The 115343-nt window shown below is 61.7% G+C and carries 88 protein-coding genes, 1 tRNA gene, 1 other RNA gene and 2 pseudogenes (1 of these 92 running past the window's edge); 63 read left to right on the top strand and 29 right to left on the bottom strand.

Annotated elements, in window-relative coordinates:
• The 10 genes from BW09_RS05970 to BW09_RS05925 all read left to right on the top strand — a co-directional run.
• On the top strand, window positions 1-66 hold the end of the coding sequence (locus BW09_RS05970; protein WP_044088912.1) for a ParA family protein. Its footprint begins 774 nt before the window's first position; 66 of the gene's 840 nt are visible here — the last part of the coding sequence; the start codon falls outside the window, past its left edge; it ends in the stop codon at window positions 64-66.
• The gene (locus tag BW09_RS05965; protein ID WP_140464809.1) at window positions 66-923 is read left to right on the top strand and encodes a ScpA family protein; all 858 of its coding nucleotides are present in this window, start codon (window positions 66-68) and stop codon (window positions 921-923) included. The genes BW09_RS05970 and BW09_RS05965 overlap by 1 nt, the downstream gene beginning before the upstream one ends.
• Window positions 923-1558, top strand: a complete 636-nt coding sequence (gene scpB / locus BW09_RS05960; protein WP_140464807.1) for an SMC-Scp complex subunit ScpB — start codon at window positions 923-925, stop codon at window positions 1556-1558. The genes BW09_RS05965 and scpB overlap by 1 nt, the downstream gene beginning before the upstream one ends.
• 158 nt (window positions 1559-1716) lie before the next feature.
• Window positions 1717-2607, top strand: coding sequence for an NUDIX hydrolase (locus BW09_RS05955; protein ID WP_181161779.1), 891 nt, complete (start codon window positions 1717-1719; stop codon window positions 2605-2607).
• Window positions 2608-2695: 88 nt separating this feature from the next.
• A complete protein-coding gene (locus BW09_RS05950; protein WP_140464805.1) occupies window positions 2696-4138 on the top strand; it encodes a cytosine permease in 1443 nt (480 codons plus the stop codon).
• Between the two features lie 33 nt (window positions 4139-4171).
• A complete protein-coding gene (locus BW09_RS05945) occupies window positions 4172-4735 on the top strand; it encodes an isochorismatase family protein (protein WP_140462375.1) in 564 nt (187 codons plus the stop codon).
• A 204-nt stretch (window positions 4736-4939) separates the two neighbouring features.
• Entirely contained in the window at window positions 4940-6868 is a 1929-nt protein-coding gene (typA, locus tag BW09_RS05940; RefSeq protein WP_140462374.1) for a translational GTPase TypA, read from the top strand.
• A 209-nt stretch (window positions 6869-7077) separates the two neighbouring features.
• Window positions 7078-7518: an alcohol dehydrogenase gene (locus BW09_RS05935; RefSeq protein ID WP_140462373.1), complete on the top strand. Its 441-nt coding sequence runs from the start codon at window positions 7078-7080 to the stop codon at window positions 7516-7518.
• Window positions 7519-7555: 37 nt separating this feature from the next.
• Complete coding sequence (locus BW09_RS05930; protein WP_140462372.1) at window positions 7556-8542, top strand: prephenate dehydratase domain-containing protein; 987 nt, start codon at window positions 7556-7558, stop codon at window positions 8540-8542.
• Window positions 8536-9537 carry a prephenate dehydrogenase/arogenate dehydrogenase family protein gene (locus BW09_RS05925; protein ID WP_140462371.1) on the top strand — a complete coding sequence of 334 codons (1002 nt, stop codon included), beginning with the start codon at window positions 8536-8538 and terminating at the stop codon, window positions 9535-9537. The genes BW09_RS05930 and BW09_RS05925 overlap by 7 nt, the downstream gene beginning before the upstream one ends.
• Window positions 9538-9668: 131 nt before the next feature.
• Here the strand turns inward: BW09_RS05925 and BW09_RS05920 are convergent, their stop codons facing one another.
• The 3 genes from BW09_RS05920 to BW09_RS05910 form a co-directional block, all read right to left on the bottom strand.
• Window positions 9669-9926 carry a DUF6725 family protein gene (locus tag BW09_RS05920; protein ID WP_044088833.1) on the bottom strand — a complete coding sequence of 86 codons (258 nt, stop codon included), beginning with the start codon at window positions 9924-9926 and terminating at the stop codon, window positions 9669-9671.
• A 103-nt stretch (window positions 9927-10029) separates the two neighbouring features.
• Window positions 10030-12948, bottom strand: a complete 2919-nt coding sequence (locus BW09_RS05915; RefSeq protein ID WP_140462370.1) for an ABC transporter permease — start codon at window positions 12946-12948, stop codon at window positions 10030-10032.
• Window positions 12945-13757: an ABC transporter ATP-binding protein gene (locus tag BW09_RS05910; RefSeq protein ID WP_140462369.1), complete on the bottom strand. Its 813-nt coding sequence runs from the start codon at window positions 13755-13757 to the stop codon at window positions 12945-12947. Before BW09_RS05910 ends, BW09_RS05915 begins: the two co-directional genes overlap by 4 nt.
• A 91-nt stretch (window positions 13758-13848) precedes the next feature.
• Here BW09_RS05910 and BW09_RS05905 point away from each other — a divergent pair, with 91 nt between their 5' ends.
• From BW09_RS05905 to BW09_RS05885, 5 genes are all read left to right on the top strand, one after another.
• Window positions 13849-14826: a tyrosine recombinase XerC gene (locus BW09_RS05905; protein WP_375137562.1), complete on the top strand. Its 978-nt coding sequence runs from the start codon at window positions 13849-13851 to the stop codon at window positions 14824-14826.
• A gap of 325 nt (window positions 14827-15151) precedes the next feature.
• Window positions 15152-16801: an ABC transporter substrate-binding protein gene (locus BW09_RS05900; protein ID WP_140462367.1), complete on the top strand. Its 1650-nt coding sequence runs from the start codon at window positions 15152-15154 to the stop codon at window positions 16799-16801.
• Window positions 16802-17125: 324 nt separating this feature from the next.
• The gene (locus tag BW09_RS05895) at window positions 17126-18052 is read left to right on the top strand and encodes an ABC transporter permease (RefSeq protein ID WP_140462366.1); all 927 of its coding nucleotides are present in this window, start codon (window positions 17126-17128) and stop codon (window positions 18050-18052) included.
• A gap of 19 nt (window positions 18053-18071) precedes the next feature.
• Window positions 18072-19076 (top strand): ABC transporter permease, encoded by a 1005-nt coding sequence (locus BW09_RS05890; protein ID WP_081886576.1) that lies wholly within the window; start codon window positions 18072-18074, stop codon window positions 19074-19076.
• A 22-nt stretch (window positions 19077-19098) separates the two neighbouring features.
• Window positions 19099-21126, top strand: coding sequence for an ABC transporter ATP-binding protein (locus tag BW09_RS05885; protein WP_044088839.1), 2028 nt, complete (start codon window positions 19099-19101; stop codon window positions 21124-21126).
• Window positions 21127-21207: 81 nt separating this feature from the next.
• Here the strand turns inward: BW09_RS05885 and BW09_RS05880 are convergent, their stop codons facing one another.
• Window positions 21208-22068, bottom strand: coding sequence for an exodeoxyribonuclease III (locus BW09_RS05880; protein WP_044088840.1), 861 nt, complete (start codon window positions 22066-22068; stop codon window positions 21208-21210).
• Window positions 22069-22197: 129 nt separating this feature from the next.
• Here BW09_RS05880 and BW09_RS05875 point away from each other — a divergent pair, with 129 nt between their 5' ends.
• The 6 genes from BW09_RS05875 to acnA all read left to right on the top strand — a co-directional run bounded on the left by BW09_RS05875 (window position 22198) and on the right by acnA (window position 31452).
• A complete protein-coding gene (locus tag BW09_RS05875; protein ID WP_044088841.1) occupies window positions 22198-23052 on the top strand; it encodes a DUF3710 domain-containing protein in 855 nt (284 codons plus the stop codon).
• Between the two features lie 132 nt (window positions 23053-23184).
• Window positions 23185-23892, top strand: coding sequence for a DUF3159 domain-containing protein (locus tag BW09_RS05870; protein WP_044088842.1), 708 nt, complete (start codon window positions 23185-23187; stop codon window positions 23890-23892).
• The gene (locus BW09_RS05865) at window positions 23882-25168 is read left to right on the top strand and encodes a class I SAM-dependent RNA methyltransferase (RefSeq protein WP_044088843.1); all 1287 of its coding nucleotides are present in this window, start codon (window positions 23882-23884) and stop codon (window positions 25166-25168) included. The genes BW09_RS05870 and BW09_RS05865 overlap by 11 nt, the downstream gene beginning before the upstream one ends.
• A gap of 46 nt (window positions 25169-25214) precedes the next feature.
• Window positions 25215-25877 (top strand): hypothetical protein, encoded by a 663-nt coding sequence (locus tag BW09_RS05860; protein ID WP_140462365.1) that lies wholly within the window; start codon window positions 25215-25217, stop codon window positions 25875-25877.
• Window positions 25878-25941: 64 nt separating this feature from the next.
• Window positions 25942-28515 carry a cation-translocating P-type ATPase gene (locus BW09_RS05855; protein WP_140462364.1) on the top strand — a complete coding sequence of 858 codons (2574 nt, stop codon included), beginning with the start codon at window positions 25942-25944 and terminating at the stop codon, window positions 28513-28515.
• Window positions 28516-28737: 222 nt separating this feature from the next.
• The gene (gene acnA, locus BW09_RS05850) at window positions 28738-31452 is read left to right on the top strand and encodes an aconitate hydratase AcnA (protein ID WP_140462363.1); all 2715 of its coding nucleotides are present in this window, start codon (window positions 28738-28740) and stop codon (window positions 31450-31452) included.
• A gap of 58 nt (window positions 31453-31510) precedes the next feature.
• On the opposite strand, the gene BW09_RS05845 is transcribed toward acnA, so the two are convergent.
• From BW09_RS05845 to BW09_RS05830, 4 genes are all read right to left on the bottom strand, one after another.
• Window positions 31511-33619 (bottom strand): DUF262 domain-containing protein, encoded by a 2109-nt coding sequence (locus BW09_RS05845; protein ID WP_140462362.1) that lies wholly within the window; start codon window positions 33617-33619, stop codon window positions 31511-31513.
• Window positions 33620-33826: 207 nt separating this feature from the next.
• The gene (locus tag BW09_RS05840) at window positions 33827-34483 is read right to left on the bottom strand and encodes a GNAT family N-acetyltransferase (RefSeq protein WP_238567017.1); all 657 of its coding nucleotides are present in this window, start codon (window positions 34481-34483) and stop codon (window positions 33827-33829) included.
• A gap of 153 nt (window positions 34484-34636) precedes the next feature.
• Entirely contained in the window at window positions 34637-35347 is a 711-nt protein-coding gene (locus tag BW09_RS05835) for a response regulator transcription factor (RefSeq protein WP_081977824.1), read from the bottom strand.
• Between the two features lie 52 nt (window positions 35348-35399).
• Window positions 35400-36653: a sensor histidine kinase gene (locus BW09_RS05830; RefSeq protein ID WP_181161780.1), complete on the bottom strand. Its 1254-nt coding sequence runs from the start codon at window positions 36651-36653 to the stop codon at window positions 35400-35402.
• A gap of 342 nt (window positions 36654-36995) precedes the next feature.
• Between BW09_RS05830 and BW09_RS05825 the strand changes: the two genes are divergently transcribed.
• From BW09_RS05825 to BW09_RS05815, 3 genes are all read left to right on the top strand, one after another.
• A complete protein-coding gene (locus BW09_RS05825; protein ID WP_044088849.1) occupies window positions 36996-37577 on the top strand; it encodes an Ltp family lipoprotein in 582 nt (193 codons plus the stop codon).
• A 184-nt stretch (window positions 37578-37761) separates the two neighbouring features.
• Window positions 37762-38706, top strand: coding sequence for a Bax inhibitor-1/YccA family protein (locus BW09_RS05820; protein WP_140462360.1), 945 nt, complete (start codon window positions 37762-37764; stop codon window positions 38704-38706).
• Window positions 38707-38870: 164 nt separating this feature from the next.
• Entirely contained in the window at window positions 38871-39926 is a 1056-nt protein-coding gene (locus tag BW09_RS05815; RefSeq protein WP_140462447.1) for a DMT family transporter, read from the top strand.
• 99 nt (window positions 39927-40025) lie between these two features.
• On the opposite strand, the gene BW09_RS05810 is transcribed toward BW09_RS05815, so the two are convergent.
• The gene (locus BW09_RS05810) at window positions 40026-40766 is read right to left on the bottom strand and encodes a GTP pyrophosphokinase family protein (RefSeq protein WP_181161778.1); all 741 of its coding nucleotides are present in this window, start codon (window positions 40764-40766) and stop codon (window positions 40026-40028) included.
• A 264-nt stretch (window positions 40767-41030) separates the two neighbouring features.
• On the opposite strand from BW09_RS05810, the gene miaB reads away from it, so the two are divergent.
• Together miaB and miaA are read left to right on the top strand one after the other, a co-directional pair.
• A complete protein-coding gene (gene miaB, locus BW09_RS05805; RefSeq protein WP_181161777.1) occupies window positions 41031-42485 on the top strand; it encodes a tRNA (N6-isopentenyl adenosine(37)-C2)-methylthiotransferase MiaB in 1455 nt (484 codons plus the stop codon).
• Between the two features lie 290 nt (window positions 42486-42775).
• On the top strand, window positions 42776-43768 hold the full coding sequence (gene miaA / locus BW09_RS05800; protein ID WP_140462358.1) for a tRNA (adenosine(37)-N6)-dimethylallyltransferase MiaA: 993 nt from the start codon (window positions 42776-42778) through the stop codon (window positions 43766-43768).
• Between the two features lie 98 nt (window positions 43769-43866).
• Here miaA and BW09_RS05795 read toward each other — a convergent pair whose 3' ends face one another.
• The gene (locus tag BW09_RS05795) at window positions 43867-44613 is read right to left on the bottom strand and encodes a Fic family protein (RefSeq protein ID WP_258185010.1); all 747 of its coding nucleotides are present in this window, start codon (window positions 44611-44613) and stop codon (window positions 43867-43869) included.
• Window positions 44614-44748: 135 nt separating this feature from the next.
• Between BW09_RS05795 and BW09_RS05790 the strand changes: the two genes are divergently transcribed.
• The 10 genes from BW09_RS05790 (at window position 44749) to secA (ending at window position 56719) form a co-directional block, all read left to right on the top strand.
• Window positions 44749-47748, top strand: coding sequence for a DNA translocase FtsK (locus BW09_RS05790; RefSeq protein ID WP_140462356.1), 3000 nt, complete (start codon window positions 44749-44751; stop codon window positions 47746-47748).
• 87 nt (window positions 47749-47835) lie between these two features.
• Complete coding sequence (pgsA, locus tag BW09_RS05785) at window positions 47836-48471, top strand: CDP-diacylglycerol--glycerol-3-phosphate 3-phosphatidyltransferase (RefSeq protein ID WP_044088856.1); 636 nt, start codon at window positions 47836-47838, stop codon at window positions 48469-48471.
• 3 nt (window positions 48472-48474) lie between these two features.
• Window positions 48475-48990 (top strand): CinA family protein, encoded by a 516-nt coding sequence (locus BW09_RS05780; RefSeq protein WP_140462355.1) that lies wholly within the window; start codon window positions 48475-48477, stop codon window positions 48988-48990.
• 198 nt (window positions 48991-49188) lie between these two features.
• Window positions 49189-49707 carry a helix-turn-helix domain-containing protein gene (locus BW09_RS11280; protein WP_044088858.1) on the top strand — a complete coding sequence of 173 codons (519 nt, stop codon included), beginning with the start codon at window positions 49189-49191 and terminating at the stop codon, window positions 49705-49707.
• A 99-nt stretch (window positions 49708-49806) separates the two neighbouring features.
• Complete coding sequence (locus BW09_RS05770; RefSeq protein WP_044088859.1) at window positions 49807-50040, top strand: DUF3046 domain-containing protein; 234 nt, start codon at window positions 49807-49809, stop codon at window positions 50038-50040.
• 263 nt (window positions 50041-50303) lie between these two features.
• Window positions 50304-51521: a recombinase RecA gene (gene recA / locus BW09_RS05765; RefSeq protein ID WP_223847858.1), complete on the top strand. Its 1218-nt coding sequence runs from the start codon at window positions 50304-50306 to the stop codon at window positions 51519-51521.
• 6 nt (window positions 51522-51527) lie between these two features.
• Window positions 51528-52199: a regulatory protein RecX gene (locus tag BW09_RS05760; protein WP_140462354.1), complete on the top strand. Its 672-nt coding sequence runs from the start codon at window positions 51528-51530 to the stop codon at window positions 52197-52199.
• 138 nt (window positions 52200-52337) lie between these two features.
• Window positions 52338-52710, top strand: an RNA gene (gene rnpB, locus BW09_RS05755) — RNase P RNA component class A.
• A gap of 230 nt (window positions 52711-52940) precedes the next feature.
• Window positions 52941-53609 carry a ribosome hibernation-promoting factor, HPF/YfiA family gene (hpf, locus tag BW09_RS05750; protein ID WP_140462353.1) on the top strand — a complete coding sequence of 223 codons (669 nt, stop codon included), beginning with the start codon at window positions 52941-52943 and terminating at the stop codon, window positions 53607-53609.
• Between the two features lie 131 nt (window positions 53610-53740).
• Window positions 53741-56719 carry a preprotein translocase subunit SecA gene (secA, locus tag BW09_RS05745; RefSeq protein ID WP_375137561.1) on the top strand — a complete coding sequence of 993 codons (2979 nt, stop codon included), beginning with the start codon at window positions 53741-53743 and terminating at the stop codon, window positions 56717-56719.
• Between the two features lie 87 nt (window positions 56720-56806).
• Here secA and BW09_RS05740 read toward each other — a convergent pair whose 3' ends face one another.
• The gene (locus BW09_RS05740; RefSeq protein WP_140462351.1) at window positions 56807-57565 is read right to left on the bottom strand and encodes a TetR-like C-terminal domain-containing protein; all 759 of its coding nucleotides are present in this window, start codon (window positions 57563-57565) and stop codon (window positions 56807-56809) included.
• A 162-nt stretch (window positions 57566-57727) separates the two neighbouring features.
• Here BW09_RS05740 and BW09_RS05735 point away from each other — a divergent pair, with 162 nt between their 5' ends.
• The 3 genes from BW09_RS05735 to trpD all read left to right on the top strand — a co-directional run bounded on the left by BW09_RS05735 (window position 57728) and on the right by trpD (window position 63088).
• Complete coding sequence (locus BW09_RS05735) at window positions 57728-59926, top strand: RND family transporter (protein WP_140462350.1); 2199 nt, start codon at window positions 57728-57730, stop codon at window positions 59924-59926.
• Window positions 59923-61902, top strand: coding sequence for a hypothetical protein (locus BW09_RS05730; RefSeq protein WP_044088864.1), 1980 nt, complete (start codon window positions 59923-59925; stop codon window positions 61900-61902). The genes BW09_RS05735 and BW09_RS05730 overlap by 4 nt, the downstream gene beginning before the upstream one ends.
• A 139-nt stretch (window positions 61903-62041) precedes the next feature.
• The gene (gene trpD / locus BW09_RS05725; RefSeq protein WP_044088865.1) at window positions 62042-63088 is read left to right on the top strand and encodes an anthranilate phosphoribosyltransferase; all 1047 of its coding nucleotides are present in this window, start codon (window positions 62042-62044) and stop codon (window positions 63086-63088) included.
• A gap of 149 nt (window positions 63089-63237) precedes the next feature.
• On the opposite strand, the gene BW09_RS05720 is transcribed toward trpD, so the two are convergent.
• Window positions 63238-63975 (bottom strand): hypothetical protein, encoded by a 738-nt coding sequence (locus BW09_RS05720; RefSeq protein ID WP_044088866.1) that lies wholly within the window; start codon window positions 63973-63975, stop codon window positions 63238-63240.
• Window positions 63976-64038: 63 nt separating this feature from the next.
• Between BW09_RS05720 and BW09_RS05715 the strand changes: the two genes are divergently transcribed.
• On the top strand, window positions 64039-64782 hold the full coding sequence (locus tag BW09_RS05715; protein WP_044088867.1) for a 1-acyl-sn-glycerol-3-phosphate acyltransferase: 744 nt from the start codon (window positions 64039-64041) through the stop codon (window positions 64780-64782).
• Here BW09_RS05715 and BW09_RS05710 read toward each other — a convergent pair.
• Together BW09_RS05710 and BW09_RS05705 are read right to left on the bottom strand one after the other, a co-directional pair.
• Window positions 64763-67033 carry a Stk1 family PASTA domain-containing Ser/Thr kinase gene (locus tag BW09_RS05710; protein ID WP_044088868.1) on the bottom strand — a complete coding sequence of 757 codons (2271 nt, stop codon included), beginning with the start codon at window positions 67031-67033 and terminating at the stop codon, window positions 64763-64765. The genes BW09_RS05715 and BW09_RS05710 overlap by 20 nt on opposite strands.
• Before the next feature lie 200 nt (window positions 67034-67233).
• Window positions 67234-68319 (bottom strand): polyprenyl synthetase family protein, encoded by a 1086-nt coding sequence (locus tag BW09_RS05705; protein ID WP_044088869.1) that lies wholly within the window; start codon window positions 68317-68319, stop codon window positions 67234-67236.
• Window positions 68320-68825: 506 nt separating this feature from the next.
• Here BW09_RS05705 and BW09_RS05700 point away from each other — a divergent pair.
• From BW09_RS05700 to BW09_RS05690, 3 genes and pseudogenes are all read left to right on the top strand, one after another.
• A pseudogene (locus BW09_RS05700) lies at window positions 68826-69398 on the top strand (DUF4192 domain-containing protein); the annotation flags it as partial.
• A 209-nt stretch (window positions 69399-69607) separates the two neighbouring features.
• Window positions 69608-71062: an RNA polymerase sigma factor gene (locus BW09_RS05695; RefSeq protein ID WP_044088870.1), complete on the top strand. Its 1455-nt coding sequence runs from the start codon at window positions 69608-69610 to the stop codon at window positions 71060-71062.
• A gap of 172 nt (window positions 71063-71234) precedes the next feature.
• On the top strand, window positions 71235-73520 hold the full coding sequence (locus BW09_RS05690; protein ID WP_044088872.1) for a type IIA DNA topoisomerase subunit B: 2286 nt from the start codon (window positions 71235-71237) through the stop codon (window positions 73518-73520).
• Between the two features lie 195 nt (window positions 73521-73715).
• Here BW09_RS05690 and BW09_RS05685 read toward each other — a convergent pair whose 3' ends face one another.
• Complete coding sequence (locus tag BW09_RS05685) at window positions 73716-75221, bottom strand: DUF4173 domain-containing protein (protein WP_081886581.1); 1506 nt, start codon at window positions 75219-75221, stop codon at window positions 73716-73718.
• A 256-nt stretch (window positions 75222-75477) separates the two neighbouring features.
• On the opposite strand from BW09_RS05685, the gene BW09_RS05680 reads away from it, so the two are divergent.
• The 3 genes and pseudogenes from BW09_RS05680 to BW09_RS05670 form a co-directional block, all read left to right on the top strand.
• Window positions 75478-76695, top strand: a complete 1218-nt coding sequence (locus tag BW09_RS05680) for a sugar MFS transporter (RefSeq protein ID WP_044088874.1) — start codon at window positions 75478-75480, stop codon at window positions 76693-76695.
• A 66-nt stretch (window positions 76696-76761) separates the two neighbouring features.
• Complete coding sequence (locus BW09_RS05675) at window positions 76762-77724, top strand: ribokinase (RefSeq protein WP_044088876.1); 963 nt, start codon at window positions 76762-76764, stop codon at window positions 77722-77724.
• 390 nt (window positions 77725-78114) lie between these two features.
• Window positions 78115-82299 (top strand): annotated as a pseudogene (locus BW09_RS05670) (DEAD/DEAH box helicase); the annotation flags it as partial.
• Between the two features lie 212 nt (window positions 82300-82511).
• Here the strand turns inward: BW09_RS05670 and BW09_RS05665 are convergent.
• From BW09_RS05665 to BW09_RS05640, 6 genes are all read right to left on the bottom strand, one after another.
• Window positions 82512-83156 (bottom strand): hypothetical protein, encoded by a 645-nt coding sequence (locus BW09_RS05665; RefSeq protein WP_140462349.1) that lies wholly within the window; start codon window positions 83154-83156, stop codon window positions 82512-82514.
• Between the two features lie 50 nt (window positions 83157-83206).
• A complete protein-coding gene (locus BW09_RS11115; protein ID WP_238567019.1) occupies window positions 83207-84562 on the bottom strand; it encodes an ABC transporter ATP-binding protein in 1356 nt (451 codons plus the stop codon).
• 225 nt (window positions 84563-84787) lie between these two features.
• Window positions 84788-85099 carry a transcriptional regulator gene (locus BW09_RS05655; RefSeq protein ID WP_044088879.1) on the bottom strand — a complete coding sequence of 104 codons (312 nt, stop codon included), beginning with the start codon at window positions 85097-85099 and terminating at the stop codon, window positions 84788-84790.
• The gene (locus BW09_RS05650) at window positions 85086-85796 is read right to left on the bottom strand and encodes a hypothetical protein (protein ID WP_044088880.1); all 711 of its coding nucleotides are present in this window, start codon (window positions 85794-85796) and stop codon (window positions 85086-85088) included. Before BW09_RS05650 ends, BW09_RS05655 begins: the two co-directional genes overlap by 14 nt.
• A gap of 244 nt (window positions 85797-86040) precedes the next feature.
• The gene (locus BW09_RS05645) at window positions 86041-86790 is read right to left on the bottom strand and encodes a response regulator transcription factor (protein WP_223847861.1); all 750 of its coding nucleotides are present in this window, start codon (window positions 86788-86790) and stop codon (window positions 86041-86043) included.
• A gap of 66 nt (window positions 86791-86856) precedes the next feature.
• Window positions 86857-89568: a DNA topoisomerase (ATP-hydrolyzing) subunit A gene (locus BW09_RS05640; protein ID WP_044088882.1), complete on the bottom strand. Its 2712-nt coding sequence runs from the start codon at window positions 89566-89568 to the stop codon at window positions 86857-86859.
• A gap of 117 nt (window positions 89569-89685) precedes the next feature.
• Between BW09_RS05640 and BW09_RS05635 the strand changes: the two genes are divergently transcribed.
• Window positions 89686-90942 carry an alkaline phosphatase family protein gene (locus tag BW09_RS05635; RefSeq protein ID WP_140462348.1) on the top strand — a complete coding sequence of 419 codons (1257 nt, stop codon included), beginning with the start codon at window positions 89686-89688 and terminating at the stop codon, window positions 90940-90942.
• A 37-nt stretch (window positions 90943-90979) separates the two neighbouring features.
• Here the strand turns inward: BW09_RS05635 and sepH are convergent, their stop codons facing one another.
• Complete coding sequence (sepH, locus tag BW09_RS05630) at window positions 90980-92176, bottom strand: septation protein SepH (RefSeq protein ID WP_140462347.1); 1197 nt, start codon at window positions 92174-92176, stop codon at window positions 90980-90982.
• Between the two features lie 151 nt (window positions 92177-92327).
• Between sepH and BW09_RS05625 the strand changes: the two genes are divergently transcribed.
• The 3 genes from BW09_RS05625 (at window position 92328) to BW09_RS05615 (ending at window position 95554) form a co-directional block, all read left to right on the top strand.
• Complete coding sequence (locus tag BW09_RS05625; protein WP_044088924.1) at window positions 92328-92621, top strand: DUF4193 domain-containing protein; 294 nt, start codon at window positions 92328-92330, stop codon at window positions 92619-92621.
• The gene (dut, locus tag BW09_RS05620) at window positions 92621-93106 is read left to right on the top strand and encodes a dUTP diphosphatase (protein WP_140464803.1); all 486 of its coding nucleotides are present in this window, start codon (window positions 92621-92623) and stop codon (window positions 93104-93106) included. The genes BW09_RS05625 and dut overlap by 1 nt, the downstream gene beginning before the upstream one ends.
• Window positions 93107-93229: 123 nt before the next feature.
• Window positions 93230-95554, top strand: a complete 2325-nt coding sequence (locus BW09_RS05615) for a bifunctional (p)ppGpp synthetase/guanosine-3',5'-bis(diphosphate) 3'-pyrophosphohydrolase (protein ID WP_044088886.1) — start codon at window positions 93230-93232, stop codon at window positions 95552-95554.
• A gap of 163 nt (window positions 95555-95717) precedes the next feature.
• Here the strand turns inward: BW09_RS05615 and BW09_RS05610 are convergent, their stop codons facing one another.
• The 4 genes from BW09_RS05610 to BW09_RS05595 form a co-directional block, all read right to left on the bottom strand.
• The gene (locus BW09_RS05610) at window positions 95718-96257 is read right to left on the bottom strand and encodes a peptidylprolyl isomerase (RefSeq protein WP_044088887.1); all 540 of its coding nucleotides are present in this window, start codon (window positions 96255-96257) and stop codon (window positions 95718-95720) included.
• Between the two features lie 122 nt (window positions 96258-96379).
• Window positions 96380-97441, bottom strand: coding sequence for a hypothetical protein (locus BW09_RS05605; protein ID WP_140462345.1), 1062 nt, complete (start codon window positions 97439-97441; stop codon window positions 96380-96382).
• 154 nt (window positions 97442-97595) lie between these two features.
• Entirely contained in the window at window positions 97596-98348 is a 753-nt protein-coding gene (locus BW09_RS05600) for a nitroreductase family protein (protein ID WP_044088889.1), read from the bottom strand.
• Window positions 98349-98503: 155 nt separating this feature from the next.
• On the bottom strand, window positions 98504-99439 hold the full coding sequence (locus BW09_RS05595; RefSeq protein ID WP_140462442.1) for a DMT family transporter: 936 nt from the start codon (window positions 99437-99439) through the stop codon (window positions 98504-98506).
• A 232-nt stretch (window positions 99440-99671) separates the two neighbouring features.
• Here BW09_RS05595 and BW09_RS05590 point away from each other — a divergent pair, with 232 nt between their 5' ends.
• A complete protein-coding gene (locus BW09_RS05590; RefSeq protein WP_044088891.1) occupies window positions 99672-100076 on the top strand; it encodes a pyridoxamine 5'-phosphate oxidase family protein in 405 nt (134 codons plus the stop codon).
• A 94-nt stretch (window positions 100077-100170) separates the two neighbouring features.
• On the opposite strand, the gene BW09_RS05585 is transcribed toward BW09_RS05590, so the two are convergent.
• A complete protein-coding gene (locus BW09_RS05585; RefSeq protein ID WP_140462344.1) occupies window positions 100171-101415 on the bottom strand; it encodes an SAM-dependent methyltransferase in 1245 nt (414 codons plus the stop codon).
• 86 nt (window positions 101416-101501) lie between these two features.
• Between BW09_RS05585 and BW09_RS05580 the strand changes: the two genes are divergently transcribed.
• The 4 genes from BW09_RS05580 to leuS all read left to right on the top strand — a co-directional run bounded on the left by BW09_RS05580 (window position 101502) and on the right by leuS (window position 107484).
• A complete protein-coding gene (locus BW09_RS05580) occupies window positions 101502-102362 on the top strand; it encodes a histidine phosphatase family protein (protein WP_140462343.1) in 861 nt (286 codons plus the stop codon).
• Window positions 102363-102506: 144 nt separating this feature from the next.
• Window positions 102507-103457 carry a magnesium transporter CorA family protein gene (locus tag BW09_RS05575; RefSeq protein WP_044088893.1) on the top strand — a complete coding sequence of 317 codons (951 nt, stop codon included), beginning with the start codon at window positions 102507-102509 and terminating at the stop codon, window positions 103455-103457.
• Window positions 103458-103641: 184 nt separating this feature from the next.
• On the top strand, window positions 103642-104478 hold the full coding sequence (locus BW09_RS05570; protein WP_161788295.1) for a transporter substrate-binding domain-containing protein: 837 nt from the start codon (window positions 103642-103644) through the stop codon (window positions 104476-104478).
• Window positions 104479-104520: 42 nt separating this feature from the next.
• The gene (gene leuS, locus BW09_RS05565) at window positions 104521-107484 is read left to right on the top strand and encodes a leucine--tRNA ligase (protein ID WP_140462342.1); all 2964 of its coding nucleotides are present in this window, start codon (window positions 104521-104523) and stop codon (window positions 107482-107484) included.
• A 164-nt stretch (window positions 107485-107648) separates the two neighbouring features.
• On the opposite strand, the gene BW09_RS11110 is transcribed toward leuS, so the two are convergent.
• Complete coding sequence (locus BW09_RS11110) at window positions 107649-107780, bottom strand: hypothetical protein (RefSeq protein WP_258185003.1); 132 nt, start codon at window positions 107778-107780, stop codon at window positions 107649-107651.
• A 3-nt stretch (window positions 107781-107783) separates the two neighbouring features.
• Between BW09_RS11110 and BW09_RS05560 the strand changes: the two genes are divergently transcribed.
• Together BW09_RS05560 and BW09_RS05555 are read left to right on the top strand one after the other, a co-directional pair.
• Window positions 107784-108458: a helix-hairpin-helix domain-containing protein gene (locus BW09_RS05560; protein WP_258185002.1), complete on the top strand. Its 675-nt coding sequence runs from the start codon at window positions 107784-107786 to the stop codon at window positions 108456-108458.
• A gap of 89 nt (window positions 108459-108547) precedes the next feature.
• A complete protein-coding gene (locus tag BW09_RS05555; protein WP_140462440.1) occupies window positions 108548-110248 on the top strand; it encodes a ComEC/Rec2 family competence protein in 1701 nt (566 codons plus the stop codon).
• A 33-nt stretch (window positions 110249-110281) separates the two neighbouring features.
• On the opposite strand, the gene BW09_RS05550 is transcribed toward BW09_RS05555, so the two are convergent.
• A complete protein-coding gene (locus tag BW09_RS05550; protein WP_140462341.1) occupies window positions 110282-110815 on the bottom strand; it encodes a peroxiredoxin in 534 nt (177 codons plus the stop codon).
• A 91-nt stretch (window positions 110816-110906) separates the two neighbouring features.
• Between BW09_RS05550 and holA the strand changes: the two genes are divergently transcribed.
• From holA to BW09_RS05520, 6 genes are all read left to right on the top strand, one after another.
• Window positions 110907-111884 carry a DNA polymerase III subunit delta gene (gene holA / locus BW09_RS05545; RefSeq protein WP_140462340.1) on the top strand — a complete coding sequence of 326 codons (978 nt, stop codon included), beginning with the start codon at window positions 110907-110909 and terminating at the stop codon, window positions 111882-111884.
• Window positions 111885-111969: 85 nt separating this feature from the next.
• Window positions 111970-112554, top strand: a complete 585-nt coding sequence (gene tsaE, locus BW09_RS05540; RefSeq protein WP_140462339.1) for a tRNA (adenosine(37)-N6)-threonylcarbamoyltransferase complex ATPase subunit type 1 TsaE — start codon at window positions 111970-111972, stop codon at window positions 112552-112554.
• Window positions 112555-112680: 126 nt separating this feature from the next.
• Complete coding sequence (gene tsaB, locus BW09_RS05535; RefSeq protein WP_140462338.1) at window positions 112681-113490, top strand: tRNA (adenosine(37)-N6)-threonylcarbamoyltransferase complex dimerization subunit type 1 TsaB; 810 nt, start codon at window positions 112681-112683, stop codon at window positions 113488-113490.
• A complete protein-coding gene (gene rimI, locus BW09_RS05530; RefSeq protein ID WP_140462337.1) occupies window positions 113490-114095 on the top strand; it encodes a ribosomal protein S18-alanine N-acetyltransferase in 606 nt (201 codons plus the stop codon). Before tsaB ends, rimI begins: the two co-directional genes overlap by 1 nt.
• A gap of 2 nt (window positions 114096-114097) precedes the next feature.
• Window positions 114098-115141: a tRNA (adenosine(37)-N6)-threonylcarbamoyltransferase complex transferase subunit TsaD gene (gene tsaD, locus BW09_RS05525; RefSeq protein WP_140462336.1), complete on the top strand. Its 1044-nt coding sequence runs from the start codon at window positions 114098-114100 to the stop codon at window positions 115139-115141.
• A gap of 128 nt (window positions 115142-115269) precedes the next feature.
• Window positions 115270-115342 (top strand) — tRNA-Asn (locus BW09_RS05520).
• The last annotated feature ends 1 nt before the right edge of the window (window position 115343 follow it).

Below are 115343 nucleotides of genomic sequence, written 5' to 3'. Positions count from 1 at the left end.
CACAAGACGGCCAAGGAATACCGCGAGGTGGCGCGCGAGATGGTGGCGCGCGGCGTTGTGGCGTAATGGACGCCTCCGTATCCTCAGATTCGGGGTTCCAGGTCAATCTTGAGGTGTATTCAGGGCCGTTCGATGTGCTGCTTGGCTTGATCGCCAACAACAGACTTGAGCTGACGGAAGTGTCGCTGTCCGCGATAACCGAGGAATTCCTGACGTACGTGCGTGGCCTCGACCTCATCAAGGCCACGCCAGGCGGAGGTGTGTCCGACCGGAACATGGACGAGGCCAGTGCGTTCCTGGACGTGGCTTCCATACTGGTCGAGGCGAAAAGCGCCGCGATCCTGCCCCGAGACGAGGGCGAACGCCCCGACGACCAGAGCATGGAGGCGTTGCGGGAACGCGATCTGCTGTTCGCGCGTCTCATCCAATACCGGGCCTACAAGCAGGTGGCGTCGGATTTTCGCGATGCCATGTCGGCGAACGCCGGCCGTTTTCCGCATCCTGCGTATATGGATGAAGCCGTCAATGCGATGTTGCCTGAACTGGCATGGACCATCACGCCACGTGATCTGGCCTTGCTGGCGGCCCGCGTGATCGCCAATGCGCCGGCCTCAGAGGTGTCCGTGCACCAGCTGCATGTCCCTTTGGTCGATCTGCGCGCACAATCCGCGCTGGTTAGGAGCCGGCTGGTGGAAGCCATGGAACGAAATCCAGACCATGCCATGTCCTTTGCGACGCTGACCCGCGATTGCGCCACCACACTCGAGGTGGTGGCGCGGTTCATGGCCGTGCTGGTGTTCTTCAAACAAGGGGTGCTGCAATACCGGCAGGATGGGCCGTTCGAAGAGCTGCGTCTGCGTTGGCTGCCCGGCGCGGACGAGACGATGGGTGACGTGAGCATATCCGAAGGAGACTTTGCCTGATGGTCGATGAGACGCAGCAGCTTGCAGTGGAAGGTGCAGTAGAGGAGTTCCCCGGTGGCCTGCCGGCATGTCTTGAGGCGGTACTGATGGTTGCCGACCAGCCGCTGACCGCCGCGGATATGGCTCGCATACTGGGAGTAGCCGAACCCATGGTGGACGATGCATTGTTGCGACTGGGCAAGGAATACGACGGGAGCCCGGCCGAGGGCATCCGCCCGCGTGGCTTTGAACTGCGGCACACCGCTCGGGGATGGCAGTTCGCCAGCCGCGCGGCGTTCGAACCCATTGTCTCCGCCGTTGTCACCGATGGGCAGACTGCTCGCCTGAGTCAGGCCGCGCTGGAGGCATTGGCGATCATCGCGTATAAGCAGCCGGTCACCCGCGCCCAGGTGGCTGCGATCCGTGGCGTCAATTCGGATGGCGTGATTCGTTCGCTCAGCATCCACGGGTTGATCAGGGAGAGTGGTGTTGATCCGGATTCTCGCGCTGCGTTGTTGGCGACATCCGAACTGTTTCTGGACCGCATGGGGTTGGATTCCTTGGAACAGCTGCCGTCGTTGGCCCCATTCCTGCCTTCCGAATCGGAGATCGTCGATATCGCGCACTCGAGGGGGAATGCGGATTCCGCGATCTGAGCATCGCTACAATAGTTATAGTCATGGTGACTATAAATCGTGCTATGCTGACAGGGCAAGGGAAGAACCCGGTCGGAATCAGGACTCGAGAGCATATGCTTCTGGGCTCTGATTCGGGGTTCGGTGTATGCGACGGATAGTGCAGGAGGCGTCACGGTATGGGATTCGGCAATGTATCGGAACGTCGCAGCGCACCGCCGCAGGTTGGCGTATCGGTGGTGATTCTGGCGCTTGGGCCGGAGCATGCCGAGGTGCAGGATGACACGGGACGATCGCAATTATGGTTGCCGTTGGTCAGACGAGTCCGCCAGCCGTTCCTGGGCCGTTGGGCATTGCCCGGCGGAAACCTCCGGGCCGACCGTTCGCTCGAGCAGTCCGCGTTCGAGGCGTTGGAATCGACCACCGCGCTGCATCCCCGATATCTCGAACAGCTGTATACGTTCGGTGATCCCGATCGTTCGCATGGGGGACTGCCGATGGTGTCCATCGTGTACTGGGCGCTGGTCGAGCGGGAAGAGGCGAATGGATTCGACCGGGGGAGCGACCTCGCGGACGCCATCGGCCGGGGCGATGCCGACGGTGACTCCAGCGGTGACGTCTCCGTGCGAGCCACCGCCGATGACGATGGCAACGTGCGCTGGTTTCCGGAACACGATCTGCCTCCGCTCGCCTTCGATCATCGGGCCATCATCGATTACGCGTTGGAGCGGTTGCGGTCCAAGATCGAGTATTCGGATGTGGCCACGAGACTCCTTGGGCCGACGTTCACGCTGCGTCAGCTGCACGACGTCTACGAGGCCATCGCCGGTCAGGGCATCGATCTGGCGAACTTCCGCCGCAAGATGCTGGCTTCCGGCGATCTGGAGGATACCGGTCTCAAACGGCGCGAGGGACGGCAGCGTCCGGCGGCGGTGTACCGGTATGTGCCACGACGGCCGCAGGACGCCGGCTCCGCATATGCGATCGACCGCGTCGTCAAGCGGGACGAGGCCGAACCGGATACCGCCGACAGCGCCCTTGCGGCGCTCATCCCCTCCGCGCGCGGATAGGCGCGTCACGTCGGCGTTTGTCGGGGCGACGTCACTGTCCAATTGCGAATATCACATGTTCAACAACACAATGAGAAGAAGGTTCACTATGAGTGACACCAAGGAGAAAAGCTCCGCGCTCTCCGTGGAGGAACAGGGCATCGACACCATTGCCGAGTCCGACCGTCACGGCAGCCCGAAAGACCTGTTCTGGCCGTGGTTCGCGGCCAACATCTCCGTGCTCGCCATGTCATATGGCGCATGGGCGCTGGGCTTCGGCATCTCGTTCTGGCAGGCCACGCTTGCCGCGATCATCGGCATCGTAGTCTCGTTCCTGCTCGTGGGCGTGGTCTCGATCGCCGGCAAGCGGGCCAACGCTCCGACCATGGTCATCACGCGCGCCACGTTCGGCGTGGAGGGCGCCAAGGTGCCGTCCGTTCTGAGCTGGATCGCCACGCTTGGCTGGGAGATTTCCCTGACCACCACCGCGGTGCTGGCGCTGGCCTCGACATTCCAACGTCTTGGCTGGGGGAGCGGCGCTGCGCCGAAGATCGTCTCCACGGTGATCGTGGTCGGACTCGTGGTGGTCGCCGGCATCTTCGGCTATGACCTCATCATGAAGGCGCAGCAGGCCATCACCATCATCAGCGGCGTCGTGACCGTCGGCTTCCTGATCCTCGGCTGGTCGCACATCGACTTCTCCGCAGTCGGCTCCGCCGTCGATGGCTCGATTCCGGCCATGCTTGGGGCGCTTCTGTTCGTGATGTCCGGCTTCGGTCTGGGATGGGTGAACGTCGCAGCCGACTATTCCCGTTATCTGCCGCGCAAGTCCTCCAACTCCGGCATCGTGTTCTGGACCACGTTCGGCGCCTCGCTGGCACCGGTGCTGCTGGTCATCTACGGCGGCCTGCTGGCCGTGTCCAACAAGGATCTCGCCGATGCCGTGGGCAACGACCCGATCGGCGCCATGGGCTCCATCCTGCCCACCTGGTATCTGGTGCCGTTCACCATCGTGGCCGTGCTCGGCCTCATGTCCGGAGCCATCATGGACAACTACTCCAATGGACTGGCGCTGCTGAGCTTCGGCATCAAGCTGCCGCGCGTGGCCGCCGCCGCACTTACCGCGGCGCTTACCGTGCTCGGCGTGGTCTATGTGACCTTCTTCTCCGACACGTTCATCGGCCCGTTCCAGGGCTTCCTCATCACCCTCGGTGTGCCGATGGCGGTGTGGACCGGCCTGTTCATCGCGGACGTGCTGCTGCGCCGCAAGGACTACGACACCGATGACCTGTACAACGCCTCCGGCCGCTATGGTGCATGGAACGTCAAGTCCCTGGTGATCCTCGTGGTCGGCACCATCGTTGGCTGGGGCCTTGTGGTCAACTCCTATGCGAGCTGGCTGGAATGGCAGGGCTACTTCCTCGCCCCGTTCGGCGGCAAGGAAGGCGCATGGGCGTCCGCCAACCTCGGCGTGATCGTGGCGCTGGTCATCGGACTTGTCGGCGCCCTCATCTTCCAGCGCGGCGACATCGCCAAGCAGGAACAGGACTGACAGGTTACAGGCAATACGCAAGAAGGAGACACGATGGGCATCCCATCCGATGAATGGCTGGTCGTCATCGACCGCCAGAAGGTATTCGCCGAATCCGACTGGTCCGACTGGGCCTGCCCCGACGGTTCGTTCCACACCACCGACGCCGCGTTCGAGGCTCTCGCCAAGGCATACGGCGACCGGGTCGTCTATACAAGGTACGTGGCGCCAACACCCGCCAAGGACGCGTGGGTGGGCTATTTCAAGGATTGGCCGCAGTTCCTCGTCCCGCCGGACGATCCGATGTACGACCTGACCGAAGAGACCGCTGCGCTTGCCGCCGGACATCCTGTCGTCAGCCGCGACACCTTCGGCAAGTGGGGGGACGAGCTGGCCAAGGCGATCGGCGGTGCCAGGAAGATCGCCCTGTGCGGCGTGGCCACCGATTGCTGCGTGATCACCACGGCGCTCGCCGCCGCCGATGCAGGGATCGCCGTGCGCGTCGCCGCCGATGCCTGCGCCGGGTCCAACCCGGAGAACCATCAGCGCGCCCTTGACACGATGGCCCTGTTCGCACCGCTGATCACCATCACCGATTCCGTCACAATCCTTGGATGAGCCGTCAGCTCCTGCGCATATCGAAAGGCGACGGATGGATGCGTGGGACCAGGGAGGGTCTCGCGCATCCACCCGTCCGGTCAAGGTATGTCGGTAATATCGTTGCGGTTTGTGTGTAAGTACAGGTAAACGCCTGAAAGCAAGTACTCAAGTACGCAAGTACCGAACGATTACGCAACAGAATCAGTATTAAGAGAGGTTTCGATGGCGGTTCGTGGAGATATCCGTAATGTGGCGATTGTGGCTCACGTCGATCACGGCAAGACCACCCTGGTCAATGCCATGCTCAAGCAGTCCCACGTCTTCTCCGATCGTGAGGAAGTGCCTGATCGTGTGATGGATTCCAACGCGCTGGAACGCGAGAAGGGCATCACCATTCTGGCCAAGAACACGGCCGTGGAATACACGGGCCCGCTGGCTGCCAAGTACGGCTATCCGGACGGCATCACCCTCAACATCATCGACACCCCCGGCCACGCCGATTTCGGCGGCGAGGTGGAGCGTGGTATCTCCATGGTCGATGGCGTCGTGCTGCTCGTGGACGCCTCCGAAGGTCCGCTGCCGCAGACCCGCTTCGTGCTGCGCAAGGCCCTTGAGGCCAAGCTGCCGGTGATTCTGTGCATCAACAAGGTCGACCGTCCGGACGCCCGCATCGAAGAAGTGGTCTCCGAGGCCACCGACCTGCTGCTCGGCCTCGCTCAGGACGTGGTGGAGGAAGGCATCGACCTCGACCTCGATCACCTGCTGGACCTCCCGGTCGTCTACTGCGCCGCCAAGGCCGGCTATGCTTCGATCAACCAGCCCGAGAACGGCGGTCTGCCGGACAACGACAATCTCGAGCCGCTGTTCGAGGACATCATCAAGTACATCCCCGCGCCTGAATATGAGGAAGGCGCACCGTTGCAGGCTCACGTGGCCAACATCGACTCCTCCGACTTCCTCGGCCGACTCGGTCTGGTCCGCATCTACAACGGCACGCTGGAGAAGGGCAAGACCTACGGACTGTCCCGCGTGAACGGCACCATCGAGAACTTCCGCGTCGCCGAACTGCTGCGTACGCAGGGCCTCGAGCGCACCCCCGTCGAGACCGCGGGCCCCGGCGACATCGTGGCAGTCGCCGGCGTGAACGACATCATGATCGGCGAGACCATCGTCGACCCGAACGATCCGAAGCCCCTGCCGCTCATCCACGTGGACGACCCGGCCATCTCCATGACCTTCGGCGTCAACGATTCCCCGCTGGCCGGCCGCGAAGGCAAGGACCACAAGCTGACCGCCCGCATGATCAAGGATCGCCTCGATCGCGAGCTGATCGGCAACGTGTCCATCAAGGTGCTCCCCACCGAGCGTCCCGACGCCTGGGAGGTGCAGGGACGTGGTGAGCTCGCCCTGGCGGTGCTCGCCGAGGAGATGCGTCGTGAAGGCTACGAGCTGACCGTCGGCCGCCCGCAGGTGGTCACCAAGAAGATCGATGGCGTGGTCAACGAGCCTATGGAGAACACCACCATCGACGTGCCGGAGGAGTACATGGGTGCGGTCACCCAGCTGCTCGCCGACCGTAAGGGCCGCATGGACTCCATGTCCAACCACGGCTCCGGCTGGGTGCGTCTGCAGTTCACCGTGCCTTCCCGTGGCTTGATCGGCTTCCGTACTGCGCTGCTTACCGCCACCCGCGGCACCGGCATTGCATCCTCGATCTCTGCTGGCTACGCTCCGTGGGCCGGTTCCATTGTGACCCGCCAGAACGGTTCGATGGTCTCCGACCGCGCCGGTGTGGCCACGCCGTACGCCATGCAGCGTCTGCAGGCCCGTGGCAACTTCTTCGTCGAGCCGCAGTCCAACGTGTATGAAGGCCAGGTCGTGGGCGTGAACAACAAGCCCGACGAGCTGGATGTGAACATCACGCTGGCCAAGCACATGACCAACATGCGTTCCTCCACCGCCGACGTGCTTGAAACCCTCACCCCGCCGATCAAGATGAGCCTCGAGGAGAGCCTCGATTTCGCCAACGAGGATGAGTGCGTCGAGGTCACGCCGGAAGCCACCCGCGTGCGTAAGATCATCCTCAACCGCGAGGACTGGTACAAGTGGCGCGCCAAGCAGCGTCGTCAGAACAACGCCGCTACAAAGTAGCAGGCGTTGCCCTGACGACCTTCGCGGGCGCTTGTGGTGCGCCCGCTCACTTCGCCTACGAAAAGCCCACTGGGCTTTTCGTTTGACGGCTCAGCAGAACAACGCCGCTACAAAGTAGTCTGATTCGATATTCATGCCGGCTTTCCCGTTTATGGGGAGCCGGCTTGTTTTTATGTACATGTACTTGGGATGTACGTATTATGGAGCGCATGAATATGCACACGAATGAGCCGCTTCCTTGGTCGCATCGGCAGAACGAGCTGGTCAGAGCGTTGATTACAGTGCTGTCCGGCGCTCTCGCCGCATTCGTGGGCACCTTCGCCCATCGTATGGGTGCGGATATCAATATCCCCTATGGACTGGCGCTGGCATTCCTGCTGATCATCCTGTCGACATGGTGCGCACGATCGCGCATGGGTGTGATAGGTCTCGCGCTGCATCTCATCGCCTCCTCGATGACGGCATGGGGGCTGGCCCTCACCACCACATCCGGCAACGCATTGATTGTGGCCGGATTCCAAGGCGATATGCCGTATTTCACCCAACACGCCGGATATATCTGGTTGTATGGGCTGGTGCTCGTGCAGGTGATCATGCTCGTCGTACCGGCGCGCTGGTTCACTATGCCCGCCAAGATGCAGACGATGTGACACGGTATACAGGAATCCGCCGTTACCATAGAACGTTATGGCGCGTATTCAACTGTATTATCTAGGCCCTGAGGGTACGTTCACTCATCAGGCGGCAATGACGGCCGCCGATCAATTCGCCCCGCTGGGTGATTTCGATCTGGTGCCCTCGCCGAATGTCCCAGCCATAATGGACGCGGTGCAATCGCATCACGGATGGGGCGTCATCGCATGGGAGAACAATGTCGAAGGGTATGTGGTCCCGAATCTGGATGCATTGATAGATGGCACTGACGTAGCCGGTTTCGCCCGTATCAGCGTTGATGTGTCTTTCAGCGCCTTCACCGTTCGCGGCCACGGCATATACGACTGCACCGGCGATACCGTCAGTGCTCATCCGCATGGTCTGGCACAATGCACGCGGTTCATCGCCGAGCATCTGCTCACGCCGACGCCGGCATCATCGAATGCGGCGGCCTGCCGCGATCTGAAGCCAGGACAGGTGGCGTTGGGGCCGAGCATCTGCGGCGCGCTGTATGATCTCGACACTCTCGCGGACCATGTTCAGGATTTCGACGGTGCACGCACCGACTTCCTCGTCATCGCTCCCAGAGACCAGGTGCAGGAGCTCAACGCCCGTGCCCGACACGGTGGCGCCACTGATTTCGAGACCATCATCACGTTCATTCCGCTTGCCACAGGCCCCGGGGTCGTGGCGAACGTGCTCGATGTATTGCGCATCGCGGGTTTGAACATGACCAGTTTCATATCCCGTCCCATCAAAGGCCATGATGGGACGTACATGTTCATAGACACGCTGGATGCCGCGCCTTGGGAACCGCGATTCCAGAAGGTATTGGAGATGTTGGCCATGCAGGGCATCTGGCTGAAGACCCTGGCCGTCTATCCGCGTCGTGAACGCGCGAACCCGCCGGTCGACGCCTGGATGCTGCCCGAAGGCGGCATCCACATCGATATCGATGAGCGGCGTGTGTCTGAAGGCTGGCAGTACGACCAAGAGGTGAGAAAGGAACTGCTGTGGTAGATACGGTTGGTGTTGTAGGACTGGGGTTGATCGGTGGATCGCTCGCCAGACGTCTGGCGGCACGCGGCACGAAGGTGGTTGCTTGGAATCATAGGCCTCACCCTTATGCGCAGGCCGAAGCGGATGGCATTGTCTGCGCAAGGGATCTGCGCGAACTCATGGATGCCGCCCCGGATGTGGTGGTGCTGTGCAACCCGCTGAAGGCCATGCCGTCCGTGCTTGCCGAACTGGCTCCGTTGCTTGCGCAGAACCCGCATGTCACGCTTACCGATGTCGGGTCGGTCAAGGGCATGGTTCGCGAACAGGTCAGGGAAGCCGGATTGGAAGCCTGCTACGTGGGCGCGCATCCGATGGCGGGCAATGAGCTGTCTGGTTGGAGCGCCGCTGACGCCCATCTGTTTGATGATGCGCTGTGGGCGGTCACCGTGGAAGAGGACACGGAATACCGCCGATTCTTCGATGTCGCCTCGATGATCACCCAACATGTGGGCAATCGCCTCATCGTGCTCGATGACGAGACACACGACAAGGCCGCAGCGATGATCTCGCATATGCCTCATGTGGTTTCCACTGCATTGATCAACGAACTGACAGCGAACCCCGACCGTAATATCGCCGCGGCGTTATCCGCCGGGTGCTGGCGGGACATGACCCGCGTGTCATTGACCGACCCCGACCGCACACGGGCCATGGTCGAAGAGGATGCGGTGAACGTGGAAGTACTGTTGCGCCGCATGGCTGCGAGGCTCACCGACATGGCCGATTGGCTGCACGATGCGGATGCGTCGCAGGTAAGGGGCTTCTTCGCCGAAGGTGATCCATTCCGCAGATACAAGTCGGCGATTGCGCATTCCGATTCATTCGCGCATCGGGAGCTTGAGATTCCGGAATCGGGATGGCAACAGGCATTGCTGTTCTCAGCACGCCGCGGCGAGGCCATCATCGGCTTCGTTCACTTGAGGCAGGCCATCATACAGGTGCGTCCCTCGGTGTGAGCTGGTGGCCTGTCTTGTCGTCTGCTCAGAGGTTGGCCTCCTGATGAGAGAGCCGGCAGCGAATCTGACTGGGGGAGAGACAAGTCACCAGAGTCCTCACAAAATGCCGTACTCGTCTACAGGAGGGCAGTCTATGGGCGGGGCCGGGTGCGCGGACGCTCCGGCACCGGCTTGAGCGTGGCAATCTGCTCCTGATGGATGGTCACATTCTGCGCAGGACGCGACCCGTTGGCGGCCGCATCACGCACCATCTCCAATGTGTAGCCGTCCCATGAGGTCACGTGGCCCACATAATCACGGAATTTCATGCGGCCATCCGCCGGGTCGATGCCATCGGTGATACGCACCACAACCCGTGCGCCTACAGGAATCTGTCGTGGCAATGTCATGATTATCGTCCCCTTCGTCTGTCATGAACCTCAACGTTGAAGCCTTCGGCTTCCAGAATACTCCGCCATTGATGACGACTCATACATCATCGCCATTCGGCGGTTATTCGGAGGCTACTGCGTCAAGTACAGGTTGCTTCAGCGCGCGTGACGCGGGGGAGACGGACGCTATCAGTCCCACCAGAATCGAGAGCGCGAGGAACACTGCCAGCTGATTCCAAGGAATGCTCAGTGTGGACAATCCGTTTGCCTCGTACACCGCACGAATCACCACGCCGGCGGCAACGCCTACCACCATGCCCAGCACAGTGCCGAACACGGCGATGATCGCCGCCTCGATGCCCAGCATGCCACGTATCTGTGCGCGCGAGGTTCCTATGGCGCGCAGCAGGCCGATTTCCTTGGTGCGTTCGGAGACTGATAATGCCAGCGTATTGACAATACCGAAGATCGCGATCACGATCGACAGTGCCAGCAGGGCGTAGAGCACAAGGAGGATCTGATCGACCATCGAGCTCATCGTGGATTTGAACTCGTCGCGATTCTGCACGTTCACCACGTAATACGGTTTCACGGCATCGATGAGCCTCGATTTCAAGCCATCAAGATCGATTCCGGACTTCCCGTTGATGAACAACATGATGGTGAACATTGTGTATTTGTTGGCGATCTTGTTCGCCGCATCGTCGTTCATCAGCACCATGGAACGGTAGATGGAATTCTCGATGATGGCGCCCACTTTCATCGTGACGTGTGTCGTCTCGTTCTTGGTCTTCACCATGGTCGCCGGATCGACGTTCTTTGCCTCGTCGCTGACCTTCTGTATCTCCTCGGTTTTCGCCTGTGCCCCGGCCATATCGCCGGCGGCCATCAGCTGCTGCGCCTGAGCGGTCAGGTTGTCGATGGTTCCCTTGACCTGAGCCTGATAATCGGCCTGGGCCTTGGCTGTCGCAGCCTCGTCGACCACGACCTGCCGACCATTGACCCTGACTTCATCGCCGACCTTCCAGCCATTGTCCTTGGCCACTTCGAGGCCGACCACCAGCTCGCCGTCGCGCAACGCCTTGTTTGCATCGCCGGCATTGGTCACCGGGGCGAACACCTTGGCGAAGAGCGAAGGCTGCTCGGCGAACGTCATCGCAGAGGCCTCGTCGTCGCCGGAGCCATACGTCACGCCCATCAGCATGCGGCTTTGCGATACCGTGTCGACGCCTTCGGTGTTCTTTATGGCCTCAATCGCATCATCGGGGATCTGTCCGTTGGACACCGACATGGCGGAGAAATCCGATTTGAGTCCGGAATCCACGATGCCGGCCACAGAGGCCTTGGCCGAGGAAGCGATCACACCAAGGCAACTGACGATTGCGACACCCACGAACAACGCCGCTGCGGTGTTCGCCGTGCGCCGTTTGCTCCGCGAAAGGTTGCGAGTGGCCAGTCTGCCCGTCACCGTGAACACATGTGACGGAATCCAACCGAGAACGGCGCTGGTGGGCGTCACCAGTGCGGGGGCCAGCACAATGACGCCGATGACAATGAGACCGGCACCGATGCCCAGCGGCCAGCCGGTGCCCAGCGTCGTGGCCAGATCGTTGAACCGGCTCCAGGCAGACACCTCGCCGCCGTTGGTGTCCACCCATGCGATGCGCCAGCATACAGCCCATGCACAGACGCCCAACACCATCATGATCGCGCCGATGATGCCACGTGGCCATACCGGTTTCTCCGGGTTCACCGTTTCGTTCATGGCCTGGATGGGAGGGGCCATGGCAGCACGGCGCGCCGGAAGTGATGCCCCGATAAGCGTGACGAGGACGCCCACGACCAAGCCGACCATCATGTCGGAGACGCTCGGATTCACGGCGCCGGTCATCGGCGTGCCCATCCGGGCCATCAGCGCCACGATGCCCTTGACCATGCCCCAGCCAAGGGCGATGCCGATTCCGGACCCCACTAGGCCGAGAAGAACGGCCTGTACGGCCACTGTGACGAAGACCTGGATGGGGGAGGCTCCGATCGATCGCAGCAATGCATAGCCGCGCATCGATTCGCGCACGATCATAGAGAACGTGTTCGTGATAATGAACGAGCCGACGAACAGGGCGATGATCGCGAATATGAGGATCAGCGGCTGGATGAAGCCCAAAGCCTTCTTGGTGCTTGCGGCGTTGTCGTCGCGCACGCTCTGCCCGGTCACGGCGACGGCGTTCGCATCGGCAGGCAGCGCCTTGTTGATTCGGTCGGCGAGTGTTTGCTGCTGTTCCACGCTGAGAGGCTGTCCCTGGGCTGCCGACCCGTAGACGGTCAGATAGCGGGCGGTGCCGATCTGCCCGGATTGCTGCTGGAAGTACTCTTTGGCGGTGGTCGGGTCGAGGCCGATGATGATTGCGCCGGCCTGGGAGGAGGCGGTGGAGAATATGCCTACCACGCGTACGTCGGCAGGTCCGTCCGGGTATACGAGCTTGGTGGTGTCGCCGACGTTGAGACCGGCGGTTTCGGCCGCGAACGTGTGCAGGGTGATCTCATCCTTGGCCTTCGCCCATCGGCCTTGGGTCAGTGTGGCCGAACGCCATGTTCCTTGCGACAGTCCCATGCCGGAGGTCATGCCTCCCATGGTGGATACGGCGTTGCCGTCCTTGCCCACCAGCACCAGACCGTTGACCTCGTAGACCGCTTCAGCGGTGTCTACGCCCTGAACGCTGCCGATGGTGTCCACCAGGGAGACATCGATGCGGTTGTAGTTCTTCGATTCCGTGGAGGTCTGGGTAGAATCCGAGCCTGACTCGGAGCCTGAGGATGAGGCCGCGAATGATGCCGACGTGTCATCCTTCTGTTCCGTGTCGCCCCGCACATACACGTCGGCATCGGAGTTCGAGGCCAGCATCTGATCGACCTGATTGTTCATCATTTCGCGGAAGCAGAATGACCCCACCACGAAGCTCACGCCGAGCGCGATGGCGATGATGGACATGACGAATCGCCCGAAATGCGCGCGGGCGTCACGCAGACCGATCCTGATCATGCGTTCGGCTCCGCATCGCCGTCCTCGTTGCCTTCATCGGCGAAGACCTCGAGAATACGGTCATAGGAGGGATGCCTCAGGTCCTGCGTGATGTTGCCGTCGGCCAGCACGAGCACACGATCGGCGTATGAGGCTGCACGGGGGTCATGCGTCACCATGACAATAGACTGTCCGTACTGTTCGACGGATTGCTTCAGGAATCCCAGAACCTCACGGCTGGAATGGGAATCGAGGTTGCCGGTGGGTTCGTCGGCGAAGATCACGGATGGGCGGGCCATCATCGCGCGTGCGCAGGCCACGCGCTGCTGCTGTCCACCGGACAGTTGACTGGGGCGATGCTTGAGACGATGCTCCAGTCCCACCACGCTGACCACCTGCTTGAACCAGGCCCGGTCGATGGGCTTTTTCGCTATCTGCAGCGGCAGCAGGATGTTCTCTTCGGCGGAAAGGGTGGGCACCAGATTGAACGACTGGAAAATGAAGCCGATCTGCTCGCGCCTCAGCTTGGTCAGTTGCCGTTGGTTCATCGCGGAGACCTCGAGCCCCTCCACGATCACCTTGCCGCTGGTCGGCTGGTCAAGACCCGCCATGCAATGCATGAGTGTGGATTTGCCGGAGCCGGAGGGACCCATGATCGCGGTCATCTGGCCGCGTTCGAATTCCACGTTGACATGATCCAGAGCCAGTACGCGATTGTCTGCGTCGCCGTACACTTTGCTCAGATCGATGGCTTGCGCCACTACATGGTCATCCATCCCATTGCGCTGTTCCGAATCGCGTGCGGTGCCTTGCCTGCTGTGACGAGCCATGGTGAATCATTCGTCCTTAATCTGTGCCCGTGAACCTATGCCTATAGTGTATCGAAATGGGTGATTGGGCTATATGGGAGGCATGAAGGGCATGAGGTTTGAGGAATGCGTCGATGCGTTCATCCGTTATCTCCAGGCCAATCGTGGCCTTTCCGAGAATACGCTCAAGGCGTATCGTGGCGATGTCGAAGCCTGCCTCGCTCTGTTCGTGCGCCGTGGCATTAACGATCTCAACGAGATCACATTGGATGATCTGCGCAGTTGGATGGCTGCCGAATCGCGCCATCACGCGCGAAGCAGCATGGCTCGCAAAACCGTCGCCGTCCGCGGGTTTTTCGCATGGTGCTATGGGCATGGTCTGGTGCGTACGAATCAGGCCGCGACGTTGATGACACCATCGATTCCAGACACCTTGCCGGCGGTGCTCACCGAGGTGCAGGCCAGACAGCTGATGGATAAGGCCGATAATGAGGCCGTCAATTATGATGACGGATCCGGCGACAACGACGGCGACAACGCCGGCCATATGGATGACGGCGGCGATGGCGGTCTTCGCGGAACGCACGCCGAACACCTGCGCAATGCTGCGATCCTTGAACTGTTGTATGCCACCGGCATTCGTGTGGCGGAGCTGGTGTCGCTAGATATGAACGATGTGGACTTCACCAACCGTACTGTCAGAGTGACGGGAAAAGGCAATAAACAACGGGTTGTGCCTTTCGGCGTACCGGCCATGCGCGCGCTGCGGGCATGGGTTGATGATGGGCGCCCCGATATTGCCGCCGATGATTCCGCGGATGCGCTGTTTCTGGGGGCACGAGGGCGCAGACTCAACCAACGTGTGGCGAGGGAGGTGGTGCACCGCATGGCCAGAGACGCCGGAGTGCCGGATATCAGCCCTCATGCATTGAGACATTCTGCGGCCACGCACATGCTCGATGGGGGCGCCGATCTGCGCGAGGTGCAGGAACTGCTTGGCCATGCGTCGCTGAAAACCACGCAACGGTACACGCATGTCTCCATCGAACAGCTGAAAAGCAGGTATGCACAGGCGTTTCCGCGCGCCTGATCCCATCGCGCGTCAGGTTTGTGCGTCATATTTCGTTGTGACAGTGGTCTTTTCGAGGTCTTTTTGAGAATGACCAGAATGTGGACAATACCGTGTGAACCTGCAATATGGCTGAATATCGCCATTTAACGGACTTCGAATTTACATATACGTAACACGGAATTTGCTTCTTGTCACCAAAGCGCGAGACAATGCAAAGTAATCAGCAATGGGGTTGGTTTGCCGGTATGACGCCCACGACGCGTCGCCAGCGGCCGACCCCATTTGCGTGAAGCGGATCGTGGTCCAAAGCCATGATCCTGCATCTTACGAATAGGAGATATCAATGAAGAAGAAAGCTCTTGCTTTCGCTGCCATGGCCTGCTCCATGGCCATGCTGCTGAGCGCCTGCGGCGGTTCCAGCAACAGCAACGCCGCCTCCGGTGACACCGCTGGCGCCAACATTATCTATGCCTACAACTCCGAGCCGCAGAACCCGCTCATCCCGTCCAACACCAACGAGACCGGTGGCGGCAAGCCGGGCGACCTGCTCTTCTCCCGTCTGGTCTCCTTCGACAAGGACGGCAAGGCTTCCAACGAAGTGGCCGAGTCCATCACCCCGAACGATGACGCCACCCAGTACACCATCAAGCTGAAGTCCGGCTGGAAGTTCACCGACGGCACCGACGTCACCGCCGAGTCCTTCACCAAGGCCTGGTCCTACGCCGCCAACGCCAAGAACGCTCAGAAGGCCTCCTCCTTCTTCTCCACCATCAAGGGCTATGACGACCTGCAGGCCGACGGCCTGAAGGGCGACGAGCAGCTCTCCGGCCTCAAGGTCGTGGACGACACCACTTTCACCGTGGACCTGAACCAGTCCGATTCCGTCTTCCCTGTCAAGGTCGGCTACCTGGCCTTCGCCCCGCTGCCCGAGTCCTTCTACAAGGACCCGAAGGCCTTCGGCGAGAAGCCGGTCGGCAACGGCCCGTACAAGCTCGACCACTGGGATCACAACAAGGAGATCGCCCTGGTCAAGAACACTGACTACAAGGGCAACGAGGATGTCAAGAACGACGGCGTGACCTTCAAGGTCTACACCGACGACCAGGCCGCCTACCGCGACATCCAGTCCAACAACGGCGCCCTCGACGTGATGGAGTCCGTGCCGGCCGCCTTCACCAAGACCTTCAAGTCCGACAAGAAGATCCAGCCGTACTCCGAAGCCGGCTCCGTCATCCAGACCTTCACCATCCCGTCCACCCTTGACCACTTCAAGAACGACGAGGAAGGCCAGCTGCGTCGTCAGGCCATCTCCATGGCCATCAACCGCGAGCAGATCATCGACAAGGTGCTCAACGGCATCGGTACGCCGGCCGTCGACTTCACCTCCCCGAAGACCCCGGGTTACTCCGACTCCCTCAAGGGCTCTGAGAACCTCAAGTTCGACGCCGCCAAGGCCAAGGAACTGTGGGCCAAGGCCGACGCCATCTCCAAGTTCGACGGTCAGCTCACCTTCTCCTACAACGCCGATGGTGGTGCCAAGCCGATCTACGACGCAATCGTGAACCAGCTCAAGAACAACCTGGGCATCGACGCGGCCACCAACCCGATTCCGACCTTCCAGGAATTCCGTGACGCCATCACCAACCGCCAGATGACTGGTGCGTTCCGCACCGGCTGGCAGCCGGATTACCCGTCCGCCGAGAACTACCTGTGGCAGCTGTACTCCTCCGCCGCCGCTGACGGCACGGGCTCCAACGATGGCGACTACAAGAACCCTGACTTCGACGCCCTGTGCCTGCAGGCCGCCGCCGCCAAGTCCACCGACGAGGCCAACAAGCTGTACCAGCAGGCCCAGGAGATCCTCCTCAAGGATCTGCCGGCCATCCCGCTGTACTACTCCAACGCCTCCGGCGTGGCTTCCCTGTCCGTCAAGTCCGGCTTCGGCATGGATTGGCAGAACCTTCCGACCTACACCGAGATGTCCAAGAAGTGAGCTGAGGCTCGTCTGACGTCGAACATGTAGTTCGCTGACCTACAAGGGGCGAGGATCGTCATGATCCCCGCCCCCTTTTCGTATTGCGCTTCATGTGCCGTTCTCTCTCGTGCGCGTTGTGGGATATTCTTCGAGGAAAGTCATGAATCCATACCATATATCGGACAATTTCACAGGAACCGCCCGGAATGGACGCTAAGTTAACGTCAGTTTACAAACCTCCGTCAGCGCTTGCGGTAGACTGTCGGAGTATTTGACGACCGGTCGCGTGCAGCGTTTCGCCGTTGTAGTCCCCGAAACCGGTCATGAGTAAGGAGCAACCGTATGGGTAAGTATCTTCTGCGACGCATTCTGCAGATGATCCCCGTGGTTCTCGGTACGACATTCCTCGTGTATGCGCTGGTCTTCCTGCTGCCTGGCGATCCCGTCAAGGCCATGTTCGGTGACAAGCCCATCAACGAAGCCGTCGCAGCCCAGATCCGCGCGGAATACCACCTCGATCAGCCGTTCATCGTTCAGTACTTCATCTATCTGAAGAACGCGCTGACTCTTGATTTCGGCAACACCTTCGCCGGCCAGCCCGTAATCGACGAAATCACCCGCGCTTTCCCGGTCACCATCAAGCTCGGTCTGATGGCGTTCTGCTTCGAGGCCATCTTCGGTGTGATCTTCGGTATCATCTCGGGCCTTAAGAAGGGCAAGTGGTACGACACGGTTATCCTGATCGTCTCCCTGCTCCTCATCTCCGTGCCGACCTTCGTCACCGGCTTCGTGATGCAGTATCTCCTCGGCATCCAGTGGTCGATCCTGCCGGTGACAGCCGGCGCGGACCCGACGTTCTTCGACCTGCTCATGCCGGCCATGGTGCTGGGCTCCGTCTCGATGGCCTACATCATCCGACTGACCCGATCGGAGATCTCCTCCAACATCGCCGAGGACTATGTGCGTACCGCACGGGCCAAGGGCATGTCCAATGGTCAGGTCATGCTCCGCCATGTGCTGCGCAACTCCCTGATTCCGGTCGTCACCTATCTCGGTCAGGACATCGGCGCCCTCATGGGTGGCGCCATGATCACCGAGCAGATTTTCAACATCCACGGCATCGGCTTCCTGACCTATCAGTCGATTCTGAAAGGCGAGGCGAACCTGGTGGTGTCCATCGTCACGCTGCTCATGCTGATCTTCGTGGTGTGCAACCTTATCGTCGACATGCTCTACGCGGCACTCGATCCGCGCATTCGTTACGCGTGATAGGGAAGGAGTGACCGACATGACTAACGAAAACCTCGACAACCAGCTCGATAATTCCGGCGAACCGACGCCTGAGTACTTCATGGAGACCCTCCCCGGACAGGATCGATATGTGGCGCCTCTCGATGAGACGCCGCTGCAGGACGTGGACTCCGTCGACGAATCCGCTCCTGCGGCGAGCATGTGGGCCGATGCTTGGCGAACCTTGCGCCGCAACCCGCTGTTCATCATCTCCGGTATCGTCATCCTCTTTATCATCATTGTGGCCATCGCGCCGGGTCTGTTCACCAAGCAGGACCCGAACTCCTGCGATCTCGCCAACTCGTTGAGCCCCGCCTCCAACGGACACCCCTTCGGCTATGACATGCAGGGCTGCGACGTATACACCCGCGTGGTGTACGGCACCCGTACCTCGCTGTCCGTAGGTGTGCTTTCCACGTTGCTCGTCGTGTTCGTCGGCACTCTTATCGGTGCCGTCGCCGGCTTCTTCGGCGGATGGGTCGATGCGGTGCTGAGCCGTATCACCGATATCTTCTTTGCCCTGCCGATGCTGCTCGGCGCCATCGTGGTGCTGCAGATGTTCAAGACCTCCAAGTCCATCTGGAAGGTCGTGCTCGTGCTCGCACTGTTCGGCTGGGTCGGCGTATGCCGCATCGCCCGAAGCGCTGTGCTCGAAGCCAAGAACCTTGAATTCAACACCGCTTCCACGGCTTTGGGCTCGACGCCCACGCGAAACCTGTTCCGTCACATCCTGCCGAACTCACTGGCCCCGATTATCGTTATCGGCACCACGTCGCTGGCGTCGTACATTGTGGCCGAGGCGACGCTGAGCTTCTTGGGTGTGGGTCTTCCCACCACCACCGTGAGCTGGGGCGGTGATATCTCCAGCGCCCAGGTCAACCTGCAGACCGATCCGCTCGTGCTGTTCTACCCGTCCGCGGCACTGGCCATCACCGTGCTTGCGTTCATCATGATGGGCGACGCCGTCAAGGACGCCCTTGATCCGAAGAGCCGTACGGCCTGAGTCAGGGAGCAGAGGAAATATTATGACTGACAATTCCACTATCGATTCCCAGGCACAGATGCTGGCCATGCAGAAGGCCCACGGCCCGCTGCTCGAAGTCAAGGATCTGGCCGTCGATTTCACCACGGACACCGGCAAGCCGGTCCATGCCGTGCGCAGCTCCTCCTTCACCGTCTATCCAGGCCAGTGGGTGGCCATCGTGGGCGAATCCGGTTCCGGCAAGTCCACCTCCGCAATGGCGGTGCTGGGTCTGCTTCCCGGCACGGGTCATGTGGTCGGCGGCTCCATCAAGCTTGACGGCCAGGAGATCGCGAATGCCAAGCAGAAGGAATTCGACAAACTCCGCGGCACCAAGATGGGCCTCGTGCCTCAGGACCCGATGAGCAACCTGAACCCGGTGTGGCGTATCGGCTCTCAGGTCAAGGAGGCTTTGAAGGCCAACAATATGGACGTCAACCACGAGAAGCGTTCCGCATTGGCCAAGGCCTTGGCCGGCGAGGACGCCGCCGTGAAGCTCAAGGGGAATGACGACGAGACCTTCCTCGGCTCCAAGGAGCTGCCCGCTCTGATGGACGAGGCCAAGAAGGCGCTGACCGCCGCCGGTGTGACAGGGGACGCCTTCGACAAGGCCGTCGCCCGCTTTGAGAGCGAATGGGTGCCTGGTTCCGAAACCCGTTGGCGTGTGGCCGACGACCTCATCAAGGCCGGTGTGAAGGATGACGATGCTTGGTATCTGGCCAAGAAATACGTCATCGGTTCGTCCATGGACGATCGTATCGCTGGCCTGCTGTCCGAAGCCGGTTTGCCGGATGCCGCCACCCGCGCCCGTCAGTTCCCGCACGAGTTCTCCGGCGGCATGCGCCAGCGTGCGTTGATCGCCATCGGTCTGGCCTGCCGTCCTGACCTGCTGATCGCCGATGAGCCGACCTCGGCACTTGACGTGACCGTGCAGAAGCGCATCCTCGACCACCTGCACTACCTGACCGATTCGCTCGGCACCGCCGTGCTGTTCATCACCCACGATCTGGGTCTGGCCGCCGAACGCGCCCAGCACATCGTCGTCATGTACAAGGGACAGGTCGTCGAATCCGGTCCGTCCCTCGAGGTGCTGCAGCACCCGCAGCACCCGTACACCAAGCGACTCGTCGCCGCAGCGCCGTCACTGGCCTCCCAGCGCATCATTTCCGCCAAGGAGCGCGGTGAAGACGCCGATGCGTTGCTCGACCACAAGATCGCCGATGAGAACGAGCTCGAGAAGAGCGAACACATCATCACTGTCGAACACCTGACCAAGGAGTTCAAGCTTCCGCGCAAGAAGGAGATGTTCAAGGCAGTCGACGACGTGTCCTTCTCCGTCAAGCGCGGCACCACTCTGGCCATTGTGGGCGAATCCGGTTCCGGCAAGTCCACCGTGGCGAACATGGTGCTCCACCTGCTCGAACCCACCTCCGGCAAGGTCTTCTATGAGGGACGTGACACATCCACGTTCAAGGCCAAGGATCTGTTGGGCTTCCGTCGTCACGTGCAGCCGGTGTTCCAGAACCCGTACGGTTCGTTGGATCCGATGTACTCGATTTTCCGCTCCATCGAGGAGCCGCTGCGCATCCACAAGATCGGCGATCAGAAGTGGCGCACCAACCGTGTCAAAGAACTGCTCGACATGGTCGAGATGCCACAGTCGGTCATGGGTCGTTATCCGAACGAGCTTTCCGGTGGCCAGCGTCAGCGTATCGCCATCGCGCGTGCCATGGCCCTTGACCCGGACGTGATCGTGTGCGACGAGGCCGTCTCCGCCCTCGATGTGCTCGTGCAGGACCAGGTGCTGCACCTGCTCAACGACCTGCAGGCTGAAAAGGGGCTGAGCTACCTGTTCATCACCCACGATCTGGCCGTGGTCCGTCAGATCGCCGACGAGGTCGTGGTGATGCAGCATGGCAAGCTCGTGGAGCACGCCACCACTGATGAGGTGTTCGACCACCCGAAGATGCAGTACACCCAAGATCTGCTCGACGCCATCCCCGGCGGCAAGCTCAAGCTCGGTCTGGACTGATAATTCATCGCGCTATGTCGGTGTTGTCCGGCAGGTGTACCGGGCAACACCGACATAGCGCTTAATGGAGTGTCTGATAAATCACACGTCATAGGTGATGGTCAGGGGAGCGTGGTCGGACCAGCGCTGGTCGTAGGTGGGCGCCTTGTCAATGACGAAGCCCCGTGCGGTCTCCGCCAGTTCCGGTGTGGCGAACTGGTAGTCGATTCTCCATCCGACATTGTTGTCGAAGGCGCGTCCACGCTGGCTCCACCAGGTGTATGGCCCTTGGATGTCGCCGGATAGTGAACGCATCACATCCACGAATTCGTATTCATTGAGCCATCGGTCGACATACGCGCGCTCCTCGGGCAGGAATCCGGCGTGATGCTCGTTGGCCTTGGCGTTCTTGATGTCCAACGGCGTGTGCGCGATATTGAAATCACCGCAGAGCACAGCCTGCCTGCCACCGTGCGCAGCCTCATCGCGCAACTCGCCCAGACGCACCAGCATGGTGTCCAAGAAGCGGAATTTCTGCTCCATCTTCAACGGGTCATCGGCATTGCCGGCATGGACGTATACGCATACCACCGTGATCACGTATCCCTGCGGTGTGCGGATATCCGTTTCGATCCATCGCCCCGAATCGACATCCTCATCCAATCCCGGCAGACCGTACCGCTGCTCGATCACTGGCAGATCGGCAAGCAGCGCCACGCCGGCGCGACCCTTCACGCGGCAGATCTCGTTGGTCAGCGTGAGATCCTCAGCCGAATCGATTGCGCCCGCCTGCGCGTACTCGAAGGCGAATTTGCTGACTATCTTGTCGATGTCCGGCTGCGGCGCACGGACCTCCTGCATGCACCATATGTTTGGAGTATGGTGTCCCGCCCAAGCCACGATGCCTTTGCGGTCGGCCGCACGCAGGCCATTGACATTGGAAGTAGTGATGGTAATGGTCATGCCGCCATAGTATTAGCGTCTGTATACCAATCTCACTGCGGTCTCATCGCCTGACGTGAATGTTCAGCGTTCTTTGAGGCTGGGTGCTAGGCTTGCAAGGGTTGCAACCGTGATACGAAATGAGGAATTATGGGACTGTTCGGATTCGGAAAGAAGAAGAGCAAGAAGGAAGCCGAACCGGCCGGCTCCGTCGACGAAGACAAGGCGGCGGCTGAGGCCGCCAACACCGCGGCCAAGGCCGAAAGCGCCGAAACCGTGCTGGCTGAGCCGTCCGGCGAATACGTGGGCCGTGGCGATGAGCGTGGCCCGTGGGACGTGAACGACGAGGACGTTCCCGACTACGACGATTATCTGGATCTGGGCGCGTACTACCTGCCGTTCCTGCAGGGTATCGAATTGCGCATCAAGGCAAGCCGCGCCACCCAGCAGGTGCTGGGCTCCACCATCACCTATGGCGCTTCCAGCCTTGAGATCGAGGCGTTCGCCGCGCCCAAGACCATGGGACTGTGGGATGATGTGCGCGCCGATCTGCTGGAGGCCAATAAGAACGCATCCGAAGCCGAAGGTGTATTCGGCACCGAACTGAAGCTGCCGGTCAGCGTCAAGGGCGGCAAAACCGTCAACACCCGTATCGTCGGCGTTGACGGGCCGCGTTGGATGCTTCGCGGCATCTTCTCCGGCAAGGCTGCCGTCGATCCCGATAGCCCGGAGACCGAGGCCCTGAACAAGTTCTTCGCTGACATCGTGGTAGAGCGTGGCGAGGAACCGTTGGCTCCGCGCGATCTCATCCCGATGCATCCGCCGGTCGCCCCGGCAGAACGCCGTGCCGCCAAGGCCGCTGCCGAAGCGGAGGCGCAGGAAGGCGGCAAGGAGCACTTCAAGGACATTCCGGACAACAAGCCGAAGGGCCCGCTGAGCCAGGACCAGACCACGGAGGTCAAGACCACCCTGTCCCGTGGTCCGATGTTCTCCGAAGTGCGCTGATCTGCCGGCCTGCGTATCCGGTGCCTTCTTCTGCAGAGAAGGCACCGGATACGGTGTATCGGAGCTGCTGGTTTTCGAGGACTTTCACGGTGAATCTCTCACGGTGGGAACTCCACGGATAGAGGAAGAGACTTGACAGATAAGAAACGTACCGGCCTGTCGGCGCTGGCGGATGCCGGCAATGGCGACGAGGATTTTTCGGTCATCGAGGCGATCGGCGGTCCGCGCGGCGTCATCGAGTCGATGCTGCCCGGTGTGGTGTTCGTCGTCCTGTTCGTGGCTACAAGCAACCTGAACCTCACCATTGCGGTGTCTGCTGTGCTGGCGGTGCTGCAGGTCATTGTGCGTCTCTGCCAGCGCCAGTCGGTGATGGGCGCGGTGTCCGGGCTTGTGGCAGTGGGCATTTGCCTGATCTGGGCATGGAAAAGTCATGAGGCGCGCAACTACTATATGTTCGGCTTTCTGACCAATGCCATCTATCTGGTACTGTTGTCGGTCTCGCTGATGGTTCGTGTGCCCGGCTTGGGACTGGTTGTGGAATTCATCCGGCAGATGCCCACCGAACGGTTCAAGGCATGGTTCCAGGATTGGATGAACGATGAGGCGCTGAAACGCGCCTATACGATCATCACCGGACTATGGGTGGCGGTGTTCGCACTGCGTCTGATCGTACAGGTGCCGTTGTATGTGACCGATCATGTCGCGGCGCTTGGCGTGACCAGGCTGCTGATGGGCATTCCGTTCTGGGCGCTTGCCATCTGGGTGAGCTACCTCATCATCGCCACGCCGCTGCACCGTCATAAGACCGCGCGAAAGGATGAGAACGAGGATGCAAGCTGAAGTCCGCATCGAACGATACGCCGATCAAGGCCGTTGCGTAGCCCATATCGATGGGCGTGTGGTCTTCGTGCGTTTCGCCCTGCCCGGCGAACTCGTCCGGGTCGAGCTCGACGAGCCGCACGATCGCGACGACCGTTTCTGGACCGGCGAGGTCGTGGAGGTGATCGAAGCGTCCGAGGATCGTGTCAGTCCTGCATGGCCGCTTGCCGGACCATTGGCCATGGGCGGGGGAGTGGGCGGTGCCGATCTCGTGCATGTCTCGCTGCAAGGACAGCTGACATGGAAAGCCATCACCGTTTCGGAGCAGATGAGCCGCCTCGGCCACATCGATGTGGCTGTGCCCATCGAACGCATGCCCGGCGATGAGGAACTTGGCGGGCTGCATTGGCGTACGCGCATCGAGATGATTGCCGATGAACAGGGACGGCCGTCCATGCGTCGCCGTGGCACTCATAATCGTGTGGCCCTTGACACCATGCCGCTCGCCACTCAGGCGCTCCTGGATGTGGCCGAACGCGAGCATGTATGGGATGGCGGCTTTGCACCGGGAAGCCAGATCCGGTTGTCTGTGCCCGAACCGCGCACGAACGGCACGGAGCCCGGCGTATCCTCCAACAATCACGACAATGGCGATGATTATGCCGTACTTGTTGACGGAGAGCTGCGTGCCGGTTCGCGATTGCTGACCGAACGGGTGACCATCAACGGCCGTCCGTTCACCTATCAAGTGGATGCCAATGGATTTTGGCAGATTCATCGTCAGGCGCCGATCGCGCTCGGCACGCATGTCATCAATCTGGTGAACGGGCGGCTGCAAGGCGCTGCGGCACCGGTGATCTGGGATCTGTATTCGGGGTCGGGGCTCTTCACCCTGCCGCTGGCCACCATGACTGGCGAACGCACCCGCATGTTGAGCGTTGAAGGTGCGGCGGTCGCTGTCAAGAACGCACAGCGCAATCTCCGCGCTGCCGGACTGACCAACGTGGACGCCCGCACAGGTGACGTCTCGCATACGTTGCTTCATGTACCTGCCGATCTGGCCAAGCCGGATGTGGTGGTGCTCGACCCGCCACGCGCCGGGGCCCGGGCCAAGGTCTGCCGCCAGATCGCGGCATCCGGGGCACCCACTGTGGTGTACATCGCCTGCGATCCCACATCATTGGCCCGAGACACCGCCACGCTGATCGCGGAAGGCTATGAGCTCAGCGATATCAGGTCGTTCGACATATACCCGATGACGCACCATGTCGAGACGGTGGCCCTGTTCGTCCGCTGATGCGCATCCGGACCGTTATCGCCGGGGTGCGGCTATCATGCCCACTATGAGACGACGGATTATGGTGGTTATATCCTGCACCGCGCTGGTGTTGTCGTTGGCCGCATGCACGCCGGTCAATCGTGCGGTGGGCGATACGCAGGACAATCCTCCCGCCGTCGCCCATGATTCAATCCATACATCGGATGCGGAGGTCGGATTCGTCGGCTCCGCGGATACCGCTGCGGATAAGCTCGCGCTCGATGCCATGGCCGACGACGGCATCAGTGTGTACTATGCTTCGCTGGATTCCGGTACTGCCGATGCTGCTGGTACGGCTACCTCCGATACTGCTGCCGATGCAGGTGCTGACGGCGCTGATGCTGACGGCGCTGATGCTGACGGCACCGATGCCGCCGATTCGGATATCACTGCGCGGCAGGCGGTCGCCGACTACGTCGCCCGTGCCGTGGACATCATCATCGTCAGCGGCATCGCCGTTACCGATGCCAACCGTGATGCGTGGGAGCAGACGCTCGGCAACGCCAGGGAGGCAGGAATCGCCGTCGCCCTGCTCAATCCTGTCTCCGTGCCTGACAATGAGCTGCTCTATGCGGCCACGCTCACCGTCAACGATCGTGACGCCAATGCCGAGCGCATAGGCGACGCGGTGCTGGCGGTCATTCGCGACGAGCCCCACGAGCGCTCTATCGCCGTTACCACCATGTGACATCACGCCGAATCATCCTCGGGCCTGAACGCATTGCGCGATACGGCACGGTAGGCTGTATGGCATGAATGCAACAGCAGCCGTGGCAATGCCCGAAATCGACGAGACCGGCCTGAACGCCGAGGAAGTGGCCAAGCGCATCGAAGCCGGGCAGACGAACGCGATGAAGGACTCCACCTCACGTTCGGTGAAGGACATCGTGCGTGCCAACGTGTTCACGCTGTTCAACGGCATCATCTTCGCCGCGATGGTACTGGTGCTGATCACCGGATCATGGAAGGACGCGGTGTTCGGCTTCGTCATCATCATCAACACCGGCATCGGGATCGTGACCGAGCTCAAGGCGAAGCGCACGCTGGACAGGCTTTCCATTCTGGTCGCGTCCGATGTGCTTGTACGCCGTGGTGGCAATGATGTCGCGGTATCCCATAGCGATATCGTCATGGATGATCTGCTGTGGATTCGATCTGGTGAACAGGTGCCTGCCGACGGACGAATCATCCATACTTGGGGTCTGGAACTGGACGAATCCATGCTGACCGGTGAATCGCGGACCGTCCGGCACAAGGTGGGGGAGCAGATCTGCTCCGGTGCCACCGCGGTCTCCGGCATGGCGCTGGTCAGGGTGAGCGCCGTGGGAGCGCACTCCTATGCGGCAACGCTCACCGCGCAGGCGAAGGTCTACAAGAAGACCGTATCCGATCTCAACAAAGGCATCAATACGATTCTGAAATTCATGACCTTCCTGGTGGTGCCGCTGTGCGTGCTGCTCATCTGGTCGCAGATCCGCACGGTCGGAGGCTGGAACCATGCGTTCACGACCGGTGAATGGCGTGGGGCCGTGGTGTCGGCGGTGGCGGGCGTGGTGGGCATGATCCCCGAAGGCCTCGTGCTGTTGACTTCGCTGAATTTCGCGGTGGCCGCGATGCGACTCGCCCGGCACAACACGCTGGTGCAGGAACTGGAATCCGTGGAGACGCTCGCCCGCGTCGATGCGTTGAACCTTGACAAGACCGGCACCATCACCGATGGCGGCATCGCCTTCGACCGGCTCATCATGCTGGAGGATGCGGCCGATGTCGGCGGACATGGCGTCGCGGCCGAGCGGACCGTCGCACAGGCGCTGTACGACTGCTGCAATGAGGAGCAGCCCAACGGCACTGGGCAAGCGGTGCTTGCTGGCCTGACGGCGCAGGGGTTCGTCGCAGGAACGGTTCGTGCGCGTATTCCGTTCTCCTCGGCCCGCAAGTGGAGCTCAGTGGTGGACGAGAGGGGCGAACGGTGGTTCATGGGCGCTCCGGAAGTCATATTGGCTGCATTGCAGGGCGACAACGCCGACATACTGCGGCAGGTCAACGAATATGCCGATGACGGCGATCGGGTGCTGTTGCTCGCCCGTTCTGCGGACTGCAATTCTGAAGGAAGCCTGCGTCATGGTTCAGCGGGACACGATGCAATGGGCGACAATCCAATGGGGGAGACCGCTGGCGCCGTCAGCGCCGATACTCCACGACTTGACCCGCAGGCGCAACCCGTCGCGCTGGTGCTGTGCTCCGAACGGATTCGCGACGATGCCGAGCGGACGCTGGCATGGTTCCGTGAGCAAGGCGTGCGATGCCGCGTGATCTCCGGCGACAATCCGGTGACGGTTGGTGCCATCGCACGCCGGGTCGGACTCACCGGCGACCGTGAGCCGGTGGCCTTGGACGCGCGTGAATTGCCTGACGACATCCATGAGCTCGCCCGGGTGCTGGAGCATGTCGACGTGCTCGGGCGCGTGCTGCCCGATCAGAAAAAGGCCATTGTACAGGCGCTGCACACGCAGCATCATGTGGTGGCGATGACCGGCGACGGCGTCAACGATGCCTTGGCCTTGAAAGAGGCCGATCTCGGCATCGCCATGGGCAACGCGGCGCCCGCCACCAAGGCCGTGGCGCAAGTGGTGTTGGTGGATTCCAGATTCTCCCATCTGCCCGACGTCGTGGCGCGTGGACGTCAGGTCATGGCCAACATGGAACGGGTCGCCAGCCTGTTCCTCGTCAAAACCGTGTATTCGGCGCTGATTTCGCTCGGTGTGGTACTGACGCAAATCCCATACCCGTACTTGCCCCGCCACATCACCTACATCGGTGCGCTCACCATCGGCATACCGGCGTTCATCCTGGCGCTCGCGCCGAACACGCGACGCTACGTCCCGGGATTCCTGAAGCGCGTAATCAAGTTCGCGCTCCCGGGCGGTGTGGCCACGGCGCTTTCCGTGCTGCTGGCCGCTTGGTTCCTGCCCGGCGTCATGGGCTGGAACATCACAGGCAACGACGATGACCTCTCCGCCTTGCGCGCCACCAGCGCCATCATCCTGTTCCTGATGGGCGTGTTCGTGCTCGCACGTGTCGCAAGTCCGCTCAACAGTTGGCGCGGCGGACTGGTGGCGTTCTTCGCCACCGCTGGCGTCATCGGCACGTTCATCCCGTTCGTTGCGCGGTTCTTCGCGCTCATCCTGCCCACCGGCACCACGCTGACCGCCACGCTCATCGCCCTCGCCGGCGCAGCGGTCATTTTCGTGCTGTGCCTATGGCTGGTGCCGAAGGCCGGCAGCATTCTGGCCCGGTTCCTACGCCGAAGCGGAATCAATATCTAGTGTGCCGTATATCGCCGGCTCCCCTCTCTGAGGGGAGCTGTCAGCGTAGCTGACTGAGGGGAGTTGGGCTCCTTCGCCAGTCCCTCCCCGAAGTCAGCTGAAAGAAAGTCGCTGCATTGTCTCACGTTTCAGTCCGACACGCCAGAGGCAAAGTAACGTACCCGTACCATAACAAGCGGATAATCTACGGCGACAAGAGCCGATTCATGATTCGGAGGAAGCATGTCCTTACGTGACGCCCAACTGGCCACCCTGCACACGGCCGGCAAGGACTTCGATTACTACAACATCGCCAATCTCGATGGCGTCGACCACTTGCCGTACTCGCTGAAGGTGCTGGTCGAAAATCTCGTGCGCAACATCGACGGCGCCAACATCACCGACGAGCACGTCAAGGCCCTGCTCGACTGGGACCCCGACGCGCAGCCCAGCCACGAGATCCAGTTCACCCCGAGCCGCGTGGTCATGCAGGACTTCACCGGCGTGCCGTGCATCGTGGACCTCGCCACCATGCGCGACGCGGTCAAGGACCTCGGCGGCGACCCGGAGGTCATCAACCCGCAGGTCCAGTCGGACATGGTCATCGACCACTCCGTGCAGATCGACAAGTACGGCATCGCCGACGCGGTCGAGCAGAACATGGACATCGAATACCAGCGCAACGGCGAACGCTACCAGTTCCTGCGTTGGGGGCAGCAGGCGTTCCGTAACTTCCGCGTCGTACCGCCGGGAACCGGCATCATCCACCAGGTCAACATCGAATACCTGGCCAAGGTCGTCATGACCAAGACCGCCGAGGCATCCGGACTGAACGATGGCCGTGAGCTCGCCTACCTCGACTCCTGCGTCGGCACCGACTCGCACACCACCACCGAAAACGGCCTCGGCGTGCTCGGCTGGGGCGTGGGCGGCATCGAGGCCGAGGCCGCCATGCTCGGCCAGCCCATCTCCATGCTCGTGCCGCGCGTCGTGGGCTTCAAGCTCACCGGCTCCATCCCCGAGGGCGTCACCGCCACCGATGTGGTGCTGACCATCACCGACATGCTGCGCAAGCACGGCGTGGTCGGCAAGTTCGTGGAGTTCTACGGCGAGGGCATCGCGTCCGTGCCGCTGGCGAACCGCGCCACCATCGGCAACATGAGCCCGGAGTTCGGCTCCACCTGCGGTATCTTCCCGATTGACGACGTCACGCTCGACTACCTGCGCCTGACCGGCCGCTCGGACGAGCAGGTCGCGCTCGTCGAGGCGTACGCCAAGGCCAACAAGCTGTGGGGCGACGCCAACGATCCGGACTACGTCGAACCGAAGTACTCCGAATACATGGAGCTGGACCTCGGCACCGTGGTGCCGTCCATCGCCGGCCCGAAGCGCCCGCAGGACCGTATCACGCTCGCCACGGCCAAGTCCACGTTCGAGGACACGCTGCCCGCATACGAGACCGAGAAGACCGCCCACGAGCCGATTGCCGTCTCCACCGACTTCCGCGGCGATTTCGACATCACCAACGGCGACGTGGCCATCGCCTCGATTACGTCCTGCACCAACACCTCCAACCCGTCCGTCATGGTGGCCGCCGGCCTGATCGCCCGCAACGCGCACGCGCTCGGCCTCAAGCCCAAGCCGTGGGTCAAGACCTCGCTCGCCCCCGGCTCCCAGGTGGTGGCCGACTATCTCAAGGCCGCCGGACTGCAGGACGACCTCGACGCGCTCGGCTACGAGCTCGTCGGTTTCGGCTGCGCCACCTGCATCGGTAACTCCGGACCGCTGCTGCCCGAGATCTCTGAGGCCATCAACGCCAACGACCTGACCGTCACCGCAGTGCTCTCGGGCAACCGCAACTTCGAGGGACGCATCAGCCCGGACGTCAAGATGAACTACCTCGCCTCGCCGCCGCTCGTGATCGCCTACGCGCTCGCCGGCACGATGGACTTCGACTTCGAGACCCAGCCGCTCGGCGTTGACAAGGACGGCAATGACGTCTATCTCAAGGACATCTGGCCGACCAACGAAGAGGTGGCCGCCGTGGTGAACGGCACGGTCAGCCGTGAGATGTTCCTCAAGGACTACGCCTCCGTGTTCGACGGCGACCGCCGCTGGAAGGGCCTCGACGTGCCTGAAGGCGAGCTGTTCGCCTGGGATCCGAAGTCCACCTATGTGCGCAAGCAGACGTTCTTCGACGGCATGAAGGCCGTGCCGGACCCGGTTGAGGACATCCACGGTGCCCGCGTGCTCGCATTGCTCGGCGACTCCGTGACCACCGACCACATCTCCCCGGCCGGTGCGTTCAAGGCGTCCAGCCCTGCCGGCAAATACCTCACCGACCGCGGCGTGGCCCCGAAGAACTTCAACTCTTACGGTTCCCGCCGAGGCAATCACGAGGTGATGGTGCGCGGCACGTTCGGCAACATCCGACTTCGCAACCAGTTGCTCGCCTCTGTGGGCGAGGAGGTCACGCCCGGCGGCTTCACCTATGACTTCACGACCGGTAAGCCGTCCACGATCTTCGACGCGTCGCTGAACTACAAGGCAGCGGGCACGCCGCTTGTGGTGCTGGCCGGCAAGGAATACGGCACCGGCTCCTCGCGCGACTGGGCCGCCAAGGGCACGCTGATGCTCGGCGTCAAAGCCGTCATCACCGAGAGCTTCGAACGCATCCACCGCTCCAACCTCATCGGCATGGGCGTGCTACCCCTGCAGTTCCCTGAAGGCGAATCCTATAAGTCGCTGGGGCTCGATGGCACCGAGACGTACGACATCGCCGGCGTGGAGAAGCTCAACTCCGGTACGACGCCGAAGACCGTGCACGTCACCGCCACGCACAAGGACGGCTCCACGACTGAGTTCGATGCGGTCGTGCGCATCGACACCCCCGGTGAGGCCGACTACTACCGTAACGGCGGCATCCTCCAGTACGTGCTGCGCAACCTCATGAAGTAGCGCAACAAGACGGTCGGGGCCATGTCTCCGACCGTCTTGCATTCACGGGTCATATGGATCAGTGGGACTGCAGACGGCACTGCTTCCAGATGTCACTGAGCTTCTGACCATTGGACGTGCGCTTCCATACTTCGAGCCCGCCGCTGCGACGGCCTCCCGCAGCGGCACGGGCTGCCGCAGTGGGCGTCGGGTATTCCGAGCCGTCATCCAAGCGGAACCGTCCGTTCTCCGTCACCGTGGCATACCAGCGTTCGCCTTTGCGAGGTCGCTCCCAGACCAATCGTTCGCCGGGCACCAACAGTCCGGCCTGAATCACCTGACGGATGGTCACACGTTTCGAACTGTGTGCTGCGTGCGTCGTCGGCGACTGCGCAAGCTGATCGATGCCTTGCACGGTGAGATCGTTGTTGTTGCGGTCATAACGGATGCCCCAATAATCCACAATGAGTCGAACCGTCTCCGTCTGCCGCTTCTCAAGCAGCGAAGGCGTGCAGTCGTTGTAATCCTTCAGCTCATTGGTCAAAGGGAAACGGCGTGAATCCGAGCGCATGAGCATGCGGTCACGGCGTGCGGCGAACTCTCCGAACTTGTCCAGCTGCTCCTCGGTGCCTTGGACCAGTGCCAGATTGCCCAGTCGATACAGCCAATGGTCATGCTGCTCGGGTGACCAGTCACTGAACGATTTCGAATGTTCAATATTCACCGGCATGATAGGCAGTGCACTGCATTTGCGAGGCCTATCAAGGTGAGATTGCGCTTTCTGCTCATTGGCGCGGATGAGCAGCAGTCGAACCAATGCATTGTCTGATTGCAGTTCCCCTTGTAGACGCACCACGGCATTCTCCTGGTCGTCGTCGCGGACTTTCAGACCGTTGCACCGTTCGACCAGATATCCCTTGTCGAGATCGCGGATGGCGGCGTTCGCATACCCGCGTCTGTCTGTGATGTCTGTCCGGATCAGCGTACGGATTCCGGTCACGCGCTCAAGGGCCGACAGGATCTCCTGCAGACGGCGTTCATCGTGGGGCTCCAATGCGGCGAGCGACGTCGATGCCTTGACACTCCGTGAGCCGCGTTGTGTGAACGGCGGGCAATCGGGATTGCCCAGCTGACGATACGAGTTGACCAGCGCCCACATGGCTACGGGCTTCCACTCATGGTTGCGGTAGTCGTTCAGTCCCTCGAGACGATGCCGGATTTCGGCGGGCAGTATCGTCTCGTTGGGTTTGGAGATGATGCGCCACGCCATCGCATACGGGGCGAGCACGGTGTTGATGAACGAGGCCACCGTGCCGTTGTCGATATGAGGCTTGAGCACATTGTCGAGGAAATCCTCGATGAGCTTGCCGGTATCCGGCTGATGGGCGAGGATGAGATATAGGTAGGAAAAGAACTCGTCGCTCTCATGCGGGTCGTCGCTGATCGGGTCGATGATGTCGTCCCAGCGTTCGGTATAGGCGTCAAGCTCCGCGTCACTGAGCCCGGATGTGGCTCGTGCCTTGAAGACGTCGGACGGCGTGAGCGGCAATCCCCGCATGTTCATCACGTCGAAGATGCGATGGGCGCCATCAAGGTTGTCGGTCGTGACGATGACCAGGGTGACCTGATTGACGAGGTATTGGGCGAACTGCTGCCGTGCGGACATGCCCCACGCGGATATCTCGTCGTACACATTCCGGATGTTCGTTACCATATTGCGTTGCGCGGCGGTGGCCAGATCGTCGTTGTCCATGTCGAACACGGATTCGAGGTTGTCCTCCTGGACGTGTTCCCGGAAGAATGACGCGTCGCGTTCGCGCAATGTGAGCCGTGGCTCGCTGATGATGCCGCGCAGCTTGTCGCCGGGTTCCACCAGCAGCGCGTCGAGCTGGTGCATCAGGTCGGCGTCCTGTTCCAGATCGCGCAGCACGGCGATGATGATGGATAGGGATACCAACCGCTGCTGCCCGTCGATGACGTCATAGCGGTTGTCACCATGGCGGACCAGGATCAACGAGCCGAGGAAGTACGGGGTCTGCGGTGTTTTCGAAGCGTCATGCAGATCACTGACCAGTTGGAGAATGTTCTCGGACTTCCAGATATACGCCCGCTGGAAGGAAGGCACCGTGAAACGGAAATCCGGTGTGAACACCTTTCCCAGTGGCAGTTCCCGTGCGTTGATGGCCATATGATCCCCCTGTCCGCCCCTTCGCCGTCGGTTGCTGGAGCCGCTCGCATGCATGTGCCGATGGATACCGCACTCGCATCCGCATGCAACAGTTCCGCAGTTCAGCTTACCAGCGCAAGCTGGCAAACGCGGGGGCGGTATCCGCGCGTATGCCGGCGATGCGGTTTGTGTTGTGGAGCGCTCCGTGGCAAGTACGGTTCCGCAGCGTCAGTCGTGCTCGGGAACCGCGCCCTCATAGAGATAGAAGGACATATCGTCATGATGGTATCGGGATGCGTCCAGGTCGATGGACGCGATCCGCTCGAGCCCATGATGGGTGTAGAAACCCACATTGCAGGAGGTGTCCGTGAACAGGAAGTACTTCGTCATGCCGCTCCTGCGGAAATCATCGAGCATCCTCCGGAACATACGCTTGCCCAGACCATGGCCTTGAGCTTCAGGTGAGAGCGCGAAGAGCACCACTTCGGCGGCATAATCATGGCCGGACCGCGAAGCCCGACTGCGCAGCATCCGGTCCAAGGCAAGGATGCCCACGATTTCATGGGCTGCACGCAGGCCTTCACGGGAGCGCATGAGTCCGCCCAGAAGACGGAGATACCTGCGGGCATGCGTATTGCATCGGTTCCGGGTCTCACGTGAGTCGATGCGGCCCAGAATCAGCGCGACCGGTTTGCCATCCACCACTGCGGTATAGGCGTTGGTGGTTCGGGCCAGACAGTTCTCCCAGTCGGCCTCGGCCGCGAGCATGCCGATACGTTCGCTGAAGTCGGCATACCAAGTGCGTCGCACCAGATCGATCAGTGCGGGGTGGTCGTCTCGCTGCAAAGGGCGAATCGTTGCGGTCTCATGCTCAAGTTCTTGCATGTGTTTCATTATGCCTTATGCCCAGGGGCGGAATTGCACTGTGCTGCGATACCGTGTGCGGCGTTTGCGGCGGAATCCGACTGGGAGAGGCCATTGTGCAGGAACGGGAGCGTACTCAGGCAATCCGCCGAAGAGACGCGGCCTATATAAAGCCTACAATCGTGCCGGCAGGTCGGCGCGCTCCACCAATCGGGCCATCTGCACGCGGCCCATGTCGAGCTTGTCGGCGGCCGAGGAGAGATGCGCCTTGGCGGTACGTTCCGAGATGAACATCCGGGAGGCGATTTCGGCGTTCGTATAGCCTTCCGCCGCGAGCATCACGGCCTCGCGCTCGCGGTCGGGCAATGCATCGAGCAATGCCCGCGCCTCGTCCCTGCGCGATTGGGGACGCGACTTGCTCAAGCCGTCGATCAGCTGTTTTTGGCTGACCGCATTGAATTGGGGCTCGCCTGTGCATACGCCGATGATGCGGCGGATGATGCAGTCCGGGGCGTCGGTCTTCGATACGAATCCTTCGGCACCCGCCTCCACTGCACGTTCGACGGTGCCGGAGGGACTCAGCGAAGTCAGAATCAGCACATGCGGAGCAGGGGAGAGCGCTCGCAGTTGGCGGGTCGCCTCGATGCCGTCCACTCCGGGCATGGCAATGTCCATCAGCACCACATCCGGATGTTCGAGCGCGGCTCGGCGCACGCACGTCTCACCATCGGTGGATGAGGAAGCCACCACGATTCGCCCGTGGGAATAATCGTTCAGAATCAGACTCATCGCTTGGCAGATCATCGGGTCGTCGTCGATGATGCTGACCCTGATCGGCCTTGTCCCGATGCTTTCGGCATCAGTCTGCGCGCCATCGTCCGGCACCGACTGTGCGGCGGATATGGTACTGCCGTTCTTCTCGCTCACAGAAGACATCTTAGCTGCGCCACGGCAACTGCACGTCCACGTGGAACAGGTGGCGATCGTCCACGCCATACCGGCATTGTCCGCCTGCCGCATGCACGCGGGCCGCAAGACCGGGCAGCCCTGCGCCATGACCTGCTCGGTGAGCGGCTTTGTCGGTAGCGGTATCGGTAGCGGTATCGGGCATCGGATTGCTGATATGGATGTGCACGCCGGACTGCGGAGCCACGGAGACCTCCAAGGAGACCGGCATGCCGGGGGCGTGCCGCCGCGCGTTCGTCAATCCTTCTTGGATCGCCCGGTAGGCGGCCTTGCTGATGGCCTCATCCAATGCACTCAGCTGCTGGATATCGATCCACGTGTTGAGCGAGGTGCCGGAATTGCGCGTATCGGTGATCAACGCGTCCAATGATTCACGGGTCAAAGCGGTGTTGTCGGATGGGGCGAGCTGCTCCCACGCCTGTTGCGGATTACGCAGCATGTCGATGATTGTATGCGCCTCGTCCAACGCTCCAGCCGACTGGCGGCGAATGTCTTCGGCCTTGTCCGCCAAGGCCTTCGCCTCAGGCGTGTCTCCGAGTCTGTCAGCCTCCGCCTTGAGTGCACTGGCGTTCAACGCCATCAGGGACAGCGAATGGGCAAGCGTGTCATGGGCTTCGGCGGCGATCGCGTCGGCGAGTTGCTGGTTGTGAAGGTCGCTTTGCAATGTCGCCGCTTGGGTGGTGGCTGCATCGGCCATCGCGTTCGCCGTGCGCAGGCTGGCGCGCGACCGGATATGCAGGCCGATGAGCACAGCGATGGCCACGAAAATCAGAGAGGCCACCGCCGCGCTGATCACCACGGTCGGTTCCTCCACCATCATGACAATCGGCTCACCTGAATCGCCGCCGGTATCCGGTTCGGCGAAGAACAAGTGCCATATGGATGCGTCAGGTTGTTGGAAGGCGTCCCGCAACTGGCTGATCAGCGTTACTATGGTGCCCGCAGCGACGGCCCGTATGGTCGTGTGTCGGTCGGATCTACGGGCCAGCAACGATGTCATCGCCATCAAGGCGATCAATGAGTCGAACGGGAACACCACGACCAGTATGCAGGAGATCCAGAATGTCGCTTCCGGATACTCGTTGCGCGCCAGCAGCAGAAAACCGGACGGCAATGCGACCAATACACATATGACGACCAGCACGAACCCGACGGAATCCTGATCGAAATTCCTCGAAAAGAACGAGGTCTGCGACAGACACATGAAACTGGCCAATGGCACCATGGTCGCCGAGCACCATCGCTTAGTGATCACAGGCACCTCATCCGGTTGAGGTCTGGACGTAGTCGTTGTTCTTCGACTTGGCGAAATCCGGTGGCGTACTTTTCTTTCCGGCTGCGTACCTGCAACGTTTCGATCAGTCATGGATACCACTGTATGGCCTGTCCCAGCCTGCCGCCACTGGACGCCAGGGCGGAACCATGCCCGGCAAATTGCCCGACCGGGCAGAGGACTCTGACCATTCGTCCACTACCTTCGGCGACCGTCGAACGGTAACGTCGAAAACGATTCAATCAACGGGAAGACATTGCGCCGCAATGGTGCAGTCGAGGAAAGGAGAGCGTCATGGCACATCAAGACGAGGCTCAATCGGCATCCGGAACCAAAACGAAAAAGCCAATCTGGAAACGTTGGTGGTTCTGGCTTGTCATTATCGTGGTGATTGCGGCCATCGGCAGTCAAATGGGAGGGGCATCTGGGCAGACGGGGACGCAGTCCTCGCAGAGCAGCTCCAGCCAGAACGCGACCAATAACGCTGGTTCGGACAAGGACTCCACAAATACCGGTTCCACCGGTACCGACAGTGCCGACAATGGCGGTGCCGATCAGAAGTCCGACGTGCCTGCCGAATACCGATCCGCGTTGAAGAAGGCGGAATCGTACGCGACCGTCATGCATATGTCCAAGCAGGGCATCTACGATCAGCTCACCAGCGAATACGGTGAGAAGTTCTCCGCCGAGGCCGCCCAATATGCCGTCGACAACGTCAAGGCGGACTGGAACGCGAATGCGCTGGCCAAGGCGAAGAACTATCAGGAGACCATGTCCATGTCGCCTGAGGCTATTCGAGACCAGCTCACCAGCGAGAACGGGGAGAAATTCACCGCCGAGGAAGCGGATTACGCCATCCAGCATCTCAATGAATGACCGATCTCTTTCGCGATGGGGCGTTACGCCAATCCCGCCATCCGCTTTCGGAAGGCGGGATTGGTGCTGCTGCGCGGCCTGCGGCGGACAACAGCGACGTTTCGCCCTAAGACGAGGGATTTCATGGAACGTTCAGGTTTGTTCGGCTAGGATTGGTTCTGGAACAACAGATGAAGGAGCGAATATGACATTCGGTCAGCAGCCCCAGAACAACGGGCAGTACAACCCGCAATACAATACCCCCGACTACAACGCCGCCCAGCAGGCAGGATATGGACAGCAGTACATGCAGGGCGGATACGGCCAGCAGGCAGGATACGGACAGAACTACGGCGCTCCCCAGGGCGGACACCAGTTCGGCATGAACTATCAGAACGTCCAGCAGCAGTACCAGTACGCGCAGCCGCAAGGTGCCGGCGCAGGCGCGGCCGCCATCAACACCACGATGACCTACAACGTCGAAGAGGCGCGACGCGTTTCCGTCAGCAAGGTCTATGGCGAGATGACCATCGGCCTGATCGTCACCGCCATCGTGGCTGTGGCCGGACAGGTCACCGGCGCCTATTACAGCTTCCTCATGGCCACCGGCATGATCGGTCTCATCGGCCTGTGCGTGGCACAGGTCGCACTCGCCGTGGTGCTCGGCATGCGCGTGACCAAGATGAAGTCCTCCACCGCCCGTGTCATGTTCTACGTGTACGCGGCACTGATGGGATTCACGCTGAGCTCCATCTTCATGGTCTATGACCTCGGCTCCATCGGCCTGGCGCTCGGTATCACCGCCGCGTTCTTCTTCGCCCTCACCATGTTCGGCATGACCACCAAGATCAATATGCTCAAGGCCGGTCCGATTCTCATGGTCGGCCTCATCGTGCTCATCATCTCGCAGGTCGTGCTCATGTTCCTGCAGGTCGATGGCATGACGCAGATCGTCTGCGCCATCGGCTTGGTGCTGTTCGCCGGCATGACCATCTACGACGCGCAGTCCACTCGCGCATTGCTCACCGAATACGAGGCGCAGGGGCCGGAGATGGTCAAGAAGATCTCCATCCTGTGCGCGTTGAACCTGTACCTCGACTTCGTGAACATGTTCCTCTACATCCTCCAGTTGCTCGGCAACCGCGACTGACGCCATCCTGTGAGGCTCACTTCTCAACCCCCAGTGCGATGAGGTGGGCATCTCAACCCACAGTGCGGTACAGCAAGCCCGACCACAATGTGGCCGGGCTTTTTCATGCCCGACACAAACGCGAGTTAGGTTGGTGCCCCATGAGAAGACAAGAGCTTATGGGTATGTTCTGCCTGTTGTTGACCGCGCTGATCTGGGGTTTCGCGTTCGTGGCGCAGGTACAGGGCATGGATTCCATGTCGCCGCTGTTCTTCAACGCCAGTCGATTCACGTTGGGCGCGCTCTCTCTTGTGCCGATTCTGATTTGGCAGCGCTGGCGGGGGCGTGTGGGATCGTCCGTCGCCGCCGTGGATGATGCAACGACTGCTGCGGGGGTTGCCGGAGCCGACAGCGTCGAGATCGGAGGCTCTGCGGATGCTGACTCCGGGCGACCTGTTTCAGTGTCGCCGGATACGTTAGAAGACGCATCCGCGCATGGCACGCACGCCGTGCCGTTCTGGGCGGCATGGCTCGCCAATCCAATCGTGGTTTCCGTGCTGTGCGGAGTGGTGCTGTTCACCGCGAGCACCCTGCAGCAATACGGCATCCTCTACGGCAAATCGGCCGGTCGGGCCGGATTCCTCACCGCCCTGTACATCGTGATGGTGCCGCTGCTGGCTTTCGTGTTCCTCCGCCGTCGTATCGGCATTCTGGTCGGCGCGGCCGTGGCGTTTGCAGTCGTGGGCTTCTACCTGCTGTGCGTCACCGACGGGTTCGGCTCCATAGGCTTTGCGGACATCCTGTTGCTGTTCACTGCCGTGCTGTTCGCGGCCCATATCCTCATCATCGACACGTTAGGCTCCAAGGTGAACGCCATCGTCCTGTCGTTCGGCCAGTTCTGCACCACTTCAGTCCTGAGCTGGATTGGCTCGATGATTGAAGGCTCGGTGGATTGGGTCGGGGCGGCGCATTCCTGGCTGCCGATTCTGTATGCCGGCATTGGATCGGTGGGCATTGCCTACACCTTGCAAGCGGTGGTGCAGCAGTGGGTGCCGCCCACGCGGGCCAGCCTGCTGATGAGCCTCGAATCGTTCTTCTCGGCCGTTGGTGGTGCGATCTTCCTCGGCGAGGTCATGACCCCGCGCGGCTACCTCGGTTGCGCGCTGATCTTCTTCGGCACGCTGCTGGCTCAAGCCCCCGCCAAACTCCCGAAGTTCCTGGACAGCAGAAGGGCTTCCTAAGTTTGGTTGTCGGCGGTGGATGCGGCGTATCTGGTCGGCCGGAGCCGCTTCATGATGTCCTTATGTCCACGCCACTGTCCACGCCATCCTGCCTGCATGTCAATCCGAGGTCTTCGGTGCCTCTCCCACCTGAGGCGCGCCATTGATGTCGCGATGGATGTTCTGCATCTGCACCTCGATGTTCTGCAGGCTGCGCGAGCAGTCCAGCAACGTCTGCGAATGCTCGTTGAGCTTGGTGTCCGGCAGGTCGGTCTTGTATCGGAGCGCATGCTCCAGTGACGCCCAATAATCCATGGCGATGGTGCGGAACTGCACCTCCACGGGCGTGTAATGCGCGCCCGAGGAAAGGAACACCGGCACCGCGTAGATTACGTGCAGCGAACGGTATCCGTTCTGCTTGGGTTTCTTGATGTAGTCCTTGACACGGAGCACCTGGATGTCGGACTGCGAAGACAGATAGTTGGATACGGAATAGACATCGTCCCGGTAATTGCAGATAACGCGGATGCCCGCCACGTCGAACAGGTTGTCCTTGATGGCGTTGACGCTGACGGGCAGCCCTTTGCGCTCCAGCTTGCCGATGATGGAGTTCACCGATTTCAGTCGGCGCTCCATGTGGTGAATCGGATCATGGCTGAAACGCACCTGGAATTCGTCGTCGAGAATCTCCAGCTTGGTGCTGATCTCATACATCGCTCCCTCGTAGACCTGCATCAGATCGATGAATTCGGTGATCTGATTGGCGTCGAAGCTGCCTCCGGGCAGGTCGAGCATCTTCAGACGGGCGTTCAGGTCGGCGGTGTTGAGACGGTTATGACGGTCAAGTATCACGACCACCAATATACCGTTCCTGCTTGTCGTGGACTGAATGCCGGCGCACAATCTCCTCAAGTCGCACATGCTTATCCGATCGTGGCCCACAGGTATCCGCAAGTATCCCGGATCCGTCTGCGTATTCGATACCGGACAGGATCCTGTCCGATGATGTTCGGTGCTGCCTGATGCTGTTCGGGGCGGGCGGTCTCGATGCCGTAGGTCATGGGCATACCTGAAATTGCCGCGGCATTGTCTCCATGACGAACCCACTGGATAGAATCGCACCTTATGAATGAAGACATGATGACCGAGGCGGAGCGCGTCTCGATTGAGGCTGACGGTGCGGAAATCGCAGCAGGGGAGCGCGGCAAGGGCGTATTTCATATCCATACGCTCGGATGCCAGATGAATGTGCATGATTCCGAACGCATCGCCGGCGTGCTTGAGGCCAATGGATATGTGCCGGCCACCCAGGAACAGATCGATTCCCATGATTTCGACGTGATTGTGCTCAACACCTGCGCGGTGCGGGAGAACGCCGCCGAACGCATGTACGGCACGATCGGCCTGTTCAACCGCATCAAGATGCAGCGGCCGAACCTGCAGATCGCCGTGGGCGGATGCATGGCCCAGCTCGACCGGGAGACGATCGCGAAGCGGAAGCCGTGGGTGGCCGCCGTGTTCGGCACCAAGAACATCGAGGATCTGCCCAGACTGCTGGAGCAGAATCGCGTCACCGACAAGCCCCAGGTGCGGGTCAGCGACAAGCTCGAGGAATTCCCGAGCGACCTGCCAGCCGCCCGCGCATCCCGCGTCAGCTCCTGGGTGGCGATTTCCGTGGGCTGCAACAACACGTGCACCTTCTGCATCGTGCCCACCACCCGCGGCAAGGAGAAGGACCGTCGCCCCGGCGATGTGCTCGCGGAAATCCGCCGGTGCGTGGCCAATGGGGCCAAAGAGGTGACGCTGCTCGGGCAGAACGTGAACTCCTATGGGTACGGTATCGGCGACCGTTATGCCTTCAGCAAACTGCTGCGCGCCTGCGGTGACATCGAGGGGCTGGAGCGCGTGCGGTTCACCTCGCCCCATCCGGCGGCGTTCACCGATGATGTGATCGCCGCGATGGCCGAGACCCCGAACGTGATGCACCAGCTGCATTTCCCCCTGCAATCGGGGTCGGACCGCATTCTGCGCGCGATGCGCCGGTCGTATCGTTCCGCCAAGTTCCTCGACATCCTTGGCCGTATCCGCGCCGCCATGCCGGACGCGCAGATCTCCACTGACATCATCGTCGGCTTCCCCGGCGAGACCGAGGAGGATTTCCAGGCCACGTTGGACGTGGTGCGCAAGGCGCGGTTCTCCACCGCGTTCATGTTCATCTACTCGCCGAGACCCGGCACGCCGGCGGCCTCCATGCCTCAGATTCCCCGTGACGTGGTGCAGGAGCGTTTCGACCGTCTGGTGGCTCTGCAGGAGGAGATCACCCAGGAGAACATGGAAAGCTTCGTAGGCCGTGACGTCGAGGTGATGATCACCGGCAAACTCGGGAAGAAGGACAATGACACGCATCGCGTCACTGGGCGCGAGAGAACCGGGGTGCTGGTGCATATCGGCGTGCCGCAAGGGCAGCCGGTACCGGAGATCGGCGATTTCGTGACGGTGACCGTGACCCACGCCGGACGGCACAATCTGCTGGCGGACCCCGAACTCGCCGCAGGACAGACATATTCGGTTCGCCACTAGTGGTCCATCTCGTAATTGGTTGATTGGTGCCGGCCCCCTCTGACGGACCGTTGCCGTGAAGCAAACAGCGGAGCTGTTTGTAGGCAACGTGCGAGCCGACAGGCGAGCCAGCAGGCTGCGCGTGGAGCGCGTCCCTGATTGCAGGACGGGCCGTCAGCGAAGCTGACTGGGGGGGAGAAAAAGCTGAATCTCTCAATTATTTAAAAGACAGACCACTAGTTTGTACGTTGGCTCTCCTCGTTGAGGGGAGCTGTCCGCTGTGAAGCGGACTGAGGGGAGTGAAGAGGATTATGCAAGCTCCACGAGTCGTTTCCATAGTCGGCCCGACCGCTTCGGGCAAAACAGGTCTCGGCATCGCCATCGCCCAACGACTGGCGGCGCAAGGCGAACGGGCCGAGATCGTCAACGCGGATGCCTATCAGATGTATCGCGGCATGGATATCGGCACCGCCAAGCCGACCGCCGAAGAGCAGGCTGCGGTGCCGCATCATCTTATCGACATCATTGATCCCGAAGAGTCGATGAGCGTGGCCCGTTTCCAACAGCTCGCCCGCGAAGCCATCGCCGACTTGCAATCGCGTGGCGTCAGGCCGATTCTCGTCGGCGGGTCGGGATTGTATGCGCGGGCGGCCATCGATGACATCACCTTCCCCGGCACCGACCCCGACGTGCGCAGGAAATATGAGGAGAGGGAGAAGACCGAGGGCTCAGGCGCGTTGTTCGACGAACTCAAAGCCAAGGATCCTGAGGCCGCTGCGCGAATGGACCCGCATAACCCCCGTCGCACCATACGGGCGTTGGAGGTCATCGAGCTTACAGGACAACCATACTCGGCGAGTCTTCCGCGGTATCGGTATGTCATCCCATCGGTGCAGATCGGTTTGGACCTGAGCCGTGAGGAACTGGATCGGCGCATCGATCTGAGAACCAAGCAGATGATGACCAACGGTTTCGTGGAGGAGGTGCGGCGCCTACGCCCGCATCTTGGTGCCACCGCCGTGCGTGCGCTCGGCTATCAGCAGATCATCGACCTGTTGGACGGCATCTGGGACGAATACGACGCCTTTGCCGATATAGCCCAGAAGACCAAGCGTCTCGCACGCAAGCAGATGGGCTGGTTCGGCCGTGATCCACGCATCCATTGGCTTCAGGCGCTGAATCCGAAGCTTGTCGACAACGCGATGGCCATCATCGCCCATGCCGATGCCGGCGATTACGATCCCATCGATGCACAGGCTGATGCCTATGTTCAACACCATCTGGGGGACATCGCCTCAGCCTGAAACACCCTACTCTGGCTTCCTGCTCTGGCTTCCTCTGACGAGGGAGCTGTCAGCGAAGCTGACTGAGGGAGAGATCGCAGCCGTTAGGCGGCATACATTCAGTGCGCAGGGCCCTGATTCCAGCCGGAGATCAAAAACACGCGCGTCGGATTCGCCGGACGCAGCATCGCCTCGAACATGCGCTCGAATGCGCTGATGTCGCCACGGTAGGCGGTATGTTTGGCCGCACGGTATGCCTCACGTGTCACCATGCCCCAGTCGAGATCCCATCCCGCGTCATGCGCGAGACGGGAGCCGAAGATGCGCAGCACCATCGCGTTGCCGCCGCGGAACGGGTGCAGATAGCCCAGCTCGTCATATATGACCGAGAACTTGTGGACGAACACATCCCTGTCCAAGGCATGCAGATTGCGGTTGTCCGCCAGCTCCATCGCGATGTTGTGCGCCCCGGTCTCTATGAGTCCGGCGGGGAAAAAGGCCTCGGGATTGTTGGCGCGGGCGCGGTCATTGGTGATTTCGCGCGTGGTGTTCGATGTGCGCAGTTTCCCGGCGTCATCGAACACTCCCTCGAACAGGCCTCGGTGGATCGCCACAAGCTCATCCAGATCGCCGGAGGGATTCCAACGCCGTTCCGCCAGCAGCACCGTGCGCGCAAAGACCGCGTCGGCACGGTTCGCGGCATGATCGTCAAGGCTGCCGTCCGACAGACGGTTCTCGCCGTTCGGCCCAAGGATGTTCAGGCGCATGGCCGTCTGCTCGTCGGCCACGTCGATGAGATGGCTCACATCCTGGACGCCCTGCTCATAGGCGGCCGCGGCGCGCATCGTCGCTTCGCCCGGCGTCATCGCCTCCAGTGCGCAGTTCCTGAGTGCAAATGCGACTGCGCTCGCACGCTCTGCGGGTGTCATGGAACCCATGATAAGCCATGAAACATGTCATACGGCGACATGAACCCCCGTACATGTAGAATCAGACGCGATATGGCACGTACAGCATCCTCCAATAGCACACAATCCCGCAAGACCCGTGGCGGTGGCAATACCTCGACGCATGACGGGGAGACCGCAGTCCAACCGGAACTCGACGCGGAGCCTGAGCCGCTATGGCATAAGCTCCTGCTCGCTGTCCCGCGTGCGCTGGGTTCTGGCGTTCGCGCCATCGCCGGTGTGGGGGAATACGACCCGGCATATCGGCGTGACGGTTTGTGCTTCATGCTGCTCGTTCTCGCCATCCTCTTCTGCGCTTCCGAATGGTTCCGCGTCAATGGGCCGTTTGGGCAGTTCCTGCATGCCCTGGCCTCCGGCGTGCTCGGCGTGATGAGCGTTGTGCTTCCGGTGTTGCTGGCCGCTGTGGCAATTCGGCTGATGCGCAACTCGGGCCAAGGTTCAAGCAACCCTCGCGTGATCACCGGATGGGCGTTGCTGATGTGGTCCATCTGCTCAATCATCGATGTGGCCCTCGCCGCGAATCATCCCGGCTTCGATATCACCGTGCTGCAATCCGCCGGCGGTCTGCTCGGGTTCTTCCTGGGCTCGCCGCTGGCGTGGGGGCTGTCCTCAGCGTTCGCCATCGTGGTGTTCGTGGTGTTCGGCCTGTTCTCCGTCATGATGATCACCGGCACCCACGTCACCGATCTGCCGGAGGATGCGCGCAAGCTGATGGCGTTCATCCAGCGCAAGCCCTATGCGCCCAAGGGACAGGATGCGGATGACGGCGACGATGACCGCAGCCAGTTCCCCAATGAGGTGCGTGTCGGCGACACCACGCTGGCGTTCGCGGATGGCGTGCCGACCCATAACGGTGACGATGACGAGGAGAGGAAAGACGCATCCCCGTCCAAGCCTGGTTTCTTCACACGGCTTTTCGGTCGCAAGCCCAAAGACGAGGGCGACAAGACACTTGACCGGTATGCCGCCGACGACCCCTTCGACCGGGCGGCGAGCCGGCATGGGGCCACCGCCGAAACACCGGTGGTGGATCCCTCCACCGGTGAGATTCTCGGGGAACATGACGGAGGGCGCACGGTTGCGTCATCCTCCTATGATGGCCGTCCTCATGTGGCAGGTAACGCGCCGTTCGCCGATGATGCGGCCGATGCCGCGACTGTTGCAGGCACCGTGCCCGTCCTGCCTGGTGCGGCCGGCGCCGTTCTGCCGCGGGTGGTCGCCAGCGGCAGCGGCACAGTGGCCATGCCTTCCAGCGCGGGCGGTTCCGGTACTGCGGGCGGTCCCGGCGGCACTACAGCGATGCCGTCCGGTACCACAGCGGACAATGACCCCTGGGCCCCCAGTGCCTTGCAGGCTGCCGGAGCCGCGGCTGTTGTCGCTGCAGGTGCCGCGGCCGCTGGCGCGAATGCGACCGCTCCCTATGCCGGGGCCGACGCGGATGGCAGCGGCGTTGGACAGTCCGGTGCGGTTGCGGATGGCGAAACCGGCACCGATGACGACGCGAATCGTCCCTACCAGTTGCCTGACCTGAACCTGCTCGCCAAAGGCCAGCCCCATGCCATGCGCACCCCGGCCAACGACCGCGTGATTCGGGCCTTGACCTCCACATTCGAACAGTTCAACGTGGATGCCAAGGTGGTGGGCTTCCTGCGCGGCCCGTCGGTGACCCAGTACGAGGTCGAGCTTGGCCCCGGCGTCAAGGTGGAGAAGGTCACCAATTTGCAGCGCAACATCGCGTACGCGGTGGCCAGTTCGGATGTGCGTATCCTGTCTCCGATTCCCGGCAAATCCGCCATCGGCATCGAAATCCCGAACGAGGACCGCGAAATCGTGCATCTAGGCGACGTACTGCGCTCCGATAAGGCGGTGGGCGACCCGAACCCGATGCTCACCGGTATCGGCAAGGACGTGGAGGGGCACTTCGTCACCGCCGACCTGACCAAGATGCCGCATTTGCTGGTGGCCGGCGCCACCGGTTCCGGCAAGTCCAGTTTCATCAACTCGATGCTCACGTCCATCATCATGCGTGCCACGCCAGAGCAGGTGCGTCTGATCATGGTGGATCCCAAGCGTGTCGAGCTGTCCGCGTACGCGGGCATCCCGCATCTGCTGACCCCGATCATCACCGATCCCAAGAAGGCCGCACAGGCTCTGGAATGGGTGGTCAAGGAGATGGATTCACGCTATTCCGACCTGGAATACTTCGGCTTCCGCCATGTCAAGGATTTCAACGAGGCCGTGCGCGCCGGCAAGGTGCATGCGCCGCTGGGCTCCAAACGCAAGGTGGCACCCTATCCCTACATCCTCGTGGTGGTCGACGAGATGGCCGACTTGATGATGGTGGCCAAGAACGATGTGGAAAGCTCCATCCAGCGCATCACGCAGCTCGCGCGAGCCGCCGGCGTGCATCTGGTGCTCGCCACGCAGCGCCCGTCCGTGGACGTGGTGACCGGCCTGATCAAGGCCAACATCCCCTCGCGTCTGGCGTTCGCCACGTCCTCGGCCACCGATTCGCGAGTCATCCTCGATACCGTCGGCGCCGAGACACTGATCGGTCAGGGCGACGCCCTGTTCCTGCCGATGGGTTCCGCGAAGCCGATTCGTGTGCAGGGGTCGTGGGTGTCCGAATCGGAGATCCGCAAGGCAGTGGAGTTCGTGCGCACACAGCGCAAACCGAGATACCGCGAGGACATCGAGGAGATGGCCAAGGAGGTGGAGAAGAAGAACGGCATGGAGCCGGATGAGGAGATCGGCGACGATATGGACGTGCTGCTCCAGGCCGCCGAGCTCGTGGTCACCTCCCAGTTCGGTTCCACCTCGATGCTGCAGAGGAAGCTGCGCGTGGGCTTCGCCAAGGCAGGACGTCTCATGGACCTGCTCGAGACCCGTGGCGTGGTGGGCCCGTCCGAAGGCTCCAAGGCCCGTGAGGTCCTCGTGCAGCCCCAGGACCTGCCGCAGGTCCTCGCGTTCATCCGCGGCGAGACCAGCTCGCTGAACCCTTCCCAGCCAGCCCAGGGCGAGCTCGGCGAGTAACGGCTCGGCTTTTCAGAGCAGCTTTCAGCTTCCCTTTACCTAACGTAGAAGTATGGGGGTAACGTGAACATTATGACTAATGAAGCAATGGACAAGCAGGGCACACCCAAGGCCTCCATCTTCGACGGATGGAACGCGGCGCCGAACCTGGTCACCTATTCGCGCATCGTGCTGGTGATCATCTTTCTGGTGCTGGACGCTCTGGCCGGTGAATGGGGCGCCGACAACCTGACATTCCGTTGGATTGCGGCGGTGTTGTTCATCATCGCGGCGTCCACCGACAAGATCGACGGCTGGATGGCCCGCAAATACAATCAGGTCACCGAAATGGGCAAGCTCATGGACCCTATTGCGGACAAGCTGCTGACCTGCGGTGCCATGATCGTGTGCTCCGTGTTCGGAGAACTTGGTTGGTGGGTCACCATTCTGTTCCTGATTCGTGAGATCGGCATCACCGTGATGCGCTTCTTCGTGATGGAGCGTCCGGGTGGCAAGGTCATCGCCGCCGCATGGCCCGGCAAGCTCAAGACCGTGTTCCAGTGTGTGGGCCTGTCCATGCTGTTGCTGCCGATGTGGGCTCTGGACGGCAGTGCCACCACTCCGCTGTGGCTCACCGCCTACTACTTCCTGACCTACACGGTGATCTATGTGGCTTTGGTGCTTTGCCTGTACTCCGGTGGCGTGTACCTGTACAACACCTTCGTGGCCCCGAACAAGCGCTGAACGATGAATGCCGATGACCTTGCTGCAGCCGTATTGGCGATCTGTGAATCACGCGGTGTGAAAATCGCCTGTGCCGAATCGCTGACCGGCGGTCTGCTCGCGGACGCCTTCGTGCGTGTTCCCGGTGCATCCCGCGTGTTTCTGGGGTCGGCGGTGACCTATGACATCAACGCCAAGGCATCCATCCTTGGCGTTGACAAGGCATTGCTCGACCGCGAGGGGGCGGTGCACCCCGAAGTGGCCCGCCAGATGGCGGTGGCGACGGCGAGGCTGTATGACCAGCCGGACTATGCAGGCCATGTCATCGGGCTATCCACCACCGGTGTGGCGGGTCCCGGCCCTGATGGCGACAAGCCGGCCGGATTGGTATATGTGGGGTTCCGCATACCGCGAGACGTTGCTGCGGATCGAGGCGAGCATGTCGAGGCGATGGAATTGCGGCTTTCGGGCACTCGTGAGGGCATCCGCCATGCCACCGTGCTGCATATGCTCGAGCGGCTTCGTGCGTGGCTCGGATAGTTGGGTTGCCTGTTCCGGGGACGATTCGGCATACTAGGTTGCGGTTTCGGTGGCCGTTTCACCGGCGAATGACCGATGCGATACACGCCTTAAGCAAAACCTGAGTCTATTTACAGCAACTTTTCAGGAATAAAACCCGTGGTGCATGGTGTTGAACTGTATGGAAACACTGAACAGGCCTGGAAGGGGGCTAAGGCGATGGAAACGATGACGCGGGCGGATGAGCAGATGGATGTTGCCGTCAAGAACCCGATGCGAGTGCAGCCGGGCGTTGCCCGTATGCGGGAACTCACCCCGGCCCAGCGCCGCGCGGTGATGTTCGCGCAGCAGCAGGTATTGAAGGCACAGGCCGCGAAGAAGGCCCGCGATGAACGTGCGGCAGCACGCGAACGTATGTGGCAGGACGAGGAGGCCGGATACGCCAAGTCCCGCCCTGCGGCTGTGCAGAACGTAGCTGCCGAATCCGAAGCGCATGACGTGTCGCTGCGTGAGGCTATCGGTCACGTGCTCCGCGATTTGCGCACACGCGACCGTCGCACGTTGCGCGAGGTGTCCGAGAAGGCAGGCGTCTCTCTCGGCTACCTCTCCGAGGTGGAGCGCGGCCAAAAGGAGGCCAGCTCCGAACTGCTGAGCTCCATAGCCGATTCGCTTGGTGTGAGCACTGCACAGATGCTGCGCATGGTTGCCGACTATCTTGACTCGGTCAATGAGCGGTAATCATTTGTGAGGCTGCTGTGGGGCCTGTGACGGTGGTATTCGTCACAGGCCCTGTTGTATGTTGCCGGATATTCGCCGGGTCGTGGCACACTTTCGGGTATGCGTGAACGTGAATTCTGGGAATTGCTCGAAGAGGTGTTCGGCCGCAGCTATGGCCGCTCGCTGGCCCGCGATCAGCGCATGCCCAAATTGGCGAATATGACGGTGCTTGAGGCGCTCGACGCTGGGGAAGAACCGCGGGTGGTGTGGAACGTGCTATGCGATCAGATGGAAGTTCCTGATTCGAGGCGCTGGGGGCACGACCACAATGCTCCACCGATGCCGGCCGCATGAGGCGTGTTTTCGGCGTGTCGCACAAGAATTCGAACAGATGTTCGTATGTTGCTCTATAGTTATCCACAGTGAGATGAAGCCACAACCGTGTGCATGGCGGCGCTGACCTGAAGTAACGCCTTACGGCAGTAGGGCTGTCGCTCTGAGGAGGGGCATGGGCCACGAAGCTGGAACCACAGAGGTCCGTCGGGCTTGCCGCATGAGGTTGCTCTTGCATACGGTGGGAGTGACCAACCGCTTACGACTTCGATAAGGAGAAGATCATGGCACAGGAGACCAAGTCGGCACCGCAACCAACCGGTGCTGCCGAACACGAGCTCGATCCCAAGCGCAAGGCCGCGCTGGATGCCGCGTTGGCGCAGGTCGAGAAGAGCTTCGGCAAAGGTTCGGCGATGCGTCTGGGTGACAGGCCGGAACAGAACGTCGAGGTGATTCCCACCGGTTCGCTAGCGCTTGATATGGCGCTGGGCATCGGTGGGTTGCCCAAGGGGCGCATTGTGGAGATCTACGGTCCCGAATCCTCCGGCAAGACCACATTGGCATTGCATGTTGTCGCCAACGCCCAGAAGAAGGGCGGTGTGGCCGCGTACATCGACGCCGAGCACGCGCTTGACCCTTCCTATGCGCGCAAGCTGGGCGTGGACACCGATTCGCTGATCGTCTCCCAGCCGGACAACGGCGAGCAGGCGTTGGAGATCGCTGACATGCTGATCCGATCCGGCGCATTGGACGTCATCGTCATCGATTCGGTGGCGGCATTGGTGCCGAAGGCCGAGATCGACGGCGATATGGGAGACAGCCATGTCGGCCTGCAGGCCAGGCTCATGAGCCAGGCGTTGCGCAAGATGACTGGCGCGCTGTCCCAGGCGGGGACCACCGCCATTTTCATCAACCAGCTGCGTGAGAAGATCGGCGTGTTCTTCGGCAACCCCGAGACCACCACCGGCGGCAAGGCGTTGAAGTTCTACGCTTCGGTGCGCATGGACATCCGCCGTATCCAGACCATCAAGAACGGGGACGAGGCCGTGGGCAACCGCACCCGAGTCAAGGTGGTCAAGAACAAGATGGCTCCTCCCTTTAAGTCCGCTGAATTCGACATGCTCTACGGCGAGGGCATCTCCCGTGAAGGGTCGGTCATCGACATGGCCCAGCAGGTAGGCGTGGTCAAGAAGTCCGGCTCATGGTTCACCTATGAGGGCGACCAGCTCGGCCAAGGACGTGAGAAGGTCCGGCAGTTCCTCAAGGACAACCCGGCGATCACCGAGGAGATCGAGAACAAGGTCAAGGCCCAGTTCGGCCTTATCGCGCCATCCGACCAGTTCGCAGAGGACGAGGAGGCCGCGGCAGCTGCTGCTGCAAGCGAGGCTGCTGCCGCCGATGAGGCCAAGGACAGCAAGGCGGCGGCCGCACGGCAGAAGTCGGACAAGACCGCGGAGAAACCTGCCCAGACGGCGGCCAAAGACGCCACCGCGAAGGTCTGACGCGCGATGATCGATGCCGCTGAATTCCTTCAGCGCAATCCTGCCGTCCTCGGACATGCTGTACCAGGGAATGCAGGAACAGCTGAAGCTGAGGCGTCTGCCGTGTCATCGGCCCCGGATTGTTTACGACACTCACTGTTCGGTGGTGCTTCGGAAAGATGCCACAGGAGCGCATCAGCCGGCGGGGCGTCGGCTGATGCGCAGGCTCCGAATGCCCCGAATGAGGATGAGGACGCATGCCGGGAGGCGGCGTTGAGGCTGCTCGATGCCGCTCCCCGGTCATCCGGGGCATTGCGAGACCGTCTCGTCGGCAAAGGATATGCCGAAGACGTCGCAGACCGGGTGATAGCACGGCTGATTGAAGTGCGGCTGCTGGATGACCGCGAGTACGCCGAATCGGTGGTCCGGATCTGCGCCAACCGCATGATGGGGCGGCGCGGCGCAGCCATGGAACTTGCCCGCAAAGGCGTGGATCGCATGCTGGCGTCGCAGGTGACCGAGGAGGCCGAACAGAACGGCGTGTTCGAGGAAGCGGCGTGGGAATTGGGGCGTAGTGTGGCGCGCAAGACGCAAGGCCTCGACCGGCAGGTGCGTCAGCGTCGCTTCTGGGCCGCGGGTGGACGCAAAGGGCACAACCCGGCCATCCTTCGAGAAGTTGCTGCAGAACTGTTGAGATAGCTGCTGATTTCCATGTGGTCCTCTCTATAGGGAGAGTCGCCGGCATGGCTGTTGCCGAAGTGCGATAGAGGTTTGCCGTCGATTGGCTCCTCGAAGCGACCGTGGTTCTTCTCCATGCCGTATGTATAATTGCAGGCTTGAGACCTCTTGATGGCCGCGGCCGTGATCTTCATTGGGATCGGCTGAGGAACTTCCGGGCTCCATAGAGCACGATGGCGGATAACGTCCGCCCAGGGTGACCTGAGAGATAGCGCAGCAGAGAACAGACCGCCCGTCCTCGACGGGTAAGGGTGAAACGGCGGTGTAAGAGACCACCGGGCCGCTGGTAACAGCAGGCCGCATGGCAAGCCTCATCGGGAGCAAGGCCAAGCAGATGGCGGTAAGGGCTGCTCGCCCGTGTCATCGGGTAGGCTGCTAGAGCCTGTCGGCGACGTCAGGTCGAGATGGATGGCCATCCGTGCAGCGCATTCGCGCGGCACGACAGAACCCGGGGTATAAGGGGTCTCATATCATCTTTTCCCGTTTTGCCGATGGCGCTGTGTCCAGCTTAGTGTCCAGCTTATAGAGCGGATTGTTTCACGAAGGTTTGTGGAAACAAACATATTGCTTTGAGCGAGCAGTCGGGCGCGTTGCCGATTGTTTACGCATTGTTCGTCTACAATGAAACGTATCCAAGCGGTGATGTTGCCGTTTGGACCCACATATAGCGGGTGAAACCGCTTGAGTCACTAGGAGGTCAACATGGAAATCGTCGTTACCGGACGTCACACACAGATCAAGCAAAGGTTCCGTGATGTTGTCGAGTCCAAGATGAATCGTGTGACCGCAATCGCCCCGGATGCACAGCGCGCGCAGATCGTGCTGACGCATGAGGGCAACCCGCGTCAGGCAGACACCGCCAAGCGCGTGGAAATCACCGTTATCGCGGGTCGTACCGTGGTTCGCGCCGAAGCCTCCAGCACGGATGAGTTCAGCGCATTGGACATGGCGCTCGACAAGCTGACGCTTCGCCTGCGTCGTACCCGCGATCGCCGCAAGGATCATCGTCGTGGATACACCAACCCGGTGCCGGTCGATCTGGGTGCCGCCGCTCCGGAGCCGGAGGTCGAGGAGGCCGAGGAAGAGCCGAACAACAGCCCGGCTGCCGCCGTCGCCTCCGATCTTGGCCCCGGCGAATCCGTGGAAGTCCAGGTTGGGGATACGCCGATCGTCATTCGCCGCAAGCTGCACATCGCCGAGCCGATGAGCATCGACGAGGCGCTGTACGAAATGGAGCTCATCGGACACGATTTCTTCCTGTTTGTCAACAAGGACACCGGTCGTCCGTCCGTGGTCTATCACCGTCACGGCTGGAGCTACGGCGTGTTCGAGATCGACACTCCTGAAAACGTCAAGAAGGCCGAGGCCTGACGCTGAAGCCCGATAAGGCAACAGCCGAATAGCAGGCAAACAAGATAAGCCGCTTCCCACCAACGGGAGGCGGCTTTTTCGTAATCTGGTCGAAAAAATGCGTGGTTCTTGCCACGTGGCGGTATCCTGATATGCGGAACCACCGAAACCAATCAAGGGAGAACCCAGTGGTCGATATCATTGACAAAGCCCTGCGCATGGGCGAAGGCCGTCAGATCAAGAAGCTCGAGAACGTGGCCAAGGCAGTGAACGCCTTGGAGGACGAGATCTCCGCCCTGTCGGACGACGAGCTCAAGGCCCAGACCCCGAAATTCAAGCAGCAGATCGACAACGGCAAGAGCTTGGACGAGATCATGCCCGAGGCGTTCGCCACCGTGCGAGAAGTCTCCAAGCGCACCCTCGGACAGCGTCACTTCGACGTGCAGCTCATGGGCGGCGCGGCCCTGCACTGGGGCAATATCGCCGAGATGAAGACCGGTGAAGGCAAGACCCTGGTCGCCACGCTGCCGAGCTACCTCAACGCACTCGAAGGCAAGGGCGTGCACGTGGTCACCGTGAACGACTACCTCGCCAGCTACCAAAGCGAGCTCATGGGCCGCATCTACCGCTTCCTGGGCATGAACGTCGGCTGCATCATCACCGAACAGAAGCCGCCGGAGCGCCGCAAGCAGTACAACGCGGACATCACCTACGGCACCAACAACGAGTTCGGCTTCGACTACCTGCGCGACAACATGGCTTGGGAGAAAGCCGATCTCGTGCAGCGCGGCCACCATTACGCCATCGTCGACGAGGTCGACTCCATCCTGATCGATGAGGCCCGTACGCCGTTGATCATCTCCGGCCCCGCCGAAGGCGACGTGACCCGTTGGTACCGCCAGTTCGCCAAGCTGGTCCTCAAGCTCGCCCGCGACGAGGACTATGAGGTCGACGAGAAGAAGAAGGTCGTCGGCATCCTCGATCCGGGCATCACCAAGGTCGAGGACTTCCTCGGCATCGACAACCTGTACGAGCCGGCCAACACCGCCCTTATCGGCTACCTGAACAACGCCATCAAGGCCAAGGAGCTGTTCATCAGGGACAAGGACTATGTGGTCACCCAGGGCGAGGTGCTCATCGTCGACGAGCACACCGGCCGCATCCTGCCGGGCCGCCGCTACAACGAGGGCCTGCACCAGGCCATCGAGGCCAAGGAAGGCGTTGAGGTCAAGGCCGAGAACCAGACCTTCGCCACCATCACCCTGCAGAACTACTTCCGTATGTACGACAAGCTCGCAGGCATGACCGGTACCGCCGAGACCGAGGCCGCCGAGTTCATGAACACCTACAAGCTGGGCGTGCTGCCGATCCCGACCAACAAGCCGATGATCCGCAAGGACCAGGACGATCTCATCTTCCGTACCAAGAAGGAGAAGCTCGCCGCCATCGTCAAGGATGTGGCCAAGCGCCACGCCTCCGGCCAGCCGGTGCTGCTCGGCACCGCCTCCGTGGAAAGCTCCGAGGTGGTCTCCACCCTGCTCGATGTGGCGAAGATCCCCCATCAGGTGCTGAACGCCAAGCAGCATGAGAAGGAGGCCGCCGTCGTGGCCGTCGCCGGCCGCAAGGGCGCCGTCACCGTGGCCACCAACATGGCCGGCCGTGGTACCGACATCATGCTCGGCGGCAACGTCGAGTTCCTCGCCGACGCCAAGCTGAAGTCCGAAGGCTACTCTCCCGAGGACACCCCGGAGGAGTACGAGAAGCGCTGGCCGGGCACCCTGAACGAGATCAAGGCGCAGGTCAAGGACGAGCATGAGGAAGTCAAGAAGCTCGGCGGCCTGTACGTGCTCGGCACCGAACGCCACGAGTCCCGCCGAATCGACAACCAGCTGCGCGGCCGTTCCGGCCGTCAGGGCGATCCGGGCGAATCCCGCTTCTACCTGTCCCTGGAAGACGATCTGATGCGTCTGTTCAACACCCAGCTTGTGGCTCAGGTCATGGCCAAGGGCATGGAGGAAGGCCAGCCGATCGAATCCAAGTCCGTCACCAAGGGCGTGCGCACCGCGCAGAAGGCCGTGGAATCCCGCAACTACGAGATCCGCAAGAACGTGCTCAAGTACGACGACGTGATGAACAAGCAGCGTACCGTCATCTACTCCGAGCGTCAGGCCGTGCTCAAGGGCGAGGACATCCACGAGGATATCGAGCGCTTCATCGCCGACACCGTGGAGTCCTACATCAAGGGTGCCGAAAAGGGTTCCGACAAGCCGAAGGACTGGGATTGGGAAGGCCTGTTCAAGGCCCTCAACACCGTGGTGCCCACCGATGTGACCGCCGACGAGGCCAAGGAGGCCGCGGGCAATCTCAAGGGCGAAAAGGCCATCGAAGCCGTGCGCGACCTGATCGTCAAGGACGCCAAGGCCAAGTACGACGAGCTGGAGAAGACCATCGGCGAATCCGGTCTGCGTGACCTCGAACGCCGTGTGGTGCTTGCCGTGCTCGACCGCAAGTGGCGTGAGCACCTGTATGAGATGGACTACCTGAAGGACGGCATCGGCCTGCGCGGCATGGGCCAGCGCGACCCGCTGGTGGAATACCAGCGTGAGGGCTTCCAGATGTACAACTCCATGATCGAGGCGATCAAGGAGGAATCCGTTCAGCTGCTCTTCCACATCGACGTCAAGCAGGTCGCCGCCACCCAGGATCCGAACTCCACTGATGACGAGGACGCCGCCGTGGCCGCTGCCGAAGGTGCCACCGGCGTCGCCGAAACCTCTGATGGTTCCGAATCCGCCGCAACCGTTGCCGCCGGCCCTGATGAGGACGGCGAGACCGAGGAGGAGGCTGCCGAAGGCGAGTCCGAAGAGGAATCCGAAGACTCCGCCGAGAAGCAGGCCATCGCTGAGTCCGCCGCCGCATCCGAATCCGGCGAGGCTACGCTTCCCGTGGCCGGTCCGGCTCCGATCAGCCACGCCGAAGGCAAGGTCCCGGTCTCCAAGCGTCCGAAGAGCGACGAGCTGAAGACCCCGTGGGCCGACGGCCGCACCTTCCCAGGCACTGGCAAGAACGCGCCCTGCCCGTGCGGTTCCGGTCGCAAGTACAAGATGTGCCACGGCCAGAACGAGCAGTGAGCTGATTGCCCTGCACGGATGAAACAAGCCCCGCTGGTTCACATGGTGAATCGGTGGGGCTTTCCGTATCCACTCAGCGTGTTCCCGCTATTTCCGTCGTTCATTGAGCAGTTTCAGATTCTCCCGGTAGACCTCGCGCCCTGAATGCGAGATCAGGTTCGAGGTCATGTTCACCATGAGATCGATGGACTCCCGCCTGCCCCGACGGAACCAGTCCTTGAGCATGTTCACGACGCCTCCGGCGATGTAGCCGAACTGGTAGTCGCTGAGCGTCTTCGCCATCGTCGGGTCAACCATCGTCGGGTCAACCATCGTCGGGTCGACCGTCATCCGATAACTCGTCGTCTCGCCAGTGCCGGACGCATCGCCCGTGACGGCCACGCCGTCGGTTCCGATGGAGGCGCCGGCGGGCCCTCCTATTCCCAGAATGATCTGCGGCGCGACCGTCTCGGTGCAGACCTTGGAGATCGCATCGATGATGTCCGCGTACAGATTGCCGCCAGACGGCGTCGACAGCAGCGAGAGGAGCTGCTCCCGCCCGTCCAACGACATGTAGACCTCGCGGATGAACGGACGGTAGTCGCCGTTGCACATCTCCTGAGTGTGCCGGTACGTCATGTCCGTGTACATGTCAATCAGGTCGGTCCGCAGTTGGTCGAACATGTCGTATACATCGTGGTAATGCGCGTAGAACGTGACGCGGTTGACATCGGCCAGTTCCGTCAGTTCGGTGACGGTGATCCTGTTCAAGGGCTTGTCGGCCAGCAGGCGTAGCAGCGCCTCCTGCAGAAGAAGACGCGTACGCCGTGTTCGACGATCCATTTTGACGTCATTTTTAGTGTTCATTGTCGTTTTTCCTACAGGTGTCGGCCATATTCGTAGCATATCCATCGGAAGGCGTCCAAGCTGATGGTTGCAGGGCGATCCGACGTCTCCAATAATGATACCCCGTAAGACAACAGATGTAGTAAAACACACGACTGTAAGGAAACTGTCAGGGGGTATCCGGTGCAACGGATCATCAACGGCTTTCTCAGGCATCGCATCATCGTGGTGATCGTCTTCACGATGCTGACGGTCCTCGGGGCCATCGCCTATCCACAGGTCAAAGTCAACTATTCGTTCGCCGACTACCTGCCGAAGGACGCGCCGTCCGTCATCGCGCTCGACGACATGAAAGCATCCTTCGACGCGGGCGTGCCGAACGCGCGTCTGTACGCCGAGGGCATCAGCGCGGTGCAGGCGGAACGGCTTGCCGATGACCTGGCCGACATCGACGGCGTCGACGAGGTCATGTGGCTCGGCTCGGTCGTCGACACCAAGACGCCGGCGGAGATCCAGGACGCGGATACCGTCTCCTCTTGGAAGACGGACAAGGGGTATCTCTACCAGCTGACCATCGATTCGTCCAAGCTGGTCGACGCTGTGCCCGAGGCCAGGGCCGTGGCCGAACAGGCGTATGCGACGCACGTGACGATGGCCGGCGACGGCGTCACCACGGCCGAGGCGCAGGGTTCCACCGCCACGGAGATCATGCTGATCATGGCCATCGCCGTGGCGATCGTCATCGGCATCCTGCTCATCACCTCGCACTCGTGGTTCGAACCGGTGATCTTCCTCATCGTCATCGGCGTCGCGATCGTGATGAACATGGGGTCGAACATCGTGCTCGGCGAGATCAGTTTCGTTAGCCAGATCTGCGGCGCGATTCTCCAGCTCGCCGTCTCGATGGACTACGCGATCGTACTGCTGCACACCTTCCGCAGAGTGGAGAAGGAGATGCCCGGCGCCACGCCGGTCGAGGCGATGACCGAGACGATGCTCCGTAGTTTTACGGTGATCCTGAGCTCGGCGGCCGTCACCTTCTTCGGATTCCTTTCGTTGACGGTCATGCGATTCGGCATCGGCGTGAACATGGGCATCGTGCTCTCCAAGGGCATCGTGTTCAGCTTCCTGTCGATCATGCTGCTCATGCCCTGCCTGATACTCATGTTCCTCAAGCCGTTGAACGCATTGGAACACCGGTATCTCATGCCCTCGTTCTCCCGGTTCGCGAATGCTGCGATACACATCGCTCTGCCGGCGGCGCTGGCGATCCTCATCGCCGCGGTTCCCGCCTATGTGGCGCAGGAGCGCAACGACTTCATCTACGGCGCAGCCGATTTCGTGCAGCCGGGCAGTCGGCTCAAATCCGACGCAGACCACATCAACGACGCCTTCGGCCGCTCGGAGACGTGGGTCATCATGGTCCCCGAAGGACGATGGGCGGATGAGCAAGCCGTCATCGACGACGTCGAACGGCTTCCTCATGTCACCGACGTCACCTCGTATATCACGATGGCTGGCAGGGCGATGCCGACCGCCATCGTCCCCGGCGATCAGTTGGACCAGCTCATCTCGCATGGATGGTCACGTCTCGTCGTGTCGATGGACGTGCAAACCGAATCGAAGGACGCCTACGCGCTCGTGCCTGAAGTGCGCGACACCGTCGCCCGCCACTACGGCGACGACTACCGGCTGGTCGGCACAACGGTGAGCACCTACGACCTGAGGGACGTGGTGCGCGCCGACAGCGGCAAGGTGCGTCTGTTCTCCATCGGCAGCATCGCACTCGTGCTGCTCATCGTGTTCCGGTCGATCGCGATTCCGGTCGTCGTGTTGCTCGCCATCGAAATCTCGATCTGGCTCAACCTCGCCGTGCCATACGTGACCGGTGACACCCTCAATTACATCGGATACCTCGTCATCGAGGCCGTACAGCTCGGAGCCGCCGTAGACTACGGCATCATCTACACACGCGAATATCTGGACCAACGACGACGGCACGAGCCACGTGAGGCGACTCGCCTGTCCATCCAACATTCCGCGATTACAATCCTCACCTCGGCCACAATCCTCATCAGCGCCGGATTCGCCGTGTGGCGCATCGCATCCAACGGCGTGATCAGCGAGATCGGTCTGCTCGTCTCCCGCGGCGCCCTTGTCTCGATGCTGCTCATGTTCCTGCTGCTGCCATGGCTGTTCCGCGTATCCGACGGGCTGATACGACGCACCTCGATCGGACTGGGCTTCCGCGATGACGCGCGTATGAATGTCAGAAATACAGATGCGCAAACCATTGGCACGCCATCCGACACGCAATCCGATACCCCCAATGACCAACCTGCCACCCACACCACTCATCCCACGAAGGAGATCACACGATGACCATGACCAACACCCATCACGACAACGTGAACGCCAACACCTCAAGCACCATCACCGAGCGTCGACACACGACGGTCAGGAGAATCCTCGCGCCCACCATCGCCGCATTCCTCGCGACCGTGCTCCTCACGGTTCCGGCGCTGTCCCGGGCGAATGCCGCGGACGAGCCCCGAGCATCCGCGCACACCACGGCGGCGGTGACTTCGGCGAACAATGGGGGCAATAGTGGAGAGGGGAGCGGCAAGGACGAGACCGTCTACATCAAGGCCAAGGCCGACGGCGCCGTCTCCGGCATATACGTGGTCAACACCTTCGACGCCGGGCAGCCACGCACCGTCCAGGACCCGGGCTCGTACACCAAAGTCACGAACCTCACCACCGACGCCAAACTCGAGGAGAAGAACGGCACGGTGAACATCACCACCCTCAACGACAAGCCGTTCTACTATCAGGGCGACCTCAAGGCCGACACCGCACTGCCCTGGAACGTCAGCGTCGACTACACGCTGGACGGCAAGGCCGTCGATGCCGAGAAACTGGACGGAGCTGACGGCGAACTCGCCATGACCCTGCGCATCGCGCCCAACGAATCGGCCGACAAGGCGACCCGGGAATTCGCCGACGCCTATGTGATTCAGGCACAGGGCACCTTCCCGCAGGAAGCGTTCGACATCACTGACGCCGGTGACGCTGCCCTCGCCCAGTCCGGTGGCAACACCGTCGTCTCCGGCATGGTCCTGCCCGGAGAAACCGGAACATTCACCATCCGCGGCCAAGCCAAGGACTTCACCAGCTCCGGATGGCAGATCACCGCGATGAGCCTCGACATGGCGCTGGACGTGCGCGATCAGGACACCTCCCAGCTCACCGAGCAGACCGGCAAACTCAGCGACGCCACCGTGCAATTGGCAGACGGCACGACATCCCTCGCCCAAGGCAACCGGGAACTGAGCCGGGGAATCGGTTCGCTCGCCACCGGAACCGCCGAACTCAACCGCGGCGCGCAATCCCTCGCCGGCGGAACGGAAACGCTCGCCCAAGGCGCCGGGACGCTTGCGCAGGGCAACCGGCAGCTGGCCGACGGACTGGCGCAACTGTACGACGCCAGCGGAAGCATGAGCGACGGTGTCAAGGGACTGCCCGAACAGATGACGGCGCTGAGTCAAGGGGTCACCACGCTCAAACAGGGGTCGGACGCCCTGAAGCAAGGGGATGGGCAGTACCGTCAGGCACTCGCCGGCGGTCAGCAGACGATCCTCGCACAGGTCGGCGGTGACATCGATGCGGCCGAGACGGCATCTCGACAGGCGTACGCCCAGGCATTGGCCGCCGTGCAGCAGAATCCCGGCGACACTCAGGCCATCGCGGCGCTCGACAAGGCCGTGACAGCTATGGTGCAGGTGGAGAACGCCAAAGGGCAGTATCAGGCGCTCGGACAGGCGCTTGACGGTTACGCGGGCATCTCCTCCGGCATCGGCCAGCTGCGCGGGGGAGTGGATCAGCTCGACGCGAAGGTGAACGGTTCGTCCAACGGATCGTCGGCGGACTCCGCGGCCATGCAGGCGTCCCTTATGCAACTGGCCGAGGGATTGGCATCGATGCACGCCGCCGTCGGACAGCTCAACACGGGGGCGCAATCCGCTGCCTCCGGTGCCGAGGAGCTGGCGAAGGGCCTGTCATCCGCGCGTGATGGCGCCAACAGCCTCGCCACCGGAGCCGCTGCGGCGGACTCTGGCGCGCACAGCCTCGCTTCGGGCGCGGCCTCGGCTGCAGAAGGCGCCGGTCAGCTTGATGACGGCGCCCGAAAGCTCGCCGACTCCGTCAAGGGCATGGACGACAAGGTGCTCGACGAACTGCAGAAGACCATCGACGAGAAACTCGGCAAGGGCTTCAAAGTGCATTCGTTCGTCGCCCCCGCCAACACCGCCGTAGACCGCGTCCAGTTCACCTACGTCCTGCCCGGCATCGGGCAGTGAGCGACGGGTCGGCTCCCCGCATCGAGCGGGGAGCCTTTCGCGTTCTGCAATATGAAAGAACCGGACGGAGACGCAATATACGGCCATTACAATGGGCCGCGTCACTGATTATCGGGCGCGAGTGCGCCAAGGAGGAACAATGGCCGAGATCACATGGAAGTCGATTCTCACCAAGCTGGTCGGGGGAGACCACCTGAGCGCCGAGGAATCCGAATGGTTCGTCGATGATCTGATGAAGGGCAACGCCAATCCCGCCGCCGTGGGTGCCACGCTCGCCCTCCAGCAGCAGCTGGGGCTGACTGCCGAGGAGGTGTCCGGCGCGGCCAAGGCCATGGTGTCGCACGCCGTGCCACTCAACGTCTCCGGTGAGACCACCGACATCGTGGGCACCGGTGGTGACGGCTTCGCCACGGTGAACCTGTCCACCATGGGCTCGGTGGCCGCCGCGGCCGCGGGCGTGAAGATCGTCAAGCATGGCAATCGCGCCGCCTCCTCGAAGTGCGGTGCCGCCGATGTACTCGAAGCGCTCGGTCTCCCGCTGGACCTGAAGCCCGAGGCGGTTGGCGAGGTCGGAGACGAGGTGGGCATCACCTTCGCGTTCGCCCGCACCTTCCACCCGGCCATGCGCTTCGTAGGCCCGATTCGCGCCGCGCTCGGCATTCCGTGCGTGTTCAACGTGCTGGGCCCGCTGACCAACCCGGCCAAGCCCGCCCATGTGGCCATCGGCTGCGCCAAGCGCGAGATGAGCCCGATTATGGCCGCCGTCTACGCCGCCAACGGCCAGTCCGGCATGGTCTACACCTCGCATGAGGGCATGGACGAGCTCGCCCCCACCGGCCCGGTCTCCGTGTGGGAGATCCGCGACGGCAAGGTGACCGAGACCGAATTCGACCCGACCGTGGAGCTCGGCCTCGCCAAGATCGACGTCGCCGATCTCAAGGGCGGCGAGCCCGAGGCCAACGCTGCCGCCTTCCGCGATTTCGTGGCCGGCAAGGACATCCCGGCCCGCACCACCGCACTGCTCAATGCCGCATCCGCCATCGTTGCCGACGGTCATCTGGTGGGCGATGGCACGCTGGGCGAACGCTTCCGCGAAGCTTACAAGCTCGCCGAGGACGCCGTGGACTCCGGCAAGGCCCAGGCCCTGCTCGACAAGTGGGTGGCCACTGCCAAGTCCAAGGCGTGACACGCTGACGCGCAGGCTTGGCGATTACCGCAGCAATCGTCCATACCGAAACTGGGGGGGGCAACGAGCTAATTCGTTGCCCCCCAGCTGTTTACCGGGCAGATGATAGTCATCCTCGATGCGGCGTCATCCTGTCCAGTCAGGTGCACTCAGACCCGTGCTCCATCATCGAAATACCCGCCTTTATCTCCGGGACGGTTCTTACGATTGAGAATCTTGACGATGAGACCACCCAACCCCAGTATGGTGCACAGGCCGAACGCAATATTCAACAGTGCGCTGATCAACGGGATGCTGTACAAAGCCGGCACCAGGATCATCGTCAGCATGCCGACCAGGCCAATCACCAGCAACGCGACAAGCAACACCGTCGAAGCGTGCAACGGCCCGAGCTCCGGGTTCGGGGGAGTGAAGCCGCCGTCATCGTACCGGTCCATCACATCATCCGTGTCCAGCCAGCTGGAACCGGTGAAATCGCGGGGGCCGGCACCCGGGGACTCGCGCCTTCTCTGACCTCCACGCATACGCTCATGGAAAGGCCTCACGCCATCGGTGAACGCTGCCGCATCGAGATCGTCCACGGACAGCAATGCCTCCTTTTCGCGGCGTTTGGCCTGCCTCTCGAACTTCCGCGCCTGGCGCGATGAGGCGACATCATCGAGGTCGGCCTTATGCTCGGCCTCGAATGCAGCCCAGGCCTCATCCAGATTGCCGAGGCCATGCTGCCCGGATGGAGCGGCATCACGGGAGTAGCCGGCTGCGTTGGCGCCGGTGCCGACGTCGTTGCTCGTGTCATCCCCGTGTCCAGGCACGACATGGTGCTGCCCGTCGTCCGGCGTGGATGTTGGGTGCTCTCCGTCGCCATTGCTATTGTGGTTATCAGTCATAACTATCACTCTAATCAGGCGGTCGGCCAATGGCCGGCGTCCGTGTGAAGGGGGGAATGCCACGTGCTCTACTGGTTCTTCGTCAAGGTCTTTGGTCCCATCGCCCGTCACCATCTCGGTCCTACTGTTTCCGGCCTGAACAATGTGCCGCGTACCGGCGGCGCCATCATTGCAGCCAACCATCTGGCGGTGATCGACGATGCGCTCATCCCGATCACCTGCCCGCGCATGGTGCATTTCATGGGCAAGGCCGAGTATTTCGAGGGCAAGGGCATCAAGGGCAAGTTCAAAAAGTGGTGGTTCACGTCAGTGGGTGTGTTCCCGGTGGACCGTTCCGGCGGCAACAAGTCGCTTGGTGCGCTTGAGCACGCGCGAGAGATCATCGAGGACGGTCACCTGTTCGGCATCCACATCGAGGGCACGCGCAGCCCCGACGGCCGCATGTATAAAGGACACACCGGCGTCGCCCGACTGGCATTGGAGACCGGATGCCCGATTGTACCGGTGGCATTGATCGGTTCGGACAAGCTGCAGCCGATTGGCACCACGATTCCGAAGAAGGGCAAGACGCAGGTCAAGTACGGCAAGCCGATCGAGGTTTCCAGGAAGGCCGCCGATGAGATCACCCACGCCGAATTGCGCGAACTGACCGACCGCGTTTCCGCGGCGATCCGCGAGATGAGCGGTCAGGAATACGTTGACGAATACGCGCAGAAGGTCAAAGCCGAGCTGAAGGCCGCTAAGGAGGCGCAGAAGGCTGGCGAAGGCGTTCGCAAAGCCACGAACCTCACACCACGGTCAGCGTGATGACGGTCGGCTTGCCGTTCTCGTCGCGAAGGCGCACGGTTTCGCCGGCCTTGGGGCTCTGGATGCGGACCTCATGCGTCAGATCGCCCAAGGGGGCGGACTTCTTCACGGTGAAGCCGAGCTTCTCCAGCTGCTTGGCCGCCTCATCGTAGGTCATGCCGACCACGTTCGGCAGCACGGTGGTTTCCGGACCTTTGGAAACCACCACGTCCACGCTATCGCCCCACTTGAGCTGGGTTCCGGGTTTGACCGAGGTCGAGATAACCGTGCCTGCCGCGATCTTGTCATCGTACTGCTCGGTGATGTTCGCAGTGAGCTTGAGTTCAGCGAAGGACGCCGTCATATCATCCTTGGTTTTGCCTACTACATCCGGCATGCTGACCGGCATCGGTCCCTTGCTCAGGGTAATGGTCACTGTGGCATCATGCTTCATCGTGGTGCCCGGGTCGGGGGAGATGCTCAATGCGGCACCTTCAGGGACATCCATCGAATACTGGTCGCCGGATTCATCGTGGACGATATTGCTGAAACCGGCACTCTGCAGAGCGGCGATCGGATCCTTGCCATGGGACGATGAGGGGTCCATGATATCGTCCGGAATGGTGATCATGCGTGGGCCCTTCGAGATGACGATCTCAAGCTTCTGCCCATTTCGCTTCGACACATGGCTGTTGACGAACGCCTCCGCATTGTCCACTGACGCGGAAATGATCTTGCCTTTGTCTATGGAATCGCTGTACTCCTGCGACGTCTCATAGGGAATGCCCGCCGATTTGAGCAGGTCCTCATAGGCCGACCACTCGGTGCCCGACAGTGAACACTGCGTGTCCGCTTCGGCACAGGAGGCATCTTGAGGCTGGGGCACGCTCCAATAGCTGCCAGGGCCTGCAAAGGTCCACCATGAGGCGCCTCCGCCGATGCCAGCGAGTATCAGTGCCGTCACTAGGATGACGATGAGAATGACCTTGCGCCTCGATGATTTCTTCTTAGGGGAGTCGGCAGGGGAGACCAGAGTGCCTGATGCCGGATTGTCTGGCGACGTACTGCCGGCATTGCCGTTGCCAGAGGAGGGAGAATCGGTGCCATTGCCGGTACTCAATGCCTGTGTCGGTTCCGTTGTGGTCCCGGTCTGCGCCATGATGGCGGTACGGCCCGGATCAGGTGTCAATGCAGTCGTCGGCACTGCAGTCGTAGGTGCCGGATTTGTTGTCTGTACCGCAGTCGGCTGCGCTGTACGTGTTTGCGCCGGATTCGTTGACTGTGCCACCGGTGGTGCGGGCGGAGCCGGCTGCATGGCAGTCAGTCTTTCCGCGTTCTCGCCTATGGCACCCACCAATGCGGGAAGAGTGGCATCGGCGCGTTCCGCATGGGGCGACTCCGTCTGCAGGCGGTACTGCCATGCCTCCATCGGCAGTTTGGCCGCCAACTGGCGCAGTTCGGAAGCGGCCTCCAAACCATTCTTGGGCCGCGCTTCGACTGCGCGCGCAGTCAGATGAGAGATGAACGCCGCCACAGAGGGGTCGATGCCGGGGCAGACGGTGGCGATGGACGGCACGTCCTCATGCACATGTTTGAAGACCAGCGTCACCGGGTTGTCGGAATCGAACGGTACTTTGCCTGCCAGCATCTCCCATGCCATGATGCCCACGGAATACAGGTCGCCCTGTGGTGTGGCCTGATTGGCTTCGATCATTTCCGGGGCAAGATAGGCTGCCGTGCCGAGCAGCATGCCGGTGGAACTCAACGTGGCCTGGCTGGCTGCCTTGGCGAGACCGAAATCGGTGATCTGCACATGGCCGCGGTCGTTGAGGAGAATGTTCTCCGGCTTGATGTCTCGATGCACCACTCCGGCGCGATGCGCGGAGGCCAGTCCATCCAATGTCTCGGCGACGATGCGCAACGTCTCACGGACGGAGAATGTGCCCTGAACGTTCATTTCATGACGCAGATTGATGCCATGGACGTATTCCATGACCAGAAAATCCAGGCCGTTGAATTCGCCGGTGTCGTATACCTGCACGATGTGTGGATTGGCGATGGCCGCGGCGGAATTGGCCTCGCGTCGGAAACGCTCCACGAATTGCGCGCGATGCGGACCCTTGGCGAGCTGCGTATGCATCACCTTGATGGCCACGGTACGGCCCAGACGCTCATCGACCGCCTCGTATACGGTGGCCATACCGCCTTCGGCGATATTGCGCACGATGCGGTAGCGTCCCTCAATCATTGGCGTGGGCTCGTTCTCACTCATTGATCCGTACGGTTCCTTTGACTACAGCTGAACATGGCTCAGTCTACCTTGTCCGGGCTACGCATCAGGCCGGTCTGCGCCTGATCGCGCCACGGATTGGTCTTGATTTGGATTGGTTGCGGTATGGATTGGTTTCGTTGTGATGTGATCGCTGCGATAACTGCCTTGCCCCGGATTTGCCGGCGGTGGCCAGCGGCGCCTCACCTGAGGTCTGAGGGGATGAACCGTGCGCATGCCTCGATGAGGCGGCGCCGACCATCCTCGCTGAGATGCCATTGTTCTATGGCCTGCCTCGATTGCGACCACAATATGCTGATGCGGGCACGGGATTGGTCGATCGCACCTGTGCGTTCGAAGAGCGTGATGACGCGGCCTACTTGGGTCTCATCACGATGCTCGGCCTCGAACATGGCGCGCAGCTCGTCCCGGTCCGATACGTTGGCGGCGTTGAGGGCATCGGCCAGCAGCACGGTCCGCTTCCCCTCGCGGATGTCGCCGCCTACCGGCTTGCCGGTATTGCGGCTGGACCCGATGACATCCAGAAGGTCGTCCGCAAGTTGGAACGCCAGACCCAGCGGCTCCCCGACGGCCAATGCCTCACGCCGGGCGTCCTGCGGGTCGACACCGGCTGCCAACAGCGCGAACAGCAGTGGCGCGATGGTGGTGTAACTCGCCGTCTTCCATCGGAACACGTTCAACGATGCCTGAACCAATGCCTGCGGATTGCTGAGCGGAGTCATTTCGACGCCCAGATCAAGGACCTGTCCTATCTCCACCTCGCGTTGCATCGTGAGAAACGATTCGATGATGGCGTCGCTGTTGCTGAGCTGCTTGGCAGCACGGCGCGCGATTTCGATGCATTCGGTGGCGAGGATGTCTCCTAGCATCAATCCGAGACCGCGTCCTATGGATGCGTTGTGCACGGCGTATTCCAGCGCGCGATGGGCTGAAGGCTTGCCACGGCGCAAATCGGATTCGTCGATGATGTCGTCATGTACCAGCGCGGCGGTCTGGAACACTTCGATGGCGCAGGCCAGATCGATCATCGCGTTTCGCGAGGAGTTCACGTGATGCTGCTCGGTAAGCACGTCGAAGGCATCGAGACTGAGCAAGGCGCGGAGGCGTTTCCCGCCCTGGCTTGAGGTGACGGCCTGCTGAATCACATCGTCCATCACCGGCCGCAGGGCCGCAGCCACCTCACCAGTGTCGGGGGCGTCGGTCAGGTCGCGGACCAGCGTGCCGATGCGTGGTTCGATGATGGACAGGTCTTTCGCGGTTGTGCACATGCCTTATAACTTATCCACAGGTTGTGATGAATACAAGAACGTTGGAAACACTGGGTTGTGAAGCTGGAACCACAATGGTCGATCATCGTTGGTATCACGGCGGGTTCATTGCATAGTGGATGTACGCCCGTCAACGGTGACGGGCTGATGCGACCGACGCGGATGGCGTGGGGCATCGACTGGGAAAGGCAGGAATCATGGTGATGAACGACAACGACGCGCGAACCGATGGTGGCGGTGCCGTCGACGGATTCGAAACGACCAGAGTGAGTGCAGGCAAACCCGGATGCGGTGCACGGCATGACGGTGCGGGACGGTCCGGCAGACGCCGTGCCAAGAACGGCAACGGGCCGGGGCGCCATCGCAAAGGCGAATCGCGCGGCACCGCATCACGCAATGACCGTAACGATGAAGCGCGGCGCTCGCGAAGGCAAACGCCTCCTGCGCATGGCAGTCACGAATTCAATGGTTTCGATGCAGACGACCTGAAGATGATGTCGGATGCATTCCATGCCGATCGTCGCGCACGCGGCCCCCAGCAGGCCGACGCCGACTGGGTGTCCGAACCGTTGGATGAGTGGCTGGCCTCGCTCGAAGACGGCACGGCCAGCTTGGACGATGACACCATGGCGGCGTTCGCCGTGGGCATGAATGAGACGTTGTCGATACGCGACGCGCTCATTTTGTCGCTCATCGTCGATCAGAACAGATGCCCGAAATCACAGCTTATGGAATTTGCGGCGAAGCCCCACAGCGAGCACGCCCGTCGCCGGATGGGCACGCTGCTCACGGCGGCCTTTGAAGATGAAGGGCTGGTCCCGGACGAGGAACGATGCCGGACCGGTATTACCATGCTGCTTGACATCGCCTGTGCATCCCCGGTGCCGTATTGCATACAGCCGTTGGCTGTAGCGGCCTATGCGCTATGGTGGCTTGGGGATTCGAGCGCGGCGGCACTCGCCTTGCAATGCCTCGTGCTTGATGAGGACTGCTCGTTGGCGGCGATGGTGTTTTCCGCTTCCGACCGTGGCGTTTTCCCGGCATGGTGTGCTTGTGAGAACAAGGAATCGGCCATGTGACGGGGATTGCATCTGAAAGAGGTGACTTGCGTGCGGTTGGGGTCTGTGCGTCCTCATCGTGTCGCCGTCGGTGATGTCGTGCCGTTTTTCGCTGTGCGGGAATAATCGTCCGTAGAAGGTGATTAACTCTCATAGTTGAAGATTTGCCCTTGCCAGAAGTGGGCCCATGTGGTATGGGTGCTTCCGGCAAGAGATCAGAAGGAGCAGTTTTGGCCACGAAGGAAACGACGGCAACCAAGCACGCGGAAGACTCCGGCGAGGAGACCGAGACCAAGAAGAAGGCCAGCTCTACGACCACCGCACGCAAGACCTCCACTCGCAAGCCTCGCGCGACGAAGTCTGCCAAGGTCGCAGCAGAGGACAGCGGAGAAAAGACGGCCAGGAAGACGACTCGTCGTGCCGCCTCCAAGAAGTCCTCTGCGAAACCGGCCGATGATGAGGATCTCATCAAAGACGAGGACGACCAGGACGACGAACTCGGTGACGACGTGGTCGGTGACGACGACCTGGACGTCGACGACCTGGACGAGGACATCGACGACGTTGACGCCGACGATGTTGAAGACGATGACGATGATTCCGACGAGGATGAGATCGACGCCGACGACGTGGATGACGACGAGGACAACAAGCCCAAGGCCCCCGAAAAGCCGAAGGAAAAAGGTGCCTATGTGGTCTCCGACACGGATGACGACGATGAGAACGTCATTCCCGCCGGCAATCCGAAGCGCAGGGTCATCGCCGCAGGCGCCACTGCCGACCCGGTCAAGGACTATCTCAAGCAGATCGGCCGTGTGAGCCTGCTGAACGCCGAACAGGAAGTCGACCTGTCCGAACGCATCGAGGCCGGCCTGTACGCGCAGCATCTGCTGGACACCCAGTCGGAAGGCATGGAGTTCAAGCGCAAGCGCGAGCTCAAGTGGGCCGCCGCCGACGGCAAGAAGGCCAAGGACCACCTGTTGGAGGCCAACCTGCGCTTGGTGGTGTCCCTCGCCAAGCGATACACGGGCCGCGGCATGCTGTTCCTTGATCTGATCCAGGAAGGCAATCTGGGTCTTATCCGTGCCGTCGAGAAGTTCGACTGGAAGAAGGGCTTCAAGTTCTCCACCTACGCCACATGGTGGATTCGCCAGGCCATCACCCGCGCCATGGCCGATCAGGCCCGCACCATCCGTGTGCCCGTGCACATGGTGGAAGTCATCAACAAGCTCTCCCGCGTGCAGCGTCAGATGCTGCAGGATCTGGGTCGTGAGCCCACGCCGGACGAGCTGGCTCGCGAGCTGGACATGCCTGTCGAGAAGGTGCAGGAAGTGCAGAAGTACGGTCGTGAGCCGATTTCGCTGCACACGCCGCTCGGCGAGGACGGTGATTCCGAGTTTGGTGACCTCATCGAGGACACCGACGCCATCGCACCGTCCGACGCCGTCGCCTTCTCCCTGCTGCAGGAGCAGTTCAAGCAGGTGCTGGAGACGCTGTCCCCACGTGAGGCCGGCGTGATCAAGATGCGCTACGGTCTGGAAGATGGCCAGCCGAAGACCTTGGATGATATCGGTCGCGTGTATGGTGTAACCCGTGAACGCATCCGCCAGATCGAGTCCAAGACCATGTCCAAGCTGCGTCACCCCTCCCGTTCGCAGACCTTGCGCGACTTCCTGGACCAGTGATCGCGCCGCTCGGCAGCGCGATCACGCGAGGAGCTGGACAGTCCAGTGAACTGTCCAGCGACGGAGCCATCCGTTGAGTAGTCGCTGAGCAGACGGTCGGACGCGGACTCATCCGTTTCGTTTTCCCCGGTTCGCCGGGAAAGCAGGATGCCTGTTATAGAAGAAAAGGACTATGCCCAAAGAAGAATACGGCGCGAAGGATCTAGCCGTTCTCGAAGGCCTGGATGCGGTTCGCAAGCGTCCGGGCATGTACATCGGCACCACGGACTCACAGGGTCTGATGCATTGCCTGTGGGAGATCATCGATAATTCCGTTGATGAGGCACTTGCAGGCTTCTGCACGGATATCGTGGTGACCCTGCATACCGATGGTTCGGTGGAGGTCGCGGACAACGGGCGCGGCATTCCGGTGGACAAGGAACCGAAAACCGGCTTGTCGGGCGTGGAAGTGGTAATGACCAAGCTGCACGCAGGCGCCAAGTTCGGCAACTCCTCATATAACGCGGTAGGCGGTCTGCATGGCGTGGGCTCTTCCGTGGTGAATGCGTTGAGCTCCCGTCTCGATGTGGAAGTGGATCGTGACGGCAAGACCCACCATATGTCCTTCCATCAGGGGCATCCAGGCGTCTATACGGATGCCGACCCCGCCAAGCCCTCGCCGGATTCCCCGTTCAAGCGCACGCGCAAAAACCGTCCTACCGAATTGGACATCATCGGCACGGTGAGCCCGAAAACCACCGGTACTCGCATCCGGTATTGGGTCGATTCGGAGATCTTCAACAAAACCGCCGAGTTCTCCTATGAGCAGCTTGTCGATCGCGTGCGTCAGACCAGTTTCTTGGTCCCCGGTCTCAAGATCACCATCGTCGATGAGAACGTGCCGGAGTCGGCGACCGTGACCACAGATCGGTCGGATGCCACGGAGTCCGGCGATTCGGCATCGGCGACCGAGATTGACGGTCAGGACGCGGGCATCGACGGTTCCACAGATGCCGGCGAACGAGATGAGGATTTTTCCTTCGGCGCATCCGACGAGATGGCCGACGGTGCATTCGGCGAGCAGCCGGCCCACCCGCGCGTCGTGGAGTTCCGCCATACCGGCGGTGTTAAGGATTTCGTGGATTTCCTCTCCAAAGGCGAACCGGTATCCGATATCTGGCGCATCCAGGGCGAAGGCACCTACAAGGAGGAGACACAGGCCGTAGGCGAAGGCGGCGAGCTGCATGCCCAGGAGATTGAACGCACCTGTGGTATCGATATCGCCCTGCGCTGGGTGAACGGTTATGACACCACGATCATGAGCTTCGTCAACATCGTGGAGACGCCGGGCGGCGGCACCCACGTGGATGGGTTCATGAACGGCATCACCAAGCAGATTCGCAAGGCCGTGGAGGACAACGCCCGCAAGCTCAAGGTGAATCTCAAGGATTCAGCCATGAAGGTGGAGCGCGACGACATCCAGGCCGGGCTCGTGGCTGTGGTCACCGCCCGTGTCGCCGAGCCGCAGTTCCAAGGCCAGACCAAGGACGTGCTCGGTACCGCCCAGGTCAAGCCGATAGTCACGCGGCTCACCGACCAGCAGTTCGGTGAGATGATCACCGGCGCCAAGCGCGGATTCAAGGACCAGTCGGCCCGTGTGCTTGAGAAGATCGTCGGCGAGATGCATGCACGCATCCAGTCGCGCAAGGCCAAGGAGGTGACCCGCCGCAAGAACGCGCTCGAATCCGCGTCCATGCCGGCCAAACTCTCCGATTGCCAGCCCGGCAACGATGACGTGGCCGAATTGTTCATCGTGGAGGGCGACTCGGCACTCGGCACGGCCAAGGCCGCGCGCAATGCCGGATTCCAGGCGTTGCTGCCTATTCGAGGCAAGATCCTGAACGTGCAGAAGGCCTCGATCACGCAGATGCTGTCCAATAAGGAATGCGCGGCCATCATCCAGGTGGTCGGAGCTGGTTCCGGCCAGAGTTTCGACATCGACCAGTCTCGATATCACAAGATCATCATGATGACCGATGCCGATGTGGACGGCGCGCATATCCGCATCCTGCTGCTGACCTTGTTCTATCGGTACATGCGGCCGCTCATTGAGCATGGCTATGTGTACGCCGCGGTGCCGCCGCTGCATCGCATCGCATTGACCGGCTCGCGTAAGGGTGAGTACCTGTACACGTATTCGGACGATGAGCTGGCGAACAAACTCGCCGAATTGGATGCCAAGCATATCGGCTATGCCGATGACATCCAGCGCTACAAGGGTCTGGGCGAGATGGATGCCGACCAGCTGGCGGACACCACCATGGATCCGCGCACGCGCATGCTCCGCCGCATCCGCATGGAGGACGCCGCTCAGGCGTCGGAGATCTTCAGCTTGCTCATGGGCGATGACGTGCCGCCGCGCAAGCAGTTCATCGTCGACAATGCCGACGACTTCGACCGCTCCAAGATTGATACGTGACGGATTGTCACATGCCGGATTGTCACATGCCGGATTGCCATGTGCCGCATCGGCGGCTCCGGCGTTCCGGCTGATGACCGGTGGCCGGTGGCGCCGACATGCGGGTTTCGACCGTGTGCCGGCGCCACGTCGTTATCAGCCGCAGGTCAAGTCCTGCTTGGGCGCCTCGCAGGCGCTGCTGCCGGGTTGGGGCGCTCATACCCCCAGTGTAGCGTTCCACGACATGATTACCCAGTCCGGATCGCTCAACCCCAGCGCCACCCACCAGACGAGGACCAGGATGAATCCGATGGTGATCAGCGGCAGGCGTTCACGGAAAAGACGGACCAGCGCCAGCAGCAGGATCACCGCGAGCAACGCGATGAACGTCAGCGACAGCCACCTGAGCCAGGTCATGCCATAGGCGGCGATGTATAGGCCCAGACGGGTGGCCGAGGAGGCAAGCATCACACCGGTCGCCGTGATGAGGCCGATTTCGAGGCCGATCATCGTCCTGGTGCGTGGTACGAACGTCATCACGACGCCGTAGCCCGCCAGATTGAGCGCGGTCACGAACAGCAGCTGGAAGAAGCCCTGACGCGCGTATTCCGCGTACGTGTAGCCGGCAGGCAGACCAGCGCCGGCGAACAGGAACGTGAACTGGATGATGCAGAACACGGCGTACAACGCCAGCACGAGTCCGAGCACCACCGCGGCGATGGTCGGGTCGAACGGGCGGCGTCGCTCGGCCTGCCGCAGGCCGCCGAGTTCCGGTTCCGTGGTCCGGGTCTCTACGCTCGCCAGCAATGAGAACAGGAACGGCGCGGGAATGACGACCACGGCGGCATGGAAGAGGAACCGCGTGAGATCGATATGGTCGACCATGTGGGTCACGCCGTAGGCGAACACCTCGTCCGCCTGCATGAGCAGCGGGATTAGCAGACAGAGAATCGGCAGGCTGATGAGCAGCGCGATGCCGATTTTGCGCAGTGTGGTCTCCGGCGATCGTGACGTGACATCATTGCCATCCGGATGCGTCGCCGTATCGACGAGCCGTGCGAGCGTGTCGATGAGCAGCGGCCAGCGCGAGAATGGGCTGACCGTCCATCCAAGGAACCAGTCCGCGATCAGCGTGGCCGGACGGCGGATGTCGAAGGTGGCGCTCGACAGCTGCAGGAGCAGCATGAGCAACGCCGGCAGGGCAAGGTAGCCGGTGATCAGCGAGTACCAGAAGTTCGGCGTCGGGCCGGAGGCGTTGCGCCAATCGGCCGCCAGCGAGGTGTCGTTGACGATCAGCCATGACGCGCAGAACACGGCGACGGCACCGACGATCCACCACATCGGCGTGCGGCAGGCCCTTGTGACGAACAGCAGGACGCCGATTGCGAGTATGACAAGACAGAACACGCCCCAGGGAAGCCAGCTGGCAGTGTAGGTGCCACTCGCGAATGAAGGAGGGTCGATGATGAGCCGGTCGAAGGCGAACGGGATGACAAGCGCCGCGGCGATCAGGGTGATGCGACGGCGCATTGAAAGCGTCGGCGTGGCGGATGATGATGCGTTCGGGAGCGGTGACTCTGCGGGTGGTGTGTCCGCAGACTGCGCGGTTGCGGATGGGGTGGACGCGAGCGAAGCGGTTGCGGATGCCGTTGCTATAGGCGATGCGGAGGTGCCCGTTTCGGGGACCGTGCCGTCCGGATGATGCGTGAGATTGGTGCTCATGCCTGCATCGTATGATATCGATATTCGATATATGTCTATCGTAAATCGATTCTTCACAGTTGTTTCATATCGAATTTCGATATACAGCGAGGCTGTGTTGGTGGCGTTGCGCTGCGGCGGGGTGCATGACTGCCATGGGTGACGCCTCGGTGTGGGCGATAAATGTGTACGTTCGTCCGCGTGTTGCTTGGTGACCGTTTGGTAACCTTATGACATCGTTATCACAATGTTGTCTTCGATGCTGAAAGGTGTGTGTATGGCCAGCCTGCTGCTTGCTGTGATATACGTGGCGTTCATCAGCTTGGGATTGCCGGACTCGCTGCTGGGGGCGGTGTGGCCCACGATGAGCCAGGACCTTGCGGTGCCGGTTTCGTGGGCTGGCGGCATATCTGCAGTCATCTCGTTGTTCACTATCGTCTCCGCGCTGCTCTCCGACCGTATGACATTGCGTCTTGGCGCAGGGCGCGTCACTGCCATCTCGGTGGCTCTGACGGCCATAGCGCTGGCCGGCTTCTCCGTGGCGCCGAACTACTGGGTGCTGCTGCTCATCGCCGTTCCATACGGTCTGGGTGCCGGCGGTGTGGACGCTGCGCTCAACAACTACGTCGCCATCCACTACGAGAGCCGCCATATGAGCTGGCTGCACTGCATGTGGGGCGTCGGCGCCTCGATTGGCCCGTACATCATGGGATATGCGCTGTCCAACGGACAGGGCTGGCCGTGGGGATACCGGTACATCGCCATCCTGCAGGTCGCGCTCACGCTGATTCTGGTGCTGAGTCTGCCGCTGTGGAAGTCACGCGGTCGTGCGGCGGCCGAGGCGAACGGCGTCGACAGCGCTGCCGGTGAGGGCGTCGGGGCCGACGCGGCTTCGTCCGCCGGCACGGAACGCAAGCCGCTTGGCGTGGCCGGTGTGCTGGCGATCCGTGGCGCGAGGGAAATCCTCATCATGTTCTTCTGCTACTGCGCCATCGAAAGCACCGCCGGCCTGTGGGCCTCCAGCTACATGGTGATGCACGCCGGCGTGGACAAGGTCACGGCGGCCAGCTGGGCCAGCCTGTTCTACGTGGGCATCACCGTGGGACGTGCACTGTCCGGCTTCTTGACCATGAGGTTCCGCGACCCGGTGATGATTCGCATCGGTCAGGTGCTGGTGCTGCTCGGTGTGGTCACGATGTTCCTTCCGTTGCCACATCATCTGGGTATCGTGGCCGGATTGATCGTCGTGGGTCTCGGTTGCGCGCCGATCTATCCGTGCGTCATCCACTCGACGCCCGCATACTTCGGTGAGGAGAATTCGCAGGCGATCGTGGGTGTGCAAATGGCGTGCGCCTACACCGGCACGCTGCTCATGCCGCCGTTGTTCGGCATCATTGCACAGTACGTGACCATCAGCTTGTATCCGTGGTATCTGCTGCTGTTCCTGGTGCTCATGGTCGCCATGCACGAGCGTCTGCGCAAGCTGCGCGGCTGATTATCCTCCCCGTCGTCAGCGGGGCTACTATGCTGGGCAAGCATGAGTAGTGAAGAACATGAGCAGATGCCCGAGCCGGTACGCGATCGTCTGGAAGCCTTGGGCAAGGCGCAGGGTGCTGTCATTGTGGTCGGTTCGATGAACGCGGACTACACGGTCAGCACCAAACGGCTCCCCAAGCCGGGGGAGACCGTCAACGGTGGTGCCATGAAAGTGCTACCCGGCGGCAAAGGGGCAAATCAGGCTGCCGCCGCAGCAAGACTTGGCGCCAACGTGCAATTGCTGGGTGCTGTCGGGGAGGACGACAACGCGAACTTCCTCTTGAGCAAACTGGATGAGGCTGGTGTGGACACCGCGGACATCCTGCACGTGGAAGGCCCGAGTGGCACCACGCTGATCACCGTGAGCGCCGAGGGCGAGAACACCATCGTCTATTCCCCGGGATCCAATGCGAAGGTCAGTGCCGGATATGTGCAATCCCATCGTGACACCATCGCGTCCTGCGCCGTGCTTGGTCTATGTCTGGAAAGTCCGATCGCCACGGTGATCGCGGCGGCGCAGACCGCGCATGACGCCGGCGTGACCGTGCTGCTCAACGATTCCCCGTTCATGGACGAACTGCCGCACGAGCTGGTGGAGGCCACGGACATCCTGCTGGTCAATCAGCATGAGGTGGCGCAGTTGCTGGGTCTGCCCGACACCGATTCCGTGGACTATGACTGGTATGAGGTGACCTCCCGGTTCGTCGACTATGGCTTCGGCAGAGCCATCGTGACGCTTGGGGCTTCGGGCTCAATCGTCATTGAGGATGGTCGTTGGCATCGTGTCTCCGCCGCACAGGTGGATGCGGTGGACACCACGGGATGCGGTGATTCCTTCATGGGGACCGTGCTCGCAGGTCTGGCGGCCGGATTCACGTTGCTGCAATCCGCCCAGATCGGATCCTATGTCTCCGCATACGCTGCGACCAAGCTCGGCGCGCAAAGCGCCTATGGAACTGCCGAAGAGGTCATCGCCTACTTCAGCTGACCAGTATCGGTCTATGAGCGGGGCAAAACCTCGCATCGCTGTGCGATATGGTCCATTGGCTGTTTGTCAGTGGACCATATCGCATAATGGTTCGAGGTTGTGCTTCGGCGAGTGGGCCTGTAGGGGCCGTATGGTCGGATGACCCGAGGTTGTGCTTTGCTGAGAGGTTGTGGGCAGGGCGAGTGCTCTGGTGAACCGAGGTTGTGCTTCGCTGAGAGGCTGTCGACGGGGCGGATGTCCTGGTTGTCCGAGGTTTTGCTTCGGTAGGAGGCTATAGGCGGGCTGAAAGTCCAGATGGCTCGAGGTTTTGCCCCGTTGGGCGAGAATGCTGCCGCCGCCGGTTCATGAGTGACGCGCAGTTTGTTCGCATAGCACGTTACAATCGAACATATGTACGAAAGTCTGAGTCTGTTCGCCGAGCCAACTCGGTCATGGTTCATGCATGCATTCGGGAAGCCCACCGAAGCGCAGAATCAGGCGTGGCCGGCCATCGCCTCTGGCGAACATGTACTGGTGATTGCACCCACCGGCTCAGGCAAGACGCTCGCCGCGTTCCTCTCCGCCATCGATCGATTGCTGCAGCCGGGAAATAAACGGACGCGTTCGAAGCGCACAGGTGTACGCGTTCTCTACATTTCACCGCTCAAGGCGCTTGCGGTGGATGTGGCCAAAAACCTCGAACAGCCCCTCGACGGCATCGCCGCGCAATGCGAAGCACAGGGGCTGCATGCGCCGAACATCACCGTCGCCACCCGATCGGGGGATACCACTGCCCAAGAGAGACGCCATATCGCCTCCCACCCACCGGAAATCCTGGTCACGACTCCGGAATCCTTGTATCTGCTGCTCACCTCCAAGACCAGACGGATCCTGTCCACTGTGGAGACGGTGATCATCGATGAGATCCACGCGGTGGCGGGCACCAAGCGCGGCGCCCATCTGGCGTTGAGCCTGGAACGGCTGGAACGACTGGTCTCCGAATCGCGCAGACGGGAATCTATGGACTCATCGGCGTCTGTCGAGGCGATACAGTCCGACAACGACGCCTTTGCCGACGCTGTTGTCGGCTCGATGACGGAGCATACGGGGCAAGATGACCGCATCGGTGGTGGAGGCCGCGCAAGTCAGTCGTGGCGTATCCAGCGCATCGGTCTTTCCGCGACGGTCAATCCGCCTGAAGAGGCTGCTCGATTCCTAGGTGGAGGCAGACCGGTGACCATAGTGAATCCGGGCGGCAGGCCGGCCATGGACGTGAAGATGGTCGAGCCGTTGGACAACATGCGGGATTTGGACTCCGGCAATGTGCAACATCGTGCGGGAGGCGCGGATTCCAGCCAGGCCAGGCCGTATATCAGCGGGGTCACACCGGCCATGCAGAGGCTGGCAGAGCGTAAGGGCATCACTGGTGTCGCTGATGGTGGTGACGAGGACGCCGAGCGTGACGGTTCGGTCTCTTCGGCAATAACGGGAGCCCGTGGCGACCGTACATCAGGATCCATATGGCCTGTGGTGGAGCGCAGCATCCTCGATGAGGTGTTGGCGCATCGCACCACACTGGTATTCGTGAACTCCCGAGGTGTGGCGGAGAAACTCACCGCACGGCTCAACGATATGTACGCCGAAAGCCCTGCCGCTGGCACTGGTAGGTCGTCTGGGCGAATTGGCTCGGATACCGATGAAGCGCATGAATCCCTTGGCCCTGGCTCTCCGGAAGGACGTGAGGGGTTCGCAGCCCACTACGATGCCGTGGTCGGCTCCACCACCATGCTCGTCGATGCCCATGAGGACGCTGATGTGATCGCCATGGCCCATCACGGTTCGGTTTCCAAAGACCGCCGCAAGATGATCGAGGAACGATTGAAACGAGGCAAACTGCGCTGTGTGGTGGCCACCTCCAGCTTGGAACTCGGCATCGATATGGGGTCGGTCGATCTGGTGATCCAGGTTGATACCCCGCTGTCCGTATCCTCGGGGCTTCAGCGTGTCGGACGGGCCGACCATCAGGTCGGGGGAGTGTCCCATGCCCTGTTCTACCCGCTTACCCGCCATCAGATTGTCACCTCGGCGGCCTGCATGGAATCGATGATCGCCGGCGATATCGAACCGCTGTCCATACCGCGCAATCCGCTTGACGTGCTCGCCCAACAGAGTGTCGCAGAGGCCTCCATGCATGATTTGGACGTCGAGGACTGGTATGCGACCGTACGTCGCAGCGCGCCGTTCGCCGAACTGTCCCGTGACATGTTCGACGCGGTATTGGGCATGATGTCAGGCGCATACAACACCGAGGAGTTTTCGGCATTCAAACCACGACTGATGTGGAACAGGGAGGAGGGTCGGATTTCCGCGCGTCCCGGCGCGCAGAAGATCGCCGTGACCTCAGGCGGCACGATTCCCGACCGTGGACTATACACGGTGGTGCTTCCCGAGGCGGATGCCGGCAAAGTCCAGCGGCGCGTAGGCGAACTGGACGAAGAGATGGTCTACGAGTCTCGTGTGGGCGATGTGATCACGCTGGGCACGTCATCCTGGCAGATTCAGGAAATCACGCGGGATCGCGTCGTGGTGACCCCGGCCCCCGGACGCACCGCCCGACTGCCGTTCTGGCATGGCGAAGGTGCGGGGCGGGACTACGGGTTCAGCCGCACCATTGGTCGTTTCCTCCGGGAAACCAGCGCCGGTCTCATATTCGCTTCCGTCCTCCCGCGTGAAAGCAGTCCGACAGGGGAACAACCTTCCTATACCGGGGAAACGATATCTGACTCTCCTCTCCGAGGGGAGCTGTCTGCGCAGCAGACTGAGGGGAGTTTCGAGGGGAAACTAGTTACAGCAACCATTCCATCTTCGCCTACCTTCAGCACGTCCATCCTCAATCGACTCCGCCACGACGGCCTCGACAGCAATGCCATCGCCAATCTGGCGCGTCTTCTTGCCGAACAGCAGGCCGCAACCGGCGTGGTTCCCGACGACCGCACCCTGGTGGTCGAACGCACCCGTGACGAAGACGGCGGATGGCGAGTCGTGCTGCTCAGTCCCTTCGGCCGCCGCGTGCATGAGCCATGGGCCATGGCCATCAGCCGCCGACTCGCCACCCGATACGGCTTCGACGGCCAGGCCTATGCCGCCGATGACGGCATAGTTATCCAACTGCCGGACGGCGAAGGCCATATCCCCATGGCGGACCTGTTCCTGTTCGACCCGGAAGACCTTAAAACGGACGTGGAACGCCAAGTGGGTGAGTCCGTGCTGTTCGCCGCCCGGTTCCGCGAATGCGCCGCACGATCGTTGTTCATGCCCCGCTCCGAACCCGGCCGCCGCGTGCCTCTGTGGCAGCAGCGGCTCAGGGCGGCGCAACTGCTGCAATCCGCGCGCACGGCCAAAAACTTCCCATTGCTGCTCGAAACGGCCCGTGAATGCCTGCAGGATGTCTACGATATGCCAGCCCTGAACGAGGTGATGACCGGGCTCCAATCCGGCGCTATCGTCGTGAAAGACGTGGAGACCGACACACCATCGCCATTCGCCGAGAACATCCTGTTCGGCTTCGTCGGCTCGGTGATGTACCAGTACGACCAGCCACAAGCCGAACGCAATGCGCAGTTGCTCTCCCTCGACCCGCAGGTGCTGGAACGGCTGCTCGGCACCACGGATATGGCGCAAGTGCTGGACTCGGACGTGATTCACGATGTCGAAAGGGAGCTGGGGGAGCGTACCTTCTGGAACGAGCTCGCGGACGATGATGTGACAGGCCGCGTGACCCGTTACGCTAAAACGCATGGCCCCTTCACCGCGGAGCGGCTCATTGCCGATCTTCATCTGACCGTCACGGATGCAGTGCATACACTGGATGCGCTCACCGCCAAAGGGGAGCTGCTGCAAGGGCATTTTACGGATGCGGACTCCACTGATGCGGATTCCGGTGGGATGGTGTCGGCCGGCAACGGCGATGCGACGGTCCAATGGCTGCACAAGGACGTATTCCGCCGCATACGCGCGCGGTCGCTGGCCAAGGCGCGCAAGGCGGTCAAACCGGTCGAACCGTCCGTCTATCAGATGTTCCTGCTCGGCCGGCAAGGCGTAGGACCGGTGGGAGGCGAACGATACGAGGGCGCGGACGGGCTGATGCGCGTCATCGAACAGTTGGAAGGCGTCGCCCTGCCCGCCGTACTATGGGAATCCTCGGTATTCCCCGCACGTGTCCGCGATTACCAGCCGGCGTTGCTGGATGAATTGCTGACCTCCGGCGACGTGGTCTGGGTGGGATCCAAGACCGGTGCCACCGGTGCGCTGGAGGTCGGCGAGGTGGCGTTCCATCCGGCCGACTCATTGCTGCTGGACTCAATGCCTTCCGGTCCGGCACCATCGGCCTCATTGGCGTCGGGCAAGGTACCGTCGAGTTCGGAGCTATCGGATGCGGTGCCATCGGGTACAGTACTGTCGGGACAGGGCGATTCGGACGAGTCATCCGTCACCATGCCCGAATCGATACTCGCGGCGCTGGATTCCGGTGGCGCCTTCCATGCGCGGCAGTTGGCGGATGCGGCCAAGCGCGTCTGGAGCGAGACCGCCGAACCGTTGAACGCCCGTCACCCCTTCGCGCGCATCCTCCATCAGGCCGGCTTCGTCCCCGTCCCCCAAGGCATGCGCCTGTACTGAGCGGTGATGTGTTCCGAAGACCGCCGGCGAGGACGGCACATTGAGGACGGCTCATAAACGGTGGCCATGCGAGTCCTGGATAGCCATCGGGGCGACGAGCCAGCAACACTCGTTGGGAGCCGTCAAGCTGGTTACGGTCGCCGTGCAGCAATCGACCCCAGCACCCGTGGATAACGGCGGTTGCAGGAGACCACGGTCGCGCCCATGGCAGCCAGGCCGAAGACGACCATCACGGCCAATACCCATGGCAAGGTGAGTGTGAACGCCAGCACCGTAAGCAGCAGCATGGGAAGCGATGCAATCAGGGTCGCCGCCGATAGCGAACCCATCGAGCCGGTGTGAGTGGCGAGGAACATCTGCTCGGTCGCGAATGCCAGCGCCGCCGGTGCCAGTACGACATAGATGACCCGCATGACGGTGGCCGAGGCATCGAGCCCCGCCCATGCCAGATAGCCCACGGTGGTCAGAATCATGAACTCCGCGAGGAGCACAGGAAGCAGACTCTTGGCCAGGCAGTATCCCAGCATCGAGCGCCCCGAACCGCGCCAGTTCTCCAACGTGCCGTCGGTCTGCGGCACCACGCTCAAGTCCATCGAAGACGAATTGGAATACAACGTGCCGAACGCCAGCATCGATGCGGTATACCCATACCACGCCGCCAGCCCCTGCGCCATGCCCCATACATTGATCGTAGCCAGTTGCTGCGGCGAGGAGCCAGACAACAGTACGGCGAGCATGATCGGTATGAACAGCCACATGCCCACTGCAAACGCCAAGTATAACGGGCTTTTACGTAGCAGCGTCCAATCGTGCCAGAGCATCGCCCTCATCGCGTGCCTCCCAATCCGAAGTCCACATGATCGCGCTCACGGCCGAGCGTGGCCGCCTGCCGGAAGGCGTCGATATCGTCGAAGTCGGCGAGCAGGCAATCCTTGGCCACACGCTTGTCATCCAGAACAATCACACGGTCGGCGACCTCCCAGCAGTAGTCGAGGTCATGCGTGATGGTCAGTATCGTGCGTCCATCCGCCTTGAGCTGCCGCATCAGGTCGATGAGGAGCTGCCGGGTGACCGGATCGACCGCGTTGGTCGGCTCGTCCAGCAGGACGAGCCGGGGATTGAACAGCATGCCGGCCATGATGCCCGCACGCTTCCTCAATCCGCTGGAAAGATCCTTGACCTTCTTGTCAAGATGCTCGCCGAGTTCGAACGCGCGGACCATCGGCAGTCGGTCGAGATGCTTCAGGTCAAGCGGATGCGGGTCGTCATGCGTGGCGTACAGCATCGAACGGAACCTGAGATTCTCGCGGATGGTCATCGTGGGGGAGAGATTGCCCGAATCGGTGAGCTGGAATACATCACGCATGGAGCGGAACACGTCGGCGTTGATGGTCGCAGAGCCTTCCTGTGGGCGCAGCAGTCCGGTGATCACGCCGAACAGGGTGGTTTTGCCCACTCCGTTATAGCCGAGGATGCCCAATGACTGTCCGGCCGGCACGTCAAGGTCGATGTGCTCGAGCACGGGTTTGCGACGCCTGTATCCGAACGTCATGTCCGTGACGCGGATGGCGAGCGGATCCTGACCTGCGGGTGCCGCTGCGGCCGTTCCTGATGCGGAGGGCATGACGGATACCGTCGAATCAGAAGTTACGGGGGCAGATGCCGTGGACGTCGTCGCGACGATGGAATCGAGTGTGGTAGTGGTCATGATCGTTGCCTTTCCCTTGATGAATATCGACCACAGGTACAGCGCCAGCGCGGCGAGCGTTGGCGTGACGGCCAGCGCGACGCCCTGCGGTCCCGCGATGGTCGCGCGGAGTGCGGGAGCGTCGAGGAACGCGAACCCCATCAGCGCCGCGGACAGCACGGTGATAGGGATTACGGCGTACGCCAGTTGCGCTGCGAGATACTGCCGGAACGGACGTCCGCAGGCGCGTACCGAAACGATGGTGCCGTTGGCGAAGTCGCTGCGGATCGCGTCGAGCGACAGCGTCGGCGCCAGGCCCATCGTGAACGATGCGACGGCGAAACGTAGCATCACCCCGGCCATGTCAGGGCCCATGGCCAGCGGGGTGATGGTGGCGATCAGTGAGAGGGGTGCCACGATGGCGATAACGGCGGTGATGAGCATCGCCGTGTTATGCCGGATCTGCTGCAGATCCTTGTACAGGACGGCCTTCATATGAGCCTCGATTCGTGGATTGGCCGGTGATATCGGGAAGTGATGTCGGAACGATGATTTCGAGTATGCTTGCGCCAGGCCATGCGCGAAACCGCGGTTTCAGGTATGGCTCACGCCAGGCGATGGTGTGTTATTCGGGTTGGCGAACTGTGAGAATCCCGCGCCCGCTGTGGCGGATGTGGGGCGACGGCTATGGTTCGGTGGCTATTGGCGGTTACCGGCGGTCTATTGCCCGGCGACGATCTGCCTCAACGCTGCCACATGCGACCGGAATGCGGACCCGCCCTCGCTGGTCAACCTGACCCATGTGACCTTGTAGGCCTTGCCGCCCTCATCGGCTTTCTTGTCCAATTGCACGTAACCGTGGTCGGCGAGCGTCTTCAGATGCTTGGAGCAGGTGGCGTCGCTGATGCCGAGCGTGTCGCGCAGCACGTCGAACCGCAGGGTGCCGTAGGTGTCCAGCAGTCCGCAGATGCGCAGCCGCACCGGGGCGTGGATTACCTCGTTGAAGATTGGTTCCGGATCATCCGACGCCATGATGCGTCTCCCCGTCGCTGGTGGGTTCGCCCATGGGAGTCGTGCGTTGCCTGAGCGCGCGGATGGTCTCGCTGAGTTCAAGATGCTCCATGAAACCGTTGAACGCAGCACCCACTGCCGTGACCGCCACGGCCGACCACCAGGCGTTCGTGGCATAGCCCACCGCCAGGGCAGCGGCTGCCGGAATGAAATTGGCGATGGCATGCACGGCGAGGATGATCCGGAACCGCCGGCTCTTCATCACAGGCCGTGGGGGAAGCCATTGGATGGCGACGCCCTGCATGTGGCAGGTGAACAGCAGCATCGCGTAGACCAACAGCACGGAAACCGCCAGCAATGTGAATATAAGCCATGCGGGATTGCCCGGCTGATGGAACCGGTTGAGGAACACCTGTGGAATCAGCCAATACGTCAGGGTGATCATGCCATATATCACCGTCACCCATATGACGGTCGGGACGCGGTTTCTCTCGTAATAGTCGGAGGCGAGCCTCGCCCGATCCGTGTCCAAGGCACTCAGTGCGTCCAAGGCGGCCGGCGCATTGGACGCTATCGACGGGTTGTCCAACGCCCGAGGGGGCAGCACAGGTTGTGGTGTTTGTGCTGCCTGCCGTGCATCGGATTGGCGCTGCTGTTGCTGCAACCGGTCACGCGGCTCGTCACCGGCGCTCGTCCGTGTACCCTGCGTATCCGCCATGATGGCCCCCTTTGCGGTCCCTTGAGCCTGGACGTTAGCTTGATCGCTGGCTGCGCTGCGGCCAAACCACTTTCCGCTACGGAAAACAGTACCACTTTCCGTTATGGAAACAAGTTGCGTGTCGGCATGGCGGTGTCGGCATGGCGAGGCGTGCAAGGAAAATGGCGGGCAACGGGTATCCCACAGTGCAGGGGAATTCCCGGCATATATAGTCCATGGAAGAGAGGTCGACGCGGAACTCGTCTTAGCGGATGCGCCAGCTGGAGTCTCGCCGCGTCATGATGAGACCTGCGCGTGTGAGTTTCTTGTTCAGTGTGTACAGGGCGTAGTGGAGCAGGCCCTGCTGCTCGAAATACGGGCCACTGACCAGCTCGGCGAGCCTCTTGATGTCCACGAATTCGCCGTTGGCACGCACCAAGGCTTCGAGCAGGCTGTATTCCAAGCGGGACAGGTTGATGGGCGTGTGCGTGGAGGCATAGTACGCCTTCCGGTTCGTGGTGTCCAGAGTGAGGTTGCCGCGAATGATCATCGTGGGGGAGCCGGGGGTGAGCGCTTCGACATGGGAGAGCAGTTCCGTGTCGGAGAACGGTTTGCGCAACACGGCGTCAGGTTGATTCAGATGCGATTGATCGGTGCGCGGCACATCGCTATCGTTGGGGTCGGCCGGATGGCTCGCAAGAGGTTCGTATTCGTCAGGCAAGGCGCGCCACCGATTGCCGGCACCTGTGGTCCGGCTCAGTGGCGTGGATGTCAGCAGCAGAATCTTGATATCGGGCGCAGCCTTACGAAGCGATGCGATGAAGGAGCCATCAGGCGGTTCCACCATATCCTCGTCAAGTACGATGGCATCATACTGCGGTTCGGACTGCCCCAATTCCGCGAGCGTATCGGCATGTGTGGCGGTCTGCTCCACATCGTGATGCGCGCCGAGCAGCGTGCCTCGAATGGCGCGGGCCAGCGGCTCGTTCGTCGCAGCGACCAAAAGCCTCATCATGCATCCTTTTCCACACCCAGTATTGCTACTGCCCAGTCTAGGACGGGGAATCGGCTTTCGGATGATTCAGCCGATGAAGGCGACGGGTGCGGCGAGATCCACGCCGGAACCGTCGCGGCGCATGTCGGGCTTCGGCAGCTCCACCGGCGTGCCGGAGGATGTGGCGGCACGCAGCGGATACAGACCCACCCACGCCAGGATCAGCGTGTTCTGGCCTTTCAGGAAGCGCTGCGAGCGCACACCGCCCGTGGCACGACCCTTGGTCGGGTACATCTCCAACGGCGTCACTTTGGCGGCGCCGTTCTCGGTGCCGGGCAGTGCGTCCTCGTCGCCGGCCACGGTGAGCACCACGGCACCGGACGCCGAGCTCAGGCCGTTCTCGCCCTCCTCATACGTCCACGCCACCTTGCCTGCGGGCACCACATTGAACGCCATGACCTGTGCGCCGTCAGCCAGCTTGATGCCGGCCATGCCCCCTGCGGTGCGGCCTTGCGGACGCACGTTCTTCGCCTCGAACGTCAAGAGGGAGGAATCCGAGGCGATGAACACCAGACGGTCGTCGTCCTCGGCGGTGGCGGCGAACACCACCTCATCGCCATCCTTCAGGTCGATGACAGGCCAGGAGTCCATCGTGGTGGGAGCCTCGCGGTTCCAACGCTTGACCACACCGTTGCGGGTGCCGATGGCCAGCGAGGGGAGCGGTGCGTCGGCGGCATCGGATTCATTTCCCGAGTCGCCGGTCTTCACCGGCTCCATGGCGATGGCGGTCACCACGTGTTCGCCCGGAATAGGATCGGTGGATTCGGTCATGCCGATCAGCTCGTCCGCCTGCACGCCACCGGTCAAGGCGAGCGCCTCGGAAGCGGGCAACGCCGGCAGATCGACCACATGGGCCAGCACCAAGCGTCCCGCCGACGTGATCAGCGCATATGTCGCCTGCGTGGAAGTCGGGAACAACGCGGTGATCTGATCGTTCGGCTGACGCTTGTCGGAAGAGGAGCGGGCATGGTACACGTCCAGTGCGCTTGGCGTGGTTCGTGCGATCAGACCTGTGGCGCTCATCATCACCACGCACGGTTCGTCCTCGATCTTCAGGGCTCCCGCCAAGGCGTTCTCCTCGCCGCTCTTTTTGGCGGCCTTGGTCGCAGCGGCGACATCGGCCGCCGCCGAGGAGATAGTGGCCGCGGACTGCACCGCCTCGAGCGCGGACTGGGCGAGCGCGGCGGCGGGCGCGCCGAATGCGGAAACCGGGGTCGGTGTGCCATCGGGATCCACATCCAGCAGCACTGTCCGGCGCGGCGAGCCCCACTTGGAGACCGCTTCGTCCATCTCGCCGGTCACCACCTTGTCCAACGCCTCCGCGGACGCCAGGATACGGGTGAGCTCCTCGATGCGTTTCTTCAGATCATCGCGCTCGGCCTCAAGCTCGATGCGGTTCATCTTGGTGAGCCTGCGCAGACGGAGATCGAGGATGTACTGCGCCTGCACCTCGTCCAGATCGAAGACGGCCATCAAGCGGGTCTTGGCGACATCGGCGTCATCCGAGGTGCGGATCACCTGGATCACCTCATCGATGTCGAGCATGGCCAGCAGCAGGCCCTCGACCAGATGCAGGCGCTCCTGCGCCTTCTTCTTGCGGTATTCGCTGCGGCGGCGGATCACCACACGGCGGTGATCGATCCATACCTGCAGCATCTCTTTCAGACCCATGGTGTGCGGTCGGCCATCCACCAGCGCCACGTTGTTCATCGCGAAATTGTCCTGCAGCGGCGTGTGCTTGAACAGTTGCACCAGCACGGCATGCGGGTCGAAACCGGTCTTAATCTCGATGACCAGACGGGTGCCGTTGTGTCGGTCGGACAGGTCGTACGCGGCGGAGATGCCTTCGAGCTTACGGTTCTTCACACCGTCGGAGATGCGTTCGATCACCTTCTCCGGGCCCACCATGTAGGGCAGCTCGGTCACCACGATCGCCTGCTTGCGTGCGGTGACATGCTCGATATGCGTGGTGGCGCGTGTGGTCAGCGTGCCTCGGCCGGTCTCATACGCCTCGCGGATGCCGTCACGGCCCAGGATGGTGCCGCCTGTCGGCCAGTCCGGGCCCGGCACATAGCGCATCAGCTGTTCGAGCGTGGCCTCGGGATGGGCCATCAGGAACTTGGCGGCGTTCACCACCTCAGCAAGATTATGCGTGGCGAGGTTCGTGGCCATGCCCACGGCGATACCCGAACCGCCATTGACCAGAAGGTTCGGGATTGCGGCCGGCAGCACGGTCGGTTCCTTGAGCTTGTTGTCGTAGTTCGGCGTGAAATCGACCGTATTCTCGTCGATGTCCGCGTTCATGCCGAGGGCGGCGGGAGCGAGGCGGGCCTCGGTGTAACGGGATGCCGCCGGACCGTCGTCAAGAGAGCCGAAGTTGCCGTGCCCATCCACGAGAATCAGCCGCATGGCGAACGGCTGTGCCAGACGCACCATGGCCTCGTAGATTGCGGAATCGCCATGCGGATGCAGCTTGCCCATGACCTCGCCCACCACACGGGCGGATTTCATATAAGGGCGGTCCGGATTCAGGTTCATCTGGCCCATCTGGTAGACGATGCGTCGCTGCACCGGCTTCAACCCGTCGCGCGCATCGGGCAAGGCGCGCGCATAGATCACCGAATACGCGTATTCGAGGAATGATTTGCTCATCTCCTCGTTCAACGGCGTCTCGACGATATGCTCCTTGACTGTGCGCGGATCATAGGTCTGCACGGACGGCTTGCGGTGTGATGCCATGGAACTCCCTTTCAAACTCGCACCATAGTAGCAGTGCCCCTGCGCACATGCGCCGAACATCATCGTTCATCGTCGATCATCATCGACAGCGGGCTCATTGGGGTTACCATGAACCATATGACTGTCGATACGCCGGAAATGGACCAACTGCTGCGCCTGATACCCACCGTGACCTATCAGGACGCCAATCCGTCAGGAGCCCTGCACCTGTCCGCTGTGCTCCCCGCATTGTCCAGCGCCATAGGTCATCCGACGCCCACCCCTGTGCATGCCAATCCGGAGGCATGCCAGGAAGCCTTGGGACTGCCTGATGCGGCTTCCGCCATCGTCGTGCTGGTGGACGGTCTGGGATACTGGAATCTGGCCATGCGGCTGGGCCATGCACCCTATCTGCGCTCACTGATGAACGACTCCGCCAACCAGCGTCCTATCGCCACCTGCGCGCCCAGTACCACCGTGGCGGCCATGGCCACGTTCGGCACAGGCACATGCCCGGGACTGACCGGCATGGCAGGTTACACGCAGTTGGAACCGAACAGTCGCAAACTCATCCAGCTCATCCAATTCAAGGATGCCTTGGCGCCCAAGCCAGCCAACCCGCACCTTCCCCAGCCGCCCATCATCGACCCGCATGAGCTGCAACGCGAACCCACCGTGTTCGAGCGTCTCGCCGCCCAGCAGGTGCGGGTCACCAGTTCAGGTCTGCCGAAGTTCAAAGGGTCGCCCTTGACCGAAGCGGCTCTACGCGGCACCGAGTACCGGGCCGGCGTCACGCCGCGCGATCGCGTGCTTGCCGCCGCCCGCGCCGCCAACGAACCGGGGCTCACGTATCTGTACATCCGTGATGCGGACAAGGTCGGACACAACTACGGATGGGATTCGGAACAATGGGTGGCCGCATTCGAGCATATCGACGCGCAGCTGGCCCTGTTGAGACGCAGCGCTCCCCAAGGGACGCTCATCGTGATCGTAGCCGATCACGGCATGGTGCAGACCGATCCGGCGCAGCGGGTGGACATCGCCGCCGAACCGCAGCTGATGCAGGGCGTGGAGCTGGTTGGAGGTGAGCCGCGCTCGCTGATGCTATACGCGCAGGACGGCGAGGACCCGGAGGATATCGCGCGGCGGTGGCGCAATCGTCTGGAGGACCGTGCGCAGGTGCGGACGAAGTCACAGGCGATAGGCGATGGATTGTTCGGCCCGGTGTCCGAACGTGTGAAGCCGGTGATCGGCGACGTGATCGTGCAGGCCGCCGATGGGATGACGATCGTGGATTCACGCACCCAGAATGACAAGGCCACGCATCTGCCCAGCGTGCATGGTTCGCAGACTCGTCTGGAGATGGAGATTCCCTGCCTCATCGACGTCGCATGACATGTCGATACATGACGCCGACTGCGGCGTCCGGCGTTCAGTCTCCGAACAGGATCTCGTCCCAGCTGGGCACGGCGGACCGGCCTGAACGGCGTTTGGGGGTCTTGCCGGCATGGGCGGATGCCGTTGCGGCGGCGGATGTCTCGGAATTGCCGGCATCGCCGGCACTCGTGGCCGCGTGGCTTGCCGCGGGCAGTCCCGAAGGGGCATCGACCGTGGCGGGGGCGATGGCCTGTATGGAGGCCTGTACGGATGGTGTCGTCTGGTCCGTGGCCAGTCCCGCAGTCTGGGCCGTCGTGGGGTTCGCTCCGGCCGGCATGCCGTTGGGTATGACTGCCGCGGAACCAGCCGGACCTGACACCGGGATGACACGGGCGCTGCCGTCGACGGACGCGCCCGTGTCGGATGATCCGGTAGGTGTCGCGAGCACAGCCGCACCCGGGAATTTGACCGGAGGCATGGAGCCGGAGGCGCCGGGATCGGCGGAGGTTCCCGCCCCAACGGCGGCTTGCGGCACGGCAGCGGGAATCGACGGCTTTGGCGCCGCCCATGCGCTCACCGCCCGCTCGATGCGCGCCGAGCGTATGGAATCTCCCGGCAGCTCAGGGCCGGGGAGCAGTCTCGCCGCGGCTTTGGAATCATCCGCGGCACTGTGCTCGCCCAATAACTTGCGCGCAGCGTTGTTCAGGCATACCACGGAATTATCGTGCATGTTCCACGTCCATTCGGCGTGGATCTCCCGTCCCGCGGAAGTGAACACCGCCACGATGCGCCATGGTTCGAGTCCGCGGCGAGTGGATTTCCAGGTCACCGATTCCATGCCGATGGAAGCGGAGGCGAGCGTACGCTCCACCAGATCGTTGATGGTACGGACCCGGCTGTCTTTCGGGGCCGGCACGGTCAGGAACTGTTCGATGGCATACTGTTTCTCGGTTTCCACCGCTGCGGAGAAGCGCCGCACCAACGTTTCGCTCAGACCGTAGCGCTCGGCCACGCGGGAAGGATCCGCGCCCGCGCGGATCAGTGATTGGATCTGGGAAATCGGCAATGTCGCCTGTTCATGCGGCTGGGCTGGCTCACGCCGCTCGCTTCTGACCTGCTTCGCTTCGAGAATCGCACGTTCGAGCGTGTCGTCCAGGCTGACAGCCACCTGACGTCCGCCTACGGAGAAAATCAGGTCCCCCGCTTCGCTGACACGCTCAAAATGGGCCTTTTCAAGCCGATTCTCAGGCATACGTACTCCACTTTCCTTGCCAAGGACATTGCTATATTCCAGTATGCCCCACGTGTCGAACTTTACATGTATTTCAAATCGTGTACCCTATGGCCGAGTATAGCGTGGCAACGAGCGCGCACAGCAGTAGATGTGAGATGAAAGGACCATGATGGCTCAGGATTATGATTCCCCTCGCAACAAGGACGAGGACGAGGAATCGCTGCAGGCTCTGGGGAAGTCCGCACAGAACTCCTCGAGCGACATTGATGATGACGAGAACGCCATCGCCGAAGACTACGAGTTGCCGGGCGCGGATCTGAGCAACGAGGATTCCTCGGTCACCGTCATCCCGATGCAGGGCGATGAGTTCGTCTGCTCCCAGTGCTTCCTCGTCAAGCACCGCAGCCAGCTTGCCTATATGGATGAGGATGGCCAGCCGGTGTGTGAGGAGTGCGCCTCCTGATGGCGTTCGACGAAACCTACAACGAGCCCGAAAACACCGAGGTGCTGGTCAAATCGATCGATCCGGAGCATCCGGCCGACCTGCATTACGCGCATGCCGGTGACGCTGGCGCCGATCTCATCACCACGGTCGATGTGACCTTGAAGCCGTTCCAACTCGCATTGGTGCCCACCGGAGTGGCTATCGCATTGCCGGCAGGGTATGTGGCGCTGGTGCATCCCCGTTCCGGTCTGGCCGCCAAGCAGGGGGTCACGGTGCTCAACGCTCCCGGTACCGTCGACGCAGGTTATCGTGGAGAGATCAAGGTGCCGCTGATCAACCTCGACCCGGAGCATACTGCCGAATTCCATCCTGGCGACCGCATCGCCCAGCTGGTGATTCAACGGTATGTGGAGGCGCGGTTCGTTCCCGCCGACGTCCTGCCCGGATCCGACCGGGCCGAACGCGGTTTCGGTTCGACCGGGGTGTCGGGCGCTGCGGCGTAGGGCGGCGGCACAGGGCGAATCAATCGCAAATGCATGATAGCCGGCCCGGCCCGCAGCGAACGTGGTGCGGCGGGCCGGGCCGGCGCGTGGCTACAATGAAAGTCACAATGGGAGGTGGCAGGCATGTCGGAGAACGAGAGCGAGCAGTATGCCGCCCGCAAGTTGGGCTGTGAGATCAGTGCCGATCCGCTGAACCCGCTCGAGCCCATCAAGCAGGTGTGCAAGGCCCATCATCCGGGAGAGGATCTGACCATCCTCGACCGTGCATACAGGCGTGCCGTCATACAGCACTCATCCCAGCGCCGCAAGTCGGGGGAGCCGTACATCATCCATCCGCTGGCCGTCTCCCAGATCCTCGCCGACCTCGGCATGGGCCCGGTGGTCGTCGCAGCCGGTCTGCTGCATGACACGGTGGAGGACACCGACTACACACTGGAGCAATGCCGTGCGGAATTCGGTGACACCGTGGCCGGGCTGGTCGATGGCGTCACCAAGCTGAGTCAGCTCGAGGTCGGCGACTCGGCCCAGGCCGAGACCATCCGAAAGCTTGTGGTGGCCATGAGCCGTGACGTGCGCACACTGGTCGTCAAACTCGCCGATCGCGTGCACAACGCACGCACCTGGCGCTATGTCAAGACCACCTCAGCGCAGAGGAAGGCGCGCGAGACCCTCGACGTCTATGCGCCGCTGGCCAACCGTCTCGGCATGAACGCCATCAAGACGGAGCTCGAGGAACTGAGCTTCAAAGTGCTCTATCCCAAGATCTACAACGAGATCGTGGTGCTGGTGGCGCGCCGTGCGGGCCAGCGCGAGGTGTACCTCAAGCAGATTCTCGCCGAGATCAATGATGATCTGTCGGAGCAGCATATCAGGGCGTATGTGACCGGCCGCCCGAAGGATTATTTCTCCATTTACCAGAAGATGATCGTGCGCGGCCATGATTTCGCCAACATCTATGATTTGGTGGGCGTGCGCATCATCGTCGACACCATTCAGGACTGCTATGCGGCGCTTGGCGCCGTGCATGCGCGGTGGAACCCGGTTCCCGGACGGTTCAAGGACTATATCGCCATGCCGAAGCTCAACATGTACCAGTCCCTGCATACCACGGTGGTGGGGCCGGGCGGCAAGCCGGTCGAGATTCAGATCCGCACCTGGGACATGCACCGCCGCGCCGAGTTCGGCATCGCCGCACATTGGAAGTACAAGGAGAATGGTCAGGCCGGCCGGGCGTTGAGCTCGCCGGACAAGTCCGACCGCAAGCGCGGCGACAACGAGCAGGAACTTTCCGAAGCCGACAATCTCAAATGGATTCAGCAGCTCGCCGACTGGACGAGCGAGACACCAGACTCCAACGAGTTCCTCGGTTCCCTGAAAGAGGATCTCGGTTCCGCCGAAGTGTACGTGTTCACGCCGAAAGGCAAGATCGTCTCGTTGCCAGCCAAGGCCACTCCGGTGGATTTCGCGTACGCCGTGCATACCGAAGTGGGCCATCGTACGATGGGCGCCCGCGTCAACGGTCGTCTGGTGCCGCTCGACACCACGCTCGACAATGGCGACACCGTGGAGATCCTCACCTCCAAGTCCGAGACGGCCGGGCCCTCCCGCGATTGGCTGAGCTTCGTCAAGAGTCCGAAGGCACGCAACAAGATTCGTCAATGGTTCTCGAAGGAGCGGCGTACCGAGGCCATTGAGGAGGGACGCGACGAACTGACCCGCGCCATGCGCAAGCGCAATCTGCCGGTGAATGCGTTGCTCACTCCCGAGGCTCTGGTCGGTGTCGCCGTCGACCTGAACTTCCCGAACGCGGATGCGGTCTTCGCCGCCATCGGCGATGGCCAGATCTCAACACAGAACGTCATCTCCCATCTGGTCAAGGATGCCGGCGCCGACGAAGTGGACGAGGAGGTCGAGCAGGAGGCTCTGCCGCTCAAGCCGGTGGAACGCAAGACCTCGTCCAGTTCCACTGGCGTGTCCGTGAAAGGTGTGGGCGATGTATGGATCAAGCTCGCACGATGCTGCATGCCGGTGCCGGGAGACCAGATCATTGGCTTCATCACCCGTAGCCAGGGCGTATCGGTGCACAGGACCGATTGCCAGAACATGATCGATCTGAAGGCCAAGCAACCGGAGCGTGTGGTGGAGGTCGAATGGACCAGCACGAAGGGTCTGTTCATGGTCAAGATCCAGGTGGAGGCGCTGGACAGGCGCAACCTGCTGTCTGATGTGACGCGCGTGCTCTCCGACCATGGCGTGAACATCATCTCGGGCACCATTGCCACCGGCTCCGACCGTGTGGCCACCAGCCAGTTCAGCTTCGAAATGGCCGACCCCCAGCATCTCAACACATTGCTCGCCGCAGTGCGCAAGATCGATGGCGTCTTCGATGTCTACCGTCTGACCGGTGCCAAGGAATCCGCCGAACCCCGGCTGCGCAAAATGAAGTAGCAATCGGGATACCGTCTCCGAGAAGCATCCCTCGGACGGACTCTCCTCGACAGACTCTCCCTCTGTCGGGGCAGCGGATGCAGGCGATTGTGGGATATCGAAACGATGAGGGCTCCGATGATTGACATCGGAGCCCTCATTCAGTAGGCAGTGTGGACCTGGCTTACTCCGCCACGTCCACGGACAGGATCACGGCAGGTTCGGTCGGACGATCCATCGGATCGGTGGACAGCGCTTCGAGCTTGTTCACCACCTGCTTGGAGGCGTCATCGGCCACTTCGCCGAAGATGGTGTGATGGCCGTCCAGCCACGGGGTCGGCACCGTCGTGATGAAGAACTGGGATCCGTTGGTGCCGTGGACCTTGCCGTCACGGCCGCGACGCAGGCCGGCGTTCGCCATGGCCAGCAGATACGGCTTGTCGAACTTCAGGCTCGGGTCGATCTCATCATCGAACTCATAGCCGGGGCCGCCGGTGCCGGTGCCCAGCGGGCATCCGCCCTGGATCATGAAATCCTTGATGATGCGGTGGAACGTGAGTCCGTTGTAGAACTTGCCGTGGGAGGGCTGACCGGTGTACGGGTCGGCCCATTCCTTCTCGCCTGTGGCGAGACCCAGGAAGTTGGCCACGGTGTTGGGGGCCTTGTCGTCGAACAGGTTGATGGTGATATCGCCCTCGGAGGTGCGCATGATTACTGTAGTCATAGGTTCCAGTCTGACATTGCCCCACGTCATTCATCTGATGGTGATGTCGTGGGGCGGCGCGGGGCTGCGGTGCCGGTGTTATATGCCGACGCGGGCATGGCATGCCGGCAGGCATATGCGAATCAGCGGATGGGGGAGAAGCTGACACCCTCGTTGCTGCCGGTGGTTGAACCGCCACTGTTGGACGAGCCTGAAGAGGAAGAGCCGGAGCCGGTGGATGTTGAGCCCGACGTCGAACCCGAGTTGGAATCCGAGCCTGTAGAACCGGAGGTGTCTCCGGACGTTCCCGAACCATTCGTTCCCGAGCCATTCGTTCCCGAGGAGCCGGTGGAATCCGAACCCGACGATCCGGTGGAATCTGTGGTTCCGGAACCGTTGGTGGTACCGGAATTGCTGCTGTCGGATCCGGTGCCGTTGGAGTTCGTCGAATCGTTGGTCGTGCCGTCCGTTGTGGTGTTTTCGTTGCCGGTGCCATCGTTCTGATCGGATTGCCCATACTGCGGATTCTGGTCGTTGTGGTGGGGCTGTACCGTGGAATCGCCGTCATCGGTGGTGCTGTCGGATGATGTGGTGGGGGAGATCAGGTCGGAGACCACGGTATCGGTGCCATGCCCCTGGGTCACCAGCATCACGATTCCCGCGGTTACGGCCACCGTCAGTAGTCCTGAAACCAGGGTGACGACTACTGCCGTACGTTTGGGGTCATGGCGGTGTTTGCGTAGCTCGGCGATGGAATAGGTATGCCCGTCGTTGGGGCGGGAGACGATTTCCCGGGGCCTGCGCGCCGATGCGGCGCCTTGCGGTTCGACGGTTCGGCCTTGCGCGGGTCCATGGCCCGAACGCTCGCGGGAGGCATCTGCATCCGCATCCTTGGACTGCTCCGCCTTCGCGGTGCCGTCGGTATCCTGGTCGATGGAGGGATCGCCGGATCCCTCGTCGCCCGCATCGTCATTGTCGGCGTCTTCGCTGCCTGAGTTGCCGAGGGTCTGTTGGAATTTCTCGCTGGATGCCGTAATCAGATTCTTGTAGATGTTCGTGGCGACCACGGAGACGATGTAACTGGCTGCCGCACCTATGACCGATCCGGCGACGCCGATTTTCGCGGCCAGCAGGAATGAGGTGACGGCGGCCAATGTGCCGGCCACAATCGAGGAAAGGGAAAGACCTTGGAAAAACTTCTTCACAACGTATGACGGTAGGCGGTTCTGCTGTCATCTTGCTGAAGGCGCGGTGAAAACGACAGAATGCTTACATGAGGATTCCATAATCTTCACATGATTCAGGACAGGGGATGGCGAGGTTGCGGGAATGCCATTATGCCATCATGCCGATGAGGTCTCATGCCCAGTCGAATCGTCCGGTGCCTGCGCCCAGTTCGAAATGCAGTCTGGCTATGCCGAGGCAGATATGCGCCTGTACGCCGTCAAGGGCCTGCGCGCGGACGGTGCGTCCATCCTCCAGCAGCTCGAACCGGACCGGTTGCTTGCCCAATGCGCTGGGGGCGAGCATGACCGCCTCGATACCGGCATGGAACCATTCGGGGGCGTCGGCATATGTTCCATTGGCCACAGTGCCGAGCTCCTCCGCCGGTCTACTGCGATGAGGACGTCCCGGGCGCGTGCCATGACCCAATGCTATGGCTGCGGGCATGCGTTGTCCGGTGCCGATCGTCCACGCACCATGGTGGTCCTGGGTTTCATGAAGCACCACCCATGACGTGTCCAATCCCAATGAGACCGCGTTGAGCGCCAGCAGTTCACCGGCATAGCCCACCTGCTCGTCAAGACGATGTCCATCGTCGCAAACACCCGCATCGGTGCCGTCATCGTCCTTGCCGGAGGTTTCGGAGCCTTCCGGCTCGTCGGAGCCGATCAGCGCGATGAGGTTATGCACCCCCGAGAACCGTCCATAATGCGTGGGGCATCCGCCGAGCGCATCCTCGGCATCATGGATCAGTTGGATGTGCAGATCGTAGGTGCCGTTGAGCTCGTCGATAAGACGGGACAATGTCGCTATCTGCTCTGCGGCCAAAGGCTCTTCGCTGAAGTTGCGAACGGCATGGCGTTCCTTCATCGACTCGAGCAGGTTCATGGCATTCCTCTCAATTCACGGTGTCGGGCATGGTGCGACTGACAATCATCCTCATAGTACTGGGCGGGCGCGAACGCGGCGAACGTGGCTGGCACGACGGGCGCGACGGTTCCGCCGCGGCGGGCACCGCTTTGGAGCGGCACTGGGATGCGGCGTCAGTTGCGATGCAGCGAATGCCGCGTAGGTTTCATGACGGACATGAGCACGGCGGCGAAGATCAGCGCAAAGCCCACCATCGAACTCCATATGATGCGCTCGCCCCAGAACAGGGCGGAGAACGACACGGCGAACAGGGATTCCGTGCACATGATGATGGATGCCTGTGATGCCGGCACATGCGCGAGCCCGATGTTCTGCATGATCTGGGCGCTCATCGTGGCGCCGAGGAACAGGTACAGCACGCTGGCCACCACCGGGCCAGCCAGCCAGCCGGCGTCGGGCGTCGGCTCGGTGAATACGGCTCCGAGGAGGAACAGCGTTCCCGCCACGGCGAACTGCACGAAGGTGATGGCGATCGGGTCGAACCGTTGGGCGTATACGCCGAGGAACGTGAGGTTGAAGGAGAAGATTATTGCGGTGCCGATGGTGAGCCAGTCGCCTACGCCCAGGGACAGCGAGCCGCCTGGTTTGAGAGAGACGAATCCGACGCCGATGAGACAGACGACGCCTGCGATGAGATTGATGATCTTCGGCCGGTTCTTCGACACGATCCATGTGACGAACGGCGTCAGCACGCAGTAGGCGGCTGTCAGGAACGCGCTGCGTCCCGGTTCGATGGTCTGCAGGCCAACGGTCTGCGTGACCATCGTGCCCCAGTACGTCATGCCCACCACCACGGCGGGGATGATGATCTTGGGCGTCAGATTGGGGATGATGTGCCTGTGGAACAGTGCCAGCATGCACAGACACGCACCGAACATGCGCAGGGCCATCAGCCATTGCGGCGGAATCGCCTCCATGGCGAACTTGGCGAGCAGATAGCTGCCGCCCCACAACGCCGCGCATGCGAGGAGCATCAGACGCGCGAGATTCGGCGGGAACGAACGTGACCATTGGCTTCGCAGCCTGTTGAAACGATCGACCAAACTCATAGGCATATCCTCTGCACTTCTTGTCTTCCGCCTGTTTGCTCCGGGTCACAGGTTACGGGGACGACCGGTCAAAATCGGGGATTGGAGTCGGGGTGCGTGGTCGGCACGTTCGATGGGGGTATAGCACCGGTGCTCATGCAAGGTGACGTTACTCACAGCGATCATCCGGGCGGTTGGCGTACGGTTTGATTACTGTTGACTATGTATCATCAGTGCAATGAAAGGACTTGCCATGGCAGTCATCACTCCGGAAATCAAGGAATTCGTGGCGAACAACCTCGGTTTCGTCTCCACCATCTCCAAGGACGGGGAGCTGGATCTCGGTCCGAAGATGTCCCTGTTCGTTCTGGACGACACGCACATCGCCTACCACGAGCGCACCGCCGGTCAGACCTACGAGAACCTGAAGAACGGATCGCCGCTGGTCGTCGCGTTCGCCAACCTCGAGAAGAAGCAGGGCTACCGCTTCCGCGGCAACGTCACCCTGCACGTCGATGACGACATCTACGACGCCCAGGTCAAGATCGCCGAGGAGAAGGGCACCAAGAAGCCGGCCGTGATTCCGGTGCTTGAGGTCACTGAGATCCAGAACCTCGCTTCCGGCCCGAACGCCGGCAAGACCATCGTCAAGGACTGATGCCGAGCCCCATGCGGGCGATTCCATGTCCCTTGCAGGCCGTCTCCGCATCTCACGGAGGCGGCCTGCCGTGTATATGACGTCGCTGGCCACCTTATTGTTGCTTGATGGTGCGGATGATGATGTGATGCCCCTCCGCGTCGGTGGTGGCGAACAGGTAGGTGTCCCCGCCGTCCTTGAGCCTGAGCTTCCTGCGCAGTCCCGCCACAGGCATGGGGAAATTCCGTACGGTGATGTTCGCGTGCGTCAGCCCCTTCATCGCACGGTTCAGGTCATGCTTGTTCATCGTGGTCACCGTCTCGATGGCGAATGAGCGTCCGGGGAATCCGCCAATCGGTTGTCCGGAGACGAACAAGTGGCTGTTCGGACCGATTTGACGGACATTGAACCGGCGCTCCACTATATCGAAGCATCCGGCCTTCATGATGGAGGCATTGGGCTCATACAGGTACTGCCAACCGGCGTCATCCGCAACGATTCTGCCATCAGAGGCATGATTCGCCGATTCGGCGGCGATCATGGCAGAATCGTTGCCCCTCGACGCATCAGGCACGAACTCCAACACCTGGTCGTCGTTGACGCACACCACACGGGGCGCGTCGCACCGGTCTTGGCCCAATACCAGCAGCAGCTCCTTGCACTCATTGCCGGTGGAGACGATATGCACCTCATGCACCGAGCCCGAAAAGTCGGCGACCGTCTTATGCCAGTCGAGCATGGGGGACAGCTTGATCATGACCACGGACGCCTTGCCGAGCAGCAGATCCTTCAGCGCCAGAACATCCGGGGTGCAGTCCGCGATCGCATAGGTGCGCGAACCATGGTCATCCCTGCGCGCCGGGTCGGCGAAGATCATCGACACCCGGTCAAGTCCCCGAACCGCTTCGGTGGAATCGCCGTTGATGATTCCGGCATGGGGCAGTCCCAGCAGCGGGAGATTATGCCGGGCGATATCGCACAGGTCCGGCTGCCGTTCCACATATGTCGCCGTGTCGAACACGCGGGCCATATAGGAGAAATCGACACCGAACCCGCCTGTCATATCCACGAGGGACATGGGCGAGTCGGATGATGCCAGGAGCCGTGACGCCACACGCGCCTTGTACTGTGCCGTGAACTGCGAAGAGCACTGTTCCATCGGGACCTGAGGCGGATATATCACCCCCTCGCACCCCGCCCAGTCAGGAAGCTTGACACGCGCACGCTGCCACCCGGAAATCTGCTCCAGGGCGAACGGCAGATCGACCGACGCATCATGCCTGGCATGCAGCGCCAGATCGCGCACATCCTCATTGCGGTGTTCGGCTATAAACGCAAGGGTCTGTTCGGTAATCTCCACAACGGTCATTGTAAAGGAGCGTCGACCGTCCGGTGAGCGTCTCCACGGCTCATGATGATATGGAGGAAGAAGCCAAGGAGGTCCACATGATCGATGAAGTGGTGATGCTGCGCCACGGACGCACCCAATACAATCTCGAGCACCGGCTCCAGGGACAGATCGATGTGCCTCTCGACATCGTGGGGCAATGGCAGGCCGATCAGACAGGATTCGCGCTCGCGAGCCGTTTCTATTGGGCGAAGGTGAACCATCTGGCCGAGCGTCCGGAATTGATTGCACAGCCGGGGTTCGGCGCCGCGGAACGCACCGACGTCAGGCAATGGCAGCAGGCTCCGGCGGCCTCCCGGCGCATGGCGGTCGTCTCCTCCGACCTGTTCCGCGCCCGGCAGACCGCGCATGCCTTCGCGGATGTCCTGGGGCTTGAGGTCCGGGTCGATGCGAGGCTGCGCGAGCGCAGTTTCGGCCAATGGGAAGGGCTCACCCGCGAGGAGATCAAGGAGCAGGACGCCGAGGCGTACGCCTCCTGGAAGCACCATACCGGTGGAGAGACGCGCTACGGCGTGGAAAGCCGGGCGCAGGTCGGTGAGCGAGGCGCCGCCGCCGTATGCGATCTGATCGCCGATCCGGCCATCAACGGCGAAGGTGCGGGACGCCATGACCCGGTCACGCTGATGCTGGTCGGCCACGGATCATGGATCACCGCCACCATCGCCAACCTGCTCGGGCTCGACCCGAACGGCATGAACGCCCTCGGCGGACTGCGCAATGCCAGCTGGTGCCGGCTCAAGGTGCGGCATACCGTCAACGGCCAGCCGGTGGACACGCCATACTTCGAACTCGACGAATACAACAAGACTCCGGCCGTTGCGGACAGCGCCGACTGGGAGAACGGTCCGTCCGATCTTCGAGGAGCCGGCATGCTGGATTGGCGGCCCGTCATATGGTGAGACAGCATGGCGTGTCATGCTCATATGCGCATGTCCGTGCCGGACCCGCCGTATGCGCAAATTCGAACGGTGGGTCTAGACTGATTCCGGTTTACGACCGTACAGCGATAGAACACTGGAAAGCGCGGAAGGCGGGTGAGCGTCATGCTGAGAATCTTCAGCTCAATCAACAACCAGGTCGAGCAGATCGAGAAACCCGAGAACGGCTCCTGGCTCTGTCTGAGCGAGCCGACAGATGTGGAGCTCGCCACCGTCGCATCCCAGACCGGCATCGACCTGGCCGATCTGCGTGCCCCTCTGGATGACGAGGAACGCTCCCGCGTGGATGTCGAAGACGACTACACGATGATCATCGTGGACATCCCCACCGTGGAGGAGCGTGGCGGACGCGACTGGTACGAGACCATCCCTCTGTCGATCATCGTGACCGAAAACCTCATCATCACCGTCTGCATGCAGGACACGCCCGTGCTGCACCCGTTCATGGAAGGCACCATCCGTGGGTTCAACACCTACATGCGATCCCGGTTCATCCTGCAGATCCTCTACCGCAATGCCACGATGTACCTGCGATACCTGCGCATCATCGACCGCGAAAGCGACAAGCTCGAACTGAAGCTGCGTCACTCCATGCAGAACCGTGAGATCGTGATGCTCATGGAGCTGTCGAAGACCTTGGTGTACTTCACCACGTCGTTGAAGTCGAACGAAATCGTGATGGAGAAGCTCACCACCCTGCAGCGCATCAAGCAGTATCCGGACGACGAGGACCTGCTCGACGACGTCATCACCGAGAACAAGCAGGCCATCGAGATGGCCAACATCTACAGCGGGGTCCTTGCGAACATGACCGACGCCTTCGCGTCGATCGTGTCCAACAACCTGAACAATGTGATGCGCATCTTCACGATCATCTCCATCACGCTGTCCATCCCGACGCTCATCTTCTCGATGTACGGCATGAACTTCGTGCCCGGACAGCTGGGCATGCCGTTCACCGACAAGACCTGGGGATTCACGCTCATCATCGTGATCTCCATCGTGCTCTCCGGCGTGGTCACCTGGTTCCTCACCCGCTCCCGACTGTTCAAATGAGTTTGGATTGCCCTGTGCATGCTGTGATGAATGCTGTGAAGGGTCTTTTTATCATGAGGTCAAAGTGCTGATGCTGCCGTCGCGACGTCCGGTCCCATGCCGTGAAGACGGGGACATCCTAGGCCATGGCGCGGATCGGGCCGGGGCGGCTCATTCCATCCGACGCAGTATGCGGCGGCATGCGATCCGGGCGATTGCCGTGGCATCGGGCATGGTCGCATTGCTTTCCGGATGCGGACAGATCCAGGTGACGGCCGTATCGGGCGCACCGGAAGGCCCGACCATCGCCATCGGCGTCGCGGCGGACGAGCCGGGCGTCAGCGTGTGGCACGATGGCACATACGAGGGATTCGACGTGACTGTGGCGAAATATGTGGCGTCACGTCTCGGATACGCGAACAAACAGATCGTATTCAAGCAGGTGCGTCCCGAAAACCGTCAATCCATGCTTGACAGCGGACAGGTCGATCTGGTGGTGGCATCCTGGGCCATCACCGACGAGTCCCGCGCCGCGGTCGATTTCGCCGGACCATACCTGACCACCGGCGTGGGGCTTCTGGTACGCGCAGACGACCGTACGACGCTCTCCGCGGACGGCGACAGTGTGGGCGAGCTCGGGCGACGCAATATCTGCGTGGTGAAAGGCGACGAAACGGCATCGATGCTCCTCGAAAACCATAGTGATGCCGTGGCGCAGGAACGCGACAGCTACGCCCAGTGCGTCACTGCGCTCGAAGCGGGATCGGCCGACGCCATCGCCTCGGACCAGGTGGTGCTGGCCGGTCTGCGACAGGCCAACGGTCCGCAGTACTCGGCTCTTCTGACGGATGCGGGAACCGTCTCATACGGAATCGCTGTCGGCAAAGGCAATGCCCGGTTGGCCGGAACGATAGCGCAGTCACTCAAGGACATGGTTGCGGACGGCAGCTGGGACGACGCCCGCAGCACGCTGGAGAACCAGACCATGCTCGCTATTTCGCGTGACGGCACTCCCGGCGCCATCGTCTCGGATGATGAATAACGAAAAGGAACGTGTCCAGTTACGCGGCTACCTTGCTGATTTATGAGTGACAACGAGAAGAGCACGCAAACCGAAGAGCCCGGCTTCCGTTATAACGCCCGATTGGCGCAGGACATCGAGAACAAATGGCAGAAGATCTGGGATGAACGCGGCACGTTCTGGGCCGCCAACGTCAATGGCGACCTGAAGGACGGCAAGGGGCGCAACGCCGACGGCCGCACCGCCTATTTCGCCATGGATATGTTCCCCTACCCCTCCGGCAAAGGCCTGCATGTCGGTCATCCGCTGGGCTATCTGGCCTCCGATGTCGTGAGCCGCTATCACCGCATGAAGGGCGAGAACGTGCTGCACGCCATGGGCTACGACGCCTTCGGTCTGCCTGCCGAACAATATGCCGTGCAGACCGGCCAGCATCCGCGCGTGACCACCGAAGCGAACATCGCCAACATGTCCCGTCAGCTGCACCGCATGGGCCTGTCGTTCGACAACCGCCGCACCTTCGCCACCATCGACCCCGGCTATGTACGCTGGACGCAGTGGATCTTCTCCCGCATCTACGAATCCTGGTATGACGACGAGGCCACCAACCCTTCCGGGACCAAGGGCTCCGCGCGTCCGATCAGCGAGCTTGTGACCAAGTTCGAGTCCGGCGAGAAGGCCATCCCCGGCCATGAGCATGACGGCAAGGCATGGGCCGACCTGACCGATGCGGAGCAGCAGGATATACTGAACGACTTCCGACTGGCATACATCTCCAAGTCACCGGTCAACTGGTGCCCCGGTCTGGGAACCGTGCTCGCCAACGAGGAGGTCACCGCCGAGGGCAAGTCCGAGCGCGGCAACTTCCCGGTGTTCCAGCGTGAACTGCGCCAGTGGTCCATGCGCATCACCAAGTACGGCCATCGTCTGATCGAGGACCTCGACGGCATCGACTGGCCCGAGAAGGTCAAGCTCATGCAGCGCAACTGGATCGGTGAATCCCATGGTGCCTCCGTGCACTTCAGCGTTGCCACCGCCGATGGCGACAAGGACATGGAAATCTACACCACCCGTCCCGACACCCTGTTCGGCACCACCTTCGCCGTGGTCTCCCCGGAGCATAACCTGCTGCAGTACGTCCCCGCCGAATGGCCTGCCGGCATACCCGAAGCATGGAAGGGCGGCTACGCCAGCCCTGCGGAAGGAGTCAAGGCATACCGTCTCGCCGCCGAATCCAAGACCGCCAAGGACCGTGTGGACGAGGGCGGCGAGAAGACCGGTCTGTTCACCGGCCTGTACGCCACAAACCCGATCACCGGCGCGAAGCTTCCGCTGTTCACCGCAGACTACGTGCTGATGGACTACGGCACCGGTGCCATCATGGCCGTGCCCGGTGGCGACCAGCGTGACTACGATTTCGCCGTCAAGTTCGGCCTGCCGGTGATCTACACCGTTCAGCCGCTGCCGGATTCCGGCGACGATCTGGCCGATTACGAAGGCAAGGCGCCGTTCGTCTCGCATGACGGCATCGTGATCAACTCCTCGGTGGACGTTACGGCGGCCAAGGGCGACGCGCTGTCCCTGAACGGGCTTCGCGTCGATGACGCCATCGCCAAGGTCAACGAATGGCTCGAATCCGCCGGCGTGGGCAAGGGCACGGTGAGCTACCGTCTGCGCGACTGGCTGTTCTCCCGCCAGCGCTACTGGGGAGAGCCCTTCCCTATCGTCTATGGCGAGGACGGCACCCCGCACCTGCTGCCGGACTCCGCGCTGCCCATCAACCTTCCCGACGTGCCCGACTACGAGCCGCGCACCTTCGACCCGATGGACGCCGAGTCCAACCCCGAGGCGCCGCTGAGCCGCAACGAGGACTGGGTCAAGGTCGAGCTCGATCTGGGCGATGGCGTCAAGACCTATTACCGTGACACCAACACCATGCCGAACTGGGCCGGCTCCTGCTGGTACTACATGCGTTACATCGATCCGGCCGACACCAAGCACATGGTCGAAAAGGACGAGTTCGACTACTGGATGGGCCCGAACCACAACAAGTACTCCGGCGACGAGGGTGGCGTGGACCTCTACATCGGCGGCGTGGAGCATGCGGTGCTGCACCTGCTGTACTCCCGCTTCTGGCACAAGATCCTCTTCGACCTGGGCTACGTGGACTCCGCCGAACCGTTCCACAAGCTGTTCAACCAAGGCATGATCCAGGCCTACGCCTACACCGACGACCGTGGTCAGTACGTGCCGGCCGACGAGGTCGTGGAAGGTCCGGCCGACGCCTCCGGCGAGCCGACGTTCACCTGGAACGGCGAACACGCCAACCGTGAGTTCGGCAAGATGGGCAAGTCACTCAAGAACATCGTGACCCCGGACTTCATGTACGAGAACTACGGCGCCGACACCTTCCGCCTGTACGAGATGAGCATGGGCCCGCTGGACGAGTCCCGCCCGTGGAACACGCGCAACGTGGTGGGCGGCATGCGCTTCCTGCAACGCCTGTGGCGCAACGTGGTCGATGAGACCACCGGCGAGGTGCACGTGTCCGAAGACACTCCGGACGAGAAGACGCTCAAGCTGCTCAACAACACCATCGCCGAAGTGACCGTGGAGATGGAGGGCATGCGTCCGAACACCGCCATCGCCAAGCTCATCGTGCTCAACAACCATCTGACTTCACTGAAGTCCGTGCCCCGTGCCGCCGTGGAGCCGCTGATCCTCATGCTGGCACCGATCGCGCCGCATATCTGCGAGGAGATGTGGAACAAGCTCGGACACCCCGAATCCCTCTCCGCCGAACCGTGGCCGGTGGCCGACGAGCGCTACGTGGGCCATGACACCGTGACCGCCGTGGTGCAGATCAAGGGCAAGGTGCGCGCCAAGCTCGAAGTTCCGGTCGACATCGATCCGGCCGACCTCGAGAAGCAGGCGCTGGAGGCTGTGGCGGACCGTCTTGGCGGCAAGCAGCCGCGCAAGGTCATCGTCAAGGCGCCGAAGATCGTCTCCATCGTGCCCGCCGAATAAGGACGGCCGACACCGGCAATGTGGATAACTCCAGAAGCTGGAACCACATACCCCGATTCAGCTGGACATTATGCCCATGCGTCCATCACCGTGGATGCATGGGCATTTTTCGTATCGCGTCAACAGCGTCAACATCGCCAGCAAGATCAACGGCGTCATCGGCATCATGTCGGCTGCAGGGCTTGCACGGCGGATTCGATCGCATCGGATCCGGATTCGGGCATGCCACGCAAACCGCGCGCGATGCCGGTCGCGTCGGAGAGATTCCTCCACCACCTGGTTATGAGGGTATCCATCCATTGCCGGATCGGGTTGCGGCCGACAGATCGTCATCCGATGATTCAAGTCATTCATCCGGCTTCGATGATGTGGCAGCGGCCGGCACAATGGCGCGCGACCGGAAACCGCTCGGCGAACTGATCGGAGTACGGCTCTCGGATTCGGTCGCAGAAGGTGCAAGACGGAACCGGGACAAGCCACGCGTGGTGTTCACGGTCAACCATGCGCTGGCGGTGATCCTGATCCTGATCGCGGCATTGGGCGCCAGCTTGGCGTTGCTGGTGCAGCAGTCGATGAATCTGACGGCATTGTCATCAGGCATCGGCACCTCATCAGACATCGGCACAGCGCAGCTGGATGGCGGCGAAGCGGATGCGGACGGCGACACTCGAACAGGTGATACCGATCCCGGTGACGATGCCCCCTCCAACCCTGGTCTCGACACCGGTTCCGCCGCCGGCGACGATAGTGAAGCCGATCCCTTGCCGCAGGCCGATGACCACCGCATCGATCTCAACACGGCCACATCCGAGCAATTGCAGACCATCAACGGCATCGGACCGACCATGGCGGAGCGTATTCTCGCCCATCGCGAATCCATCGGACGGTTCTCATCAGTCGATCAGCTTCTCGACGTCGACGGCATCGGCTCCAAAACCCTGGAGAAGATGCGGGGGCAGGTGACGGTGCGATGAACACCGCAACGCATATCGTGCATGATGCACCGCCCGCCATCGCCGGAGCGGATTGGATGCTACGCGAACAGGGCAGTCGGGACTGGCGCATGCTTCCGGTGGCGCTGGCGCTGTGGGCGTCCAGCCTTGCATCGCATATCGCATTCGACCGATGGTCCGGCCAACAGCGCATCGACATCCCTGCCGGGTCGTTTGGCATGACTATATTGCCGATAACCGTTTTCGCCATCATGACGGTACTGACATTGGCCGTGCTCTGTGCGGCGTTCCATACCAAGGCGCGTTGGGCTGGTGCGATCGCGGTATGCCTCGCCATGGCCTGTATCGGTGGCATTACCGCTATTGCCGCCGACACAGCCGAATGGCGCGACCCTGCGGCGATATGGGCCAGAAACCAGGGTGGTCTGACACAGGTGCATGCCACGGTGTCCGCTCCCGTCATGACCTCCGACCAGAGTGAGTACGGTTGCCGGATTGATGTGCGGCTCAACGATATTGCGCCTGCCATGCAGGGAGCGGATGGCGGATTCCGGCATTCGTCGGCGGACGTCCGTGTATATGCCGCGGAATCGTATTGCTCCCGATTCCGCAGAGGGGCGACGTATCGCTTGTCCGGCACCCTGCAGGAAGCCGAATACGGGCGTATGCCGTTATGGCTCCTGCTGCAGGGCGGCGATTCCGTCGTGCGGATGGCCGATGGGCCACCGTACCGGACCGCCATAGAGCATATGCAGCAGTCGTTCTTCCTGATCACCGAGCAGTTGTCCGATCAGGGACGCGTACTCGTGCCGGGACTGACCATGGGCGTGCTGGGACAGGATTACGTGAGCGTGTCGCCTTCGGACCACATCGGCTCGCCTCTCGACGACACCTATGCGGCCACGCTTGAAGAACGGTTCCGCCGATCCGGCATCATGCATCTGATGGCCGTCTCCGGAGGCCATTTCATCATGCTGGCGGAAGCGGTCCGACGCCTATGCCGACGATGGCTGATATGCCGGCAGCTCAGCGCCGGAGCGGTCGCCGGCGCGTATCTGGTCCTGGCCCTATTGGTCTATCCCAGTGATTCGGTGACCCGTGCGCTGATCATGGGCCTGATCGGCGCCGGAGCCTATGCGCTGGGACGCCGATCCCAGTCATTGAGCGCCCTGTGCTGGACGGTGACCGGTACGCTCATCCTCGAACCGAAAATGTCGCAGAGCTATGGATTCGCGTTGTCCTCGGCAGCGGTGCTCGGCATGGTGCTGTTCGCCGGACCGATCGGCAAGGCGCTGGGACGCATGCTGCCGGAAGCCCTCGCACAGATGGTGGCGATGACCGTGGCGGCACAGTTGTTCACACTGCCGATTCAGATACTGATGGAACCTGAGCTGCCGTTGCTTTCCATACCGGCGAACATACTGGTCTCACCTGTTGTGGGCTTCTCGACGATTACCGGGCTCATGGCGCTCGCATGCGCATGGTGCCTGCCATGGTTGGCAGGCGCGCTCGCCTGGGTCGCCTCGGCAGGCACATTGGTGATGGAACGGGTGGCGATGTGGCTGGGCGGCAGCACATGGTCTGTGATGCCCTGGCCGGATGGGATATCCGGCGCCGTACTGATTCTGCTCATTGAAGCCGCCTGCATGGTGATCGTCATGGCCGTGAGCCGATTCGCGCGTCGCCGCACCATACCGGACATTCGGCCTTCCGGACAACGGTTCGGCTCATCGCGCCGGGTACGGTTCGCCATCTGGTGGCAGGAGACGCGGCGCATGCTCCATATGACCGCATCAGACGGGAGCACATGACTCACCATTGGCCGCAATCCCATGCGGAAGATGTCATCCGAGTCGTTTCAGCAGCGATTCCACATGCCCCTTGGCCCGCACATTGTAACGTGCCAGTTCGATGCGCCCATCGGCGGCGATGGCGAACGTGGAACGCAATACGCCCACGTGCGTCTTGCCGTACAGCTTCTTTTCGCCGTATGCGGCATACCGTTTGTGCACGGTGAGGTCCGGGTCGGACAGCAGCGGGAACGACAGGTGGTCGCGCTCGCGGAACCGCTGCAGCTTGGCCACGGGATCCTTGGATACGCCGAGCACCGTGTAGCCGAGCGACTCGAGGCGGGCCATGTTATCACGGAAGTCGCAGGCTTCGGTGGTGCAGCCGGGGGTCATTGCGGCGGGATAGAAGTACAGGATCACGTTGCGGCCGGCCGTGGTAAGCGCGGACAGCGTGACGCTGGTCTGGCTGCCGTCCGGTTCGACGGCGGTCAGCGTGAAATCAGGCGCAGGCTGGCCGGGCTCAAGCCGTGCGGGCATCGTCGCCGCGTCAGTGGCGTTGTTCATATCCTGGGGTTCGATATCGCTCATACCGTCCATCGTAGTGCGCGGAACCGGGCAATGGCGGGGCTGACACCGATTATGTCGGGCTTTGTCCAAAGGATGTGGGGTGATGGAAGGCATGGCCAGATCAACAGCGAATGCACCGGTGACGGTGGTGCCGGGCGGAGACTCATATCTGAACTCCATGCGCGTCAAGGAACTCTGCACGGCGGCGCTCAGGGCGCGCCCGGACGCGGAATTCATCGAACTGGACGCCACCGGAGCCGACCGGTATGCATTCGATGAGGCCGTAAGCCCCTCGCTGCTCTCCGATGTGGCGGTGGTCAGGGTCGACAACCTGCAGAACGCGGACGAGAAACTCGCCGAAGCCATCCTCGCCTACACCAAACAGGCCGTCAGGGACCCGCAGGGTTCCAGCGTGGTGATATGCCAGCATGAAGGCGGGGCAAAAGGCAAACGCCTCCTCGACCAACTGGTGAAGGCCGGGGCGCGCACGGAGGATGTACCGGACCTGAAGAAGCCGGACGCGCAGCTGAACTTCGTCTACAAGGAATTCGAGAAGCGCAAACGGCGAGTGGAACCGGCAGCAGCGCAACAGCTGGTCGCCGTACTCGGCGGCAAGACCGGCGAACTCGCCGCGATGTGTGAGCAGCTGTGCTTTGATTTCGACGACGATCCCATCGCGTTGCAGCGTGTCAACCAGTATTTGACCACCAATCCACAGGTCACCGGCTTCGCTGTCGCCGACAAGGCGCTTGAAGGGCACACGTCGCAGGCCATCGTCATGATGCGTGCCGCTGTGGAGCAGGGGACCGACCCGATAGCGCTGATCGGCGCCCTGGCCATGAAACTGCGGACATTGGCCAAGGCTTCCGCGGTGAAATCCGGCACCATCTCGCAAGCGGAGGCCAAAACGAACCCCTGGGTGTTGCGCAACGCCGCAAGACAGCTTGGCGGCTGGACCTCTGCGGGAATGTCCCATTGCATCCGCATGCTGGCGTGGGCCGACGAGCAGAGCAAAACCAACGGAGGAGACCCGCTCTACGCGCTGGAACGCTGCATCGAGGACATCAGCCACAAAGGACGACCGGCATAGACCGGCATAAACCCTCCCGAGGCGCGCGAGGCGCTCGACACCAATACCAGCGGACACACAGACAGTACAGAGGATGACACCGGACATGAACACGATCACGACACACGCATCCACCGCACAAGCCATGCGGCAGCTCGGCGCACAGGTGGCCGGCCAAGTCAGAGGAGGTGACGTGCTGCTGCTCTCCGGGCCGCTCGGCGCCGGCAAAACCACGTTCGCCCAAGGATTCGGCGCGGGATTGGGCATCGAGGAGCCCATCGTCTCACCCACCTTCACCATCGCCCGCGAACTGGACGGACGATTCGCCAACGGAACCGCCGCCCATCTGGTCCATGTGGACGCATACCGACTCGGAGGTGCCGCATACGCACCCGGACAGGACGCCATCGGCCGGCTCCTTGACGAACTCGAATCGCTCGGCCTCGACGAAGAACTCGAAGACCCCGGCGAGAACACCGTGGTGCTGATGGAATGGGGCGAACAGATGGCCACCGCATTGGCCGACGAACGATTGGAAATCCACATCGGCAGACCATTGGATCCGACGGCCATCAGGGAGCACGGCGACCAGGACGGCCTGCAAGACAGCCAGCCTGTGCTCACCAGCAACGGCATCCGCACGGTGACCTTCGTACCAGTGGGCGTCCGCTGGCAAGGCTTCACCATATAAGAGACCAACGAGCCACAATGGGCAGCGTCCGCACGCACGCGCCCACAGGCTCTCTTCGATGTACACTCTCTAAAGGTTCGGTACGGATAATGCCAAGTGCGCGTGAGCATACAGCTAGGAGGATACATGGGTTGCACACTGGTGATTGACACCTCATTCGGTTCGACGGTCGGCGTCGTGGGGCATGAGCCCATCGTCGAAACGGATTCGCGCACCCATGTGGAGAAGCTGCAGGTCAACATCGCACGTGCAGTGGAACAGGCCGGATTCGCCCCACAGGACATCAGCACCATCGTGGCAGGCATAGGCCCCGCCCCCTTCACCGGTTTGCGTGTGGGAATCGTGGCTGCCAAGGCGCTCGCCTTCGCCACCGGCGCCAAGCTGCTCGGCCAGAACGCACTCGAGCCGCAGGCGCAATGGAACGCAATACGCCGCGGGAAGAACGGCACTCTCGGCAATCCGCGCAATCGACATGTGCTGACGTTGGCGGTCAACGATGCACGCCGCAGGCAACTGTATTTCGAATTGTGCTCAAGTCCGGCTGCGGATCAAGGGACGGATGCTCCCGAGCCTGCCAAGCCCCTGATCGCGATGGACATCGATTATCCGGCCTCCATCGTGGACCGTGTGAACCAAGCCGTCGAAGCGTACGCCGCCGACGTTGACGGCGATGTGATCGTGGACGTGATCGGCCACGGCGCTCGCAGGTATGCTTCCGTGCTGGCCGATATCAGGCATCTGGGTGATATCGACGACGAATCGGTGCTCGACCAGGGTGCGCAGGGGCTGGGCATATTCGCGGCGGAGGCGCTGCTGAACTCCGGCCTGCATCCGGATGCTCCGGTCGAACCGTTGTATCTCCGCCGTCCTGACGCTGAGATTCCGGCGCCGCTGAAGCATGTGCTTGGCCATGAAGGTGCGGAGCGTAACGCCTGATGCTGATCACCCAACAAGAACTCGGCCATGAACAGGCCGTTGCCGCCATGCGGTCGCTGGAAGTGGAGCTCTTCGGCAACCACGCATGGAGCGAGGCCTCGGTGAGGCAGGAACTGGAACTGCCGAGCCGCACCTACGTGTTCGATGTCGCGGAACCGATGCCGCAATCGGATGCCGATGCGCCCTCGGTTCGCGGATTCGCGGGATACTGGTATGACGGTGAGGACGCGGAAATCATGGATGTCGGCGTCGGCAAAGCCTACCAGCGGCACGGCATAGCCCGGGCTCTGATGACGGCGCTCATAGACCATGCCCGTGCGGCCGGCGCGCGAAGGATGCTGCTGGAAGTCAGTGTGATTAATGCGCCTGCCCTCGCCTTGTATCGGGGCTTCGGATTCGAACGCATCGGACTGCGCAAACGCTATTACCAGCCCGAGGGCATCGACGCCTATGTGATGGCCTTGGACCTGCAGCCGCGCGTCGTGGGATTCCAACCTTCCGGAGCCGGCGGCGCCAACGTCGCCGAGGCGATTGGTGCGGAGTCCGGAGGGTGCATCGATGAGAATGCCGATGAACGGCAGAAGAGAAGTGGACAGGAGCTGTAACCATGAGCGAGCCGATTGTATTGGGCATCGAATCCACCTGTGACGAAACCGCGGCCGCCATCGTGCGTGGCCGCGAGCTGCTGTCCAATGTGGTGGCTTCGTCAATGGAGGAACATGCGCGTTATGGAGGTGTGATTCCGGAAATCGCTTCACGTGCGCACGCCGAGGCGTTCGTGCCATGTGTCTCCAAGGCGTTGGCCGACGCGGATATGACCTTGGCTGATGTCGATGCCATTGCGGTCTCCGCCGGTCCGGGGCTGGCCGGCTGTCTGGCCGTGGGCGTCTCCGGTGCCAAAGCGCTGGCATGGGCTGCGAACAAGCCGATCTATGGTATCAACCATGTCATAGGCCACATCGCGGTCACCCAGTTGCAGTTTGGCGCCTTCCCTCCGGATACGCTGGCTCTCATCGTCTCAGGAGGCCATACCTCGCTGCTGCATGTGGAGGATATGCCGCGCAGAATCGACGTGGTCGGCACGACGCTCGACGATGCGGCGGGAGAATGCTTCGACAAGGTGGCGCGCCTGCTCGGCTTCCCCTATCCGGGCGGCCCGCACATCGACCGTCATGCCCAGCACGGCGACCCTCATGCGATCCGTGTGCCGCAGGGCCTCACCCAGGGCAAGGCAGGAGCTGCGCATCCGTATGATTTCAGCTTCTCCGGTGTCAAAACCGCCGTGGCCCGTTGGGTGGAAGGGGAGCAGGCCGCAGGGCGGGAGATTCCAGTGGATGATGTCTGCGCCTCCCTGGCCGACTCGGTGGCCACCGTGCTGGCCCGTAAGGCCATGCGCGGCTGTGAGCAGTATGGCTCCGATACGCTGATCGTTGGCGGAGGATTCTCCGCCAACTCGCAGTTGCGCGCCAAGCTGCTCGAATTCGGCGAGCGTCATGGTGTCGATGTACGCATCCCGCAGATCAAGCTCTGCACCGACAATGGTGCCATGGTCGCCATGCTCGGCGTGAACCTGGTCGAAGCCGGTGTGGCTCCCAGCGCACCTGACTTTCCGATCGATTCCACCATGCCGCTGACTCAAGTGTCAATGTGATTTCGTGCGGATGCCTGAAATCGGCGGAATAAGGCGCGACATGCCTACACGCATGTAATTTGCTTTTTTTCAGACGGCATGTAAGATATGTGACTTGTGCGCGAGAGAAATCTCAAGCATGACAGCATTCCTGCGTAGCTCAGTTGGCAGAGCATCCGACTGTTAATCGGACGGTCGCTGGTTCAAGCCCAGCCGCAGGAGC

Source organism: Bifidobacterium sp. UTCIF-1 (assembly GCF_006408915.1).
GTDB classification, from domain to species: Bacteria; Actinomycetota; Actinomycetes; order Actinomycetales; family Bifidobacteriaceae; genus Bifidobacterium; species Bifidobacterium reuteri.
Note: the sequence above shows the minus strand (reverse complement) of the source record. Positions and strands in the feature narration are given on the sequence as shown.

Coding starts and splice junctions, on each gene's coding strand:
- BW09_RS05770 (WP_044088859.1), top strand. CDS start 49,807: ATGCGTGAACGTGAATTCTGGGAATTGCTCGAAGAGGTGTTCGGCCGC.
- BW09_RS11115 (WP_238567019.1), bottom strand. CDS start 84,562: ATGAAGGCCGTCCTGTACAAGGATCTGCAGCAGATCCGGCATAACACG.
- BW09_RS05885 (WP_044088839.1), top strand. CDS start 19,099: ATGACTGACAATTCCACTATCGATTCCCAGGCACAGATGCTGGCCATG.
- BW09_RS05865 (WP_044088843.1), top strand. CDS start 23,882: ATGCAAGCTGAAGTCCGCATCGAACGATACGCCGATCAAGGCCGTTGC.
- tsaD (WP_140462336.1), top strand. CDS start 114,098: ATGAGCGAGCCGATTGTATTGGGCATCGAATCCACCTGTGACGAAACC.
- BW09_RS05910 (WP_140462369.1), bottom strand. CDS start 13,757: ATGGCTCGTCACAGCAGGCAAGGCACCGCACGCGATTCGGAACAGCGC.
- miaA (WP_140462358.1), top strand. CDS start 42,776: ATGCAAGCTCCACGAGTCGTTTCCATAGTCGGCCCGACCGCTTCGGGC.
- sepH (WP_140462347.1), bottom strand. CDS start 92,176: ATGCCTGAGAATCGGCTTGAAAAGGCCCATTTTGAGCGTGTCAGCGAA.
- BW09_RS05705 (WP_044088869.1), bottom strand. CDS start 68,319: ATGTGCACAACCGCGAAAGACCTGTCCATCATCGAACCACGCATCGGC.
- BW09_RS05900 (WP_140462367.1), top strand. CDS start 15,152: ATGAAGAAGAAAGCTCTTGCTTTCGCTGCCATGGCCTGCTCCATGGCC.
- secA (WP_375137561.1), top strand. CDS start 53,741: ATGCGGAACCACCGAAACCAATCAAGGGAGAACCCAGTGGTCGATATC.
- BW09_RS05590 (WP_044088891.1), top strand. CDS start 99,672: ATGGCAGTCATCACTCCGGAAATCAAGGAATTCGTGGCGAACAACCTC.
- BW09_RS05675 (WP_044088876.1), top strand. CDS start 76,762: ATGCCCGAGCCGGTACGCGATCGTCTGGAAGCCTTGGGCAAGGCGCAG.
- BW09_RS05860 (WP_140462365.1), top strand. CDS start 25,215: ATGAGACGACGGATTATGGTGGTTATATCCTGCACCGCGCTGGTGTTG.
- pgsA (WP_044088856.1), top strand. CDS start 47,836: ATGGACAAGCAGGGCACACCCAAGGCCTCCATCTTCGACGGATGGAAC.
- scpB (WP_140464807.1), top strand. CDS start 923: ATGGTCGATGAGACGCAGCAGCTTGCAGTGGAAGGTGCAGTAGAGGAG.
- BW09_RS05710 (WP_044088868.1), bottom strand. CDS start 67,033: ATGAGTGAGAACGAGCCCACGCCAATGATTGAGGGACGCTACCGCATC.
- BW09_RS05730 (WP_044088864.1), top strand. CDS start 59,923: ATGACCATGACCAACACCCATCACGACAACGTGAACGCCAACACCTCA.
- rimI (WP_140462337.1), top strand. CDS start 113,490: ATGCTGATCACCCAACAAGAACTCGGCCATGAACAGGCCGTTGCCGCC.
- BW09_RS05895 (WP_140462366.1), top strand. CDS start 17,126: ATGGGTAAGTATCTTCTGCGACGCATTCTGCAGATGATCCCCGTGGTT.
- BW09_RS05915 (WP_140462370.1), bottom strand. CDS start 12,948: ATGATCAGGATCGGTCTGCGTGACGCCCGCGCGCATTTCGGGCGATTC.
- BW09_RS05820 (WP_140462360.1), top strand. CDS start 37,762: ATGACATTCGGTCAGCAGCCCCAGAACAACGGGCAGTACAACCCGCAA.
- BW09_RS05610 (WP_044088887.1), bottom strand. CDS start 96,257: ATGACTACAGTAATCATGCGCACCTCCGAGGGCGATATCACCATCAAC.
- recA (WP_223847858.1), top strand. CDS start 50,304: ATGGCACAGGAGACCAAGTCGGCACCGCAACCAACCGGTGCTGCCGAA.
- BW09_RS05680 (WP_044088874.1), top strand. CDS start 75,478: ATGGCCAGCCTGCTGCTTGCTGTGATATACGTGGCGTTCATCAGCTTG.
- BW09_RS05645 (WP_223847861.1), bottom strand. CDS start 86,790: ATGATGAGGCTTTTGGTCGCTGCGACGAACGAGCCGCTGGCCCGCGCC.
- BW09_RS05690 (WP_044088872.1), top strand. CDS start 71,235: ATGCCCAAAGAAGAATACGGCGCGAAGGATCTAGCCGTTCTCGAAGGC.
- BW09_RS05930 (WP_140462372.1), top strand. CDS start 7,556: ATGGCGCGTATTCAACTGTATTATCTAGGCCCTGAGGGTACGTTCACT.
- BW09_RS05790 (WP_140462356.1), top strand. CDS start 44,749: ATGGCACGTACAGCATCCTCCAATAGCACACAATCCCGCAAGACCCGT.
- BW09_RS05555 (WP_140462440.1), top strand. CDS start 108,548: ATGCTTCCGGTGGCGCTGGCGCTGTGGGCGTCCAGCCTTGCATCGCAT.
- BW09_RS05825 (WP_044088849.1), top strand. CDS start 36,996: ATGGCACATCAAGACGAGGCTCAATCGGCATCCGGAACCAAAACGAAA.
- BW09_RS05880 (WP_044088840.1), bottom strand. CDS start 22,068: ATGACCATTACCATCACTACTTCCAATGTCAATGGCCTGCGTGCGGCC.
- BW09_RS05595 (WP_140462442.1), bottom strand. CDS start 99,439: ATGAGTTTGGTCGATCGTTTCAACAGGCTGCGAAGCCAATGGTCACGT.
- BW09_RS05640 (WP_044088882.1), bottom strand. CDS start 89,568: ATGGCATCACACCGCAAGCCGTCCGTGCAGACCTATGATCCGCGCACA.
- BW09_RS05845 (WP_140462362.1), bottom strand. CDS start 33,619: ATGGCCATCAACGCACGGGAACTGCCACTGGGAAAGGTGTTCACACCG.
- BW09_RS05855 (WP_140462364.1), top strand. CDS start 25,942: ATGAATGCAACAGCAGCCGTGGCAATGCCCGAAATCGACGAGACCGGC.
- leuS (WP_140462342.1), top strand. CDS start 104,521: ATGAGTGACAACGAGAAGAGCACGCAAACCGAAGAGCCCGGCTTCCGT.
- tsaB (WP_140462338.1), top strand. CDS start 112,681: ATGGGTTGCACACTGGTGATTGACACCTCATTCGGTTCGACGGTCGGC.
- BW09_RS05945 (WP_140462375.1), top strand. CDS start 4,172: ATGGGCATCCCATCCGATGAATGGCTGGTCGTCATCGACCGCCAGAAG.
- BW09_RS05635 (WP_140462348.1), top strand. CDS start 89,686: ATGACTGTCGATACGCCGGAAATGGACCAACTGCTGCGCCTGATACCC.
- BW09_RS05685 (WP_081886581.1), bottom strand. CDS start 75,221: ATGAGCACCAATCTCACGCATCATCCGGACGGCACGGTCCCCGAAACG.
- BW09_RS05815 (WP_140462447.1), top strand. CDS start 38,871: ATGTTCTGCCTGTTGTTGACCGCGCTGATCTGGGGTTTCGCGTTCGTG.
- BW09_RS05950 (WP_140464805.1), top strand. CDS start 2,696: ATGAGTGACACCAAGGAGAAAAGCTCCGCGCTCTCCGTGGAGGAACAG.
- BW09_RS05650 (WP_044088880.1), bottom strand. CDS start 85,796: ATGGCGGATACGCAGGGTACACGGACGAGCGCCGGTGACGAGCCGCGT.
- BW09_RS05795 (WP_258185010.1), bottom strand. CDS start 44,613: ATGACGCCGGGCGAAGCGACGATGCGCGCCGCGGCCGCCTATGAGCAG.
- BW09_RS05575 (WP_044088893.1), top strand. CDS start 102,507: ATGCTGAGAATCTTCAGCTCAATCAACAACCAGGTCGAGCAGATCGAG.
- BW09_RS05905 (WP_375137562.1), top strand. CDS start 13,849: ATGAGGTTTGAGGAATGCGTCGATGCGTTCATCCGTTATCTCCAGGCC.
- BW09_RS05890 (WP_081886576.1), top strand. CDS start 18,072: ATGACTAACGAAAACCTCGACAACCAGCTCGATAATTCCGGCGAACCG.
- tsaE (WP_140462339.1), top strand. CDS start 111,970: ATGAACACGATCACGACACACGCATCCACCGCACAAGCCATGCGGCAG.
- BW09_RS05840 (WP_238567017.1), bottom strand. CDS start 34,483: ATGCAAGAACTTGAGCATGAGACCGCAACGATTCGCCCTTTGCAGCGA.
- BW09_RS05920 (WP_044088833.1), bottom strand. CDS start 9,926: ATGACATTGCCACGACAGATTCCTGTAGGCGCACGGGTTGTGGTGCGT.
- BW09_RS11110 (WP_258185003.1), bottom strand. CDS start 107,780: ATGGATACCCTCATAACCAGGTGGTGGAGGAATCTCTCCGACGCGACC.
- BW09_RS05875 (WP_044088841.1), top strand. CDS start 22,198: ATGGGACTGTTCGGATTCGGAAAGAAGAAGAGCAAGAAGGAAGCCGAA.
- BW09_RS05955 (WP_181161779.1), top strand. CDS start 1,717: ATGGGATTCGGCAATGTATCGGAACGTCGCAGCGCACCGCCGCAGGTT.
- BW09_RS05935 (WP_140462373.1), top strand. CDS start 7,078: ATGAATATGCACACGAATGAGCCGCTTCCTTGGTCGCATCGGCAGAAC.
- holA (WP_140462340.1), top strand. CDS start 110,907: ATGGCCAGATCAACAGCGAATGCACCGGTGACGGTGGTGCCGGGCGGA.
- hpf (WP_140462353.1), top strand. CDS start 52,941: ATGGAAATCGTCGTTACCGGACGTCACACACAGATCAAGCAAAGGTTC.
- BW09_RS05965 (WP_140464809.1), top strand. CDS start 66: ATGGACGCCTCCGTATCCTCAGATTCGGGGTTCCAGGTCAATCTTGAG.
- typA (WP_140462374.1), top strand. CDS start 4,940: ATGGCGGTTCGTGGAGATATCCGTAATGTGGCGATTGTGGCTCACGTC.
- dut (WP_140464803.1), top strand. CDS start 92,621: ATGGCGTTCGACGAAACCTACAACGAGCCCGAAAACACCGAGGTGCTG.
- BW09_RS05655 (WP_044088879.1), bottom strand. CDS start 85,099: ATGGCGTCGGATGATCCGGAACCAATCTTCAACGAGGTAATCCACGCC.
- BW09_RS05760 (WP_140462354.1), top strand. CDS start 51,528: ATGATCGATGCCGCTGAATTCCTTCAGCGCAATCCTGCCGTCCTCGGA.
- trpD (WP_044088865.1), top strand. CDS start 62,042: ATGGCCGAGATCACATGGAAGTCGATTCTCACCAAGCTGGTCGGGGGA.
- BW09_RS05780 (WP_140462355.1), top strand. CDS start 48,475: ATGAATGCCGATGACCTTGCTGCAGCCGTATTGGCGATCTGTGAATCA.
- BW09_RS05580 (WP_140462343.1), top strand. CDS start 101,502: ATGATCGATGAAGTGGTGATGCTGCGCCACGGACGCACCCAATACAAT.
- BW09_RS05615 (WP_044088886.1), top strand. CDS start 93,230: ATGTCGGAGAACGAGAGCGAGCAGTATGCCGCCCGCAAGTTGGGCTGT.
- BW09_RS05740 (WP_140462351.1), bottom strand. CDS start 57,565: ATGAACACTAAAAATGACGTCAAAATGGATCGTCGAACACGGCGTACG.
- BW09_RS05550 (WP_140462341.1), bottom strand. CDS start 110,815: ATGAGCGATATCGAACCCCAGGATATGAACAACGCCACTGACGCGGCG.
- miaB (WP_181161777.1), top strand. CDS start 41,031: ATGAATGAAGACATGATGACCGAGGCGGAGCGCGTCTCGATTGAGGCT.
- acnA (WP_140462363.1), top strand. CDS start 28,738: ATGTCCTTACGTGACGCCCAACTGGCCACCCTGCACACGGCCGGCAAG.
- BW09_RS05600 (WP_044088889.1), bottom strand. CDS start 98,348: ATGAACCTGCTCGAGTCGATGAAGGAACGCCATGCCGTTCGCAACTTC.
- BW09_RS05720 (WP_044088866.1), bottom strand. CDS start 63,975: ATGACTGATAACCACAATAGCAATGGCGACGGAGAGCACCCAACATCC.
- BW09_RS05625 (WP_044088924.1), top strand. CDS start 92,328: ATGGCTCAGGATTATGATTCCCCTCGCAACAAGGACGAGGACGAGGAA.
- BW09_RS11280 (WP_044088858.1), top strand. CDS start 49,189: ATGGAAACGATGACGCGGGCGGATGAGCAGATGGATGTTGCCGTCAAG.
- BW09_RS05830 (WP_181161780.1), bottom strand. CDS start 36,653: ATGGTGCCATTGGCCAGTTTCATGTGTCTGTCGCAGACCTCGTTCTTT.